The sequence below is a fragment of the Flagellimonas sp. B-3 genome (assembly GCF_056857835.1).
Genome location: NZ_JBSXNW010000018.1, coordinates 115344 through 230686 on the forward strand (window position 1 = coordinate 115344; position 115343 = coordinate 230686).

Consider the following 115343-nt stretch of genomic DNA (forward strand, 5'->3'; position numbering starts at 1 on the left):
CCTCTCTCTTCTCACCCAAATACTTCCAATTTCGTTTCGGTATATGCTGTGTGTGTAATTTTGGATTGATGTACGATGCGACGTTGGTACTTTTAAAATAATCGTTCCAAAGGGTTTGGTTGGGAGCAAATGCATCACTTTTTACTGTTTTATTGTGGTGAATATCTTTTAAATTGAGAGATACCATTTCCACATGATCTAAATTGTAAAAGATGCCGTATTTGCGTTTCACATCGTAGATCAACCATTGCTGATCAGCATAACAGCCGCGGAAATGTTTGGAGATTAAAGGCAGCACATCAAAATCAGGTTCAATGTTTGCAAAATAAATATCGTCCTTGCTCAACTGAAACTGGACAAAGGTTTCCATACGGTGTTTTTCCCTCCCCACTTTTTTGGCCAATTGGCCAATGTACACCACAGTACTATCCGAATAGTCCAAATATTTACCGTTTTGGGCGCGCATTAGTTTTTGAATATAGGTGTAAAGCATGAGTTCAACGCCTTCGGCTTCACTCAAAAAAGCGAAATAGATATTGGATATGGCATTATGACTTTTGTTTCGGATGCCGTTCCATACCCGTTCGGCCTTTTCTACATTGGTAAAAACGGTTTCTGTATCGGAAAACAATCCGCTTTGGCTTTGATTGTTTTTTTGAATGTCGGCCACATCAATTTTCTCATCAAAAGCTATAAAGATTGCGGTCAGAAATCCATTAAAACTGCCATCGTAAATAAGGGTTGTTGTGGGTTCCATAATTGTCATTTTAATAAATTAAAAACATCGACCATTGGAAATAATCCAATCAAATATATGGAAATAATCCAAATAATGGAAATAATCCATAAAAGTTTTTGGAAATAATCCAAATGTTATATATTTGGTACGAGATGTCAGGTTGAGCCTTTCGACTCTGCTTCAGATAAACTTAAGTCGAGACCTGTTCTTTGCTAAATGGTTAGGAGGCTTCTCGATTATTCCTTCGACTGCGCTCAGGATGACAGCTCGAAGTGACACCAAAAATGAAGAAATGGAAAACGAATCAACCCTGAAACGATTTACCGATATCCGTAGGGAGCTCGGTTACACCCAAACCGAATTTGCCAAATTATTGGGGGTGAAGAACACCACAGCGGATATTGAAAGGGGAAGGACTAAATTATCGGGAAAGGTGGTTGCAGAACTCTTGCGCCAGTTTAAAATAAATCCACTTTGGTTGTTCGGAGAAAGTGATCAGAAACATTTGGACACTTCCAGAACCAGTGTTATCCCCAAAGTGGTTACGGTGGACAATTCCGATAACGATAACATGGTGATGGTAAACGCAAAAGCGGCCGCGGGATATCCCCAGAATATTTCAGATACAAGTTGGTACAGGCAATTACCTGCTTTTGATATGCCCATTCCCGAGTTTAGGAACGCCACCTATCGAGGTTTTCAGGTTGAGGGAGATAGTATGTTGCCCAATTTAAGGCCCAACGATTGGGTCTTGGCAAAAGCCATTGAGCATATTGATCATGTGAGCCCCAATAAAATGTACGTGGTGGTGCTTCAGGATTCTGTAATGGTGAAGAAAATAGAACGAAAGCCAAATTCCAATAACATTACCCTTGTGTCATTAAACGAAACTTATCCGCCTTACGAAATCAAACCTTTTCAAATCCAAGAAATTTGGGAGGTGAGCAGTAAACTTACCTTTAATGTGGATGCCACTACCGAAACGGGTTTATTGAAACAGCTTCAGGAGTCGATGGAAGAATTGAAAAGGCAGATTTCCAAATAATTAAAATCCACTCCCCACGGTTTTGGTTTGAATTCGCATCAGGTAATTATGAGCGGTCATATAAAGTACCGAGCCATCATCACCCCAAGCACAATTGGCTGTGCGCTGCCCCGTTTCAATGCGTCCCAAAAGCTTTCCTTTGGTGGTAATTATCAAAACTCCGCTTGGTCCCGTTGAAAAAATAGTGCCATCCTGAGCTACTTTAATGCCGTCCAACGAACCCACAAGTCCAGATTCCATTAAGGATGTTGCATCAAAAAAGATACGGCCTTTATCCAAGGAACCATCATGTTGGATGTTGTAGGCCATAATGTAAGGTGCTTTTGAATCGGATTGGTTCACATAGAGGATTTTTTCATCGGGGGACAGTGCCACACCATTGGGCCGACTGAGATTGCTGACCACCATTTCCACACTTCCATCTACATCTATTTTAAACACTCCAAAGGCATCAATTTCTCGAGTTTTGGAATTTTCTTGCTCCGGTAGGCCGTAGGGAGGGTCTGTAAAATAATAGATGCCATTGGAAGCTTGTACAATATCATTTGGGCTATTAAAACGTTTTCCTTGCCATCTATCGGCCACCGTAACTTTTCCACCACCCGATAAAGGCATGCGGGAAATTCTTCGGTCGCCATGCTCACAGGCCACCAATTCACCATTGCTGTTTATGATAAGTCCATTGCTGCCGGGTTCCCTACTATATGGAAGTATTCCCGTGTAGCCCGAAGGCTCTAAAAATGTCGTGATCCCTTCATCCTCTTGCCATTTAAAAATGGTGTTCTGGGGAGCATCGGAAAACAGAAGAAATCCACCTTCTTTCACCCATACAGGTCCTTCCGACCATATAAAATCTTCGGCCAAAACCTCAATTTTTGCATCTTTATCCACGTAGTTATAAAAAGCATCATCCAAGGCGACTAGATTGCCTGTGGTTTTTTGCTGGGCAAAACATCCGAAGGTTATACTTAATAGGAGGAGAGGTAAGTTTTTCATTTTAAAATATTTATTAAATATAAAAATATAGAACAACCCAAATTGGGTTTAATGAACAATGCAAGTTTCTTTGATCGCTTTTGCCAAAAAATCTGCCGCTTTAGGGTTTAAACGAAACCAAAGTTCCGGCTCAAAAATTTCCAGTTCGGCCAAGGCCCAATTGCCGTTATTGTCCTTAAAAATATCTACTCTGGCATAAATGGGTAATTCCGGTGCAGCATTTACCACACTTTTGGCGAATGCTATTTGTTCTTCAGTGGGATTGTACTCATGAACAGTTCCTCCAAAATCATCTTGAACCCTAAAATCACCAGGTTTTGCAATTTTTAGTACCGCATGGGTAAATTCACCGTTAAAAACCATCATGGATATTTCTCCCTCCGAAACAATATTTTGTTGAAATTCTTGAAGCATCATGGCTTCTTCCACCACTAATTCTTGGAAAATGGCCTCATGTTTTTCAATTTCATTTTTCTGAATTTTGTAGGTATGCCGCGCCGCGCCCGAAACACAAGGTTTTAAAATATAGGTGTCCGCCGTAAAGCCATGGTCTGATTTTGCATTTGCAATGGCATCGGCAAGGGTAGTTTTTGTGCCTTTTTCCACAAAAACCGTTTTGGGAATGGTCACGCCAGCGTTTGATAAATCTTGCAGGTAATGCTTGTCAATATTCCAATAGATAAGTGCTTTGGAATTAATGAACTGCGTTTGTTTTGAAGCTGTCTCCAACCATTTTGAAAACTCTGAATAACGGTCAAAATAGTCCCAAGTAGTTCTAAACAAGGCGTATTTGGTGGTTGACCAATCAAAATTGGGGTCGCCCCAAGATTTGCGAATGGCCCGTAAACCTTGTTTTTGCAATGCTTCAAGAACTAGGCGATCTTCTTGCAATACATTTTCAATATAGGGTGTCTTCTTTTCTGGAGCCACATAACGATGGTCCGTTAAAATAACAACATCATATTTCATTTCTTCTTACTTGAAATTCAAAAAGGAAATCATCATTTCTTCCTTTTTCAGTTCTATATCCTGAGTTTAGATTAAACTCTTTTGCCAAATCAAAATCATAATGGAGTTGCATTGGTCTGAGATTATGAATCATTCTAAAATCAGTAAAAAATCTATTTGACTGTGACTCCCAATCTGTCCCATAACCAGACCTCCAATTATAGAATAGTAATGCTTGCTCTTCATTGGATAGTTGGGCTCGAAGAAGCCTCAAATACTTTCTCTTTTCTTCATATGGAAAGGCATTTTCATTTAGGTTGACTATAAACTTGACAGAATGGAAAAGATGCCGATAATAATGTCCTAACAAATTGGAATGACCAGAGAGGATTAAATGGTTTAAATTTAATCTGGGATCGGAAACTATATCTCGGATTTTTACGCCTCCATCGACACCAGGCGTAGATAAAAAAGAAGAGTTGATATTTTTAAAGTCCCTGAAGGCTTGTTGGTGTAAGTCACTTTTGGGCGGGTTCAATAAATAAACATGAGAAAGTCCTGAAAAAAAGTAGTCGTATGAAAGACGAATTCTAAAATCGGCATCTTCCTCAGTAAAATGTTTTTTGATTACTTCATAAATTATGTTGACTTCATTCAAAAAATGTTTAAAAACTTTTCTTCCATTAATAGTTTCTTTGTTGTTTGTGATGCTTGTAAAAATCTCAAGAGACATTTCACTAACATTTTCCTTGTGAAGACGAATCATTTCTATGAACTGATTCTCAATTTGATTTTTTAAAAACTGTTCTTTTTGTTCTTTAAGCTGATTTTCAAAGTGAAGTCTATCTTGTTTTAATTGTCTATCAAAATTGGCAATCTGAATTTGGTTCGCTTTATATTGTAGATAGAATGCAAGAAAGGTCAAAATTATACCTGCAAGTCCAATGAAAGGGTTCATGATACCCCCAATAGTATCTCCAATTCCTCCAGTATCTGTAAAATCTATAATGGAGAATTTGTTATTGGTTAAAATCCATGGGGCAAGGAATGAAATTAAAATTAGGATAGCGGCAACAATTCCAAGTACCCATGATAATCTTTTAATTTGGCTTTGATAAGATTTTATTGAATCATCATTTGTATTTGAACTTGACACTTGCATTTGTGTTTAGCTGATTTAATATCCAACTGCGGTATCGTCGCCACGTTTGTCCGCTCCACCTTCGAGCTTTCCATCGGGTAAAACACGAATGGCATCCACTTTACCAATAATGGGCGTACGCTCTTCGTTAATAATGTATCCTTTGGATTTTAACTCGGTTTTAAGTTCTTCAGAAAAGCCTTCGGGTTCAAAAATCACCATATCGGGCAACCATTGGTGATGGAATCGTGGCGCATTGACTGCTTCTTGCATGCTCAAATTAAACTCATATACGTTTAAAATAGTCTGTGCCACCGCTGTAATAATGGTGGAACCTCCGGGAGTGCCAACCACCATGTACAATTTACCATCCTTCTCCACAATAGTAGGCGTCATACTACTCAACATACGTTTTTCTGGTTCAATGCTATTGGCTTCGGCGCCAATAAGTCCAAACATGTTGGGGACACCCGGCTTAGAACTAAAATCGTCCATTTCGTTGTTCAAAAAGAAACCGAGTTCATCGCAATATAGCTTGGAACCATACCCGCCGTTAAGTGTGGAGGTTACAGAAACGGCATTTCCCTCACTGTCCACTATGGAAAAATGGGTGGTTTGGGCACTTTCAATAATCTCTACTTCACCGTGGCTTACTTCTGATGATAGTGTGGCCTTATCAAAAGAGAAATTGGCCATTCTTTCTTGAAGATATTCATCATTCAGCAGCATATCATAAGGAATGTCCACAAAATCGGGGTCGCCCAAATAGTAATTCCTGTCCGCATACGCTCTTCGAGAAGCTTCGGTAAACAACTGAATGGTTTTGGTGGAGTTGTGTCCAAATTTTGAAACATCGTAGGGTTCCATCATTTTAAATATTTGGTTGATGGTAACCCCGCCGCTACTGGGCGGGCTCATGGAAATAATCTTGATGTCCTTGTAATCAAAAACTATGGGGTCTCTCCAAACAGCTTCATACTTTTCCAAATCTTCTTCGGTGATGTAACCGCCATTTTCCTGTACAAAAGCAGCCAGTTTTTGGGCAACCTCACCTCTGTAAAAACCATCCCTGCCTTCTTCCATAATTTTTTGAAGTGTTTTGGCGTAGGCGGGGTATTTTATAGTATCGCCCGTAACAAAAGGACCTGCAAATTTGGTGCTGTCCCCATTGGCTTCAATAAAATCCTCCCGATAGCCTTCCAATCGGTTAGCTTGCTTTTTGGTGACAACAACGCCTTTTTTTGCAAGTGCTATAATTGGCTCTATAATCTCTTTGAGTGGAAGCTTTCCGAATTTTCTATGCACTTCCAGTACCCCGGCGACCGTTCCTGGCACACCTACTGCGGTCCCGCCCGAGGTGCTCATTCCTAGAATTACATTGCCCAAGGAATCCAAATACATATCCTTGTGGGCTGCCAAAGGGGCTTTTTCTCTATAATCGATTCCTCCGACCTCGCCATTGCTCTTGCGGTAAACCATAAATCCGCCTCCGCCAACGCTACCCGCAAAAGGGTATGCGACTACCAAAGAAAGTTCTGTTGCGACCATGGCATCAAAAGCATTTCCACCTTTTTTCATAATGTCCGCCGCCAATTGTGAAGCTTCTTCGCGTGCGGATACCACCATCGCCTTTTCGGTGACCAGTCCGGTTGGTTTTGCAGGTTGTTGTTTACAATGGATAAATAAGATCAGGGGCAGGAGGAGTATTAGTCTTCGCATAGAGAAATAAATTTTTGGTTGGAAAAGGTAATCAATTCTTCAAAAAATGAGGTGAATTCATTTTCAAAATCAGTATAGTGCTCTTCAAGATCTAAAATGGCAAAATTCATCTTGGATTTATTTTTGGTGCGTCGGTTCATTCCGTTCAAAACACGGTCAATTCCAGCTAAATTGGCATAATTGAGCAACCAATTGTCCGCAATCATATAGGGCATCATGCGTTTGGTGGCCATGGGGAGGATGTCGTAGTTGTCTTCCAATAAATCATAGAAGTCCTCCACAAATTCATCCAAAGGCGTTTTGGAATAATCACTCCAGTTTTTGGCCAAAAAATGGTCGTAATAAATATCTACAATAACTCGGCTGTAATGGCTGTAATTTTTATGGAGGCGTTTGCTACTTTGCCTCACTATGGGGTGGGAATCGGTAAAGGTGTCAATTTCCCGATGAAGGAGAATCCCTTTCTGGATTTTATCCGGTAGATGTTTGTACTTGTTTCCACGGATATGATCGGCAAAGAAATTACCCAAAGTTATTTCCTTATCATCAAAAGATAGATAAATATGAGCCAAGAAGTTCATCGGGGCAAATTCTTTTTCTGTCGAAATTTACAAATTCAAAACATGGAATCGGATATGCCCGATTATATTTGCAAAAACTTTTTTAACAATTATGACACTGATCAAATCAATTTCTGGAATACGGGGAACCATTGGGGGCAACACTAACGATAACTTAACACCTGTGGATGCGGTTAAATTTGCTGCTGCTTATGGGACTTGGTTAAAGTCTTATTCCAACAAACAAAAATTGAAGGTTGTAATTGGACGGGATGCCCGTTTGTCGGGCGAGATGATCCAGAACTTGGTGGTTTCCACCTTGGTCGGGTTGGGGATCGATGTGATTGATTTGGGATTGTCCACCACGCCAACGGTAGAAATTGCTGTTCCTTTGGAAAAGGCTGATGGCGGAATCATTTTAACGGCCAGCCATAACCCCAAGCAATGGAATGCCCTTAAATTGTTGAACGAACGTGGTGAGTTTTTGGATGCTGAGCAAGGAGCAAAGATTTTGGCTTTGGCAGAGCAAGAGGATTTTGAATTTGCAGAAGTGGATGATTTGGGGGAAATCGTTAAAAATGATTCTTATATCGATATCCATATAGATGAAGTTTTGGAACTTTCCTTGGTTGATGCCGATGTAATTAGGGGCAAGGGATTCAAAGTTGTGGTCGATGGCGTAAACTCCACAGGAGGTATTGCCATTCCCAAACTGTTGGAAGAACTGGGCGTGGAAGTAGTGAAGCTTTATTGTGACCCAACGGGCCATTTTCCGCACAATCCAGAACCCTTAAAAGAGCATTTGGGAGACATCTGTAAAAAAGTGGTGGAGGAGAAAGCTGATTTTGGTATTGTGGTCGACCCCGATGTGGACCGTTTGGCATTTATCAGCAATGACGGACAGATGTTCGGGGAGGAATACACTTTGGTGGCCTGTGCCGATTATGTCTTGGGCAAGACCAAGGGGAATACCGTTTCCAATCTTTCATCCTCCAGGGCATTGCGCGATGTTACCGAAAAACACGGTGGCACATACGAAGCTGCTGCGGTCGGTGAGGTCAATGTAGTGACCAAAATGAAAGAAAACAACGCCATTATTGGTGGAGAGGGGAACGGAGGAATTATTTACCCAGAAAGCCATTATGGGCGTGATGCCTTGGTTGGGACAGCTTTGTTCTTGATGTTGATGGCTGAGCGAGGCGGAACCGTTGCCGAACTGCGTGCAAGCTACCCGAGCTATTTTATGAGCAAGAAGAAAATTCAATTGACCCCTGACTTGGATGTGGATGCCCTTTTGGAGGCCATGTACAACAAATATAAAGATGAAGAGGTGTCAACCATTGATGGAGTAAAGATTGATTTCCCCGAAAACTGGGTGCACTTAAGAAAATCCAATACGGAACCTATCATCCGAATTTACACCGAGGCAAAATCACAGGACGAAGCGGATGGCTTGGCCGACCGAATCATTGGTGAAATCAAGGAAGTAGCGGGAATTTAGGCTGTTTTTATTGGTTCTTTTTGGAACTCTTTCGGTACTTTGTCCTTGTGTTTCCAGCGTTTATGCGTCCAGAAGTAATATTCCGGAGCCTCACGAATGGATTTTTCTGTTTCTCTTAAGAAGGCATCCGTAATTCCGTAATCAGGAACTTCGGTAGGGTTTTCGGTAAGTATTTTAAATGTACCTTCATAATACCCTCTTTTCTTTTTTTGAACTTTCAGGTATACGGGTACAATATTGTTTGCTTTGCAGATTTCTTCGCCTCCTACGTGAGCTGGAACTACAATGCCCATAAAGTCGGTCCAGTACTTGGCTCTGCTCACCATGGGAGATTGGTCGCTGATTATCCCGACCATTAATAATTTCTTACTTTCTTTTGCCTCTTTCAGGATTTTTCTGCATTCTTTGGTTGAAATCAACTCGGTGTTGTATTTGCCTCGGATGTTTCTCACCAATTTATCAAAATATTTGTTCTCCACTTTTTGATAAATACCATAGCCTTTGGATATGATTTGAAGGTTCAAGGACAATACCCACTCCCAACTGGCATAATGGGGAAGCATAAGCATGGTATTGATGCCTTTTTTTTCCAACCCATTGAGCAGCTCAATATTGGTTACGGTGAACCGCTTTTGAATTTCTTTTTTGCTCATGCCCATGGTCTTCATCATTTCCAAGAAGATGTCGCACATGTGCCTGAAGAACTTTTTTTCGATCATCAATCGTTCTTCATCCGACTTTTCAGGGAAAGCAAGGACCAAGTTGTTGCGTACCACTTTTTTACGATACCCGATTACATGGTACAAGAGTACATAGACACCATCAGAAATAAAATAAATGATTTTAAAGGGAAGTCTGGAAATCAACCAGAGCAAAGGATAAACAAGGATATAAACTACCAGCTGCATAGACTATTCTTGTGTACAAATATAGCTATATTTGAACCCAAACCTTTATTTACATGCTTAATTTACATATTGCCACTATTGCTATTATGGCCGCCAATGTCTTGGTTTCCTTACGCGGATTCAACAACATGATTTTTTTTGATAGATACAAGTTCAATATCAGCGCCATACAGGCCGGGCAGCGTGAAAGAATGGTGACTTCGGGCTTCTTGCACGTAGATATTTCCCATTTGTTCCTGAACATGTTCACGCTCTACTTTTTTGCTCCCGTGGTAATCAGCTGGTTTGGTTCCATCAAGTTTCTGATTATTTACCTAGTTAGTTTGATTGCTGGCAGTCTTCTGGCTTTGTTTTTCCATAAAGATGAGCCTTATTATAGTGCCGTTGGCGCCAGTGGTGCAGTGATGGGGGTTCTGTATGCGGCCATATTGTTGAATCCTGATATGCAATTGGGCATTATGTTTATCCCGATTCCCTTACCTGCGTATGTGTTGGGAATTGCTTATTTGTTGTATTCCATATGGGGTATGAAGAGTAGAATGGGCAACATTGGACATACCGCTCACTTTGGTGGGGCCATTGGGGGCTATGCAACCACTTTGTTGTTTAAGCCAGAACTTTTTGTGACGGATACACTAATTGTGGTGTTACTGGCCATTCCCATAATCATCCTGTTTGTTTTGGGGAAAATGGGGAAGATTTAGGTTCAAGACTCAAGTTCAAGTGCAAGACTCAAGTTCAGAGTTAGGAGTTATTGGGTTATTCAGTTACTGCCGACTGCGTACTGCAAACTGTATTACTGCCTAGAGCATCAATCTCCTATAATCCCTACCCACGGCAGACACGAATTGCACAAATGACCATCAATTATTCCATTTTCATTACGAACCGACCAATGGGAGGGTGAGAAATCTACTTTATAATCTGTTCCCAGGTTTTTTTTAAAGATGGATTCCTGCCTTCGCAGTAATGACAAACTCAGGCATCAAGTTCAAGAGCAAAGAAAAGAGAACCAAGACTTCGTGCATCGTGCATCCGACTAGGTTATTGGGTTATTGAGTTACTGCTTACCGCCAACTGACTTCCGACTTCGTGCATAAAACTCAAACGTCAAGTTTAAGAGCCAAGAATCAAGACTCAAGAACCAAGACTCAAGTTCAGAGTTACTAAGTTATTGGCTTACTGCCTAACTGCTGACTGCAAATTCAAATATCAAGTTCCAAAACTCCCGACTTCGGACATCGGGCTTCCGACCTCTGGATCAAATTATTGGGTTATTGAGTTACTGCGGACTGCCAACTGCCACTGCTTACTGCAAACTGTATTACTGGACCGCATCAATCCCAAAGCTCGGTGACTTCTTTTTTTACAAAGGCCAAAGCGGCGTTGGAAGGAGATTCTTTTTCCATAGTCTGATTGAGAATATCTTCCCGAAGCTTATCCGGAGAATCGGTTTCGCTCATTCCAGCGGAACGGATGATTTGAATGGTTGCATTTTTAGCCGTTTTGATAATGTTCCAGCAAGAATCGGACATATATATCTGCTGTGATAGATTATGCTCAAATTCCGTTTCAATCTGTTTGATCAACAGGTTTTCGTAATCACTTTTCTTTTTACCTGTTGGCGCTACTCGAACCACAAGACTGTTCAGGGCAATACGCTCCAAAAAGAGCGCCATACGCTCGTATGCTTGTAAACGTATAGGCAAAGTTTCTTTTTGAGAATCTTTGTGCAGTAAAAAGCGTCTGCGACCATCTTCATTCCGGGTGTGCAATCTAAAAAAATAAAAAGCAACTGCTCCGGTAACAACAGCTGGTAATAAATAAGCAAATAACTGAAGGATTTGATCTCCACTCATAAGGTAGTCAGGTTTTTATTGATTTTACTCTACCAAGAACGCATCAAAACCTTAAAAAGTATTTTAAGCCAAAAGGTTATTAGTTACCTTTCGTACTTTCTTTGGCTTTGGCGTAAAATCCTTTATAGTCCGGCTGTAATTTGATGTTGATTCCCTCCTTAAAATTACCATCTTTAGCGGTAACATTGATGCTTTCGGCAGGAACTTCCAAACTTGTCACCAATGCTGAAGCAACAGCCGCCATTTGATTGTAGGTTGGACCATATTCCCCGGTAATGTTAAGTCCTTCAACTTCTGCTTTAAAATTAGGATTGGTTTTGATTACACTGGCTACGCCGGCCAACCATGTTTTGCCTTCCTCTGTCAATTCTGATGAAGTATCCGAGCCAAAAAGTGCGGTTAAACTATTGCTGATAACAACGATGCCTTCTTCAACACCCACCTTAGCATTTTCACCTAAAGTCTGTTTGATTCTGGTCAAGGAAACAATGGCCGTAGAGTCGTTGGCGGAAATCATATCGTTTATGCCACTTAGTTGTTTTTCCTTTCTGGCCAAAGCTTCCATGGCACGGTCTACGTTATCCGAATTTTGTTTGGAAAGTTCCGAGAAGTTGCTCATATTGCTTAAAAGCGTAGCATTGGCATCTCGAAGGGTAGCATTTTCAGATTTAAGTGCCTCTGCCTCGGCATTGGCTGATGATATTTCTCGTCTTGCCTTTGCTAATTCCTGCTCCACTTCGGAAATTCTGGTTTTCAAAGTATCTATTTCAGCAAAAAGTTCGCTTTTTCGTTGAGAGAAAGCACTTGAAGCTATCACTAAAAACAGGATTAGGGGTAAATTTCTTTTCATAAGTAGTAATATAGTTTATTTAATATCTGGGGCTAAATTATAATGTTTTTTGCAGTTCTGGTTTTCCGCCCAAGTGTTCACAATCCAAAAGATTTTGCATAGAATCAAATTTCACCTTTTCTTTTTGGTAACCATAAACGGATTTTAAATCGCTGCTAAGATAATCATCATCCACGTTTACTTGTACATCATCCATATTAAATTGACAAGGATGCTCGTAACCCGCAGCATGGGTGATTTCCAACAACTCTTTCCTGAATGTTTTAAAGTATTGCGCCAATCTATCGGATTTTAAAGGCACATTTATGCCGCTTTGACGCCACTTACTTTGGGTGGCGACACCAGCAGGACAACGGTTGGTATGACAAACCTGTGCTTGAATGCACCCAATGCTCATCATGGCTTCCCGGGCTACGTTAATGCAATCGGCTCCCATGGCAAATGCCATTGCCGCTTTTCCAGGGAAACCCAGCTTGCCGCTGCCAATAAATACAACTCTTTCCGTAAGTCCGTATTCCGTGAACAAACTGTATACTTTGGAAAATCCATACGTCCACGGTAGGGATACATGATCGGCAAAACTTGGAGGAGCCGCACCTGTTCCGCCTTCGCCACCATCAATGGTGATAAAATCCGGTCCTTTGCCCGTCTTTTTCATTAAATCGGCCAATTCTTCCCACTGCTCGACTTTTCCAATGGCACCTTTTATGCCGACAGGCAATCCAGTTTCCTCTGCAATGGATTCGATAAACTCCAAAAGTTCTGGGATTGTTGTGAATGCTTTGTGGGTGGGAGGGGAAATAACATCCTTGCCGACTTCAACACCACGTATCTCTGCAAGCTCTGGTGTAATTTTTGAGCCAGGAAGCACACCGCCTTTGCCGGGTTTTGCTCCTTGGGATAGTTTTATCTCAATGGCTTTGATGCATGGATTTTCATCCACCAGGACTTTTAACTTGTCCATGGAAAAACCACCATCACGAGACCTCACACCAAAATAACCTGTCCCAAAATGAAAAATAACATCACCCCCTTGTTTGTGATATGGGGAAAGTCCACCCTCACCAGTATTATGATAAGCACCACACTTTTCCACACCCCTGTTCAATGATTCAATGGCAGCAGCGGACAAAGACCCAAAGCTCATAGCCGAAACATTGATTATGGATGCAGGGCGATACGGTTTTTTACGTTTGTTGTAAGTGCCCATCACCTTAGCACAAGGCAAAAAATAGGGATGGTTTTTATTTGGATGGTTTTCGGGCACTTGAAACCCGATCATCGCATTTTTGATGAAAATATGTTGGTGTTTGTAGATATCCCTGTCCGTTCCAAAGCCTTCATAATTGTTCTCTTTTTTTGCAGATGCGTAAATCCAGCTTCGTTCTATACGGTTAAAGGGGAGTTCTTCCCGGTTATTGGCCACAAAATACTGCCGCATTTCCGGACCAATACTTTCCAACCAATACCGAAGATGACCTACAATGGGGTAATTATGACTGATGGTATGCGCTTTTTGGAAAAAGATATCACGAATGGCCACCATGAGGAGGAAAATCAAAACCCAGGCCCACCAAGGGATATCGGCCAAAAAATCAAGGAATGTTTCCATTTATATAGTTTGACGTAGTAGCTACAAATATCAAACCCCAATATTCAAATTCCAAATGCTGGAGGATATTGGGGCTAAAGTATTATTTTTAGTTAAAGGTTAAAAACCCTACAAACTTGCTTGACGGCAGTCAGGTTTTATTGCAGTTACTTTGGTTGCTATAATTTTTTTTGGATAATCCCCTCTCCGGTCTCCCCAAAGGGGAGAAGTTTCCCTCCTTGGAGGGATTAAGGGAGGACCTGATACCAGATGGCAAAGAATTTCATTCTTTTCTTTAAAACTATGGATTTCAAATCCACAGCGGTTTATTTGCTTCTGTCCAAATAATCCAATGCAATCTCGGTCATCGCTTTTACACCCAATTGCAGGCCGCTGTCATCAATTTTGAAATCTGGTGTGTGGTGCGGGAAATGCTCGTCGGGACCGGCATTGGGGTCTTTTCCTCCTAAAATGTAAAAGAAACCGGGTATCTTTTCTTGGTAGAACGAAAAATCCTCTGCTCCGGTAATGGCTTTGATCAAATGTACATTTTCTTCACCAGCCACTTCTTGAAGACTTGGAAGCGATGCTGCGGTCAAATCAGTATCATTATAGGTGATTGGTACTCCCTTGGCAATTTCCACAGTAGCTTCTGCACGGTATGCCTTGGCAATGGTTTCCGCCATTTCTATCATTCTATCGTTCACTTGTTTTTGCATGTCATAATCCAAGGTACGGATGGTTCCAATAAGTTCTGCGCTCTCTGGAATAATGTTGTTACGCACACCACCACTGATTTTTCCAACGGTGATTACGGCAGCCTCCTTGGTCAATTCCAATTCACGGCTGATGATGGACTGGTAGCCATCCACAATTTTGGAAGCCACAAAAATGGGGTCGATTCCTCCCCAAGGCTGTGAACCGTGGGATTGCTTTCCTTTGATTTTCACCACAAAGCGTTGCGCAGCGGCCAAAGCACCACCTGGTTTATAGGCAATATGCCCCACAGGTAGGTAGGAACCAATATGAAGCCCATAAATGGCATCCACTTTCGGGTTTTCAAGTACGCCTTCCTTTACCATAAGTGCGGCACCACCTTCTTCTCCCGGAGGTGCTCCTTCTTCGGCAGGTTGGAATATAAATTTGATGGTTCCGTGGATTTTGTCCTTATTTTTGGCCAAAACCTCTGCGGTTCCCATCATAATGGCAATGTGGGTATCGTGCCCGCAAGCATGCATCACACCAACTTCTTCACCTAAATACTCGGATGTTACTTCAGATTTAAAGGGAAGGTCATTTCTTTCGGTAACGGGCAGCGCATCAATATCTGCTCTAAGGGCAACCACTTTTCCGGGATGGTCTCCTTTTAAAAGCCCTACAACACCTGTGTGGGCAACCCCTGTTTGTACTTCAATACCCAAAGATTTTAAATGGGCGGCAATTTTTTCTGCCGTTTTAAACTCTCTGTTACTGAGTTCCGGGTTTTGGTGCATATCGCGGCGCCATTCGATTACTTTAGATTCGACAGCAGCGATGTCCTTTTCGAGCCCATGGTCTTGGGCATACATGGATAAACTTGCGAAACAAAGGGCAAGTGCTAAAATTTTCTTCATAATCAGGTTGAGTTAGTTTATAAATTGATTGGACGGTAGCCTTGGTTTTGCAATTGAATATTGGCCGTCATAGCGGAGAGCGCGATTTTTATGCCGGGAATCAAATCTTCTTTAGGAAGGTCCCTAGTTTTAGAGGATTGTCCGCACATAATTATTTCCACACCGGCCTCTAAAAGTTTTTCAACGAGTTCTCTATTTGGATTTTCCACCTTATATCGGGCTTTATGTGCATCGTCGGACAGTAAATTTCTTGCTGCGGTGCCATGCACGATAAGTGCAGCTTTTAATTGCGAAGCAGGGATGCCGCTTTGGGCGTGCATATTTAAAAAACGCGCTACTGTATTCAGGTTTTTATTGATTTCGGTGTCGGATTCTGGTCCATCTTTAACATCAAAAACCACTTTAAACTCTTGTGATTTGTCTGTTTTAAAGTCTGGGTTGTCTATTTCCCAAACGGCACCGTAGTTTTCTACAATGGGACCTGATTTAGTTTCTTGTGAAATTCCAGAAAATGCAACAATAATTAAAAGGAATAGGGGGGAATGGTGAAAATTCATCAGCTACTTTGGTTAAGACCTTAAATATATTTAAAATCAGAAGAAAATCGGTTACGGTGTTTATAAAAATTAAAAGGATGATTTTAGCAAGAGCTCAATAATGGCTAATTTCACGCCTACTTTAAAAGTTTCTAGTCCTTGAGCAGTTTTATAGATGAATTGAATGATGCACAGCGTGCCCCGGTATTGCACAAAGATGGTCCGTTGATGGTAATTGCAGGTGCAGGCTCTGGTAAAACCCGGGTGCTCACTTACAGAATAGCCCACTTGATGGAGCAGGGGGTGGACTCCTTTAATATTTTGGCCCTTACCTTTACCAACAAGGCAGCGCGTGAGATGAAGAAGCGTATCGCTGCCATTGTTGGAAATTCCGAGGCCAAAAACCTATGGATGGGGACATTCCACTCCGTTTTTGCCAAACTGCTTCGGTACGATGGCGATAAACTGGGCTATCCAAGCAACTTTACCATTTACGATACACAGGATTCCCAACGTTTGATTGCTTCCATCATCAAGGAAATGGGGCTGGACAAGGATATTTACAAATACAAGCAGGTACAAAACCGGATTTCATCTTACAAAAACAGCTTGATTACCGTCAAGGCCTATTTTCAGAACCCTGAATTAATGGAGGCCGATGCCATGGCCAAACGCCCAAGATTAGGGGAGATTTATCAGAATTATGTGGATAGATGCTTCAAGGCGGGTGCGATGGACTTTGATGACCTTTTGTTGCGGACCAATGAGTTGTTGACCCGTTTCCCAGAGGTATTGATGAAGTATCAGGACCGTTTCCGATACATTTTGGTGGATGAGTACCAAGATACCAACCATTCTCAGTACTTGATTGTAAAAGCACTGTCGGACCGATACCAAAACATTTGCGTGGTAGGGGACGATGCCCAGAGTATCTATTCGTTCCGTGGAGCGAACATCAGTAACATCTTAAATTTCCAAAGGGATTATGATAATGTTGCCGTTTATCGTTTGGAACAGAACTATCGTTCCACAAAAAATATTGTAAACGCAGCCAATTCTATCATCGCGAACAATAAAAACCAGTTGGAGAAGAATGTTTGGACCTCCAACGATGATGGCGGACTCATAAAAATACACCGGAGCGTTACCGATGCAGAAGAGGGACGGTATGTGGCAGGTTCCATTTTTGAGAACAAAATGCAGCAACAAATGCAAAACGGTGAGTTTGCTGTTTTGTATCGAACCAATTCACAATCCCGTGCCATTGAAGATGCCCTCCGAAAGCGGGATATTCCCTATCGTATTTATGGCGGATTGTCGTTCTACCAAAGAAAGGAGATTAAGGATGTATTGGCCTATTTGCGACTTATCATCAACCCTAAAGATGAGGAAGCGCTAAAGCGGGTCATCAACTTCCCCACACGTGGGATAGGGCAGACCACTGTGGATAAGCTGGTGGTGGCAGCTAACCATTACGGACGTTCCATTTATGAGGTAATGGAGCATCTGGACAAGCTCAATTTGAACATCAATGCCGGAACCAAGCGTAAGTTGACGGATTTCGTTACCATGATCAAGAGTTTCCAAATCATGAACGAGGGTTCCGATGCATTTACCCTGGCGGAACATGTGGCCAAAAAAACAGGGCTGTTGTTGGAGTTCAAAAAAGATGGTACGCCCGAAGGTATTGCCAAGATGGAGAACATCGAGGAACTATTGAACGGGATCAAAGATTTTGTAGAGGGTCAAAAAGAAATTGCCGATGCCACAGGTAGCTTGACCGAGTTTTTGGAAGATGTGGCCCTTGCCACCGATATGGACAAGGATATCGAGGATGATGATAGGGTAGCTCTAATGACTATCCACTTGGCCAAAGGGTTGGAGTTTCCTTACGTGTACATTGTTGGAATGGAAGAAGATTTGTTTCCCTCGGCCATGAGCATGAATACTCGAAGTGAGTTGGAAGAGGAGCGAAGGTTGTTCTACGTAGCACTAACACGGGCCGAAAAGCAAGCATTTCTTACCTATACCCAAAACAGATACAGATGGGGCAAACTCATTGATGCCGAACCGAGTCGGTTTTTGGAGGAAATAGAAGAGAAGTATGTGGAGAATCTAACTCCCGTGAACGATGGTTATCGGTATAAATCCACGATCGACAAGAATATTTTTGGAGAGGTGGACAAGAGCAAACTAAGACAGGTGAAACCGAAAAACGGGACGCCACCGAGTGTGCAAAAACCCAACGAAAACCAGTTGCGCAAATTAAGGAAACTCAAACCTGAAATTTCTGCCCCGACCAAACCCATGGATTTAGACCCAGGTCTCGTGGTCGGTGCACGGGTAAACCACACCCGTTTTGGAAGAGGGAAAATACTTAACATTGAAGGTGCGGGAAACGATAGGAAGGCTGAAATCCATTTTGACCAAGGCGGCATTAAAAAGTTACTGCTCCGTTTTGCCAAACTTGAGGTTTTGGATAATGCCTAACCTCAGTTTTTACCTTCTGTCAATAAAACCAATGTCGGTTTAGGGATTCTCCAAATAATTCTTTTGTGGCTGTTCGGGTGGGTAAAAATGCTTAAATTCAAAGCTATTATTTTTAATTAATAGACCAAACCAACCAACCTCTCTTTCATGAAAGATCTCTTTTTCAAACCTGTGTTTTTAGCGGTTACATTTCTTGTTATTACACTTTTCGGGGTGGCAGGCTATCATTATGCCATTGGATACCCGGCTTGGGTGACAATGCTGGTAGGAACTCTAATTGGCTTTGTATTGCTCATCATCTTAAAATTAGTGCTGACCTGGATTGCCCCTTTCGTCAAAAAAATCCCAATTACTCTTGTGACTACCGTTCTTGGCGGGTTTTTGGCACTTTATATTATGCGGATGTATACCTTCAGGTGGCCTTCTATTTTATTTTACGGATTGGCATTGTTTGGTTTTGTCTGTTTCATTCTGCTCACTTTGGGTGTTTGGCAAATCATCAAAAAAAAGAATGCTAAAAAAGGGGGCTTTCTTGTCATTCTGAGTGTTGCTCTGGGGGTTTTGGGCTTTTATGGGTTCAATGCTTTGGATGGTGATCCTTATGTGGAAACATCATCATCAGAAGAAACGATTGATGTTACCTTTTTGAGTGAAATGGGTATTGAAGACCCTTCCCAAAAAGGGGATTTTGAGGTAGAGGTTTTTACCTACGGAAGCGGAACGGATGAAAAACGACCTGAATATGCAGCAGGTATTAAGATAAAAACCCCAACGGTCGATGCTTCACGATTGCTTCCTGAGTGGAAAGGGAAAAAGAAAAAATGGCGTGAAAAATATTGGGGCTTTGGTGTGGACAGCTTTCCTTTGAATGCCCGTGTGTACATGCCCAAAGGAGAAGGTCCCTTCCCAATGGTAATGATGGTGCACGGCAACCATAGTATGCTCGATTATTCGGATGGAGGCTATGCCTATCTTGGAGAGCTTTTGGCCAGTAGGGGGATCATAGGCGTCTCTGTTGATGAAAATTTCATCAATGGGCATTGGTCCGGAGATTTTATGGGGAAAGAAATGCCCACCCGTGCTTGGTTGTTGCTAAAGCACTTGGAGCAATGGAATAAATGGAATGATGGGACTGACCCGGATATCAAAGGTAAGGTGGACATGGACAATATTGTGCTTGTGGGGCACTCCAGAGGTGGAGAAGCGGTATCCATCGCAGCAGCTTTTAATAAATTGGATAGGTTTCCCGATAATGGCAACGAGAAGTTCAATTTTAATTTTGGCATACAAGGAATCATCACTATTGCACCAACGGATTACCGCTATGATCGTGAAATCAGTCTTGAGGATATCAATTATTTGTCAATTCAAGGAGCTTACGACTCGGATGAGACCAGTTTTTGGGGAATGCGACCTTTTCATCGTTTGCAATTTTCAGAAGGTTTTGATGGCTTCAAAGCTGGTCTTTACATGAATCATGCAAACCATGGTCAGTTTAACTCCACTTGGGGACGGTCGGATTTTGGTGCGCCCATGAAATGGTTACTTAACCTTAAACCTTTGATTTCGGGTGAAGAACAGCGCCAAGCTGCCAAAGTTTATGTGAGCGCTTTTGCGGAGGCTGTTCTAAAAGGAAACAAGGATTATCAGCCTATGTTCCAAAATGTGGACTTGGTAAGCGATTGGTTGCCCAAGGAAGATTACAGGAGCCAATACAGTGACATTCATAAAAATGTACTGGTCAATTTTGAAGGCGACTTGGATGTAACCAGTGCTTCAAACGATATAAAATTGTCCGCCGAAAATTTTAAGGTGTGGCGTGAAACAGAATTGTTGGCCAGGGATGGCGGGAGCCAGCAGAACAACGCATTGGTGCTCGGTTGGAGCCATGGCTCGGATATTGAAACTGATTCCATACCCATTTATAGCATTCGATTGCCCGACACCTTGCAGCATTTTGGGACTGCTGATACCTTGGCACTTTCTATGGCCATGGCCGATATATCGGAACTTAAATTTGAAGATGAAGATGAAAAGCCTGAAACGCCAAAAGTGGGGTTCAATTTTAGTATTATGCTCCAGGATAGTCTAGGAAACTTTGCTTCGGTAGCGTTGGCGGATAACAACAAACTGCCGGGTACCATCAAGACCAAGTTCACTAAATTTAAGTTCTTGGATAAAGAAATGATTGGTGAAGCTTCCGAAATCCAGTTGAAAAGTTGTTATGTGCCCATTTCTTCTTTTCTAAAGCAGAACGATAGCTTAAACCTGTCCAAGTTACAAAGCATCAACTTGGTTTTTGATAGAGATACTTTGGGCGTTGTGGTTTTGGATGATATTGGGTTTTATAGAAAAAATAACTAAAAATAAAGTTTATCAACGGGAAATGTTATTGGGTTATTCAGTTATTGGGTTGCTGCCACTGCAAACTGACTTCCGACAAGTTCAAGTTCAAGAGCAAATAACAAGTGCCAAATTCCAAACTTTCGACAAGTTCAAGAACAAAGGGCAAAGAACAAAGAAGAAAGAAAAGAGAGCCAAGACACAAGTTCAGAGTTCGGAGTTACAAAGTTATTGGGTTGTTGAGTTACTGCGTACTGCAACTGCCAACTGGCATCGTGCTTCGTGCTTCGGACAAGTTCAAGTATCAAGTTCAAATACAGAAAGAAGATATACAAAAGCAAAGAACCTCCTTGCCTTGAACTCGCCTGTCTACCAGCAAAGGAGGTTTCGGGGTCTCCTCTTATGGGATTCCGAAACCAGTTCGGAATGACGATTGGCTAGGTTGATGAATTTTACGGATTTGCACGAACATATTTACACTTTTATGATGATAGGTTCAGGCATCGAGCAACCAGCATCGGGCATCAAACTTAAGTTCAAGCTCAAACACAAAGGCAAGGGTTGCTGTATACGCGGTACATTGCCGAATATGGAAGCGTATTATTGTTCAAACCCAGTTGCCGCATATCCTTCGTGGGGTTTTCCCGATAATGGAATTTTCGATTCAGCCAAGCTCCCATTGGTTATAGTGTAGGCTTTGGTAGTTGTATTAAAATGTCCTTTTTCCGAAGAAAATCTGCCATTGAGAAGGTATACGGTCTTACCGTTGCTCTGATTTGTGGATGTTACCCCATAATAGATCATGGGTTTTCCATAAAGGGAAGACGCTACAATCTTACTTTTGGATTTATAAAGGGCAATGTTTTTAATGTTGTGACCCATGCAATCCATTTTGGTCTCCCATGAAAAAACACCGAATTGTTGATCGTCCGAGATCACAAAGCCAATCTGGTGTTCATCTTCGTCATAAGCAGCTACCAAATCTTCAAATTTTCTGCTGGACCGTATGCTTTCAACTTTTTTCCGCATTTTTTCGTTTATGGTCACTATTTCATCCAAGTTTTTACAATCAGTAGTGTCCAACCCATTAAGCTGAATTAATAAATTATCCAATTGGGCAAGTGTGTTTTTTGCATCAAATTGTTCTTCTTCCATAAAATTGGAATTGTTACAGCTTGTGAAAGGTATCAAAAATCCAAAAGTGATGCATGCTATAATTAGTGTATTCAATTTCATAAGAATGCGATTTTTATTTAAAGGTGGGGTATAAATTTTAATATTTAGGGTCAAAATCAACCAATGGCCTATATGAATTGATGAATGGCCCATTTCCCTTTATAAAGATTCGATTCTGGTGATAGGTTGTGTGTATTATCAAACATTTAACATGCCTAACAGAACACCATATATTTGGTTGCATAAGTGTTATCTTTGTTGTTTATTCCTTAACAAAATGGCAGAGTTGATAAGACTTTACGAAGAAAACCCTAATCCCAAGCAAGTTGAAAAAGTTGTGAACGTGCTTAGGAAAGGAGGGCTTGTGATCTATCCCACGGATACTGTTTACGGTCTTGGTTGCGATATTACCAACTCAAAGGCCCTACAGCGCATAGCTAGGATAAAAGGGGTAAAGTTGGAAAAGGCCAATTGGTCCTTTATTTGTGCAGATTTAAGCAATCTGTCCGATTATGTTCGGCAGATAGATGGTCCAACATTTAAATTATTAAAGCGTACCCTTCCCGGGCCTTATACTTTTATACTTCCGGGGAACAACAATCTTCCGAAAGATTTTAAGAAGAAAAAGACGGTGGGTATCCGTGTGCCCGACAATGCAATTGCAAGGGCATTGGTGTCCGAATTGGGCCACCCAATTGTTTCTACATCCATCCGGGATGACGACGACATTCTGGAATACACCACAGATCCTGAACTTATTTATGAGAAATGGCAAAACCTAGTGGATATTGTAATTGACGGTGGTTATGGGGATAATGTTGCTTCCACGGTCATAGACCTCTCTGGCGATGAACCCGTAGTAATTCGGGAAGGCAAGGGCAGCCTTGAGATTTATTAAATAAAAAAAGCGGCCAATTGGCCGCTTTTTTATTATTGTAAGCTAAAACTTATTTCTTATTTGCCTGTACCGCCTATAGCTGGGTCTTTCATTCCTTCTTCGATCATGTTGTAGAACTGATCGATTTTTGGAAGTACAACAATTCTTGTTCTTCTGTTCTTAGCTCTATTGGCAGAAGTATCGTTATCAACAAGAGGTACATAGTAGCTACGTCCTGCAGCTGTCATTCTAGCAGGGTCTACACCAAAGTCGTTTTGAAGGATACGAACAACAGAGGTTGCTCTCTTCACACTCAAGTCCCAGTTATCTGCAAGTTCCGAAGTTCTAATTGGTACATTATCCGTGTGTCCTTCGACCATAAATTCAAAATCGGGCTTGTTGTTCACCACTTTGGCTACTTTGCCAAGTACTTCTTTTGCTGCATTTGTTACGTTGTAGCTTCCGCTTCTAAACAACAATTTATCGGAAATGGATACGAATACAACACCTTTTTCAACACTAATTTCGATGTCTTCGTCATCCAAGTTGCCCAATACGCCTTTTAGGCTCTGTACCAAAGCAAGGTTTACAGAGTCTCTACGTGTAACGGCATTTTGCAATTTTCTGATGGTAAGGTCTTTTTCCTGAAGACTTTCAAGTGACTTCTCAAGGTTTTCGGCACCTTTTGTAGTAAGCGTTGTCAAGTTGCCCATGTTGTTGATGAGCTCTTGGTTATTTGCTTTAAGGAATGCGTTTTGGTCTTCAAGTGTTTTCAACCTGGAATCTGCAGTTGCTTTTTCTTCCAAGCAATCGTTCAATTTAACGGTTGCAGAATTCAATAGGTCTTGGGTTTCTTTGTGTTTGGCTTCAAGATCGGCATATTTCTTTTGCGATACGCAAGAAGATAGAAGAACTGTCATCGCCAATGTTCCTAGAAAAAATTTTTTCATAGTTCAGAATATAATTTAAGGATTGTTAGATTTATCAAATGTCGAAAAACAATACCAAAATTAGATAAAAAGCAAGGTATCTATATTTAGGCATCGTTAATCTTTTACTAAAATGTTAAAATTATTTACTTGATGTACGAAATAGGACCATACTATGGATGTCGTAATATAGTACTTTAATAAAAAATTAGCTTTTTCGCGCTTTCTGTACATTTTTATAAAGTTAACATAAAAACTGAGATGAGCCTTTAAAATAGCAAAACAGTGGTCAAACTTTAATTGAAAAATGAATCGTACGGCAGCAATGCCATCCAGTAGTAAACGGACAAAAATTATGGGAAGCGCTTTTTTTCTTGGAAGGTTTTTTGTGATGGAGTAGAGGGAGTTCCTAAAATTCAGATACGTTTTTTTGGGATTCATGTTGGATAATGTACTGCCCCCCAAATGATACACATGGCTTTGGCCAACATAATACACTTTGTGCCCGGCATTTTTGGCCCGCCAACACAGGTCAATTTCTTCTTGATGGGCAAAGTAGTCCTCATCGAAGCCGCCTAGTTTTCGGAACACATCACTTTTGATAAACATACATGCACCTGTGGCCCAAAAAACTTCTTTTACATCGTCGTACTGACCTTCGTCCTTTTCTATGGTCTGAAAAATTCTTCCCCTGCAAAATGGATAACCGAACATGTCTATAAACCCTCCAGCTGCACCGGCATATTCAAAATGGTCCTTTTGGTTAAGATCCAATATTTTGGGTTGGATTATGGAAGCGTCGGGAAGGTTGTTAAAGGCTTCTTTTATGGGTTTTAGCCAGTTTGGAGTTACCTCAACATCAGAATTCAACAAGCAGAACACATCTGCCTCAATGTTTTTTAACCCATCGTTGTAACCTTTGGCAAAACCTCCGTTCCAAGCATTTTGAACAATCCCAATAGTAGGGTAGTGTTGCTTTAAAAAATCGACAGAACCATCGGTACTCGCATTGTCCACCACATAAATATCGGCCCCTTCGGAATATTCCATAACCGAAGGCAGGAACCTTTCGAGCAAGGCTTCCCCATTCCAATTAAGTATGACGACGGCAATTTTCAAAACGGAGGCAAATTAACGGCTAAAATCAGGAATTTCCTCTAAAAACCTGTATTTTTCATTTCCGTGGTCCATTTCACAATAATAATGTTCCAAACCATTGGTCACCATAAGGTGGTCCGCTTTTAGTTGATAGTTGTACCTCGCAATTTGGTCGAAGGTGGATTGGGTTATTTTAATTTCTGGAGCTTTGCACTCCACAAGCAGAAAAATGGAACCATCCGAATTAAAAACAACAACATCGTAGCGTTTCTTGAGTTTGTTGACCGTTAGTTGCTTTTCGGCATTCACCAGGCTTTTAGGGTAGTTTTTCGTATACACCAAAAAATGAAGTACATGCTGTCGTACCCATTCTTCAGGTTGGAGTACCACAAATTTTTTACGTATATCGTCAAAAATGTACTGTCTATTTTGGCTATTTTTGATTCGAAATGAATAAGACGGAAAGTTCAAAGCTTGCATGCTACAAAACTGGTGATATAAATTGAATGGACAAAGTAAAAGAGATTGTATCGGAAATCAATAAGGGAAACCCAAAACCTATTTATTTTTTAATGGGGGAGGAGCCTTACTATATTGACCGTATTTCCCAGTACATAGCCGAAAATGTTCTTACGGAAGATGAAAAGGGGTTTAACCAAATGGTGCTTTATGGCAAAGAGACCTCTGTTGATGAAATAGTAGCCAATGCCAAGCGATTTCCGATGATGGCTCAGCACCAAGTTGTTATAGTTAAAGAGGCACAGCACCTTTCCAGAACCATCGAAAACCTTGTTTCTTACGCCGAGAATCCGCAGCCGACAACGATTTTGGTGCTTTGTTACAAATATAAAAAATTGGATAAGCGTAAAAAGCTCTACAAGACCATAAAAAAGAGTGGGGAACTTTTTGAAAGTAAAAAGCTTTACGATAACCAAGTTGCTGATTGGATAAGGAGAACTTTGGCCAGCAAAAAATATAAGATATCACCAAAATCTTGCGTGATGCTCGTGGAGTTTTTGGGGACGGACTTGAGCAAAATCAGCAACGAGCTCGATAAATTGACCTTGGTGGTGCCCCCAACTACCGAAATCACACCTGATTTGATAGAGGAGCATATTGGTATCAGCAAGGATTTCAACAATTTTGAGCTGAAAAAGGCAATTGGTGAACGCAACGTAAAAAAAGTGTCCCAAATTATGGACTACTTTGCCCAAAATCCAAAGGACAACCCATTTGTGGTAACGGTTACACTGTTGAACACATTTTTTACGCAGTTGTTGCAGTATCATGGGCTTAAAGACCATTCTCCAGGTAATGTGGCCAAAGCCTTGGGAGTAAATCCATACTTTGTGAACGAATACGTAGTGGCCGCAAAAAACTACCCTATGAAAAGGGTGAGCGGTATTATCTCCAGTCTAAGGACATTGGATTTAAAAGGCAAAGGGGTAGGGGCCAGCAACATGACACAAGCTGACTTATTAAAAGAACTCCTTTCCGAAATAATTTAGGATTACCTTTTGTCCACACTGTATTTACCTGGACCCAATAGCATGATGACCACAAATATGGTTAGGTAAAGTAAAGCCATCTCCTTTTTTCCGAATGGATCAGCTCCGTGGATCATAAAACCTGCAACAAACATAGTTATTGCGGTAGGTATAGCGGCCCATCTGGTTTTAAAACCTATAATGATTAAAAGTGGACAGATAAATTCACCAACAACGGCCAAAAAAAGAGACGGAGCTTGACCAATGCCAAAAGGGTTGGCAAATTCCGTGTTACCGTTGATTAGATTCATAAGTTTAGGGTAACCGTGGGTTAGCATAAATGCAGAGGGAACAATTCTTAGCAAAGCAAGCCCTAGGTGTATCAAAGTATTGTTTTTCATTCTTGGGGAAAATTTTAATCCATGTGAATGTATAAATTATGTTTTAAAAAACGTAACAATAATTGACGAAAAGTGTTTTTGGGTTGACGTACGCCAAAACATTACCTAAGCGCTGGATAGGAGTTAGGGTCGGATTCGTGCATAATTTGGTAAACCTTCTCAAAGATATCCTCGGCGTTGGGTTTGGAAAAGTAATCCCCATCTGATGCGTAAGCTGGACGGTGCGCTTTTGCCGACAAAGTTTGCGGAGCACTGTCCAAATAACGGTAGCCTCCTTGTTTTTCAACCACTTCTTGCAATAAATAGGCAGAACATCCACCGGGAACATCTTCATCGATTACCAAGAACCTGTTGGTTTTTTGCAGACTTTTTACCACATCATGTTCCAAATCAAACGGAAGTAATGATTGGGCATCGATCACTTCAGCATCTATACCTACTTCCAAAAGGTCGTTGGCTACTTTTTCCACAATCCTAAGGGTAGATCCGTAGGATAGTAATGTAATGTCCGTTCCTTCTTTTAGCGTTTCCACTTTACCTATTGGCGTGCAGAACTCACCTAAATTGGAAGGTTTCTTTTCTTTTAAACGATACCCGTTCAGGCTTTCGATAACCAGGGCAGGTTCGTCACTTTTCATAAGTGTGTTGTAGAAACCTGCTGCTTGCGTCATGTTTCTGGGAGTAAGGATGTACATTCCCCTTAACAAATTGATCAATCCGCCCATGGGTGAACCGGAGTGCCAAATTCCCTCCAAACGGTGTCCTCTGGTACGTACAATAAGCGGTGCCTTTTGTTTTCCGACGGTTCGGTACATTAGCGTTGCCAAATCGTCGCTCAATGTTTGGATAGCGTAAAGGATGTAATCCAAATATTGTATTTCGGCAATGGGGCGCAACCCACGTAGTGCCATTCCAATTCCTTGGCCTATTATGGAAGTTTCACGTATTCCCGTATCGGCAACCCTTAATTTCCCATATTTCTTTTGAAGCCCTTCAAGCCCTTGGTTTACATCCCCGATATTTCCGGTATCCTCGCCAAATACCAAAGCTTCTGGGTATTTTGTGAAAAGGGCATCAAAATTATCCCTTAAAATGATTCTTCCATCAACTTCGTCCTCATTGGAATAGGAGGGGAGTACTTGTTCCACTTTGGTGGCTTTATTACTAAGTTCGTTATATAGATGTGAGCTAAATTGTGGCTCATTGGTTGCCAAAAAATCATCCACCCATTGTTGAAGCTGTTTTTTCTCTGGTGTGGATTCTCCCAAAAGGTAACGAAGCGCCTGTCTGGATTTGGACGCTAAATCTTTTTTCAGGGGTTCCTCGATGGCAATTAAGTCGTTTTTCAACTTGTTTATAAAAGCACGATTTGGACTTTGGTTAGCTGCCTTTTCCAGTAGGGGTACCAATTCTTTTTTAGCGGCCAATTGTGGTTTTAAAAACTCGGACCAAGCTTCTTTTTTGGCGGCCCGGACTTTATGTTTTATTTCGCGTTCCACTTTTTTAAGGTCCTCTTCGGTGCTTATGCCGTTCTCAAGAATCCACTCTCTAAAACGTTTGTTGCAATCATTTTCCCGCTCCCATTCCAAACGTTCGGAGGACTTGTATCTTTCGTGCGAGCCCGAAGTAGAGTGACCTTGGGGTTGGGTAAGCTCTGTTACATGGATAAGTACGGGCACATGACCTTCCCTGGCAATGTCCGAAGCATTTTCGAAAGCATGGATCAGGGCAGTGTAATCCCAGCCCTTTACTTTTAATATTTCAAAGCCTTTTTTATCGTCATCACGTTGCAATCCGCTAAGGGCTTCGGAGATGTCACCTTTGGTGGTGTGGTATTCCGATGGTACGGAAATACCGTATTCATCATCCCAAATACAGATAACCATGGGCACTTGCATTACCCCGGCGGCATTCATTGTTTCAAAAAAATGTCCCTCACTGGTACTGGCGTTACCGATGGTCCCCCAGGCTACTTCATCCCCATTCTTGGAGAAGTTGGTCTGATCAATGCCTTCAACGTTACGATATATTTTAGAGGCTTGGGCCAAACCGAGCAAACGGGGCATTTGGCCTGCTGTACAAGAAATATCTGCGCTACTGTTTTTTTGTTCCGTTAGGTTTTTCCAAGAACCATCTTCATTTAAACTATGGGTTACAAAATGGCCGCCCATTTGCCTTCCGGCACTCATGGGCTCTTTCTCCAGATCGGTTGTGGCATAGAGTCCGTGAAAAAAGGCTTTTGGACTTAAATAGCCCAATGCCATCATAAAGGTCTGGTCACGGTAATACCCGCTCCTAAAATCACCATCTTGAAATGCCCTTGCCATGGCCAACTGTGGAAGTTCCTTTCCATCTCCAAAAATACCAAACTTGGCTTTTCCAGAAAGTACTTCCCGCCTTCCCATTACACTACATTCCCTGCTGGTGACAGCTGTTTCATAATCTTGAAGAATCTGAGATTTGAAATCGTCAAAGGAAATATCGTTACTTGTACTTGGGTTAGGTTTCATGGATTGTTGAAGATTTCTGCGAAATTACTAAAAATCCTTCAAAATTGCAACGTGCAACTCCGTTAATAAAATATAAATAATTCAAAAATACACTTGGTATATTATGTATTTATCATTTTAACGATGCAAAAAAAGCTTTTGATTATCATATTGATAAAATAAATAATTTATTAAAACCAACTATCTCCAAGGCAAGCCATAAGAATATTTCGCTGATTTCATTTTAACGCCATGGTCAAAAACCGAAATTCTATTTTTGGATTCCCGTTTTTACGGGAATGACAGTTGTAATGAAAACCCCGATGCTTGTGCGGGAATTCTTTTTTATTAAAACCACTTTCTTGTAAACAACCCAATCAAGGTTCTAGGGCTTATGGTCACAACAAAACGAATACGTTCCTCATAATCGTTCTGGGCAATTTCCCAACCTTTGTTGGAATATACGGGGAAGTAGAGCTCAAAATAGTCCGTTACCAAATTTAGGCGAATACCGGAATCGTAAACAAAGCGGGGATCAAAACCTTTATTTTTAATAAAACCAAGGTCGCCGTAGGCTTCTACCCATCGCCAAATATTGGTGCTTGCGTTGGTCGTAGCAATCCAATCGTTTGCAAAAGGGTTTTCTAGCTTTGATTTGAACCCGCCCTCGGCAATAATAACTTGCTGACTGTATATTCCGGAATCCTCCGACCTACCCAAATAGGCAAGGTCGAACATGTAATCCGTTGGTCTGTCCAAGGCAAAACTAAAAAAGTCCGATTCCGTTTTGTTGCGTAAAAATTTACCCGCATAAAAGCGCAAGTTCAGTTGCCTGTTGCTCTGAAACAATTTTCTATATTCCAGTTCAAAGGCAATCTTGGTAAACTCGCTGGAATGTTGGGCATCTACAGACCAAGAGGAATAGTTAAGTATATTGTTGTCCACATCGGTATACCTAACGTTCATAACACTGTAATCTGGATCAGTGTCCAATTCGCCTACAAGATTATCGTCGATACTTCTAAAAACACTCCTGTACCTTAATAGCAAATATTGTCTTCTGTTGGAAAGCAAATCCTCGGGTCGCCACCCAAAACTCACGGCAGGCGTCAATGTGGAAAACCTAGAGTTTTCCTGAAAGTGCGAAGACGATGCCGAAAACGAATAATTGGTAACATAGAGCCCGGTTTTTTTATGATACTTACGGTACCTAAAACCAACTTTCCCCACAAAGGTGCGTTCCAAAAAGGAATAAGTGGGCGATATATCGTACTGGAATTGTCTTTCCAGAAAGGTTTTGTTGTAGAGCCTTAATCCGGGTGTTATGCCATCGTATAGGTTAAAGTTTGCAATGGGGACATAAAACACCTGATTGTAATAAGGGTCCTCGGTGTCTTTAAAAAATTGGAACTTTAATTTCTTATTGCTCGATAGCCAACCGTTCAAAGTCTTCCAATTATCACGCTGATTGAACTCGGGGATTTTTTGATCGTAGTTCAAAACCAAACGATCTTCACTCTTTCGGGGAATGGTAAAGCTTTCGGTGGTATCTATGTCCGAAAACCAATACTGGGATACCACGGAATCATTTTCGAGCCCAAAAACCGATATGGGCACTTTGGTTCCCCGTTTATTCTTAAGTACAAAGGTGATGGAATCTTCGGTTTTTTCAACCTTCTTGATCTTGAAATCAATCTTTTTGTCTGTGGACACATATTCTTCAAAAAACCAATCCACTTCCTTGTCCGCATATTTTTCGATGGTTTTTCTAAAATCAGCGGCCGATACAAACTGTTTTTGTTTGTAATTTTTGAAGAAATCCAGCACCGTACTGTCTATTTTCTTTTCACCCAAATAAGCAGACAGATAAGACATGCCAAGACCAGCTTTGTACCCGTTGGCAATTTTTTGGTTAAACTTGATCAGGGAATCGTTGGAAGTTGTTAGTGCTTGGTCTATGTTTTTACGAGCCGATAGCATACTGAACAGGGAATACTGCTCGTTAAAATCCATTTTTGCCAAATGGAAGTTTTTTAATCCCCAGATTTTGGAAAGTTTACCTATCAGTTTTTGATCGGGGTAATGCTCTTCCACATATTTGATCATTAAATAGTATCCAATCGCATCATTCACCCATCGTTCCTTTCGTGGGTCTAGGTATAAAGACTCCTTTAAATAATTGCGAATGGCCGTTTTCAAAAACTTCATTTCAAATTGAAACTGTTCTTCGTATGGCCTTATAAAAGAAGGAAGCTGGCTGATTCCGTAAAGCGGAGATCTATTATAGTCGAATTCACTCACCAAAAGATTGTCATGAGGGTAGCCTCCTAAGTTTTCATGAAGAAATTGAGCAATTTTTATAATGGATATTCCTTGGGATATTTCCTCGTACTTGTTCGATTCAATATCCGTAGTGATGGTGAGGTAATCCGTAACGTGCTTGGTGAACCTTTTATCAATGGTGAGAATAATTTCACAGTTTTTTCTCTTGTCGCCAATAAGCTGCACATGTTGCCCTCCCGGAAAACTAGCAATACTGGACATTCGGTAGTTTGATGCCAAAAACAATTGCTCTGGGAAGGTAAAATTGATTCGGGTCTCCGTAATATCCGTATAGAGGTCGTCAAGGTTTATGTTGTTGTACAATTTCCAGTCGCCATCAAAAACTGCTGGGGTCAAGTACCAATCCTGTAAGTTGTAGCCAAGGTTATCGGTGCGTCCGTAACCCGTAAACTTGGCACTGGGCAATTTAATGGTGTAGGTAAAAAACAACTGAATGGATTCACTGGGTTTTAGGACTTCGTTCAGCGTAACGGAAATGATATCCGAATTCCCCTCCCGTTTCCAATCCAAACCAGCGTATTTGTCATCCACAATAGTTTTAATGGTGGTCTTGCCACGTTCCCTGTCTTTTGCCAAATGAAGGCTTCGGTTGAATTCTTCCGCAAACCGTTTGGCCAGTGCTGTGTTTTTGTTGGAATAGGCATGGTTCCAATCGTTAAAATACAATGTGGACAGTCCCTTTTTCGATTGGTTGACATAGGTGAAATGTTGTCGAATCCGTATTTGGTGGGTGGGTCCATCGAGTGTGGCCACTATTTCATTTTTGTGCTGTCCCCAAAGTTTGGGACACACCATTATAACAAGCAGCGAAATGCTAAGTAATACCCGATGGTTGATCAATACAACAAGATTAAAAATTTGGACTAAGGGTTCTGCCCTTGTAAAAGGCATCAATAATTTCGACGACTTCATCCTCGGTGTCCACTAATTTGATTAAATCCAGGTCTTTTGCGCTAATATTACCAGCCTCGATCAGGGTATTCTTGATCCAATCCATAAGTCCTTTCCAGAACTCCGTACCAACAAGTATAATTGGGAATGTATGTATTTTGTGTGTTTGAATAAGTGTGAGAGCCTCAAAGAATTCATCCAACGTACCAAAACCTCCCGGCATTACCACAAAGCCTTGGGAATATTTTACAAACATTACTTTTCTAACAAAGAAATAATCAAAATCAAGGCTTTTGTCATCGTCAATGTAAGGATTGTCGTGCTGTTCAAAAGGCAGGTCTATGTTCAAGCCCACCGATGTCCCTCCAGCTAGGTTGGCCCCTTTGTTACCTGCTTCCATAATACCCGGTCCACCTCCGGTAATGACGCCATAACCGGCCTCGGAAATTTTTTTGGAGATTTTTACCGCCAAATCATAATAAGGATGACCTTCCCGAACCCTTGCGGACCCAAAAATGGATACACAAGGGCCTATTACGCTCATTTTTTCAAATCCATTGACAAACTCGCCCATAATTTTGAATATGGCCCATGAATCGTTTGTCTTGATCTCATTCCATCCTTTGGAATGTTTTTCTTTTCGCATCTGCATAGTTGTCTCGTATTTTAAACCGCGCGTTTAATTTTTTGTTTTGTGTTTTCTAATTCTTTCCTCAAGAATTTGGCTGTGTAGCTTTTCTTGTCTTTAGCCACCTCTTCCGGAGTTCCCGTTGCAACAACCGTTCCGCCGCCTCTTCCTCCTTCGTAACCAATGTCTATAATATGGTCCATCATTTTAATAACGTCCATATTGTGCTCAATTACTAAAATGGTGTTTCCCTTGTCAACCAAGCGGTCAAGCACTTCCATAAGCACTCGAATATCTTCAAAATGGAGGCCCGTGGTTGGCTCGTCGAGGATGTAAAAGGTATTTCCAGTATCTCTTTTGGAAAGCTCCGTGGCCAACTTTACCCTTTGGGCCTCACCGCCGGAAAGGGTAGTGGACTGCTGTCCCAATGATATATAACCCAGGCCTACATCTTTTATTGTCTTAAGTTTACGATGAATTTTTGGAATATTTTCAAAAAAATCCACCGCTTCGTTGATGGTCATCTCCAAAACATCTGCAATGGATTTTCCCTTGTAGCGTATTTCCAAAGTCTCCCGGTTGAATCTTTTACCATTGCAGGTCTCGCATTCCACATAAACATCGGGCAAAAAGTTCATTTCAATCACTTTGAGACCTCCTCCTTGGCAGGTTTCGCAACGCCCTCCGGTTACATTAAAACTAAAGCGACCGGGTTTGTACCCTCGAATGGTAGCTTCGGTAGTTTTGGAGAACAAGGAACGGATCTCGCTAAAAACACCCGTATATGTTGCTGGATTGGAACGTGGGGTTCGACCAATCGGGGATTGGTTGATGTCGATAACCTTGTCAATATGCTGCAAGCCCGTAATTTTTTTATACGGCATCGGTTTTTTTACCCCATTAAAATAATGTGCGTTCATAATAGGGTAGAGGGTTTCGTTGACCAAAGTGGATTTGCCGCTTCCTGAAACTCCTGTGACCCCGATAAGTTTTCCCAAAGGGAAATCTACCGTTACATTTTTAAGGTTATTCCCTGTACAGCCCGAAAGGGTGATTTTTTTTCCAGTTCCTTTGCGTCGTTTTTCGGGCACTGGAATTTCGAGCTCGCCCGTAATGTATTGTGCGGTTATCGTATGGTGATCGATCAATTCTTTTGGACTGCCTTCGGAAATGATTTCCCCGCCGTGTTTTCCCGCTTTTGGACCAATATCAATCACATGGTCGGCACTTTCGATCATATCCCGGTCGTGTTCCACCACAATAACGGAATTGCCTATATCGCGCAATGCCTCCAAGGATTGGATCAAACGTTCATTGTCGCGTTGGTGCAGACCAATGCTGGGTTCGTCCAAAATGTAGAGCACGCCCACCAATTGCGAACCTATTTGTGTGGCCAATCGAATACGCTGTGCCTCACCGCCGGACAAAGATTTGGAACCTCGGTTCAACGAGAGGTAATCCAGCCCAACATCCAACAAAAAACCAACACGGGACTTGATTTCCTTTATAATTTCCTCGGCAATCTTTTTTTGGTTGCCTTCCAGTGTATCTTCTAAATGTGTAAAGAAATTGGCAAGTTCGGCAATGTCCATTTCTGCCAATTCGGCAATGTTCTTACCATCAATTTTAAAATAGAGAGACTCCTTTCGCAAACGAGAACCATCACAAGTGGGACATTCCACTTTGTCCATATAATCTTTGGCCCATCGCTTTATCGAAGCGGAATTGGCTTCTTCGTATTGGGTTTTGATGAAATTGGAAATGCCTTCGTAATCAATTTTATACTGCCTTTTTACGCCAAGACTTTTGGAGTCTACCTCAAAACTTTCCTTGCCACCGTTCAAAATAACGTTCATGGCTTCTTCTGGAATCTTTTCTATGGCATCCGTTAGTTCAAAATTGTAGCGTTGCGCAATGGTTTCCAGTTGTTTAAAGGCCCACGATTTTTTGTATTCTCCCAAAGGTGCAAGGCCTCCTGATTTGATGGATATTTTTTTGTTCGGGATTATTTTATCCTCGTTCACTTGAAACACATGGCCCAGGCCACTGCACTCAGGGCACATTCCTTTTGGCGAGTTAAAGGAAAAAGTATTGGGCTCCGGAGTGGGATAGGAGATACCGGATGACGGACACATTAAATCCCTACTAAAGTAACGCGGCACTGTTTCGCCCTCTTCCAAAACCATGAGCACATTGTCTCCGCTGTACATGGCCGTATTGATGGTTTCGCTCAACCGTTTATGAAAATCCTCGCTATCGCTAACCTTCAAACGATCTATTACAATCTCAATGTCGTGGGTTTTGTAGCGATCCACCTTCATTCCCTTGGTTATGTCGGTAATTTCACCATCAACCCTGACTTTTACAAAGCCTTGCTTTGCAATCTGTTCAAAAAGTTCGCGGTAATGTCCTTTTCTGGACTTGATTACCGGTGCCAACACATTTATTTTTTTGCCGAGGTAGGTTTCAATGATCAGATCTTTGATCTGTTCATCGCTATAGCTTACCATTTTTTCGCCCGTGTTGTAACTGTAGGCGTCTCCTGCGCGGGCAAAGAGCAAGCGTAGGAAGTCGTACACCTCGGTAATGGTGCCCACCGTAGAGCGGGGAGATTTTGAAGTGGTTTTCTGTTCAATGGCGATTACGGGGGAGAGTCCATCAATTTTATCCACATCGGGCCGTTCCAATCCGCCCAAAAACTGTCTGGCGTAGGCCGAAAAGGTTTCAATGTACCTACGTTGCCCCTCGGCATAAATGGTATCGAAGGCTAGGGAGGATTTCCCGCTGCCCGAAAGTCCTGTGATTACAACAAGCTTTTCGCGGGGAATGGTGACATCTATATTTTTTAGGTTATGGACCCTTGCGCCCTTAACCTCAATATGTTCTTCGTAATTGATCATAAATCATAGCAAACCTCAAATGTAGCGATTTGGGATGTAAAAAGGAAGTGGCCTTTTGTTTTCGTTTTTTGTTGATCGATGGTTTATTTCTGAGTTTAGAAACTGTCATTTCTGTAATAACGATTTGGTTCCCGTCCCTGAGCTCTGGTCATTTAACCAAGCCGAAAATAAGCGATGTAACAAATGGCACTGGATTCCGTGTAAAGCACGGAATTACACTTGAGAGATTTCTCGTTGCTTCGCCCGCTCAAAATGAAGCAATGGGCAAAGGTGCCGTTATGTTTACGGTTCTTTTCAATTGACCATAAGGTTAAACTAAGTGGCGAAAGTACTTGGGAATGGGCATTTGTTCCATTTTCCAAGTACTTTTTTTATGATGCTCATCGGTGACCTCTATAAAAAAGTAACTTGCGCCTCCCTTCATTTTTGAAGTAATGTGTTCCACGGTAAAAACCCGTTCTTCAAATAAAAAAATGTATTCTGTGGTTTCCCCGTTCGGGGCTTGCTTCATTTTTCCATCCCGAAGGATCAAGTTGGGTTTGGCCAAGATACTGTTGCTTTTGTGCCAACACAAATAGCGTATTTCTCCGCTACGTAGCTTATCAATTTTAATGGTGTATTGCCCATCGCCAAAATAGGCCAAAATACGCTCAATATCGGGATGTCTCCAAAAAATGGCTAAGTAGGTTTACGTTGGTTTGGAATGGATTCAACGCCAATATGTGCTTGGCTATTGTATTACACCCTGTTTCTTTTTCCCCAATGGGCACCATGTAGCCATCCGGCTATGTAAATAATAAATCCCAAAGCTACCAAGCAGAATATCTGTAAGGCGTTTATAGTTTCAAGTGTAGTCATTGTCTTATTTTGATGACGAAACTACACGATACGCAATAATTCTGCACACCCAATTGACGAATGGCTCATTTGGATTGATGAATGGTGTTTTTGAAGCAACAAAGATTCAAAAATTGTACAAAAAAAGTTTGGGAAATTGACCAAGGGCATTGCCGTAGTATGATTTGGACGCTGCGATGGGGGATTGGTAAGAGGAGCAAGCCCTTTAGGGCTTTTTAACTAAGTTGATTAGCCTCGTCAATTAATCGATTATTAATCAACATTTTACTGTTGATAAGTGTAAATCCTTTCTTGTTTATTCTGAAGTAAAAGCATTTAACTTTGAAAATATTTTTTAAAAGTCTATGCTTGAACCCATTAGTGTAATAAATGCAATATCTGTTGATAGGGAAATCTACACTGATGGTCACAGTCCGCTTCTAACTATAGGTGAAGATTATGAAAAATATGTTGTTAAAAACTCTAGAGGTAGAATACCTGCATTTGATCTTATCAATGAATTTTTAGCAAATGGGCTTCTTCAATGTTGGAATATACCTACTCCTGAATGCACAATACTAAGAATTGATCCGTCGCTTTTAGTAGGTTATTCAAATAATCATCAAGCCAGATTTTATAACTATTCTTCTTTTGGGTCTAGAGTAATTCCGAAAAAATTAGATTTAAATGAATTTACTGTTGCCAAAAACAAGTCTGTTTTTAACAAACTTCACAATCCGATTGATATTTTAAGAATTGGTCTCTTCGATTTATGGGTGTCAAACGATGATAGAAAGCCTACAAATCAAAATTTAATTCTTTCAATTGATGATGGTGGGAAGTATACCATCACTGCAATTGATCACGCATTCATTTTTGAAACTCTTCCTTATCAGGACTTGAATCCAAAACACTTTTCTCCATCAGTTAATGACCATATAATACTATCGGATTTAGCCAAAATTGTAAAGCGCTATACGAACATTGATGAATCTTTCGTTAAATCAGAAAGAGAATATTTCTATTTTTGCCTCGATGAATCACAAAAAAACTTTGAAGAAATCATTAATAATATCCCAAATGATTTGGGTTTGAACGATGACTTGACTAACTTTCTAAGTCAATATTTATTCAATAAGAAACGGAACGAACAAATATTTGCTGAACATATTTATAGGCTTTCAAACCAATGAAGAAATTTTACAGCATTGTAAAAATAGTAACCGATATGACGGTGAATGACAGTATTTCTACTGGAATCATTGTTAATGATGGCAGCAGGCTTTTGTTTAAATTTTCCGATTTTAAAAAAAGTATAGCAAAAAGGCTTTTTCAATCTGCTTCTGATGATATTGATTTTGCTGTAAAGCAACTAGAGAAAAGAATTGAAGAAATTAATAACAGTATCAATTTAGATGGTGCAATAGGGTTATTTGATTTTACAGAGTATAATAGTCAGTCAAAATCAGATTATTTTAATTACCTTAATTCATATACTACAGGTTTAATTCAATTCAGTTCTCCAAAACTAATTCTGGATTCTCATTCAATTGACTTGGATAAGCTGTTCAAGCTCTATGTTGACCCTATTGAGCATATAAAAGTTAATAAAGGGGAGGAAGATCTTCAAATGATTAAGTCTCATGTTCAAAAAAGATTGATTTCTAAAGTAGAGGAAAGAATTCATACTAATATTAAAATTGATAGTAGTTTAATTTCTGATATAATTTTTCCTTACGAATTAGATTGTATTGGAATGAATGGATCTTTAGTGGGGGCTAAATCTTTGTCATTTGAACACTCTCATCAAACTGTTGACAAAAACGTTTCTCATTACATTGCCTTAATAACCTCCCTTAGTTATAGATATAGTAAAAGTCTCAAGGAGAATCGGTTCTATCTTATTGCTAATGAGCCAAAAGATATGAAGAATGAAACTTACAAGATTTGGGATAAAGTTTATAAAAATAAACTAATTGACATTTTACATCCTAATGAAGCTGATATTGTAGCTGAACGCGTTTTTGAAACAAATGCTTCTAAATTTTTTAAGTAAGAGAAAAATCCTAAATCCCCCCAATAACCTTCAAACTCAAGCCTGTGTGCTTTTTAATGTCAGCATCGGACATGCCGCTAGCTTTTAAGGACTTGGCAATACTGATCGCCTTTTCTTTTTCGGCCCGCTTTTTCTCGGTATCAATTTTAAATTGTTCCAGTTCCTGCCTTTCGGGGCCCATGATCTCAAACAGGCCGTTTTTTTTCATTTCGTCCATCACGCCTTGGTCGGCAAAACTGGTGTAATTAGTTTCCGTGATCACCAAATGGTCCAGCACCTCTACTTTGATCAGTTTGCCCGCTTTTAGCATGTGGTCGGTAAAGGTAATATCGGCATCGGTAACTTCGTGCGAGCCGCTGGGGTGGTTGTGCACCAAGATCAGCTTGCCCGCCAGTTTGTAGATCGCCATACGGAACACATCGGGCGGGTCGGCATTTACCCTATTGCTGGCGCCAAGGCCAATAAGCTCCACGAACAAAATCTTGTTGTTGTGGTTGAGGCCCACCACCCAAAAATGCTCTTGGTTGCGGCGTATCTTGTTCTCGCGCAGCAATACCTGCTGCATGATCGCATATATGTCCGCGGAGTTGAGCACTTTGATCTTTTGTTCTTGGGTAAGCCGTACGTTCATAATGAATGTGTTGCAATTTGGGTCTGGGAAAGGTAGTCCATGCTCGTGAGAAAAACAAGAATGCCATTCTGTGGCATAAAAAAACCGCCCCCCACGATAATTCGCAAGAGACGGTTTGGTTTTGTCAGAGAAATCCAGTTACTGCACTAGGCTGTTCAGTTGCTGTATTTGCGCATCAAAATGTTTAAGGGTGGTGGCCAACACCCCGATTTGTTCCTGTGCTTCTTTCCATTCCTGCTGTTCAATGGCCTCGCGCACGCCTGGAAGTGTTTTTACCCCATAGCCCGTGTAAAATCCGGGGGCATAGATCTGGTGCTTGAACCAATCCCTACGGGGCAGCCCCTTATCCTGCAACAATGCTTGCTCCATACCCATCAACTTTTGGTTCAGTTGCGCCTTTTTGGCACCGGACAGGGCAAGTACATCGGCCTTGGAAAAGGTGGCTATACTTTTCTTTAAGTCGGCAACCACATTTTGTATGGGAGAGAAGTCCAAATAGGGTACTTCATCCTTCAATTTTGCGGGTGCTACGGGTTTTTTGGGATCCATGGTCAATTGGTAGGCATCCTGTTGCACCAATTTGTTGTGTTTTTCCACTTCGGCACGCATATCTTCCAAAGTTTTCATCACCTCGCCCAAATAGGTTTCAATGGTGCTGTGCCATTGGGTGAGTTCAAACGGCAATACCTCGGCATTTGCCAAACGGAGCGAAATACGTCCTGCGGTGTTAGCCAAGGCCACACCATAGTCGAACCCGGGATCTTTAAAACGGGTGTAGTGGGTGTAGGTATCGTAAATGGTGTGGTATTCCCCACCGGAACCTTCGCCACCATAGCCCAAGTTCAAGGAGGCAATACCCGTATGCTGTATAAATGGGGTATAATCCGAACCAGAACCGAGGGCAGACAGTGTAAAGGAATTGTCGCCACCACGCATTACATTCGCCGCCTTGCGACGCTCCGCTACGGAAACCCCTTTTTGTGGGTCGGTCACCGTATGGGCCACTTGGCTCACCATGGCCTGTAGCGAGTGGGAACCTCCGACACCCAAATACCCACGGCTGTTGCCATCGGTGTTGATGTAGGCCACGGCCTTTTCTTTTAGTTCCGGAATATGGTCCTCTACCCATTCCGTAGAACCGATAAGTCCGGGTTCTTCGGCATCCCAAGCGCAATACACTAGGGTACGCTTGGGTTTTTTGCCCGATTTGGCCAATTCTCCGATCACACGGGCCTCTTCCATTAAGGCGACCATGCCGCTAATGGGGTCGCTGGCACCGTGTACCCATGCATCGTGGTGGTTGCCACGGATTACCCATTCATCGGGGAACTCGTCGCCCTCCAAAGTAGCAATCAGGTTATGGGCAGGTTTCAACTGCCAGTCAAACTCCAATTTTAAATGCACTTTGGCCGGTCCGGGCCCAATGTGATAGGTGAGGGGCAAAGCGCCTTTCCAAGAAGCTGGGGCCACAGGGCCTTTCAGGGCTTCCAACAAGGGTTGCGCATCCTCGTACGAAATGGGCAATACCGGAATCTTGGTGATGGTCGGTGCTTCTTCGCGCTTTAAACGCTTCGCATCCTTAGTGGCGGCATAGCCGGGCGTTAATACATCACCAGGATAGAGCGGCATATCCATTACGGAACCGCGTTGCACGCCCGTTTTGTTTTTATAGGCTCCTTCGGGGTACACATCACCTTGGTAATAGCCATCATCCTTTGGGTCGGAATAAATGATACAACCAATGGCACCCTTTTCGGCAGCCAGTTTGGGTTTAATGCCTCGCCAAGAACCGTAGTATTTCGCGATCACGATCTTGCCCTTCACATCGATGCCCAATTTTTCGAGTTCTTCGTAGTCGCTGGGTACGCCGTAGTTTACGAAAACCAGTTCGGCCTCCACATCGCCATCGGTGGAGAAGGCGTTGTAGCTGGGCAATAGTTTATCGCCCTGGGCGGTGTAGGGGTCGCCCTCGACCGCCACGGCTTCCAGTTTGGCGGTGTATTGGGTAGGGGCGGTGAGCTCCAGCACCCGCACCTTGGGGTAGGGGAAAAGCACGTGGTAGGTATCAATCTTGGTTTTGTAGCCCCAAGATTTAAACTGTTTTTCCATCCATTTTACGTTCTTTTCGCCGTATTCGGTGCCTACCCAATGGGGTTCGGCGGCCAATAGTTTCATCCATTGGTCCAAATTGTTGGCGGAAAGTTGTTTTTCGTAGTCAGCTTCGAGCTGTAGTTGCTCGTCCGAAGCTTTTTCACTGAACCCAATGATCTTGTCTTGGGCCGTTACACTGATTGTCCCTAATAATAGGAGTAGAGGTAGTAATTTGTTTTTCATTGTTTTGAATTAGCACTTAAATTTAAGTATTTCCTTGGTTAATTGGTTATTGGTTGTTGAGTTATTCGGTTATTGGGTTATTGGGTTACTGGTTATTAAATTATTGGAAGTCGGGTGTCGGAGGTCAGTTGGCAATAATTCGGATTCTTTCTTTTTGACACTAATTTCACGAATACCACAAATTTTTTCCGTCCTTGCTCTTGATGTTTGAACTTGTACTTGTACATGAACTTGAGTTGGCAGTGGGCAGTGGGCAATGACTAGGGTTATTACTTTTTGACACTAATTTCACGAATGCCACAAATTTTTGCGCCCTTGCTCTTGATACTTGAACTTGAACTTGAGTTTGCAGTGGGCAGTGGGCAGTTGGCAATAATTCGGATTCTTTCTTTTTGACACTAATTCCACGAATGCCACAAATTTTTCCGTCCTTGCTCTTGATACTTGAACTTGAACTTGAGTTGGCAGTGGGCAGTGGGCAATAATTAGGATTCTTTCTTTTTGACACTAATTTCACGAATACCACAAATTTTTTCCGCCCTTGCACTTGATGCTTGAACTTGTACTTGAACTTGTACTTGAACTTGAGTCTGATGCCTGGTTCTCGAATCTCTTGTTAAATACTAAAAATGATGAAGTACACCGAAAGGGTAATACTCTTCAAAAACAAAAGAAGTCTAAAAAGCAACAAATTTTGAATTTGTCAGGTTGTGTCCTTCGACTACTCAGGATAAACTAAAGTCGAAATCCAATGATCATCAACATTTAGGTTCTCGACTGCCTACCCTTTCGGCAGGCGGGCGCTCGAACTGACAGACAACAAACTTTTTAGACTTCTTAAAATTTTAAATCCTTAACCGTTGTGGTTTTTGATTGTTACATTTCCCAACCCTCACGATAGGTGCGGGTAACAAATTGGTTGGCATCATCAAAATTGGTGATGTTCATATTCTCCCCGTCCCACAATAGTTTTTTACGACCATAGAATTCCATGTTCCCCTCGGAGTTTTCTCTTCGTAACATATAACTACGGATAGCGAGATTACCCATCAACACAGTTTCGGTCATAGGCCCGGCATAATCAAAAGAAGAGGTAAGGTCTAAATGTTCCTGACTGCCAAAACCTGCCTTGCAGGCATCCACCCACTTGCGTTGGTGGCCATACTCGGGTTCGGGCATTTCCTCAACCTCGGGGCCAAACTCGGTAACACCATTGTTCATGTATAATTTGGGGGTTAAAGGCGAACTATCGTTAATGTTTGTGGAAATAACGCCATGTTCTCCATGGATAAGCACCCCATTTTGACTTCCTGGCCCTCCAATATCACTGTCGGCAGGAATAATCTCTGGATGGGATGGTCTAATTCCTCCATCGCTCCATGTCATGGTCAACGGAGCGGCAGTTTTGTTGGTAGCCTCATAATTTAAGGTAATGAACGAAGAAGGTGGACAACCTTCCGGGTGATAATCGGGATTCCACATTTGAGAGAATACTGTGCCTACGCTACATTCAGCTGCAGTGGGGTACCCCAATTTTAGGGTTCTGTAGGGGATGTCGATCAAGTGGCAGCCTACATCGCCCAGGGCTCCAGTACCATAATCCCACCAGCCTCTCCAGTTGAAAGGGTGCAGGTTTGGTGTGTATGGGCGCATTGGGGCGGGGCCTAACCATAGATCCCAAAATAGGTCGTCGGGTTTGCCGGAAGGATCGGGTTTGGGCATTTCGTTGCCTTGTGGCCATACGGGGCGGTTGGTCCATATTTCCACTTTGGTGATTCTTCCCAAAGCTCCGGAATCTACCCACTTTTGTACCAAGCCCAATAGCGGGTTGGACCCACCTTGGTTCCCCATTTGGGTTACCACTTGTTTGTCCCTTGCCATTTGGGTAAGCATTCTTGCTTCGCGGATGTTGTGGGTCATGGGTTTTTGCACATAAACGTGTTTGCCCCGCTGCATGGCGTAGGCCGCGGCAGGACCGTGCACATGGTCGGGTGTGCTTATGGTGACCGCATCTATATCTTTTACGGTATCGAGCATTTCGCGATAATCGTTGAACAGTTTAGCTTTGGGAAAACGCTCCACCGACCGTTTTGCCGATCCTGAAAAATCGACATCACAGAGGGCCACCACATTTTCGCGACCGTTAACGGAGGCATTGGCAATGTCGCTCGCGCCTTTACCGCCAGCGCCTATCGCGGCAATGTTCAAGCGGTCGCTGGGCGCTAAAAAGCCAGGGCCGCCCAAAACATGGCGCGGTACAATAAACACGCTGGATGCCAGCGCGGTGTTTTTTACAAACTTTCTTCTACTTTGGGAATTGGATTTTTTTTCCATTTTTTGTTTACGATGTTTTTAGAGCCTGTTTAGGAATTTGCCAATTGTTTTCGTATGCCCCTTTTTGCGCATTTTCTCGTTATAATTTTGAACCGTAACCACGGCTATGCTTAAAAATTATGCCTCAAACTGCATCAAAAATGATCTATACCAATTCCAATCTCAAATCCCTAAACAGGCTCTTAGTTTCTAATTGCAAAACAATATAGGAAAAAATGAGCTGAGCCTTTATTATGATTTTGTGATATGTGTAAAATATGGTGGTGGTGGGAGGGGAGGTTTCGTTATCGGTTTTGGCTATGCGCAGTATCCCGCAGGGTATTGCGTATAGGCTTTGTTACCTGCTGGCTTTTTTTTAAATGTGTTTTAACAATTCTTTTACTAACTCAAAAACAGTTGTAGTTGACTCTTCCATAGCAGGGTTGGAGTGGTTGTGCTGATTAAAGTTTCTTTCAGCTCTTTTTATTGCTAAATCGACTCTTTTTTCATTTGTTTTTTCGTCAAACCCATCTAAAAGTTCGAAAAAGTCCTCATCAATCAGTTTACTATTTTTTCCGTCATATGTTACTTTATACGGTTTTATTAGTTTATTAATTCTGTCATCATAATCATTCCTATGCATACCACCACCTTGATGGTCATTGAAATGAAGAATAAGCCAATATTCAAATGCCTGATTAGAGTATGCTATTCCAAAATTATTTGCTTTAGCCATTTGAATTGCATTATTGAAATCGTTTTCATCAAAATCATCTTTGTCAAAAACACACCAAACTTGATCGTATTGATTCTCTTGTGATAGTTGATGTGCTCGATTGACTAACGAAACTGTATTATATCCTTCACCAACTGGCTTAACAGTTGCAGATGTTAGTTTAAACTGATTGAAATATGATGGCTCTGTATTTTTACCCTCACAAACTATTAGTATTGTAGGCTTTTGATTTAAGCTAGGCAATGACCTTTCGAAGGTAGGCTCAGACATTCTTTTTTTCTTTAATTGCTCTTTGTGTCTTTTTTTAGCAGCAATTTGTTCCTCTCTTTTATTTTTCATTTTCATATTGAGAAAGGATTGTGTTTAAGTTTTCAAAAAATCCTAGAAAAGGAACAGCTCCGTATTTACCTCTAATATAGTTTTCTTCATAAGGTTCATTTTTCTTTACTTCGTCAGATTTAAAATCGGCTAAAGAATAAAGCTTTGCTTCTCCGAACTTGTTTTTGTCTGTAAACCAAATTTGGTCTCGTCTAAAGAGACCTGTGCTTAATAGGTTCGTGTCGTGTGTATTAAAAATAAGTTGTGCGTTTTTTGGATTAAGTTCTTTTGAATTAAAAAGAGAAACAATCCTACAAACTAAATTCGGATGAAGCTTAGAATCTAATTCATCAATAACCAGAGTATATCCATTTTCAATCACGTCAAGAATGGGGCCTGTCAATGCAAAGAATTTTCTCGTTCCAGAAGACTCGTCATCATCAAGGGAAAAGTTTACACTATCAATTGACTTACCATTGGCATCATATTTTTTATGAATGGTTAGAACATCAGAGACAAACTCAGCTTTTTCTTCGTTCACTTCACGAAGAATTTTATCCCTCACTTCTTTGGGTAAATCTTTTGGTAACTTATCAATATCTAATTTCTGCAGTTTAATGTCTTTGATACCTAGGTCGGCAGCTTTAAGTAAATCAAGAATTTTTGCTTTATGAATTGGATCTTCAGTTTTACCCATTGTGTAGCCTTGATAACCTGACTCATTAAGACCTGAAAGCGTTTTAAGTCTTTTGAACCAGTCTAAAACATTAATAGAAGTCTTATCATTAAATTGTGCTGCTACAGAAAGTAAAAGAGCATTGTCTCTTACTAAGCCTTCTTTGATAACAGTTTTACCCTTACTAAAATTTCTGGAGTGTGTATCATATTTATTATTCTCTCTATAAAACAGTTCAATCTCTTTCGTTTTTGGTTTGTAGTAGAGCCATTCTGAAATTACTTTATTTCTAGTTGCTTCAAACCCATATCGATAAAGGATATCCTTGTAGATAAAAATTATTTCAAATTCAGATGGCTCTTTTTCTGAGGTACTACTGAGTTTAAAGGGGTGAACGTCAATTTCATCACCTTTTTGACCTTCTTTTGAGCTGTTTAAAACATAATGCCTCATAAACGCAAAAGCATCAAGTAGTTTGCTTTTTCCACTCGCATTAGCGCCATAAATGACAGCATTCTTTAATAGTCTTAATCCAAATTTTTCATTTAATGCAATATTTTCATTTTCTCTAGTGTCTTTATCGTAATTGGATGCGATAAGACTCAAAACCGCCCTTTCTTTGAAAGTTCTATAGTTTTTAATTGAAAATTGTAGAATCATTGTCTTTTTGCTTATTTATTCCGCAAAAATACGATTTATTATTTATTAAAATGTAAAATAAAAATTGTTTTTATTTATTTATGAATGTAAATCGAGTTTATTATGCTTTTTAGCTTGCAGGTAACGTTAAAGATATAAATCGTTTCTAATGATTTATATCGACCGATACTGAATCAAGTTCAGCAGAGCTAACGAAGTTCACCGAAATTTCCTTCAAAATCAATAGGTTAAACCCAATGTTTCCACGAAGTTATCAACCGCTTATTGCCAAACTGCAATGCGTTTGTAGATAAAATGTATATTTGCCTTGCTACACTTATCGAAATTAAGGTGTCCTCTCCAACCTCATTTAAACAATTATAGGACAGGCAAACGGGTGAAAGTCCCCAGACCTTCAAGGCACCGCTTTGATGAGTGTAGCAGTGACCTGTCCTCATTTTTAACCATAAATTCTTTTGTTATGCTACACTCAAAAGGTCAAAACCAATGTCCCCATTGCAAGAAGGACTTTACCGAAGACAAAGCGCAAAGCGCACCCAAAATTTCCCGAATGCTTACCCCAGAACAAGTTGAACTCTTGGAGTTTGCCGATCATTTGGATGGCCCAGATTTGGTAAAATCCCTAAAACTGGTACACGATGTTGCCCTTTACCATTCCCATGGACCTATAAACGAGGCGGAAAAAGATGCACTCTTCAATTTAAAAGTCCTTTGGGAGTGTATTGAAGGGATTGTGGAGTAGAAATTGGGGGAACTCAGGTAGTATGCTGTAGCCCAATAACAGTACTTTGTCATTTCGAACCGACCGGCGGGAGCGTGAGAAATCTAACCCTAAAAAGAGATTTCTCGGTCGCTTTGCTCGCTCGAAATGACGAAGATTGTCAAAAAAACCGATTGTTTGTCGTTCCTGCGAAAGCAGGAATCCATCCACTGCGGGATTATGAGGGAGTTATCAATATTAAACGAGGAAAAAATGTCATTTCGAACCGACCAACGGGAACGTGAGAAATCTAAAAGATAAGTAACTCCAACAATAAAAAAGTTAACCGTTATTAATGTGGATTTGTCCTCCAATATGTTCCAAAATGGACATCCAATGCATTCGTAAAATCAAGGCAGCCGTAGGAACATTATCTTCTTGGATGGCCTCGACCACGGAGCGGGTTTGCGTACTTAGTTTTTTGAAGAACAAAAAGTCTTGGATAAAATCATGCTCATAAAAATGAAGCCTTAACTTGAGGTCTTTTAAAATTTGTAACAAAATTTTATTGGTACAATGCCGTACCAATTGATTGTGGAAATTGTATCGAATTGCAAGTCCTTCGGCAGTACTCTCGGTATTCTCCATTTTGGTTTGGAGCGTGTTCAAAAGATCCATTTCGTCAAAATTAAACACGGAATTCTCCAAAGCCATAACTTCTAGCTGGGCTACGATTTCGATAAGGTTCTTAACTTCGGTTTTGGAAAGTTTTGCCACTACAAAACCGCGATTGGGTATGGCTTGCAATACCTGGGCCTGCTCTAACTGACTCAAGGCTTCGCGAATAGGGGTAACGCTGACCCCGGTATCTCTGGAAAGGGCGGCCAAGTTAATGGTTTTGCCCACTTTTAACGCTCCGTTTTGAATTTGAAGCAACAAATGCTCTTTTATTTTATCCCTCAAAATAGATTGTTTGGCCATGGCTTCAAGTCAAGTATCGGGTGTTTAATTATTCGCGCTGCAAAAAAATCACTACCGTTTCTCATAAACATAGCTCTCTACTCCCGGTAGTTCCTCATCTTCATTTTTTATAATTCTATTGCCATCCAATTGTAGGACATCCAAAGTAACGCTGCCTTGAAAAGCTATTTCGTTGCCATCGCTGGCCCAGGCCCCGGTTGACGAATTGGTACCAAAACAATCCACATAGTATTGATTATTGGTAATGGCCGTTATGTTAAAGTTGGATTGTTCGTATTGATAGGTGGTGTCGTCTTTAAGAATCAGGGTTCCCGAAATACAAGTTTCCTCATCCAAGAGATTGGAGGAGAGTTGTCCATCACCATCCAAGTCCACAGCAGCACTTAAATTGACTTCTACCAAATCCCAAGTGCCCACAAGGGCTGCGCTGGAAAATCCATTATCGCCGTTACCATCATCATCACTGCAAGATAAGATGGGGAACAGGGCTAAAAGCAATAGTGAAAGTGAATTGATTTTTTTCATAGAACCTTAATTTACGGGATAATCGAGATTTGACCTCCGAGGCTTGCCTAGAGTTTGCTTACTTCTTGTTGAAAATAACATAATTTCAAGAATATATTTTAATACCCGCTGTATTTCATCGATTTAACGATGCTATCTACACTAAATGGTAAATGGCAACGTTTTTTTGGTAAATACACAATCAAATGAAGAAACTTACCCTAAGATTTTTATCGATTGCTTTTGCCAGCTTTGCACTGATCGGTTTTCAATCCTGTAGTGATGATGCCAAGCCTGGCGAGGGAGAAGCAATTACCCAAGCGGAATTAAAGACCATTTTAACCACCGACGATATTGCTGGAGCGGCCGATACTACATTGGCAGGGCTTTTTGCTGGAAATACCGCCAAAACGTCCACAGCAAAGGAGGGGGAGTGCTATACGGCCGAATATACTGAAACTGGATTTGTGGCAACCTTTAACAATTGCGTGCTCAACGGAACGGACAACGTAAACGGAACCGTGATCGTTACTTACGAGGTAGGGGGGGAGACCGCCACCTTCACAGCTACTTATCAGGATTTCTACGTGGGCAACATTAAAATAAACGGTACTAGAACTTTTGAAATGTCAGCGAGCAGCGATCAAACTTCTATTACTTTTTCGGTAGTAAGCAACATGTCCGTTGAAATGGAAGATGGTTCTGTAATTTCTGAAAATGGGACAAAAACATTCGGCATCACCTTTGGTGATAGCTTGGAAAGTGCCATTTTTACCCTTTCGGGCAGTTGGACCGTTGAAGCGGATGGAAATACTTATGCCGTGGAAACTTTGGAAGACCTGCAAGGAAATGCTTCTTGTCAGTACATGACCACCGGAACTATGGTTGTTTCCAAAAATGGATTGGCCGTTACCGTGGATTTTGGTAATGGGGAATGTGATAATATGGTCACGATCATCTACCCGAACGGAGCCATAGAAGAGATGACGCTTTAAAGGTCTTTAAAATATATTTTAAAAGCACCGGCCTATACCGGTGCTTTTTATTTTAATGAAATTCCTAGTTAGATTGTTTATATTTAAGGAAACAATCTATTTATCGTGAAGCATTTGGTAGCGGCCCAGAATGAGTTTTTTGCCACTCAGAAAACAAAGGAAGTCTCATATAGAAAATACCACCTCAAAAAATTACGGCAAGAAATTCTTGATCAAGAAGATGCTATTTGCAATGCGCTTTATGCCGATTTTAAAAAACCGAAATTCGAAAGCCTCGCCACCGAAACCCAATTGGTTTTGGCCGAACTCAAGCACGCCATCAAGAATGTACGCTCATGGAGCGAACCCCAAAGCGTAGGAGCTTCATTGTCCAACTTTCCATCAAAGGACTGGATCCAGCCCGAACCCTACGGGAAAGTACTTATTATTTCGCCTTGGAACTACCCGTTTATGCTCGCCATTGCACCCTTGGTGGGAGCCTTGGCCGCTGGCAATACCGCTATCTTGAAACCATCGGAATTTAGTCCGCATACTTCCAAAATAATTGCGCAAATAATCCAAAAAGTATTTCCGCCGGAATATGTGACGGTTGTGGAAGGCGGGGTAGAGGTGTCTACCGAGCTTTTAAAGGAAAAATGGGAGTATATCTTTTTTACGGGAAGCACCCGAGTGGGCAAAATTGTCTACCAAAGTGCTGCGGAACACCTAACACCGGTTACCTTGGAGCTGAGCGGCAAAAATCCCTGTATTGTGGACAAAACGGCTTCCATAAAACTGGCCGCAAAACGCATAGCCTGGGGCAAATTTATAAACGCAGGGCAAACCTGTATTGCCCCGGACTATATTTTGGTGCACAAAAGCGTTAAGGATTCCTTGGTTGATCATCTTAAACAAAAGATCACCCAGTTTTATGGGAAAGAAATGGAAACCTCGGGGAATTTTGCCCGGATTGCCACAACCAAGCACTACCAAGAACTTAAAGCTATGCTTGCAGGACAAAAGGTCCTTTTTGGAGGCAATTTTATAGATGATGAGCAATACATTTCGCCCACTTTGGTGGATGAGCCCCAGTTGGACAGCCCAATTATGAACGGTGAGATTTTTGGCCCCATTCTTCCCATAATTTCCTATGAAGAAGAAAATGAATTGCACGAGTATATCTCCAAATACCCGAACCCTCTGGCGTTTTATGTATTCTCCAGCAATAAAAAGTTTCAAAAACGCTTGATGGGCCAATACTCCTTTGGCGGAGGTACCATTAACGATGTGGTAGTACACATCAGCAACAAGGATTTGCCCTTTGGCGGGGTAGGTCAATCGGGGATAGGGGGGTACCATGGCAAGTACACTTTCGACCTTTTTTCCCATCATAAATCCATAATAAAGCGTGGTACGTGGTTAGATGTGCCACTGCGATATGCACCTTACAATATTCCTTTGAAATGGGTAAAAAAAATAAAGCACTTGTTTTGATGGATCAAGGTTTTACCAAATTTTATAAGGTCATTTTAGCAATATCACATTTTTTATCTTAATCAAACGTTAAACCATTGAAAATTAAGGGTTTTGGTGCTATCTTAGGGTGAATCATCAAAACTACATCTATGGAAGGGAATCAAAAAAAATATCGCATCTCCGTTTTGCTGGACATGTCCAAGAATTCTTCGTTTGTATTGAACAGTGCCGTGGAATTGGCCAAAAGGGTAGAGGGCTCCATTGAGGTTTTCCACGTAAAACCTACCACAAACATTATTAAAGGGGATAGCCAACTCTCCGCCATACGAACATTGAACCAGGACGATCGATCTACACGAGCGGAGATCAATGAACTTATTTCCAAGATAAATGAAAAGGAAAACCTTTCCATTGGCTATAAATTGGAGTATGGCAACGTAAAAAACAGGGTGAGGGATTATTTGGCGCTCCAAAACCCGGATATTTTAGTTTTGGGCAAGCGCAGGCCAAGATTGGGAATATTTTCTGAAAGTATTACGGATTTTGTAATTAACCAGACGAACAACACCAATGTGCTGATTTTGGGCGAGGACGATAAATTCCATTCGTTTGAGGACATTAATTTAGGATTTTTTGGGGCAGAGCTTGCAGAAACCAATCTGGAAGTGATACAAGACCTAAAACGGGACAGTAAAAAACCTGTGCGACATTTTGATATTTCGAACGAGGAAACATCGCAAAACCGGAATTATCCTTGGCACAAAACAGTTTCGTACAAGTTTAGAAAAGGTGCCAATGCCTATGATGGTCTCGTAAATTATGTGTCACGCACCAATACACAACTTTTGTGCGTGTCCAAAAGCGGCAAAAATTTTATGTTTAAACCGAGCCCTATAAAATCGGTAATTAGAAAAGCAAAGGTGCCATTAATGGTTTTGGCCAAATAAGGGACTTAGGGGAGTATTGTTATGCTTCCTTATATATTCTATTTTACATAATGTAGATTATAGTACAAATGTCTTCATGTTATATTTTATCTGATTCAACCTTCCTTTGAGTACCTTAAATATTTTTAATTGGTTGAAACTTTAGATTTTTGATAGAAGATTTTTCCAACTCGATTAATATGAGATATTAACTCCTGATTTTTGATATTTTCAAAAATTGACAAATCCATTTTATATGGGAGCATTTCTCCATCAAGTTGGCTTTCTATTCTTAATAAATTATCGAAAGTTAAATTTCCTTTTAAGGTAATATCAATGTCCGAGCCCTCTCTATAATTTCCCATTGCCCTGGACCCAAAAATTACTGCTTCATGAATATTTGGGTTGCTCTTAAAAATCTTGGTGATTTTTTGTATTGTATTACTACTTAAACCGTATCTCATTCTTCTTTAAATATTTCATTTTGCTCTCCATCCCTCAATTCTACCATTTGACTATGAAATTCGTTGAATAATGTAGCATAATCATTGATGATATTTTCAGTTATTTCAGAAGCCGTATCCTCATCATAAGTATGACTCGTTTTATTTCGGCTTACAATCATATCCATCCAAACATCGCCATGACTAATTAAATTAAATTTAAAAGCCTCACGTGTAGCATCCCTACTACCTCTTATTTCTGTATTCCCTTGATAATAAAAATAGTCCTTCATTACATTCCATGCTAACTCATGCGTAAATTCAAAGGACTGGATTAAACCCTGTTGCTCAAGATTGGTTAACGCTCTCTGATTAGCTATTTTAACAGCTTCATTAAGCTGTAATAATGCCTTGCTATAATTACTCAATCGCTGATGCCACCTTATATCCTGTGAGTTCGAACTCATCTTTATTCTTTATATATTATAAATAACTTTATTAATTCCCCTATTGAAACAGATAACGCGTTCCAAATTTACACCGTAAATTAGGTAATCTAGATTACATTACTTGTGTTCCTTTCTTTTTTCTTGATACTTTGGTCGTGCTCAGCAGAACTAAAAAAGAAACAAAAAATCAAGAAGAAAATAGGCTTCCACGCGCCCTTTGTGTCTTATAGCTTCGCTATTAGGGCTTTTTGAACGCCCCAACTCAAAGCCCAGGGCAATGGCGCTGACGTGCAAGCCACAAACCTGTCTGCCGACAGGCAGGTTCACCCCAACGCTGGCCCGCATTTTCTTCTGGCCAATTTCAACTTCATTAATACTAACTAAAATGAGGCATTATTGATTCCAAAAGCCAAAACATAGATAAACCTGAAACAGCACCTATTAAAAAATAAATTCCTTTTTACTGGAATACTTTTCCCCAATACCTCATAGAAAATATAAACTTGAATGTAAAGAGAAAATAGTATTAAGCCGATTCCATAGATAACCAAAGCTGAAATCAATTCTTTGTCTAAGGAAATATATCTGAACACTCCCAATATAGCTGCTCATCCAAGGATTTCAAATAACTTTGGCACATATTTCAATATCCGCCTATCAATTTTCCTCAACGAATATTTGCCTTTTTTGACATCTAAGCTGTCTTTGTTAATGTATAACTTTCTAAACTGCCATTTTCTGACCAAAATATTTAAATCAAATTTTAGTCGGCACCAATAGCTCCCGAATATCGACATCAAGAATTTCGGCAATCTTCTTTAGGTCTTTTAAATGCGGCTGGGATTTATTGTTGCAAATTGAAGTAATTGTATTTGGATTTCGGTCTAGTTTAACCGCCAATTCCTTTTGGCTCACTCCCTTGATAACGAGCACTTCCTTTATTCTGTTTATTCGCTCAGACATTGTCTAAAGCTAGGAATAATCAAGGTTTAAGTCAATGTCAAATTTCAAGGAGCATTTATTTTAACAATATTAATATCGTTTTAAACAATATTAATACAATATAAAACAATGAATTTATTTTTGATTTTATAAATAAAAACTATATTTATATAGTTACTACCCATATTTATACTCAATAAACAAATAGAATTGTCCCAAAATGAGCTTAAAAACAAAAGACCTACATCCCCTACTCTCCTACTTCGAAGATTGCCACGAAGGCGATTTACTTTCCTTTACCCAATGGTTGGACAAGGCCATTTTTATGTTCCATTACCTCCCCGCGGATGCGTTTTCAGAACTGGAGCGCCAAAATGTTTGCCATGTGCTTATGGAGCTTAAAAAAACGGTCATAGCCATCCATTTGGGACAGCAAGCAAAGTGTTTTCCCGTGAACAGGACGTAGATCCAAAAAAAAAGCCCCATCGTTTTGACAGGGCACCTTTGTTCTCTATGTAGTTGTTACACTAAAGTATCTCGACCACTTCAAGGTCGAACACCAAATCTTGGCCCGCCAACGGGTGGTTGGCATCTATAATAATATCTTCCTCTTCTACTTTTGCAACGCGAAATTGTTGTTCTTGCCCTTGTGCATTGGAACCTACCAATCCCATCCCAACTTCTGGCTTAAGGTCTTCGGGCAATTGTGATTTTGAGATTTTTTGAAAAAGTGCTTCGTTGACCTCTCCATACGCATCTTCCTTATCAATGGTAATGGTTTTCTTTTCATTAACGGCCATATCAATAAGTCCTTTTTCAAATCCCGGTATAAGTTGACCCTGACCCAAGGCTACCTCCATAGGTTCGCGCTCCAACGAACTGTCAAAAACCTGTCCATTGGTCAATTTACCTGTGTAGTGCACCTTTACAGTGTCATTCTCTTTTACTGTACTCATAATTTTTGTTTATAGTTTTAAAATCAAAACGTTGCAAATATACAGGGTATAAAACGGTTAAACGAAGGAGTTGCCCATTGGTTTCACTAAAAACGGGTATTTGTACCTATTCTTTACTCCAAAAGTGCCAATTTGTTGGTTAAGAAGCTCTGTGTGCTGTCGGTCTCAATTTCCAACCATACGGGCAGGTGATCGCTTATCTGGTTCCGTTTCCAATACCTGTTGAAATACGTCCGGAATGCTTCATCGGAAGTCAATGTGGACGGGTCATCTTTATGGCTCAACATCAACTCGTGGTATGTTGAAATTGTGTCCGGGGTGTTTTTGTACACATAATCGAACAATTTAAAGACGCCTCCCCGCTCCTTCCCATCTTCATCCTTGCCAATTTTAAAATATTGGTCAACATGCAAAAAAATGCGGTCATAAATCTGGTTGAGGCTCGTGTTGGTGTATTTGCCCTTGAGGCCATCACTTTCAAAAAAACCTTTGTCGTTCATTAATTGGACAATATCCTCGTCCGCTTCATATAGATTCGTGTCGCCCAACACAATAAGGTTTCGTTCCTCTAAGGAAGAACGGTTCAGTTTCAGCTCCAAAAGCTGCATCAGGAGCCGTACCTCTTCCTTTCGGATTTCTTTGTCCGTGGGTTCGCCGGGGGCGTTGGCACCATCCCCGGGGTGCAAATGCAAACTCACGATGGAGAACTTTTTCCATCCACTTTCAAAACCAGTGAACGTAGGGGTGCGTTTCAGTTGTTTTATAATGGGGTTTGCCGAGATAAACTCATCCGGGATTACCAGTTCGCCGGACAAGCCCGAGTGGGTCACCCGCCGCGAATCGTAAATAAATCCAAAGCGCTCCTCGTTGCCCGCGTCACCTTCGGTCACATCGCTAATGGTATATTTCCAATCGCTTCCCAAGAGTTTCATTACCTTGTCAAAATGGTCTAAGTCACCGTTGATTTCTTGCAGTGCCACAATGTCGAACGCATTGATGATCTCCGCTATGTAAAAAAGTGATTCGGCCGTCCGGTCCTTTAATCTTCCAAAGTTTTTAATGTTCCAAGAGGCCAACAATAGGTTTTTGTCCACTCCCTTCGGCGGAATGTTGTTGATGAGGCCTTCTTTTAGTTTTAGCAATCCTTTTATGGTGCGTTCCTTGCCCTTGTTGTCCAACAACCTGGCGTAGTCGTTGTATTTGTCGAGCATTACCAGAAAGTAGCGGTTGGTACTGAGCTCTTCGTCCGGCCTAAGATCCGTGTACCACATGTTTTTGTTTTAAAGATGTTCTACAATGTATATGGGAAACCTTTTGAACCTAAAATATCGAGGGGGAACGGATACGAAATCAATCACCCGATCAATCTTAAAGATATTGATTTATTGGAAGACGCACTTGGTGAAACACCTTAAAAATTCAATGGTTTTTGTCGTTGTTTTTTAGAGGTTTTCCTCAATTTTTAAGGAGTAAATAAGCTTAATATTAATTCTCCTAAGGTTTACCAGAAAGCTTTTTAAATGGTATCCTTTTTTGTATTTGTAACTTCCCTCTCCCCATCCTAAACAAGGGCTGTCAAGTTGACGATTTTTATTAGCTTTTTATCATTTTGTGATAAGGTTTCAATAAAATTTTATTTTCTTTAACAAATCTGAAGTAATAATCTTACATAAATGACCAACCTCAAACCATTTCTTTGTTTCTGTTTATTTTTTTTTACTGCACTTTCTCATTCTCAATGGACACCTACACCGGGGCCTGAGGGTGGGGCTACTGGTGATATTATCAAAGTGAACAATACGTTACTGGTGATTTCTTCGTATACAATTCATTCTTCTACAAATAATGGGGAATCATGGACCCAAAGTATTTCTGGTCTACCGGAAGATGGCGGGGCAACTAGTTTAACTACTGATGGCAATACTATTTATGTTGCTTTGGTCGGAAACGGTATTTATAAATCAACAGATGAAGGAAATTCTTGGGTTCCCGCAAATAAAGATATTGAGGACCTTACATTTTACAAGGTATTTGCCAATGGTACCACAATTTATGGTGGTACGGATACAGGTGTAATATATCGATCTCTTGATTCAGGAGAAAATTGGACAGTTTGGAGTACTGGAGTTACAGGTTATCAAGTCAGCGATTTTGTAGTATTTAATTCCAAAGTATATGTAGGCACACTAGACGGGGTTTTCGAAAATGATGGTAATAGCGATATCTGGACACAAGTGGACATACCAGGACTTACCCATGGCGCATGGTCTTTAACAACTCAAAACGGAATATTGTATGTTGGAGGTATTGGTGAAGTATATGTTTCTAATGATAATTTGAGTACATGGGTAGCAATGAACACCGGGAACGCAAGTATTTCAGACCTAATTTCCATACAAAATACTGTATATGCTGTTGGTGGGTCACGTTCATATTTTTATTCAAACGATAATGGAGCCACTTGGAGTGAGGTCTCGGTTTTGTCCCCTGACAATTATAGCATTTTGAAGTCTTTATTAATATCAAATGGGAAAATAATGGTCAGCTCTACTTCTGGTAACTATGAATCATTGGATAATGGTATGTCTTGGACATGGAACAATACAGGCATAAAAACACAAAACATTACAACTTTTGCTTCAAATGATTACTACCTTTTTACAGGTACTGGAGGTAATGGGCTGTTCCGTTCTGCTGACAATGGTGTCTCCTGGACCGCTATTAATTCAGGGATTGAAGGGCAAAATGCATCATCAATCTATGAAACAATAAAAGTAGACAATACTCTTATTATTGCCACCGGTGGAGGTGTGTTCTTATCCAATGACAATGGTGATAATTGGGAAAAAAAGATAAATCCAGGTGTCAATATCGCTACCTCGGCATTGGATTACTCTAATGGTGTTTTAGCCTCTGGCGTACAGGGAGATGGCATCTATTTGTCCTACGATTTGGGCGAAACCTGGAATATTATCGTTCCCGAAGGCCTTGAACCAGATGAAACTTATGTAAGCATTGCTCTAGAAGGGTCTACCATGCTGCTAAATTCTGGGAATAATGAGGTTTATTTGTCAACCGATTTGGGACAAAGCTGGAGTCCAATTACCACATTGGAGAATTCTATTTTTATTGAAGATATCGAAATTGCCGATGGTATCCTTTTTGTTTCGGACAGTCAAGGTCTCCATAAATCATCTGATATGGGCCAAACTTGGACCACCTATCAAAATACGGACTATAGCATAGTAGAGAACATTACGGTTGAGGGAGATGTTCTGTATTTGGCGACACGAAAAGGTTTCAAGGCCACAACTATAGATCAAGATGTATGGTATTCGTTCACCGACGGTATGGGAAACCTTGGCACTACCAGTATTTTCCTTAATAATGGACAATTGTTCGCTGGCACTTATAGATTTAGTGTTTGGTCTAGACCTGTATCCGAAGTAGTGGTTCCTTTTCCTGATGATGACAATGACGGCGTTGCCAATGCGGATGATCTTTGCCCCAATACTTACCCAGACATAGCGGTTAATGAAGATGGTTGTGATTTTATAGCTATTGACGCGTTAAGCGTTGTTGGTAAATCACCGTCATGCCCTAATGTGGATAATGCCAGAATAGAAGTGGGCGCCACCCTATCCGGTTATGCTTTTGATATCAGTTTGGAAGGTGAAGGAATTAGTGAAAGCTTCGAAAATGTAAGTCTGGAAGTCAATTTTATATTGGATAATCTTGCTCCCGGCTCATACAAAGTCATAGTTTCGATACCTGAAATACGTTATGAACAGTTATTTGGCCTCATCATAAATGAGCTCAACAATATATCGGGTAAGAGAAACAACGTGGATAAAAACTCCAAAACGGCTAAGTACATTGTTTCTGGAAGCAAGGAGTATGTGGTAAATGTCAATGGGCTTCAAAAAACCTATGTATTTGATTCAGTCGATGAAAATGAAATTTTGATACGAAATTTACAAGATTCCAATACGGTTCATATATCAGGCAAGAGTGAATGTCAGGGAACCATAGAAGATAATCTTGCCTTGGAAACCGAAATGCAGGTCTACCCTACCATTACCTCGGGCATATTGTCCATCTCAGGAGAAACCACAATCAACCAAATAAACGTATACAACTCCATTGGCCAACTTGTATTAAGTAAAAAAATGAATTCCTTGAACAACAAAACCATTCATTTGGAAAACCAGTCTGCTGGATTTTATGTCGTTCACTTGGTTGCTGAAGATGAAATCAAAAGATTTAAAATAATTAAACAATGATAAAGTCCTTAATAAGTCAAGCTCTAGCTTTAATCATTTTATTGATGCTTGTAGGCGCATGCTCATCATCTTCATCAACTGAAGAGGTAGAAGTGATGCCCCCAGGTAAACCCAACGGGATTCTTCCAACAAATGGAGAAACTTGTTCTGATTTTATCGAAGTCCCCCAAGATGAAACCAAAGCCATTATTCTTTTTACATGGGGCAGTGTCTCAAATGCAACCGGTTATGTTTTAGAGGTTTTTGATGGAAACGTTATCCAGAATAGCATTAGTGCTTCCAGAACAGATGTAGAAGCTACTTTGGACAAAGGTAAATCCTATACATGGACCGTGACCGCGGAAAATAGTGCAGGTCAAACAAAAAGCGATACAATGTCCTTTACCACTCCAGGTGAATCTGTTGCCAATTATGCGCCCTATGCGGCAGAAATAAGTACCGAGTTTAAAAGTGAAACTTCCGAACTAATAGTTTCTTGGTCAGGTAGTGATCAAGATGGTGACGCCCTAACATACAATATACTTGTAAAAGATAGCAAGGGTATAGACGTAGTGAACCAAACTGGTATGGCCGAAACTACCTTGGATCCCATTGTAGTTAATCTAGGAGAAACGTATAGCATTAGTGTTAAAAGTATAGATGGTTTTGGCAATTTTTCAATATCTGTTAGCTCAATCACCATAAAAAACTAACTCCCCTGGCTATAAAGTTAATGTAGTATAATTAATTCAATTATGTACATTTCCTAATGTTGATGTAATTCCAAAAAGTGCATTATTACTTTTTGTTGACATTTACCAGCTTATCATCGTTCCACTCGCCACCAGCGACCACATCGCCCTCTGCATCGTAAAACTTACCGGTTCCGCTACGCTTGTCATCCTCCCACTCGCCTGTGTATTTTTCGCCATTGGGCCAATAGTAGCTACCAAAACCACTGCGTTTATCGTTTTTATAGTTGCCCACGTAATATTCGCCATCGGGCCAATAAAAAGTACCTTCGCCATGTCGCTGATTGTTTTGCCATTCGCCTTCGTACCTGCTCCCTGTATCCAACAAAGCAACGCCGAAGCCATGGGCTTTACCATCTTTAACTTGACCGATGTAGTGCATTTGACTTCCTTTTTTACTCTTAAATGTAAGGTACTCCCCAAACGATTTTTGTTGGAGCTGCTTTTTTAAACGGGCCAATTGCACCTTGGTCTTTTCCAAGGAAAAACTAAGGGAATCATATTTTCTAACGGCCAATTCCTCGTTCCAACCGGAAGCGGGGACCGTATCTTGCTCGTCTACTGTACTGTTTTGAATAGCATATACACCGGTATTGGTATTTCTCAGCTTTTCTGCCAATGCAATCCGCAACGGAATTACCCTATTGTTTTCCTCTTTGAAATTAATGGCGGCATTATAGGAATCAATGGCCGTGTTATAATCACCTTGAAGCAACAAGGAGTCTATCTCCGTTAATTGTTCATACGCGTTAAGCTTTTCCGAAATGATTTTATTTTCCTCCGCAGCTTGGGCAAATTCTTTTTGCAACTTGATGGATTTGCTTACGAAGAACAGCATTCCCGCCGTAACAAGGGCCAAAAGAACAAAGGGAAGGTATTTCTTTATTTTCATGCGTTAAATGCTTGGTTCACTATTTAATACGATTTAATCGGTCAAATGGATGTCTGGCAACTTATTTTTTACCCTCCTAAAGTCCGGTGAGTAGTACATGTGAAAGCGCAACGTCCACCCTTGTTGATAATATCCGCCATTGTACCGCTCTTGGCCTTGGGAATACAAAACACCCGCTGCAAAGGTTAAACGAGGTGTTACAATGTAGCCCACAGTGGTAGTTAAACGAAGGTCCTCCATGGGACTGGCCACCACTTCCTTGCCACTTTGCATAATTAATTCCGCCTCCGGTGCAACGTAAAAAGTCTTGGGGCTCAGTTTGGTGTTGTTCAATGGGATTTTTGCCCGGAACATATAGCGCCAACGATTCCTGAATATGTAGTCGCTATCCTCTGCAAAGCCTTGGGTCCAACGATGTTCTATTCGGATGCGGTGATACAGCATGGCCGAATAAAAGGGCATGGCAAATTGGTATTGGTGCCAAATACGCCATTCGGGAACTACATTTCTATCTTCCGATTCTTCATCTGTGTTAAAGTTAATGCGCACTACCCCACCCAATCGAAAATTGGTCTTTTTGTTAAAAATATACCCAATGGCATGTCGGTTATAAATTTGACCTATCTGTCCTATAAAAGGGGTGTTTTTGGTTTCTTGAAACCTAAAATGGGTCTGGGCATCCCAAAAGAACCGTTTTCCTATTCTAATGTTCCCATACGTATTGATCCAAACCTTGGTTTTGGGATCCTTGTACTGCGATGTTTCGGGCAAAACCTCTGGTTCCGACTCTTGTGCGTAAACAGTACCAACAAATCCGAAAATCATCAAAACAACCGCCAAAAAGCTACTTCTGAAACTCACCATGCCTATTGATTTTTAGAAGTTGATTGCTCCTTTAAGAGTTTCAGTATCTCTTTGGGGCGTTTTTCCTTTCGTAGCTTACGTTCCAATTTTCTGGTGTCCTTATCCCGTAAATCCAATATGCTTTGATTGGTATAGATAATTTCATTGTTAAGGCTGTCCGCATTGTCACATTGCAGTTCTTGGGTTATCGTTGTAAGGAAATAAGGAACCAAAATGTTCTCGTATGCATTTACGATTCGCTTTTTTACCTCTTCTTCCATAACATTTGCCATAAAAGGGTTCCAAACGGCATCGGTATATTTCTTTTGGATTTCTTCGCTACGCTGTGGAAGCTCCTTAATCGTAATGGCGAGTGCGTTGAGTTGCGAAAGACAATTTTTCGCCTCTTTTCCATATTCCAATTTTTTGTTCGGGTTTTTAATGGAGGCATATTCGGTCAATGCACTATCTGCTACATTTTGGAGTTGTTCCACTGCTTTTCGGAAATTTTGCGGAAACTTTTCGGGAAGTGAATCAACTTGTTTTTCCAAGCTGTTGTTCAATGCGATGAGCTCTTCCTCCAGCCCGTTCAAAATTTGCAACTGTTCATCATTGGTCAGCCTTGAGGCCAGCGATCCTTTTATGTATTCCAAGCTCATCTTGGCATAGGTGGCCATGGCGGCTGCGGACAGTAAATCATCACTTTCATAACCAAATTCCTCGGAGCTTGGTAGGCTAAAGGTTCGTTGCCCGCCTTTTTCATCGGCAACAACAATTTCCGTATTTGGTTTTCCTTTGGGCCACAATCCCTGCATCATGTCCGGAATTTTTAGGTGCTGTACAATTTCATGCTCTTTGTACCCTGCCAAAGTTCCCAAAGGCTCCAAAAAGTCGTTGTGTATTTTTTCGGCAACATTGTAATAGAAAAACGCTTCCGGGTCGGTACGCTTTACAATGTTCAAGTGGCTGTTATCTAAAATGGCATTACTTAAATCCGACGCTATTTTGTAATCCGATGCAATTTGCTCCAACATGTTATTTTGAAGGGAGTCCAACGGGTAGTATGGCACCTTTACTTTCATATTGGTTTCAAAATCCGGTGAACCCAAATGATCGAAGACCTCACTTATTTTTTTATAATAGCCATTGTTCTGTTCCAGCAATCGGGATATATGGCTTTTTTCTTTATCGTTGTCCAAAACCGCACCCAACAAAGCAATGTATTGGGCGTTTAGCTGAATGGTTTTATAGTTGGATGCATGGGTATCGAATAATGAAACCGCTTTGGATGTGCCGCCTAAAACTATTTGGATACGGCGGAGCAACCCATCCTCAAAAAACCAATTTTCGGTGTCCTCAACGTTTTCTGTGGCATAGAACGACCATTCGTCATGGGCCAGACCGTCTCTCAACAGCCTTCCGACCAGCACACTGCTATCGTTTTCTATTTGAAAACTTTGTTGCGGCACTCCTTCATCAAAAGAAATGCTGCTCTTAAAAAGTATTTTTTCAATTTCAGAATCCTTGATTTGATTAATGGTGTATGTCCATGTGCCATCCGGTTTGCCCTTAACAAGGCTGCCCTTCCCTATTTCTTGTACACCGCTTACCAAAACCCTGTATTGGTAGCCCACCACTTGGCTTTGGCTATTGGTTTGGTAGGCACCAAATTCAAATTGCCATGGTCCATGGGCGATGGCCTTATCAAAAGCTCCCGAAAAACGAAACGTATTGTCCGTATTTTGCACAAGAGTCTCAAGATTGGATCGCTCTAACTCAAAATCACCATCAAAAATGGTATCAAGGTCGGAAATAGTGTATTGGTAAACCGCTTTTCCCGAATAAGGCCCCACTCGAAGAGGTCCTTCGTACGTTTTGAGTTCTTGACCATATGTGTGGAGCGTTAACGCCAAAAAGAAAAATACCGGGAAAAGCCTTTTTTTAGAGGGCTGCATTATGTAGAAATTACAGGTTAGTTGATAGTCACAATAAGCTACGAAACCAATAAACCTTTTGGATGATAAATGCTTTAGCTTTTTTTGATTTCCCTGATTTTTTATTAAAAAATTGAGTGTTTGATAAATTTTTAAATATTTATGGTCCTTGCTTTTATATTCAATGGTTTCCTACACCTTTTTAATGAGACATGAAATGGTAAAATAATTAGTTATGCATTGTTTTTTTTTTCATAAGCATAGCTTTTAAGGATTTTTAGGAAACGGTATCCCGTAAACAGTCTTACTGATCCACGTCATAAATCATGAAGTTCCAATCTCTTAATTTTAAGTGCATTTTTCTCAAAATTATATACTTATGACAGCAACGGAAGGAAAAAAAGGCAGACTATTATATTGGATACTGATAGTGTTGGCCATTATTATCGGGATTATTTTTTACGGTGGTTTCACCAATGATTTCAGCATGAAATTTTTATTGTTCTTCTCTGGCGTGCCATTTTTATTGTTCGTGTCTGGAGCATTTGGGTTGTTGTGGCCTAAGCTAAAACCATCCGGAGAGGAAAGCTACATCATCCACTCCTTGGTGTTGGGCCTTATATTTTTTGTACTGTTCCTACTCCACGTTTGGGTGATTTTACCACTCATTTGTCCAGAGTTCAGGGATTGTTTGGATATATAGGCCTTGCCTTTATTTATCATGCAGCCCTAGTCCCTTGAAAATTCTTGGGGTATGTTTTTCAATTCTGGCCTCACGGGTCTTGGATTGTTTGGCACTGGAAAAGTATAGCAGATACCCTTTCTGTCTTCCAGGTGTTAAGGCGTTAAAAGCTGCTTTGAGTTCGGGGTCTCCATCCAAACGCTTTTGAAATTCCTTTGGAATCTCATATTCCGATGCTTTTTTAAAATCAACCTTCAGTCCTGCTTTCTCCACCTCAATGGCCTCGAACATATAGGTTTTTAAAACGGGCTCAAGGGCAGCAATCCGTTCAATATCGGTAAATCGGATTACCCTACCGGATTGGGTGTTCTTCCCTGGTTTCTCCAGAATTTTATGGTCATCCTTCAACAGGGCACCTTTAAAAAAACTTAACGTACAATTGTCTTTGAATGCAGCCACCATAAGAATATTGCTACCGTTGTGGGTGTAGCAGGGCACGCCCCATTTTCGCTCTTCGCTAAGCCCACAGTCCAGTACTGCCCTTCTCAAATATTTCAACTCTCCTTGCCAATTGTGCACCTTGCATTCCGGAGTGCCGCCCAAGGCACAGCGACCACAGCCTTCCTGTAAATAAGCGTCGATTTCGGGATTCATAAATGTGTCAATAGATTAATGGTGGCGCCGTTTGGGTCTTTTACAAAGAACCGTCTAACGCCCCAATCTTCATTTGTTGGCCCATAAACCACTTCGTGCCCCAACTTCTTTGCTCGTTCGTACATTTGGTCCACATCGGGTATTTCAATGGACAGAAAAATCGCTGTATTGTCCGGTTTTGTGGCTTCTTCATTCTTAAAAATATTGATTTGGGCCATTGGATTTTCTTTGGAGGCAAACGTTATGATCCACCCAAGGTCCATGGCTAACTCCATCCCCAAGAAATCCAGATAAAACGCCTTGCTCGCTTCCAGATCATCGGAATACATATTGGGAACAATTCTTCGCATGGTCTTTTTTGTTGATGGTTTACATTTCGTTATATCCTTTCCCTTCAAAAATTTTGGGGATGGACTTCTCTACTCTCGATACACGGGTTTTGGATTGTTTGGCTTGTGAAACATATAGCATGTACCCGCGTTGGCGTCCTGGGGTCAATGCTTCAAAAGCGGTCTTAAAATCTGCATCGGTATCCAGTTTGTTTTGAAGCTCTTCAGGCATATCAAATTCAGAAGTTTTCTTCATTTTGACTTCCAAACCAGTTTTTTCTACCTCAATGGCTTCATAAATGTAGGTTTTCAACACTTTTTCCATATTCAAAATCTCCTTCACATTGGTAAATCGAATCTGGCGGGCCGATTGCACATTTTTGGTCTGTTGAATCAAAATTCCTTCGGTATCCTTCAGCAAAACACCCTTATGAAACAACAGCGCACAATACTCCTTAAATCCATGGATCAAGACCATATTGCTCCCATGAAACGTGTAACAGGGCACACCCCACTTAAGTGTTTCGGTAAGGCCCGTATCGAGGACTATTTTACGCAATTGTCGATAGGCTTCCTGCCATTGGGTTGGTTTTTCAAAGAAGAAATCAACTTTTGGGTTCATGGAGTTATTGGTTTTGTGTTGTGATAACTTTTCTGCCAGCTGGTCTAAAATACCAAGAAATCAGGGTCAATGCCAATAACAAGGAAGGTCCAAAGAAATCGGCGGCCCCATCACCTACCGCCAAATGGGAAAAAATGGCCCCTGTCATTGTAAAAACAAAACCGGCATAGGCCCATTCCTTGAGTACGGGAAACTTGGGAATTAGAATGGCCACAACGCCCAAAAGTTTCCATACCCCGATAATATGAAGAAAGTACAACGGATAACCCAAATGTTCCATCATTTCAACCTCCTCTTCCATCCAATTAATTGAACAATGCCCGTGGAGGTCATTCCCAGGGCCAGCCAAACGGTGGCAACCCAATAGATAATTTTACTACGTTTTGCCATGATATGATTTTTTAGGCTTTTGTGTTTGCAAAACTTTTTCCTTTCATTTCGACTTCGCTCAATGTGACAGGAAAAAAGCTCTTATCGTTGGAGATTTGTTATTATAACTGTTCCATTACTTCCTGCAAGCGGTTATGTGCCATATTAACCCCTTGGGCAAAGGGTAGCTTCAACATACGGTCCCTATCCTCCACCGATTTATAGACCATGTGTATGGTGAGCTTGCTCATTGTATCGGTAAGGGCTTCAAATTCCAAAAACTCCAACTGGACCGGAAACTGTGCATTTTCCATCTCAAAAGTCCTGATGATTTTTAGATTCGGCACAAATTCGTGTATGGTTCCATTGAACCTATGCTTGTTTCCCTTCGGGTCGGTCGTCTCAAACTGATAACTACCGTGTTTCCGATTGTCAAGTTTTAGTACTTGGGTGCCCATCCATTGCTCTACGATTTCAGGTTTTTCATACGCTTTAAAAAGCGTTGCCACGGGCAGTTCAAATTCCCTGGTGATCCAAATTTCCTGTTTTCCGTCCTCAGCATGGACTTTGGTTTTTCGTTCCATATTACTTTTTGGGCAGTTGTTTTTTCATAATGGTTTCGAGCGTATTAAACCTATCGTCCCACATATCCCTGAAAGGTGCTATAAAATCGGCTATTTCCTTTAGTTTCTGTGGATTGAAATGATAGTAGATTTCCCTCCCCTGCTGTTCTTGGTTAAGTAGTTCACATTCGGTAAGTATTCGGATATGCTTGGAAATGGTCTGCCGGGATGAATCAAATTCCGCCGCAATGGCTCCCGGTGTCATGGCGTTGAGTGCCACCATGGCAATAATGGCCCTACGGGTCGGGTCGGCAATGGCCTGAAAAACATCTCTTCGTAATTCCATTTACGCAGCTATTTGACTGCAAATATATATGCAACCACTTAACTGCGCAAATTTATTTTGAATTTAACAATGTAAGATGCAAGGTCAAAAAAAAATCTATCGAACTTAAAAACCGCTAAACGCTTTCTATAACAAGGTAAACGAATCCACGATTACTATGTGGAGAATATCGACAAAATTTATTTAACAACTATTTTGGAAGAAGCGAAAATGGCATATAAAAAATAAATGGACTTGGGGTTTAGAAGAAAAATCCGGTAAACTACATTATCTTTACTTAAGCTGATTCAGTATCCATTTTGTTTCTAAACCTATGTATGCCCAAAAACATTGGTTGGTGATAATGAGAACTAAACCGCAACAATTATGACAAAGAAAGAATACACCAACGGAGAGGTTACCATATTATGGCAACCCGAAAAATGCATCCACTCTGGGATATGCGTAAAAACATTGCCCAAAGTGTATAACCCAAAAGAAAAGCCTTGGGTCAAACCTGAAAATGCCACTAGTCAGGAGTTAATAAATCAAGTAGCAAAATGTCCTTCGGGAGCATTGAGCATAAAAAAATAGCGTGTTTTGGTTAAAATAGAAAGAGAAGAAGATCAAAGAAAAGGTAGGTTTGTAATTTATGATGATGGTGAATTTGCAGGTGAGATGACCTACACTTGGGCCGGAACAACAAAATTTATCATAGACCATACGGGAATAGAAGAAGCGTTTGGGGGAAAAGGATATGGAAAAATGCTGGTAATGGAAGCTGTAGCGTTTGCTAGGGATAAAGGCGTGAAAATTTTACCGCTCTGCCCCTTTGCAAAAGCAGAATTTGATAAAAACAGTAGCATTGCGGATGTCAGGTTTTAGCCAAGTGTTATGAACAAGCTGGAAAACAAAAAAATAATCCTGTTCGATGGTGTGTGCAACCTTTGCAACAGCTCGGTTCAGTTTGTGATCAAACGGGACAAAAAAGATGTATTCCGCTATGCGGCCCTACAAAGTGATGTGGGGCAGCAATTGGTGAACCAACGCCTTATTGACACCAGTCAGGAAGATTCCATTATCCTTATAGAACCTGGCGTGGCTTACTATACTAAATCCGATGCTGCATTGGAAATTGCCCAAGACCTTGGTGGATTATGGAAATTGACCGCCGTTTTTACATGGGTCCCTACTTCCATTCGAAATGGAATCTATGATTTTATTGCCAAAAACCGCTATAAATGGTTTGGAAAACAGGATGCCTGCATGATTCCTACCCCTGAGTTAAAAGCAAAGTTTTTGGATTAACTATCTTTTCCTTTTACCTCATCCAAATGATCGTCCCATTCCTCTACATGCGGTTCACCAAGTTTGCCAACAGATTTGGCGACCAACATGGAAACTGTGGCATCACCGGTAACGTTTACTACGGTTCGGCACATATCCAATGGTCTATCAACGGCAAAAATCAAGGCCAGACCTATGGCCAATTTGTCGGCAGGAAAACCAATGGACTCCAATACAATTACCAACATTACCATTCCCGCACCTGGAACGGCCGCAGAACCAATAGAAGCCAACAAAGCTGTTAATACAATGGTTAACTGATTGCCAAAGGTTAAATCAAAACCAAGCGCTTGTGAAATAAATACGGCTGCAACACCTTGGTACAAACTAGTACCGTCCATGTTGATGGTGGCACCTACGGGCAACACAAAACTGGACACCTCTTTGTGCACCCCAATGTGTTCCTCTACCCTTTCCATTGTAACAGGTAAGGTAGCCGCACTGGAACTGGTGGAAAAAGCCAACAGTTGTGCAGGACTTATTTCTTTTAAAAACCAAAACGGGTTCTTTTTAGTGACAAGTGCAACCACGGTGGAGTAAAAAACAATCATAAGTGCAAGACCCAACAGAACAACTCCGGCATATTTAAGTAGCGCCAATAATAAATCAGGGTCACTGGAAGACACCACTACTCCTGCCAACAAAGCAAATACGGCATACGGAGCGGTCAACATGATCAAATCGACCATTTTGAGCACCACATCATTGAGAGAATCAAAGAAATTTTTTAGTGGTTTTGCTTTTTCCTCTCCAATCAACAGCATAGAGATACCAAGAAAAATAGTAAAAAAGATCACCTGAAGCATCAAAGCATTATCCGTCATGGCCGCCAAAGCATTGTCGGGCACCATATCTTCCAAGAATTGTAAGGGACCACTATCCTTTTGTCGAGAAGCCTCTTCCAGCTTGGAGGTAACCCCTGCATCGTTTCCATAAGTATCGGTGAGTTTGGTCACCGTTTCTTCCGAAATTCCACTGCCCGGGTTCATTACATTTACCAACAAAAGTCCGATCGTAATGGCGACAACCGTGGTAACTATATATATTCCAATTGTACGGAGGCCAATATTTCGAAACTTTGAAATGTCCTTAAGGTCCGAAATACCTTTGACCAAGGATGCCAAAATAAGCGGTATGGCAATTAACTTGAGAAGTTTTACAAAAATGGTCCCTAAAGGCTGAATCCAATCATTTACAAATTCCTTGCCCCAGCTAATTTGGGTCATTGCAAATCCAAAAAGAATACCAAGTAGCATCCCGATTAGGATTTGCCAGTGCAATTCCAATTTCTTCATAAAGTAAGATTATGGACGGAAAGATACTTTTTTGATTGGAAACGTCCTAACGCAGACCTAGATTTTGTTGGTACGGGCCAAAAGCGAGTAATCTGCCAAAACCAATGCGGCCATAGCTTCTACAATGGGAACCGCCCTTGGAAGAACACAGGGGTCGTGCCTGCCCTTGCCTTGAGTGGTCACTTTTTCACCCTCTTTGTTAATGGTTTCATAGGATTGTAGCACCGTAGCAACGGGTTTAAATGCCACGCTGAAGTAAATATCCATTCCGTTGCTTATTCCACCTTGAACCCCGCCACTACGATTGGTTTTTGTAGTGCCATCGGTATTGAAAGCATCGTTATGCTCGCTCCCCTTCATGGCAACACCGGCAAAACCGCTCCCGTATTCAAAACCTTTTACGGCATTGATGGACAACATGGCCTCTCCCAATCGGGCATGTAGTTTATCAAAAACAGGTTCTCCAAGACCAATGGGTACATTTTGTATGACACAGGTGATAACACCACCAATGGTATCTCCTTCTTTTTTAATGGATTTGATATACTCCTCCATTTTTTGCGCCATTTCGATATCGGGACAACGAACGGCATTGGATTCAATCTTGGAAAAATCCAATTCTTGATAAGATTTGTCCAATTTCATCTCGCCAACTTGGGAAACAAAGGCGTTTATTTTGACATCGTTCAAAAATTGCTTTGCAATGCTCCCTGCCACTACCCTGCTGGCCGTTTCGCGGGCAGAGCTTCTTCCGCCGCCACGGTAATCACGGAAACCGTACTTCTTGTCATACACATAATCGGCGTGAGATGGCCGGTACGAATCCTTGATGTGGGAGTAATCCTTGGATTTTTGGTTGGTATTGTGAATGGCAAAACCAATGGGTGTTCCCGTGGTCTTTCCCTCAAAAACTCCGGAATAAATTTCAACGGTATCCGGTTCTTTCCGTTGCGTTACAATGGCAGATTGCCCCGGTTTTCTTCGGTTGAGCTCCAACTGAATCTGTTCCAAGTCCAATGTTATCCCTGCAGGACAACCATCTATGATGCCCCCCAATGCTTTTCCATGGGATTCACCAAAGGTGGTGAGCCTAAAAAGTTGTCCAAACGAATTTCCTGCCATTCGGTATAAAAATTATGTTGCCTCAAAGGTAGATGTTACAAATCTAATTCAAAAACAAGGTTTTGGCTTAATGTTATTGTAACATAATTCATCTTGGGGTGATATTTTTTTAACAATATCCTCATGAATTAATGATTTCAATTTTATTTCTATTTTATTTCTACCATTTTATTTTGCAGTAAACTCTATACCGTTGAAAAAAAGGAAGATAGAATTGGCAGTTATCTCAGATGTTCATTTGGGAACTTATGGCTGTCATGCAGATGAACTCATCACATATCTTAATAGCATCCAACCCAAAAAGCTGATTTTAAATGGGGATATTATTGATATTTGGCAGTTTAGCAAAAGGTATTTCCCCCCTTCCCACCTAAAGGTCCTCAGAAAGGTCATAGGTATGGCCTCCAAGGGTACCGAAGTTTACTATATCACTGGAAATCACGATGAAATGCTCCGAAAGTTTAGCAATACTTCAATGGGGAACTTTAAGATCATGAACAAATTGGTACTCAACCTCGATGGTAAAAAAGCATGGATTTTTCATGGTGATGTGTTCGATGTTTCCATACAAAATGCCAAATGGTTGGCCAAGTTGGGCGGCTATGGTTACGATCTTCTTATTTTGATCAATAGTTTCCTGAACTGGTGCTTGGCCAAAATGGGCCGTGAAAAGTATTCGCTCTCCAAAAAAATCAAAAATAGCGTGAAGGGTGCTGTTAAATACATCAACAATTTTGAAAAGACCGCTGCGGAACTTGCCATAGAAAACGACTACGATTATGTGGTCTGCGGACATATCCATCAACCCAAAAAAGAAGTGTACGAAACCAAATATGGCAGTTGCACCTATTTAAATTCGGGAGATTGGGTAGAAAACCTGACCGCTTTGGAATATTCGTTCAAGCGTTGGAAAATATACCATTACAATCACGATAGACTATCCCCGTTCTTTGTGGATGAAGATTTAAAGGAAATGGACATGAACGACCTTATTGCTTCCATTACCGACAAAGAGGTGGACATTGAAGACATTACAGAGCAACACCTTAACGAAAGCGAAGAAAGTATAAACCGTGATTTCTTAGATGACCAAAGCCTTTCTCAAGATTGAGACCGGGTGTTGTGCCTCCCTTTTCGTCCCATCCTTGATTTGATGCCTACAACTTGTTCCGTTCGCCGCGATCAAGGTATCTTCCGAGCTTTTTCTCACAGCTGGGAACAGCTTGAGCTCCCCTACCTGCATACTGGTTTCGTAATGTTCCTTTTCGTAGCCAAAAGAGCCTGCCATTCCACAACAACCGGACGGTATAATGGTTACTTTGTAGTTTTTCGGTAGATTCAACACATCAAAAGTCACCTTTTGGTTGCTCAATGCCTTTTGATGACAATGCCCATGAATTTTAACGGTCCGTTCCGCTTCGGTGAAACTATCCGAAGAAATATGTCCTGCAGCAATCTCCGCGGCCAGAAACTCTTCAATCAAAAAAGAGTTGGAAGCCAATTTTTGCAATTGCTCCTTATCATCGTACAATCTTTGGTATTCATCCCTAAAAGATAAAATGGCCGAAGGCTCCAAACCAACAATGAGTGTCCCATCATCCAAGATGCCTTTTAACCTTTTCATGTTTTGGGCCACCAATTTTTTGGCTTGCTTTAAGAACCCTTTGGAAAGATAGGTCCGTCCACTTTCACCATAAAACAATTCCACATCATAACCCAATCTGCACAATAGCTCAATGGCATCCTTCCCGACCTGAATATCCAAATACCTTGCAAACTCATCAATATAGAGAACAACGGGTCGTTTGGAAATATCCGTACGCTTTACACGGTACTTTTTAAGATGATCTTTAAAATTGAAGCGTCCCACCTTCGGTAAATTCCGCTCCGGGGCAACGCCGACCGCTTTTTTTAATATGCCACCTATCGTTTTGGACTCGTACATCCAATTGGTGATGCCAGGAAATTTACTTCCCAATGCATTCAATCGGGTGTTGTGGGCAAATAGTTTGCTACGCAACGAATATCCGTTCGCTTCTTGATAGTTGTATAAAAACTCCGCTTTCAACACAGCAACATCCACATTACTTGGACATTCGCTAGCGCAGGCCTTGCAGCTCAAACATAGGTCAAAAACACTTTTAAGTTCTTCATGGTCGAACCGATTGTTTTTTTCTGAATTGGTCAAAAACTCCCTAAGCGCATTGGCCCTGCCACGCGTAGTATCTTTTTCATCTTTGGTGGCTTGGTAGCTTGGGCACATACCCCCGTTCATGTGGTGACTTTTTCTACAATCCCCGCTTCCGTTACATTTTTCCGCAGCTTTTAAAATGCCCTCACTATCGGAAAAATCCATCAAGGTTTCAACACCTGGTTCATTACGGTCAACTTCGTATCGAAGGGATTCATCCATAGGGTAGGCATCCACAATTTTACCAGGGTTGAGCACCAAATTTGGGTCGAAAAGTGCTTTTACTCTTTTTAAAAGTTCATAATTGGTTTCGCCTATCATGAGCGGGATAAACTCGGCACGAACAATGCCATCGCCATGCTCTCCACTAAAACTTCCTTGATACTTTTTTGTGAGTTTGGCCACATCGGTAGTGATGCTCCGGAACAAAACCACATCTTCGGACTTTTTTAGGTTGAGAATGGGTCTCAAATGCAATTCGCCAGCACCTGCGTGGGCATAATACACCGCATCTTGATTGTACCCTTTCATGATTTGGGAAAACTCCCCGATAAAATCTTTTAAATCCTCCAAAGCCACGGCCGTATCTTCAATACAGGCTACCGCTTTTCTGTCCCCCACCATATTGCCCAATAGACCTAGCCCTGCCTTTCGCAGCTCAATGGCTTTATTGATGTCGTCACCGTACAAAATGGGGTTGGCATAGCTCAAACCTGATTTTTCAATGGTTTTTAGCAACTCATCTAGCTGTTGGTCCAATTCTTCCTTGGAATCGGCCTTTACCTCCAACATCAAAATCCCAGCGGGATCCCCTTCCACAAAAAAACGGTTGGCCAATTGCGCCCTATTGTTTTTTGTACAGTCAAGAATCACTTTGTCCATCATCTCGCATAAATGCAGACTATGCTGCATCACAGGTGCCACATCGCTCAAACAATCCTCCAAAGTTTTGTAATGCGTGGCCACCATCGCCGCATATGGTGGTGGTAAATCATCCAACTGAAGCGTAACTTCGGTGGTAAAGGCAAGGGTGCCTTCACTCCCTGATAGCAGTCTGCACAAATTGAAATTGACATCTTCTTCTTCAAAAATATTGTTCTTGAGCAGTTCATCAACCGCATATCCAGTATTTCTTCTGTGGATGCTGGGTTTAGGGAACTCGGATTTGATATTGTTCCGTATTTCTGGATTGGAAAGCTCCTCAAAGAGTTTGCTGTAGATTTTTGCTTCCAGCGAGTCACCATCTTTCTTTTCTTCGAATTCTTTTATGGAAATACTGGAGAAAAAAGCATCACTTCCGTCGGACAATACACATTGCATGGCCAAAACCTTGTCGCGTGTAACGCCGTATTGAATGGAAGTGGTGCCCGATGAATTGTTCCCGACCATCCCTCCTATCATACAACGGTTAGAGGTGGAAGTGTTCGGCCCAAAGAAAAGACCAAATGGTTTTAAATATTGATTGAGCTCGTCACGAACCACACCAGGTTGTACGGTAACTTGCTTTTTAACTTTGTCCAAACTGATGATTTTGGTAAAATGGCGACTTACATCGACCACAATACCATCTCCCACGCACTGACCCGCCAAAGAGGTGCCCGCAGTACGGGGAATAAGTCCAACTTTATTTTTATTGGCAAATGCGAGCAAGGTTTTTAAATCTTCTGCGTCTTTGGGATAGGCTACCGCGGTAGGCAGCTTCCGATATACCGAGGCATCCGTCGCATAGATGGCCTTGCTCAATTCATCGAACAACAACTCGCCTTTCATTGCTTCAGAAAGGTCTTTTAACATTTTTTTATCCAATTTGGAATACTTTATGGGAACTAAAACGGTTTTTCAAACGTAAATCTAACACAAAACTATCTCTAATTTTTAACTTAAAAGAGAAACACATGAAGATTACCACATTATTTGCAGCACTTATGTTATTTGCAACAGCCAGCTTAAGTGCACAAAGTATATCCGAACACGCCCTAGGATTAAGGTTGGGCGACAGCGATGGCTTTGGGGCCGAAATTTCCTATCAAAAATCCATTGGACAAAATAACCGTGCCGAATTTGACCTTGGCTGGCGGGACAGTAGGCATTTTGATGCCTTTAAACTAACCGGGGTATACCAGTGGGTTCACCAATTGGATGGCAATTTTAACTGGTACTATGGTGTTGGCGGGGGATTGGGTAGCGTCGATTTTGATCATCCAGATCCTGATTTTGACGATGATTACGATGGCCTTTTTGTATTCGCCGCCGGGGATATTGGTATAGAATATGATTTTGATATTCCCTTGCTACTGTCCTTGGACTTTAGACCTGAAATAGGTTTGGTAGGTTACGACGGTTTTGACAACGATTTTGATTTTGACATAGCACTTGGTATCCGATACCAATTCTAATAGCATATACATTTAAGAAGAACCCTTGGCTTTACCAAAATGCCAAGGGTTTTTTTATGCCATAAGTATTGAATACCTTAGCAATCTAAACATTTTGAAATGAAAAGACTATTTGCAATATCCTTGGGAGTGCTGTTTTTAGCATCTTGTAATTCCGACCCAAAAGGATACACTTTAAAAGGCACCATAACCGGCGAACCTGAAAATGGCACCCAAATATTTTTAAAAACCACAGATTCCGTCAACCAATTGGTGGATGTTGATACCGCAGCGGTTGAAAATGGCTTGTTCAGCTTTAGCGGAAATCAGGTAGAGCCTAAAATGTACTATATTTTTGTAGATAAAGTTCGTGGGAATATGCCTGTGATCGTAGAAAACGGCACGATAGAGGTTGAGTTCCAAAAAGATAGTATAGCTCAGGCCAAACTTAAGGGGACAGAACAAAACGAGATATTTATGGGCTTTTTGGAAGAATCCCGTAAACTATCCGAACGTGCAAGATCTATGCAAGATGACATGCGTTTGGCTGCTCAGGAGAGAGATACTGCCACCGTTACAGCATTGCGCGAAGAGTTTATGGAGTTCCAAGAAGATGCGAAAAGTTTTAATATAAACTTTGCCAAGCAAAACCCAAATGCATATGTTTCTGTATTGATTATTGGAAACCTTTTGGCCACAAAAGCTGCTCCTGCTGATGAAATCAAGGCAATGTTCGAAGGGCTATCACCAGAAATGAAGGCTACAGAACCTGCTAAAAAGATTGCGGAACAGCTCGAAAATTTAAAATCCACCGAAGTCGGGGCCGTAGCACCGGACTTTTCTGCCCCTACCCCAACTGGCGATGTACTTGCACTCAGCGATGTTACCAGCAATGCTAAACTCACTTTGGTCGATTTTTGGGCAGCATGGTGCAGACCATGTCGTGCGGAAAACCCCAATATTGTATCGGTTTATAAAAAATATCACGAAAAAGGTTTTGACGTCCTTGGTGTTTCATTGGACAACAAGGAAGAGCATTGGAAAAAAGCCATTGAATCCGATGGTTTGGTGTGGAACCACATCTCAAACTTGCAACGTTTTCAAGATCCAATTGCCCGTTTGTACAACATCAATGCGATACCGGCCGCTTTTTTATTGGATGAAAACGGTGTTATCGTAGCAAGGGACTTAAGAGGCCCGGCCTTGGAAGAAAAAGTAGCTGAAATCCTCGGTAAAAGCTAATCAACTACATTATTGATAATCAAAGAAGGTCTTGATGCATTCAGGGCCTTTTTTTGTTGGAGTCGGTTTTACAGTTCGCAGTAATCAGTGTCAGTTGGCAGTCCGCAGTAACTCAATAACCCAACAACTTGACCCAGAGGTCGGAAGCCCGATGTCCGAAGCTGGGAGTTTTGGAACTTGATATTTGAATTTGCAGTAGGCAGTACGCAGTAACTCAACAACCCAATAACTTAGTAACTCTGAACTCTTAACTCTGAACTTGCGTTTGAACTTGAACTTGATGCTTAAACTTAAACTTCAACTTAATTCGAGCAATTGGTGAAATTCGTATCTGACGTGGGCAGGGATTATTGGAGATTGATGCTCTAGGCAGTCCGCAATAACTCAATAAACCAATAACTTGACCCAGAGGTCGGAAGCCCGATGTCCGAAGCTGGGAGTTTTGGAACTTGATATTTGAATTTGCAGTAGGCAGTCCGCAGTAACTGAACAACCCAATAACTTAGTCAGAAATCCATTTTTTCTTGATAAAACCAGGCTGAATAGCCCCGTATGCCGAAAAAGGGAAGGGATAACCCATCAACAGAGCAATACTACAACCGAGTAACCGAACAGCCTATTCTTGCTTTTCAGGTTCAATTGGGCTCGTTTGCTCGTTCTTGTTCTTCGCATACAAATAACCACGTTTCCACCATAAGGTCATTCGCTCCTTATTAAAGATCAATGAGTTTGTGGTAAGGACCGTTGGCGTGTAGTAAAAATTAATGATCGCCCCCTTCCGATTGGCCACTAATTTGCCAATTCTGATATTTTGGTTTTCGATACGGTCCAGCATAAAGCCAAAAATGGTAGTAATCAAATCAAACGGGTTTTTAGAGGACATCCGGTTTAAATGGTTCACCTCGGTATGGAGCACCACCACATCCACCTCTGTTGCCCCACGGTTCAATGCTTCTTCAATGGGAACTAAAGTTCCCAAGCCCCCATCGGCATACTCACAACCATTTTTCTTGACCAAACTCATAAATGGTGTGTAGTTGGACGAAATCCATATCCAATCACAGAACTCATCATACGTGCAATCGTTTATGGACTTATACTCTACTTGGTTCAACGAAAGATTGGAAACCGTTACGACCACATCCATCTTACTTTGCTTCAATTCGTCGAATTCATCCACTGTAATGGATTTGCGAATCAGTTTTCTGAGATTCTCACTTTCTCCGAAGGTTTTTTTACCCTTGATAAAGTTTTTGATCACATTCCAATGGTTTATGGCAATGATTTCGACCCCATACTTTTTTTTAATGATGAATGGACAATTACTGAAAATACTGTCTTGATTAACGTTTGAATAGATATTCTTGATTTTGTCCAACTTGTTTAGGGCCAAGTGGGAAATCAATAGGCTCCCTGTGGATGTCCCGACAAATAAATTGTAATCGTGTTTGGCTTCTTGAATTAAAAATTGGGCAACACCGCCTGCAAAGGCTCCCTTGCTACCTCCTCCCAAAATGACCAATGCCCTCATTCCCCTAAAGTTTTCTCCAAATATTGTTTTTCTTGTTGACTTAACAAAGGGTAAAGACTCTTAATGCGAGCTGTATTACCTTCAGATTGCAAAAAGTCGTTCAGTATCTCCCTTGCCGATTTTTTAAAGTGCCACACATGATGATTGCAGGACTCCACCAAGTTTTTGAGCGTAGTATCTGTAAAGCCACCTATATTGTTCAAGTATTGGAATGCAAGTAGGCGTGTCTCAAAATGATGTTCAGAACCCGTATAACCACTTAATTCATCAAAATACAATGGTTTTGCTCCTGGATTGTATTCGGGTGATACCAAAGCTAGAGTTAACCATAACAATCGAATGTTTTTGTTGGGAAACCCTGTAATCCCATCCGTTTCATTGAGATATTTGCTTCTGTTTTGGGGAAAATCGGTCCACAATCGGTACAAAGCAGCCTCTAAGGTCGTGTAGCTCTCATCCTTTAAAAGTCCTTCGATATACGTTTGAAGTTCACCCGAAATTTTATTCTGCGAAAGGATAATAGCCTGCCGTACTTTTAAACCTTCAGATTTGATGATGTCTCCCAAAAAGTCTACGGACAGCTTATCTCCATAATCCAAAACCAAGTTTTCCTTTAATTGGTTGGATTTTATCTTGGCCCAAGCCCGTTTTAAAATCTTTTCAATATTCTCGGGCTTTTCTGTCATCCTATTTTTAAGCTCAAAATATGTTTTGATGGACGAGTTCTTTTCTTTCAAGAACGAAAGCACATGCTCATAAGGAAAATCAGGATTCTCCAACCACAACTTCTCAAAATCATCAAGGTTGGTATTGGAAACCATTTCCAGTTCCTCTATCAAATTGGGAATCGTCACATTTTTGAAAGCATATTTGTTGAGATAGTTCTGTATACCTTTTTTAAAAGCCTCCTCACCCACTTTATTTTGGAGCATCACCAAGGCCCAAGCGCCTTTTTCATAAAAAGTAAGGCTACCTGCGTTCGGATTGCGAAGCGCCTCGCCACCGTCATCTCCAGAAAAACGTTGTAAGGCATTGGCCGTTTCCAACAATTGCCAATAGTAATAGTCCTCCCCAAAAATATCCTTTTCCGCCAAATACGCATAAAAAGTGGCAAAACCTTCGTGCAGCCAATGGTGTTCACTGCTGGTTTCGGTCACTAGATTCCCAAACCATTGATGCGCAAGCTCGTGTGCATTCACATTGACGTAGTTTTTATCCACAAAAGCCGTCGAATCAATCACATACTGGTTGGAAAAAATGGTACAAGTGGTGTTTTCCATACCCGCGTACAGAAAATCCTGCACGGGAACCTGTTTGTAGTTCTGCCAAGGATAAGCCACGCCTATTTCGTTCTCCAAAAAATCGAAAATTTGCTTTGTGTATCTGTAGGTTGGCTCCACTTTTAGGCTATCCTTGGGCTCGTAATACAGTTCAATGGGTACTCCAGAGGTAGAACGAATAGTCTCCTTTTCAAAATTGCCTATAACAAAGCCTAATAAATAACTACTCATAGGTTTTCTCATATCAAATATCCATGTGAAATTATCATTCCAATTTTCCCCGCCATTTATTAATTTCCCATTTGCTATTACCGCTAAATCTTTTCTAGTTGTAATTCTCAAATCAAATTCCACCTTTTCGGTCATATCATCAAAACTGGGCAACCAATAACTAGTGTATTTCCCCTGTCCTTGTGTCCAAACCTGTTCATTATACCTGACATTATCCTTCCACCCTAAAAAATATACCGTTTGTTTTGGTTTGGCCACATAATCTAACTTCAGCCTGTGGTTGTCGCCCTTTTTCAGCTTTTTTTTGATGGTTAGTTTTTTACCATTGTAATCGTAGTCTATTTTTGCTTCATCCAAAGAAACTGATGAAAATTCAAGATCTACCGCATCAAGGTAAATGGAACCCACATCTTCAATTACATCAAATTGATAGGTCACGCTACCGTTTATGCGGTTTTCGGAAGGTGTGGGCTCTATCAAAACTTCAGCACGGACAAAGTCCACCTTATCCTGAATTTGGGCGGACAACAACTGCACAAATAAGAAAAAAACAAGAATGGGGCTCAGCTTCATACCATCATCTTATCAAAAGTCCTTCCAAATTACATATTTTAGTTCGATGAATCCCAATTTTCTGCAAACTCCCATAGCATATCTCAAAGGAGTTGGCCCAAACAGGGCCGATGTCCTAAAGGCCGAATTGGGCATTGAGACCTTTAAAGACCTGCTGCACCTCTTCCCTAATCGCTATTTGGACCGGACGAGTTACTATAAAATCAATCAGCTGCAACCCAGTGGCGCCGATGTACAGGTAGTTGGGAAGATTGTTCATATAAAAACGGTGGAGCAAAAACGGGGCAAGCGTTTAGTGGCCACTTTTGTGGATGAAACGGGACAAATGGACCTCGTTTGGTTCCGAGGTCACAAATGGATCAAGGAAAATTTAAAACTCAACGAACCCTACGTGGTTTTTGGCAAGGTGAACAAATACGGAAGTACATTTTCCATGCCCCACCCTGATATGGAACCCTTGCAAAAACATCAACAAGGGTTAAAAATGGCCATGCAACCCATTTATCCTTCCACAGAGAAACTGAGCAATAAGGGCATCACCAATCGGGTCATCAGCAAAATGATGCAACAATTATTTTTGGAGTGCAAGGGCAAGTTTCCAGAATCGTTATCACCCAGTATTTTGGAAGAACTAAAATTGATATCCAAAAGTTCCGCTCTTTTCAACATTCATTTTCCGAAGAATCAAGAATTGTTGGCAAAAGCGCAGTTTCGGTTAAAATTTGAGGAGCTGTTTTTTGTGCAGTTGCGATTGATATCCCAAAATTTACAACGGAAACAAAAAATAAAAGGAATGCCCTTTGAGGCCGTGGGCGAAAAGTTTACCGAATTTTTTGAAAACCACTTACCCTTTGAACTGACCAAAGCACAAAAACGGGTAATTAAAGAAATTCGGAACGATTTGGGAAGCAATGCCCAGATGAACCGACTTTTACAGGGCGATGTGGGGTCCGGAAAGACCATTGTGGCATTAATGTGCATGCTTTTGGCCATTGACAACGGTTTCCAAGCCTGTTTGATGGCTCCAACGGAAATTTTGGCCACCCAACATTACAATGGGCTCAAGGAACTTTTGGAAAACATGGACGTTAAGATTGCCCTATTGACGGGTTCCACGAAAAAGTCCGAACGCACTTTGCTGCACAATCAGTTGGAAAACGGCAATTTGAACATTCTGGTGGGCACACATGCCGTTTTAGAGGACAAAGTACAATTCAAAAACCTTGGTTTGGCCATTGTGGACGAGCAGCACCGATTTGGTGTGGCACAACGATCAAAGCTTTGGCAAAAAGGAAGCCCACCCCAACTCCCTCCCAAAGGGAGGGTGGAAGAAATTCGATACAAATACCAAACTGCCAAACCTTCAACTTATAAAATTTTAAAAGAGTTTCAGCAGCAAGGCAAAAAGAACAGTACGGAAGCTGAGCGTATTCTTTGGGAGCAATTAAGAACCAAACAACTTGGCATAAAATTTAGAAGACAGCACGTAATAGACGAGTTTATTGTTGATTTTGTCTGCTTATCCAAAAAACTGATTGTTGAAGTTGATGGCGGATACCACAATGACCCTTCACAAAAAGAAGTCGATGCAATGCGTACGGCAATCTTGAATGAGTTTGGATATAAAGTGATTCGTTTTAAAAATGAAGAGGTTATTGGAGCGGTTGATTCCGTGGTAAAAAGAATTGAAAAAGTAGTTAATGGCATCCCCCCTCTGGGGGGAACGAGGGGGGCGCCCCCCCATATTCTGGTAATGACAGCAACTCCCATTCCCAGAACCTTGGCCATGAGCCTGTATGGCGATTTGGATGTTTCTGTGATTGATGAGTTGCCTCCTGGAAGAAAACCCATCAAAACAGTGCACCGATACGACAGCAACCGACTAAAGGTGTTTGGTTTCATCAAAGATGAAATTAAAAAGGGGAGACAAATCTATATTGTGTATCCGCTGATTCAAGAATCCGAAGCCTTGGATTACAAGGATTTGATGGATGGGTACGAGAGCATTGCCCGTGATTTTCCGCAACCCGAATACCAAATTTCCATTGTACACGGAAAAATGAAGCCGGCTGACAAAGATTATGAAATGGAGCGTTTTGTTAAGGGCGAAACCCAAATTATGATTGCCACTACGGTAATAGAGGTGGGCGTGAACGTTCCCAACGCCTCCGTAATGATCATTGAAAGCGCCGAACGCTTCGGACTGTCGCAATTGCATCAGCTTCGAGGTCGCGTAGGCCGGGGTGCTGAACAAAGTTTTTGTATTTTGATGACAGGCCACAAACTTTCCGAAGATGCCAAAACCCGTTTACAAACCATGGTAGGCACCAATGATGGTTTTGAAATCGCGGAGGTTGACCTTAAGCTTCGCGGTCCTGGGGATTTGATGGGCACCCAACAAAGTGGCTTGCTGACTTTAAAGATTGCAGACATTGTGAAGGACAATCAAATCCTAAAAACAGCCCGCTACCATGCCATTCAGTTGTTGAAACAAGACCCACGGTTGGAAAAAGCAGAAAATGCGCCCATTCTAAATGCCTATTCCAAAATGATGGCCAACAAAACCATTTGGAATTATATTAGTTGATTCCGATTAGGTTTGTAATTGGTATATGGTACAATTCTTCACACTTCATTGTTATAAATTGAAAATCAACCCTTACCATTTGTTAACTTTAAATACAATCGCTTGAAATTGCGGTTGAACATCGTAATTTTACCACTAACCGAAAATTGGTTTCACATACAAATTTTAACTTTGTAGGCTTACAAATTATTGAAGACACAATGAGCAAGACACTATTTGATAAAGTTTGGGATTCCCACGTGGTAAAGCATATTGAGAATGGCCCGGATGTACTCTTTATTGACAGGCATTTGGTCCACGAAGTAACGAGTCCCGTAGCTTTTTTAGGATTAAAGAACAGAGGCATTAAAGTATTGTACCCAGAGCGCACCTTTGCGACCGCAGACCACAATACCCCTACGAGAAACCAGCACTTGCCCGTTAAGGACCCTTTGTCCGCCAATCAATTAAAGGCTTTGGAGGAAAATGCCAACGCCCATAACATACCGTATTGGGGACTTGGACATAGGAAAAACGGCATTGTGCACGTAATTGGCCCGGAAAACGGAATTACCGTGCCCGGAGCCACTATTGTTTGTGGAGATTCGCACACATCAACCCACGGAGCCTTTGGTGCCATTGCCTTCGGTATTGGAACAAGTGAAGTGGAAATGGTGTTGTCCACCCAATGCATTATGCAGCCCAAGCCCAAAAGTATGCGCATCAATGTTACTGGAGAATTGAGCGAGGCCGTGACACCAAAAGATGTGGCGCTTTTCATCATTTCCAAACTGTCCACCTCCGGTGCTACAGGATATTTTGTGGAATATGCGGGTGATGTTTTCAAAAATATGTCGATGGAAGGCCGTATGACGGTTTGTAACCTCAGTATTGAAATGGGGGCCCGTGGCGGCATGATTGCTCCGGACGAGAAGACATTCGACTACATCAAGGGAAGAGAATATACCCCAAAAGGCAAGGATTGGGATGCGGCAATGGAATATTGGAGCACGCTTTATTCTGATGGGGATGCTGAATTTGACAAAGAGGTCACTTTTGATGCGAGCGAAATCGAACCTATGATCACTTTCGGTACCAACCCGGGTATGGGCATTGGAATCAGTAATACCATTCCTTTAGCCGAAACGATTGATGGTGCCGTTGCGACCTACAAAAAATCCTTGGAGTATATGGACTACAAAGAAGGAGAGCCTATGGTTGGCAAGCCTATCGATTTTGTGTTCCTGGGAAGTTGTACCAATGGCAGGATTGAAGACTTTAGAGCTTTTGCCTCCATCATAAAAGGTAGAAAAAAAGCTGATAACGTAACCGCATGGTTGGTTCCCGGTTCCCACAAAGTGGAAGAGGCCATCAAAGAAGAGGGCATCTTGGATATTTTGACAGAAGCTGGTTTTGAATTGAGAGAGCCCGGCTGTTCGGCTTGCTTGGCAATGAACGATGATAAGATTCCAGCAGGTAAATATGCCGTAAGTACTTCCAACAGAAACTTTGAAGGACGACAAGGCCCAGGTGCCCGTACGCTGCTCGCTAGTCCGTTAGTGGCCGCTGCAGCTGCCGTTACTGGAAAAGTAACCGACCCAAGGGAATTAATGCACGAAGAAGTTTTAGCATAACAACTGAAAATTGAAAAATAATGGCTTACGATAAATTCAACATACTAACAAGTTCAGCGGTACCATTACCTATCGAGAATGTGGATACCGACCAGATAATCCCCGCGAGATTCCTAAAAGCTACCGAGCGTAAAGGATTTGGCGACAATCTTTTCCGTGATTGGAGATACAATTCCGACGGAACTCCAAAGGAGCAATTCGTTTTGAACAATCCTATCTATTCCGGAAAAATTTTGGTAGGTGGTAAAAACTTTGGTTCCGGTTCATCTAGGGAACACGCGGCTTGGGCCGTTTATGATTACGGTTTCCGTTGTGTGGTATCCAGCTTTTTTGCAGATATTTTTAGAGGCAACTGTTTGAACATCGGTGTACTTCCTGTTCAAGTGACTCCTGAATTTTTGGACAAAATTTTCAAGGCGATCGAGGCTGACCCAAAAACCGAGTTGGAAATCAACCTACCAGAACAAAAGATTACCATTTTGGCCACGGGTGAAAGCGAAAGTTTTGACATCAACGATTACAAAAAGGACAATATGCTCAATGGCTTTGATGATATCGACTATTTGTTGAACATCCAAGACGATATTGAGAAGTATGCCGAAAACACACCTCTGTAACCTATTGCTTGGAACACGACGGCATAAAAAATGAAAGCACGCACCATAGAAATTATGGACACCACCCTACGGGATGGTGAACAAACCTCTGGGGTTTCCTTTTCCGCATCGGAAAAGCTCACCTTGGCCAAATTATTATTGGAAGAACTCAAGGTAGACCGTATCGAAGTGGCTTCTGCCCGTGTTTCGGAAGGAGAACTACAGGCCGTAAAAAATATAACGGATTGGGCTAAAACGGAAGGTTATCTTTCCAAAGTGGAAGTATTGACCTTTGTGGACAATGGCGTATCCCTTAAATGGATGCAAGAAGCAGGTGCCAAAGTGCAGAATCTGCTTACCAAGGGTTCATTAAATCATTTAACCCACCAACTCAAAAAAACTCCAGAACAGCATTTTGCAGAAATAGAAAATGTAATTTCCGAAGGACAAAAACTAGAAATTGACACCAACGTTTACTTGGAAGATTGGAGTAATGGGATGCGAAACTCCAAAGAGTATGTGTTTCAGTTTTTAGATTTTTTGACAAAGCAGCCCATCAAGCGGGTATTACTTCCGGACACCCTTGGCGTGCTTACACACACCGAAACAGGAGCTTTTTTTAAAGAAATTGTTGAAAAGTATCCGAACACCCATTTCGATTTTCACGGGCACAATGATTACGATTTAAGTGTAGCCAATGTTATGGAGGCAGTAAAAGCGGGCTGTCACGGTTTACACCTTACCGTTAATGGCATGGGTGAACGCGCAGGCAATGCACCACTTGCCAGTGTTGTTGCCGTGATCAACGACTTTTTACCCGAAATCAAGATTGGTGTAAAGGAATCATCCCTTTACAAAGTAAGTAAATTGGTATCTGCCTTTACAGGCTTCAGCATACCTGACAATAAACCTATTGTTGGAGACAATGTATTTACACAAACTGCTGGAATACACGCAGATGGAGACAGTAAAAAGAATCTTTACTTCAACGATTTGCTTCCAGAGCGATTTGGCAGAAAACGCAAATATGCCTTAGGAAAAACATCAGGAAAAGCGAACATCCAAAAGAATCTTCAAGAGCTTGGTTTAACTTTGAATGACGACGAATTGAAAAAGGTTACCGAGCGTATCATTGAGCTTGGCGATAAAAAAGAACGTGTCACCAAAGATGATTTGCCTTACATCATTTCTGATGTATTGGACAGCAATCTGCATCAGCAAAAGGTATTTGTAAAGTCTTATGTGCTCACCCATTCCAAAGGATTGAAGCCATCCACCACCCTTTCCATAGAAATTGAAGGAAAAACTTATGAAGAAAGTTCTCAAGGGGATGGACAGTTTGATGCTTTCATCAACGCTTTGAAGAAAGTATACAAAAAAGAAGGCAGGGAATTGCCGAAATTAGTGGATTATGCCGTTCGCATCCCTCCAGGTAGTAATTCCGATGCCTTGTGCGAAACCATAATCACCTGGCAAACCAAGGAAAAGGATTTTACGACACGAGGTTTGGATTCGGACCAAACGGTATCAGCCATAAAAGCCACGGAAAAAATGCTAAACCTTGTTTAATGCAGATATCGGAAGTCAGAACGGGTAGTTACACAAATCAGCAATCAACAAATTACACAACAACCCAGTAATTGAATAACATAATAACTGAATAACCTAAGATACATGAAACTAAACATAGCGCTCTTGGCCGGAGATGGAATTGGCCCCGAAGTAATTGACCAAGCTGTAAAAGTATCTGATGCCGTTGCTGCAAAGTTCGGGCACGAAATTAGCTGGACCCCTGCCCTTACAGGAGCCGCAGCGATTGATGCCGTAGGCGAACCTTACCCGGACGAAACCCACGAAGCCTGTGTTGCTGCCGATGCCGTTCTTTTTGGCGCCATTGGTCACCCACGTTTTGATAACGACCCATCGGCCAAGGTACGTCCCGAGCAAGGATTATTGAAGATGCGCCAGAAACTGGGCTTGTTTGCCAATGTTCGTCCAACCTTCACTTTTCCCTCGTTAATTGATAAATCTCCATTGAAAAAAGAAAGAATTGAAGGCACCGACCTTGTATTCCTCCGTGAACTGACAGGCGGAATTTATTTTGGAAAGAGAGGTCGTGAAGACAACGACAATACCGCTTACGACACTTGCACTTATACTCGCGCCGAGGTAGAGCGTTTGGCCAAAAAAGGCTTTGAAATGGCGATGCAGCGTTCAAAAAAGCTTTGCTGTGTGGACAAGGCCAACGTTTTGGAAACTTCTCGTTTGTGGAGAGAAACCGTTCAGAAACTGGAAAAAGACTATCCCGAAGTAGAAGTGTCCTATGAATTTGTGGATGCCGTAGCGATGCGATTGGTGCAATGGCCAAGTGCTTATGATGTGTTGATCACCGAAAACCTGTTCGGAGACATTTTAACCGATGAAGCTTCCGTGATTTCTGGATCTATGGGATTGATGCCCTCAGCATCCTTGGGCGAAAAAACTTCCCTATTCGAACCTATCCACGGTTCATACCCACAAGCAGCTGGAAAAGATATTGCCAACCCTTTGGCAACGGTTTTATCCGCGGCCATGATGTTCGAAACTGCTTTTGGGCTGAAAAATGAAGCCGAAGCTATTCGAGAAGTGGTGAACAAATCGTTGGCCGAAGGTGTGGTTACCGAAGATTTGGCCGATGGCGGAAAAGCCTACAAAACCAGCGAAGTTGGGAACTGGTTGGCTGAAAATATTTAATCAATCCACATAAAAACCAATAAGAAAGCCCCGAAATTCGGGGCTTTTACTTTATTGCAACAGATATACTATCGAATGCTTCTTCCCTGTTTCTAAAATTACGATGCGTCATTCTGAATTTATTTCAGAATCTCATCATTTTAGTGGTCCAATCTTAATGAGAACCTGAAACAAGTTCAGGTTGACTAGAATTCTATTTTCTATAAGCTTGCTCCTTTGGAAAAAACTCGAAATGACATACAAGCATTTTCAGTCATTTCGAACGCAAGTGAGAAATCTGTTACTACAAAATATAATCCGTACTCAAGAAGTTACTCACTTTGGCCTCCATTAGTTGTTCCACGGTTTGATTGTTCAGCTCATTGTCTTTAAAAGCAACAAATGTTCTGATGGAGAAAGACCTCAAGGCATCATGCACGCTCAAAGTGGATTGCGCAGAGTCCTTTCTTCCCGTAAACGGGTAAACATCTGGTCCACGTTGGCAAGAACTGTTCAGGTTTACACGGCATACCAAGTTGGCCAAAGTATCAATCAATGGAGACAAGGTATACACATCCTTGCCGAACAAACTCACTTGTTGCCCATAGTTGGATTCCGCCATATCGTCCAACGGCTCTTCGATATCCTGAAACGAAAGCACAGGGATAATGGGGCCAAACTGCTCCTCTTGATACACCCGCATATCCTTGGTTACAGGATAAAGCACTGCTGGCCAGATATAATTATCAAAATGCTTCCCTCCTTTTTTATTGATGATTTTAGCCCCTTTTGCCAAAGCATCATCCAACAACTCCTGAATATAAGCAGGCTTATCAGGTTCGGGAAGTGGCGTCAAATTCACGCCGTCGTCCCAAGGGTTTCCAAATTTCAATCCATCAACCTTCTCTGCGAAACGCTTCAAAAATTGATCTTTTACTTCATCATGAACATACACCACCTTTAAAGCGGTACAGCGCTGCCCATTAAAGGACAAAGTTCCTGAAATACACTCGTTGATGGTCAAGTCCAACTCGGCATCAGGAAGTACAATGGCCGGATTCTTGGCCTCCAAGCCCAAAACCAAACGCAATCGGTTACTTTTTGGGTGCTGATCCTGCAAAGCATTGGCCGATTTACTGTTTCCTATCAAAGCCAACACATCCACCTTGCCCGTTTGCATTATCGGAGCCGCTACGGCCCTTCCTCGACCAAAAAGTATATTCACCACTCCTTTCGGAAAACTGCTCTGAAATGCTTCCAAAAGCGGTGTGATCAGTAGAACCCCGTGCTTTGCCGGTTTAAAAATGGTAGTGTTTCCCATAATGATGGCCGGAATCAACAAAGCAAAGGTCTCGTTCAATGGGTAGTTGTATGGACCAAGACACAAAACAACACCCAACGGGCCTCTTCGAATATGGGCATATACACCATCATGCTTCTGAAATTTAGCACTATCGCGGTCCAATTGTTTGTAATCCTCTATGGTATCATAAATATACTCAACGGTACGGTCAAACTCCTTATAGGAATCCGGTTTGGATTTACCTATCTCCCACATCAGCAGCTTTACGACTTCTTCGCGCTTCTGCTCCATCTTCTTGACAAAAGATTCCATGCATTCAATACGGTCCTTCACTTTCATGGTCGGCCAAAGGCCTTGCCCCTTATCGTATGCTGCCAAGGCGGCATCTAAAGCATCCAAGGCTTCTGCTTCACCCATATCCGGAACGCTCCCCAAAGTGGTGGGAGCATATTCTTCAGTTGATGAAATCGTAGAAACCACCGGGGTTGTTTCGCCTTCCCATTTACGTAATTCCCCATTGACCAAATATGTTTTTTGATGAATCTCTTCGGTAATCTGAAAAGCTTCTGGTATTGCTGTTGTAGTTGTTGCCATCAGTTGTTGTTTTAAGCGATTAGTGTTGATTAATGGTCGTCAATCCATACAAAACTAACACAAAATCCATTGAAAATGCTGTTGGTTCCACGCCAAATGCCTTCATATGGATTGAAAACCAAATTTAATAATAATGATACCTGAAAATGTTGGTGGCATCACACCAAATATTGGAACAAATCAGGTTTGTTGTTGAGATAATCCCCAAAGAAGTTGTTGTCTTTCATCCGTTGAATCAAAGGCTCTAGATCATCGGGCGATTTTAATTCCACCCCAACGATGGCAGGTGCGTTCTCCCTGCTCGACTTCTTTGAATATTCAAAATGGGTAATGTCGTCATTGGGACCCAAGATATCCACTACAAATTCCTTTAACGCGCCTGGACGCTGTGGAAACCTGACTATAAAATAATGCTTCAATTGCGCATAGAGCAAAGCTCTTTCCTTGATTTCAGCGGTACGGGTAATGTCGTTGTTGCTTCCGCTTACCACGCATACCACATTCTTACCTTTGATTTCTTCCTTAAAATAGTCCAAAGCCGCAATGGTTAAAGCACCTGCGGGCTCTACCACAATAGCATCCCTGTTGTAGAGGTCTAAAATCGTCTGACACACTTTCCCTTCGGGAACGGTAACCATTTTGTACAGATATTCTTTGCAAATAGGATAGGTCAAGGACCCAACTTTTTGGACTGCTGCCCCATCGATAAACTTATCAATGTTCTCCAGCTCCACTAATTCCCCTTGCTCAATGGATTTGAGCATAGAAGGTGCCCCTTCGGGCTCTATTCCTATTATTTTTGTGTTGGGCGATAATGCCTGAAACGTACCACATAGCCCCGATGCCAATCCTCCGCCGCCAACGGCCACAAAAACATAATCGATGGGCTCGTTGGATTGCTGCAGAATCTCCAAACCAACGGTTGCTTGGCCCTCGATGGTTTTTTCATCATCAAACGGATGGACAAAGGTTTTGTCTTTTTGGGCACAGAACAGTTCAGCTGCTTTTTTGGAATCGTCGAAAGTGTCTCCTTCCAGAACCACATCAACCCATTCCCCACCAAACATCTTGGTCTGGTCTATTTTCTGCTTTGGGGTCACCACGGGCATATAAATGGTTCCTTTGACCCGCAAACGACTACAGGCAAAGGCAACCCCTTGTGCGTGGTTTCCAGCACTGGCGCAAACCACGCCGCTGTCCAATTGTTTTTGGCTCAACGAACTTATTTTGTTGTACGCACCACGGATTTTGTAGCTGCGTACCCTGTGAAGATCTTCTCTTTTGAGAAGAATATTGGCCCCATGCGATTTGGAATAGCGGATACTTTGCTGCAAGGGTGTTTCCTCTGCCACTTGGGCAATGATCTTTGCTGCTTGATAAATATCCGCTATTTGCGGAAAATAGGTTTCCACAGTTTCACTCATAGGACCAATGGTTTTGTATTATCCGATTGGCTTCATTGCCGTCATGGATGCACGCAATCTGGCACCAACCACTTCTACATCATGCTCACGAATTGCTTTGTTCACCGCAATCAATCGCACGTTGTCCACGCCCGTATCCTTACCTTCTCCAAAATGCTTTCCAATGATATCGGTATCAACCTTCTTCATAAAATCGGTCAACAATGGCTTACATGCATGATCGAACAAGTAACAGCCGTACTCAGCAGTATCGGAGATAACGCGGTTCATTTCGAACAATTTCTTTCTCGCAATGGTATTTGCAATCAATGGTGTCTCGTGCAATGACTCATAATAGGCTGATTCGCCAATGATTCCAGACTCGGTCATGGTCTCATAGGCCAATTCCACTCCTGATTTTACAAAAGCGACCATCAAAACGCCATTGTCGTAGTATTCCTGCTCAGAGATATCCATATCTCCCGCTGGAGTTTTTTCGAATGCAGTTTCTCCAGTGGCAGCTCTCCAGTCCAATAGGTTTTTGTCGCCATTGCTCCAGTCTTCCATCATTGTTTTGGAAAAATGTCCGCTCATGATGTCGTCCATGTGCTTTTGGAACAATGGACGCATAATTTCTTTCAACTCTTCAGCCAAATCGAAGGCTTTGATTTTAGCTGGATTGGACAAACGGTCCATCATATTGGTGATACCCCCTTGCTTCAAACCTTCGGTGATGGTCTCCCAACCGTATTGAATCAATTTCGAGGCGTATGCTTCGTCCACTCCTTTTTCCACCATTTTGTTGAAGGAAAGAATAGATCCTGTTTGCAACAAACCACAAAGAATGGTCTGCTCTCCCATCAAATCTGACTTTACTTCCGCCACAAATGATGATTCCAGAACTCCCGCTTTATCTCCACCTGTTCCGGCAGCATAGGCCTTGGCTTGTTCCAAACCTTTTCCTTCGGGGTCGTTTTCTGGGTGTACGGCAATCAGAGTTGGCACGCCAAAACCTCTTTTGTACTCTTCGCGCACCTCGGAACCAGGACTTTTTGGGGCCACCATGATCACGGTAAGGTCTTCACGCACCTGCATACCTTCTTCCACAATGTTGAAACCATGGGAATAGGACAATGTTGCTCCTTGCTTCATCAAAGGCATTACTGTGCTTACCACATTGGTGTGCTGCTTGTCCGGGGTAAGGTTGATGACCAAATCAGCATCTGGAATCAATTCCTCGTAAGTTCCTACCACAAAGTTGTTCTCCTTTGCGTTTTTGTAGGATTGACGTTGTTCCTTGATCGCAGCTGGACGCAGGGCATACGAAATGTCCAATCCAGAATCACGCATATTCAGTCCTTGGTTCAACCCTTGGGCACCACACCCAACAATTACAATTTTCTTTCCTTTTAGTGCGGTAACACCATCAGCAAACTCGCTGGAATCCATAAATCTACATTTCCCCAACTGTGTCAGTTGTTCGCGAAGTGATAGTGTGTTAAAGTAATTTGCCATTTTTAATATTTGATTTTACGCTATTTAGTTTTCTTGAAATTCCTGTAATATTTCGCTGATCGGCATTGCCGCCTTGGTCACCGCGATTCTGCCCGAACGCACAAACTGCATGATGCCGTAGGGCAAAAGTGCATCGTGCATTTCGTCTATTTCGTGCCTGCGACCTGTTTTGGCCAAGGCAAAAAACTCACGGTTCACGGTTACGATCTGCGCATTGCTTTCTTTGATGATATTTTGAATCTGTCTTTCATCGAACAGCAAATGCGAAGCAATCTTGAACAATGCGGATTCTTGATAAATGGTTTCATCATCGGTGTGATAGTATGCCTTGATGACTTCAATCTGTTTTTCAATTTGACCTACTATCTTGCGTGTCCAATCCTCGGTGGTAAAGACCACAATCGTAAATTTAGAAACGCCTTCAATCTCTGATTTTGAAACATTTAAACTCTCAATATTAATGTGTCTCTTTAAGAATATCCCTGATATCCTATTGAGCAATCCCACATGATTTTCGGAATACACCGAGATGGTATACCATTGTTTTTCCATGTTCTCTTTTATTTTTTTACTGCAACTATAAGTCCTGTGGACCAGTCCATCTTTGTTATTGTAATGTCTTTTCTTTTTTCAATTGATTTGATCAATTGGTTTGCCTTTTGTTCATGTCCTTCCGGCCAATTGGGCTGTTTTTTCATATCGTCGATTACATAGTAACCGCCCTTTTTCAACAATCCCAAGGTTCTGTCCAAATGACTGTACTTTCCCGGCCACGCATCTGCAAATATCAAATCGAAGGATTCGCCTTGATACTCCTTCAGCCATTTTCCGCCATCGGTACAAATTAGCTTCAATCTATCTTCGTCTTCAAAAAACAGTTGGGCCACTTCAATAAGCTCCGAATCATTGTCAACGCTTAATATTGTTGAATCCTCGTCCATTCCCTGAATCAACCAGGACAATGATAGTCCGATGCCAGTACCCAATTCCAAAAACTTACCTGCTGGTTTCGATGCCACCAGTGTTTTCAACAAAGTACCAATATAAATATCGGAAGGCATGGTGAACCCCATCTCTTTGCTCTTCTCAAGCAAATCTTGATATTGCTTGGGCTTTTCTGTGATAGTGGATTGATCCATTTACTTCAACCTGATATCTGAAACGGATGCTCCTGATGGAATCATCGGGAATACGTTATCCTCTTTTTCCACCTTCACTTCCAAAAAATATGGGTCTTTGGATGCCATCATTTCCTGTACTGCCTCTTGAAGATCAGCTCTTTCGGAGACCCTTCTTGATTTGATATGATATCCTTCGGCAATCTTTACAAAATCAGGATTTGTCATTACGGTTGATGCATATCTCCTGTCAAAGAAAAGTTCTTGCCATTGGCGCACCATTCCCAAGTGGTCGTTGTTCAGCACCACAATTTTCACGGGGACATTGTGCTGGAAAATAACACCGAGCTCCTGAATGGTCATCTGGTACCCTCCATCACCAATAATGGCGACTACTTCACGGTCCATGGCGCCCATTTTGGCGCCGATGGCGGCAGGAAGACCAAATCCCATGGTTCCCAAGCCTCCAGAGGTTATATTGCTCTTGGATTGCTTGAACTTAGCGTAACGACAGGCAATCATTTGGTGCTGGCCCACGTCGGAAACCATTACCGCCTTGTGACCTGAAGCCATATTGATTTGCTCAATGACTTCACCCATGGTCAAGCCTTCCTTGGTCGGGTGAATATCTTTATTGATTAGCGTATCATATTCAATTTGGTACATCTTATCAAACTCAGCTTTCCAATCTTTATGCTCATTTTCATGTACTAAAGGCAATATCTCACTCAAAGTTTCTTTGGAATTGCCCAAAACGGCAACATCTACCTTCACATTTTTATTTACCTCGGCAGGATCTATCTCAAAATGAACAATTTTGGCCTGCTTTGCATAGGTGTTCAAATCACCTGTTACACGGTCATCAAAGCGCATTCCAATCGCTATGAGCACATCGCACTCGTTGGTCAACATATTAGGCCCATAGTTCCCGTGCATTCCCACCATTCCAACATTCAGCGGATGGTCCGTATCCATTGCGGATAGTCCAAGAATGGTCCATGCTGCTGGAATTCCTGTTTTTTCTACAAAGGCTTTGAGTTCTGCTTCAGCTTCTCCCAAAATCACACCCTGACCAAACACGATAAATGGTTTTTTGGCGCTATTGATCAACTCCGCAGCCTTTTCGACACTGTTTGGTTCTGCCTTTGGAACAGGTTTGTAGCTCCTGACCTTAGTACATTTTTCATACACAAAATCCAATTCGTCGAACTGAGCATTTTTAGTTATATCTATCAAAACCGGCCCAGGCCTTCCTGATTTGGCAATATAAAATGCCTTGGCCATTATTTCCGGAATCTCTTCCACCCTGGTAATCTGGTAGTTCCACTTAGTAACAGGTGTAGAAATACCTACGATATCCGTTTCTTGGAAGGCGTCGGAACCCAAAAGGCTACGGGTCACCTGCCCCGTAATACATACCATTGGGGTAGAATCTATCTGGGCATCGGCAATTCCTGTTACCAAATTGGTCGCTCCCGGCCCAGAAGTTGCCATGGCAACCCCCACTCTACCCGTAACCCTTGCGTAGCCTTGAGCTGCATGTGTGGCACCTTGCTCGTGGCGCGTTAGAATATGGGTCAATCTGTCTTGAAATTTATATAATTCATCGTAGACGGGCATAATGGCGCCTCCGGGGTAACCGTAAATCAAATCCACTCCCTCGGCAAGCAAACAATGGATAATGGCCTCTGCGCCAGTAATCCTTATTGCCTTTTGGTTTTTACTATCTTTTTTTTGTGCTTTTAATGTCTCCATAAGCCTATATTTAGGGAGATACCCCTACAATTATTGTTAAAACAAGTCGGTAACACAACCTTTGGAGGCGGATGATACCGTTTTGGCATATTTATATAAGCTTCCTGATTTGATTTTTAACTCAGGTTGCTTCCATTCTTTTCTTCGTTGTTCGAACTCTTCGTCCGATATATTGATGTTGATGGTGTTGTTTACGGCATCAATGGTGATTTCATCTCCATCTTTCACCAGAGCGATTCCGCCTCCCACTTGTGCTTCGGGGGAAACGTGGCCCACCACAAATCCGTGGGAACCACCTGAAAATCTTCCGTCGGTTATCAGTGCAACATCTTTTCCGAGTCCGGCACCCATAATAGCAGATGTAGGTTTTAACATTTCGGGCATTCCCGGAGCTCCTTTTGGACCTTCGTAACGAATGACTACCACATCGCCTTTTTGCACTTTTCCGTTATGGATTCCATGATTCACCGCAGTTTCGCTATCAAAAACACGAGCTGTTCCGGTAAACTCCAACCCTTCTTTGCCTGTGATTTTAGCCACGGCACCTTCGGAAGCGAGGTTTCCATATAAAATACGAATATGGCCGGTTTCTTTAATGGGTTGTTCCTTCTTTCTGATGATATCCTGACCTTCGGCCAAATCAGGGGCATCCAATAGGTTTTCCGCCAATGTTTTTCCTGTAACGGTCATACAATCGCCATGAAGCATGCCTTCCTTCAGCATATATTTCAACACTGCAGGAACGCCACCTACTTTATGGAGGTCTTCCATCAAGTATTTTCCACTTGGCTTTAAATCGGCCAATAAGGGAGTGGATTCACTAATTCTTGTAATGTCTTCCAAGGTGAAATCGACCTCAGCAGCGTGTGCAATGGCCATAAAGTGAAGCACGGCATTGGTAGAGCCACCAAGCACGGTGACCAACCTAAATGCGTTTTCCAATGATTTTTTAGTAACAATGTCCCTTGGTTTGATGTCTTCCTTCAACAAATGCAACAAAGCGGCACCTGATGCTTCACAGTCCGCCTGCTTTTTATCGTTTACCGCCGGAATGGACGAGTTGAACGGCATGGACATTCCCATGGCCTCAATGGCAGATGCCATAGTATTTGCGGTGTACATCCCTCCACAAGCTCCAGCTCCTGGGCATGCTTTATGGATGACTTCCTTGTATTCCGTTTCATCTATGGCTCCCGCCACTTTTTGTCCGTAAGCCTCAAAAGCGGAGATAATGTCGAGTTTTTTATTGTTGTGGCACCCTGGGGCTATGGTTCCACCATACACCAAAATGGATGGGCGGTTGAGTCGCAATTGCGCCATAAGGGCACCGGGCATGTTTTTATCGCACCCGACCACGGTGACCAATCCGTCGTAGCTCATGGCATGGATTACGGTTTCAATGGAATCTGCAATGATGTCCCTAGATGGCAAGGAGTATCGCATTCCCGGAGTTCCGTTGGAAATTCCATCACTCACCCCAATGGTATTGAAAATAAGCCCTACCAAATTGGATGACTCCACCCCTTTCTTTACATCGAGGGCCAGATTATTCAAGTGCATATTGCAGGGGTTACCCTCATAGCCTGTACTTGCTATTCCGATTAAAGGTTTTTGTAAATCTTCGTCTGTGAGCCCAATCGCATGCAGCATAGCTTGAGCTGCTGGCAGTGTTGGGTCTTGTGTAACTTTTTTGCTAAACTTGTTCAATTCCATTGTCAAATTTCATTCAAATACAGTATTCTTCTGAATTTATACCGCAATTCAAAGATAAATGTTTAAAAAGCCCTAGATTTTTAACAGTTGTTGGCTGTTTAAATCCACTGGAAACATAATAAACATAATTTACTGTTTTTCAGTTTTTTAGATTGATTAAAATTCCAATATTCAATTAATTTTATTGTAATAAAAAAGGCCTGTATCGTATGGGATACAGGCCTTTTTTAGTCAATAGCAAGTCTGTATCACTCCATTTCTGAAATAATAATGACCTCTACAATGACTTGATTATTTATTTTCATACTTCAATGGTACGAAAAAATAAGGTTTGGTTTATAAATAAAATGAAAATTGTTTCTAAACAAGTTTAAAATTCAGCTCATCCCCATACTTTTTCTGCGCCAAAATGGAGATAGACTCTTCCGAAAGTTGAAGTATTCTGGGGTAGCCCCCTGTGGTTTGTCCGTCCTTCATTAAAATGATCATACGTCCTGCGGGTGTCAATTGTATGGTGCCTGGCAAGGTCCCAGAGGTCAACATGGAATGTGAATGTCCCGTAATTAATTCCGAAAGTTGGTAGGCCATTCGGTTGTTTTCTTTGGATATGGTAAATGGTTTGGCAAAAATCTCGGTGAGTTGGGCATCGGATAACAATGAAAACTCTGGGCCTTTGTATACCTTTAGTTTATTTATTTCGAAATGTTCCTCAATCTTTACTTCTGATATTTTTGGTTCGTAATCCTTTGTTTCCGTGTATGGTATCTCATCGCCATCTTTTACCCTGGCCGTTTTGGTAACAGGAAAGAATTGTGAACGGCTGTTGAGTACCTTTTTTGATTGAAAACCGCCTTTAACCGCCAAATAGCCTCTAAAGCCTTTCTCCAGCCTGCCATACGATAAAATATCGCCCTTTTCCACCTTGATCACCGTGTAATTATCAATAGGTTCATTGTTCAGGGTGGCAACAATATGTGCTCCGGACAAACTAATATACGTATCGGTATCAAACTGTAGTGTAGGCCCCGTCATGGTAATTTCCAAAACGGCATCATTCTCATCATTCTCCAGTAAAAGATTGGCCTTTTTTACAGATTCCACATCCATTGCTCCAGAAATTGGAACACCAATATCCCGGTACCCATACCTGCCTAGGTCCTGGATGGTTAAATAAAGGCCCGGTTTCAATACTTTAAGCATTCAAAACAACTTTTTCGGGTTCGTAAATGCCTACTTCGCCTTCAATTTTATGGAGCTTGTACTCTGCTTTTGATATGCTCTCGAACTGTATCTTGTCCCCTACTTTTACAAAACAAGGTTCCTTTTTACTTGGGTCGAACAAGTTTACGGGACAATTCCCTATAATGTTCCAGCCCCCTGGTGAATCTTGCGGATAAATACCGGTTTGCTTGCCGGCCAATCCCACCGAACCCTTTTGAACCTTTAATCTAGGTTCTGCTCTACGGGGAATCTCCAAAGATGTTGGAAGTCCGCCCAAGTACATAAAACCTGGCAAAAAACCGATTCCATACACCACGTATTGATGCGAGGTATGCTGCTTTATAAGTTCTTCTATTGAAAGATTGAGGGTTTTGGCCGTTTCTTCCATATCCACTCCAAACTCAAGTTCGTAGCATACAGGAAGGGTCCATAAATGCTGTACTCTTTCTGTTTTTGATTTGGACTGTTTTTCTTGGCAGCCAAGAATCATGTTTTTGGTTTCCTGAAAATCTATGTGGTCTTGGTTATAGACCATGGTCAACGAATTATAGGCAACGGACATTTCCCAGCCAGAAATTTTCAGCGCTTTAAAAGCGTCCATAAAATCGAGGATATCTGCCAAAATGGATTCACTTACCTCTTCGGGCCATTCCACTAAAACAGCTCGTTCTCCGAAAGGCTTGATGCTAATGGGGTAACTTTTCATTTTTGTATCTGCACCTGGTTCTTGGCTAATGCTGTTGAAAGATACATTAATATTTTTAAGGCAGAAACCGTATCGCCATGAATACAAAGGGTATTGGCTTGGATTTCCTTGGATTCACCATCAACCGATAAAACTCTACCTTTTTTAATAATGGGCAAAATATGATGCAACACCGCTTCGGGCTCTTCAATTAGTGCATTTTCTTGTTTTCTGGGGACGAGCGACAGATCGGAATTGTAGTTTCTGTCCGCAAACGCTTCAAACCAAACCTTAAAACCCTTTTCCATTGCCATTTTTGCCATTACTGAACCAAAGGGAACGTAAAGAATGGCCTTTTCCCTATAATCAATAATGGCCTCCAAATATATCTTTGCCAAATTCTTGTCCTTTGCCGTTTGATTGTATAATGCGCCATGTGCCTTAATGTGGTGCAATGTGATTTGTTCCTGTTCCAACACCTCATCAAAAGCTGCCAATTGCTTTCTAATACTTTGTATTAGGTCTTGGTTTGAAATGTCCATCACTTCCCTGCCAAAATTGGCCTTGTCCGGGTATGATGGATGCGAACCCACTTTAAGATGGTGTTCTTTGGCCAGTGAAGCAACCTTCAGCATGGTTTCTTGATTCCCTGCGTGACCTCCGCAAGCAATGTTGCAGGAACTTATGTAAGGAAAAATATCGGCTTCGTTCCCAACTCCTTCGCCTACATCACAGTTAATGTCTATTTGCCATGTTTTCATTGGGTTGTTGAGTTATTGGGTTATTGGGTTATTTTGTTATTGCGCTAAAAGTCTAAAATCTGATGTCCGAAGCGGGTGTTCTGTTTTGGAATTTGGTACTTGGAATTTGGTGCTCACCACTGGTGTCCAAAGTGTAACGTTGAACGCCCGACCGCCTGTAGACACAAATTTCACGAACTACCACAAATACTTTTGCGCTTGAACTTGACACTTGAACTTGAGTTTTTTGACTGCACACTGCTTACTGAATTAAAAAAAACCTATCACTTTAAATATACTTTTTGCTCCAAGAAATATAGCGAATACCACAATGGTAATTCCCAGTACATTTTGTACCAGTGAGTTCTTGTTTTCTCCCATCACGGATTTTTTGTTCACCACCCATAACAGCAACAAGGCCATCACGGGAAGTAATATTCCGTTGGCGACCTGGGCAAATTGAATCACCTCGATTGGTTTTATATCAAAAGAAAGGAAAACCACACCGCATAAAAGCACAATGGTCCACACCATTTTGAATTTTCTATTCTGCATACCTCCTTGCCAACCAAAACAACTACTGGCTACGTAAGCTGCAGCCAAAGGCGCTGTAATGGCAGAGGTAATCCCTGCTGCCAATAACCCTGTTGCCATAAAGTAAACCGCCATTTTTCCGAATAGGGGTTCCAAGGACTTGGCCATGTCCAATGCATGGTTGATATCCGAAATTGGTGCCGCAGAAGCCGTAATAAGTATGGCTATGGAGACCATTCCGCCCAAACCAATGGAGATGATGGTGTCCCAATTAACAGCCTTTAAATCGTTTTTGGAATTCCATTTTTCCTTTACCAATGATGCATGCAAAAAGAGATTGTAGGGTACTACCGTGGTTCCCACCAAAGCAATAACCGTTAGCAAACTTCCTTCGGGCAATTGTGGCACAAACATTCCTTTGAGGATTTCTGAAATTGATGGCTGGGTGATGATGGCTGAAATCACAAAACTCAATCCCATAATGCCGACCAACCCAACAAATATCTTTTCTAAAATCTTATAGCTACTAAACCAGAGCAACAGAAATATAACAGTACCAATTATTGCTGGCAAAAAAGGTTTTATTTGTTGTTGTGGCAAAAGCTGTTCAAGTCCAAGAGTGGCACCGCCAATATTACCAGCTTCGTAAGCCGCATTTCCCACTAAAATAGCACCCAAAACTATTGCAATTACAAAATTTCGGATCCATGGTGTTTTAAGTTCGGTTCTAACCACATCCACGAGAGCGTTTTGGGTCACCAAGCCGATTCTACCGGCCATGCCCTGCAATACAATGGTTGCGATAATGGATACCAATAATGCCCAAATTAAAGCGTAGCCAAAGCGTGCTCCGGCCAAGGTGCACATGGTTATGGTTCCCGGGCCCACAAAAGCGGCTGCGACCAACACACCCGGCCCTATTTTTTTAAACATTGGTTCTTTGGTTTAGGAGCGATTAAATTAACAGGATATCTGGACAAAATATGCATTTCATCCAAAAAAGTGTATTTCATCTAAAAGTGGATTGCCGTACATCGAATTTTTATACTATTTCAAGAATCTCAAAGTTATAATATCACCAAATCATACTTAGACTTAAACTTGACAAAAACTTATGACATGTAAGGATTGCGGCAAAGACATTAACCCCCAACAGTTTAAGGATTCGAAAGAGTCTTTAGGTGTAGCGCTTTGCGAACGACATACAAAACTGATCAAAAAAGTAATACTCGACAATGACACCCCAATTGACGCCATACATTTGTTTTACGCCTTAAAAGACGCCGGAGTTCACCCTATGCTGGAGTGGTGGGATGGAAAAAGATCAGTTGATATTGCGATTTCCCGTGTTAAACTCAACATTGAGATTGACAAGAATTACAATATGATAACCCATGAACAGGCAATAAACGATCTGGAAGATGCCATGCATTCTTTTAAGAATGGGTTTACCACCATAAGAATTCCACATTTGGCCATTAAATACTACTTAGATGAAACCGTAGAAAACATTTTGGGCATTATTGCAGGCTTAAAGGCTAATATTAAGGCAATTTAATTGCAGAACTGTATACTGTCCTCCCTTTTGGTTTGCTTGTATTCCAAAATATTGATGACCATGGTATGCTCTCCGATATTCTCCAAGTCGTTGATGTAGTCTTTGCCCCTATTTTCAAAGAAATCGGTATCGCCGGGGTTTAATTTGATCATATCTATTTTTCCGTTGCCGTAACGGGTGATCACCAAACCTCCGGTGGTACATACCCAACCATAATTGGTATTGTGTCTTCTAAAAGAAAGTCGATTCCCAGGAGCCAAGTGCAAATCCCATAATTTTATGCTCTCGTCTTCAAAAACCAATCTATTGCTCAACGATTCCTTAATTTCTTGATGTAGCAACTCATCAATCCTTTCTTGCTCCCAAGGGTCAAAGTTCCCTACTGGGTTCAATTCCACACATTGCATATTCTCTGAATTTTATAAAATCGTGCAAAAATAAGGCATAAGACATTTAATAACAGACGTTTAATCAACATTTAACTATTTCCTTGAGTATCTTTCCAATTAAGGTTGTGCTATTGCGAATTTGTTGAAGAACAGCTCTTTAAACTATATTTTATCCAATACGATTTTCTTTTGATGTGGTTTGTTCCAATCAACCCAACCAACCTTCCCTGTCCAAACTACGGTATTGGATAGCCTCAGAAATATGATTTTCCACTACATCTTCGGACTGTTCCAAATCAGCTATGGTGCGGGATACCTTCAAAATGCGGTCGTAAGCCCTAGCAGAAAGGTTTAAACGCTGCATGGCATCTTTTAAAAGGTTTTTGGAAGACTCATTCAACTTACAGAACTTTCTAATGTGTTTCGTGCCCATTTGAGCGTTGTAATGGATGCCTTCAACTTCTTGAAATCTTTGGGTTTGGATCTCGCGTGCGGCTTCCACCCTTTTTCTTATTACAACACTACTCTCCCCTTTTCGCTCTTCGGACAATTTGTCAAAAGGAACAGGGGTTACTTCAATATGGATGTCTATTCTATCCAACAACGGACCCGATATTTTTCCCAAATACCGTTGCATTTCCGCAGGACTGGAAGTCACTGGAGCATCGGGGTCGTTAAAATAGCCTCCAGGACTCGGATTCATACTGGCTACCAACATAAAGCTACTGGGATAGGTTACCGTAAACTGCGCCCGTGCAATGGTCACTTCCCTGTCTTCCATGGGCTGTCGCATCACCTCCAAAACCCGACGTTCAAACTCTGGAAGTTCATCCAAAAACAGCACGCCATTGTGCGACAACGATATTTCCCCGGGTTGGGGATAGCTTCCCCCTCCTACTAAAGCTGCGCTACTAATCGTATGATGGGGATTGCGAAATGGGCGTTGGCTCATCAACCCCTTATTTTTAACTTTCCCCACAACACTATGTATTTTAGTGGTTTCCAAGGCTTCGTGAAGCGTCATCGGAGGCAAAATGGAGGGTAATCGCTTCGCCTACATGGTTTTTCCTGCCCCGGGTGGACCGATCAAAATAATATTGTGCCCACCTGCAGCGGCAATTTCCATACATCGCTTTATGCTTTCTTGCCCCTTTACATCGGCAAAATCAAACTCAGGAAGATGAAGATGCTCGTAAAACTCCCGTCTTGTATCTATCTTGGTCTGTTGCAGTGGCACATCTGCATCAAAAAAGTCGATAACCTCCTTTATGTTTTCCACACCGTACACTTTCAGCCCATCCACTACAGCAGCTTCGTTCGCATTTTCTTTGGGTAAAATAAATGCTTCAAACCCCTCTTCCTTGGCTTTTATGGCAATGGGCAAAGCACCTTTTATGGGTTGTAGGCTTCCGTCCAAAGAAAGCTCTCCCATGATCAAATATTTATTAATGTCTTCTGAACGGATCTGGCCAGATGCCGCCAAAATACCAATGGCCAAAGTAAGATCGTAGGCCGACCCTTCTTTTCTTAAATCGGCCGGAGCCATGTTGATGGTGATTTTTTTGCCGGGAATTCGGTAACCATTGTTTTGAAGAGCCGCCGCAATCCGGTAGTTACTTTCCTTTATGGCATTATCGGGCAATCCTACCAAGTGATACCCAATGCCTTTATCTATGTTGACCTCTACGACAATGGTGGTTGCCTCAATGCCAAATACGGCACTACCGTAAACTTTTATGAGCATGATGGAATTTCTCTAGTTGAAAAAAGACTGAAAAATAGCCAATCCCACTTCAAAAAGAACTCCCTTTTGACGAATACCCCGATTTGAATTGACGAATGCCCGTTTTGAATTAACGGAAGATCAAAATGGATGCAGCGGTTTCTTGGATTTCTTGCTTGTTCATCATCATTTTACGGAACTTTCCATTGACATACATTTCGGCTTGATCATCGTAGTGTTTGCTAAAAGGGTTTCCGGATTGCCCCGTTGGTAATATGCTGATACTGTTCTCCACATCCGAAAAATCAATGACACGTCTTGTGGACGGACCAGAACTTACTTTGTAAAATCCTGTGCTGTCATAAGGGAACGATAGGTTGTTGATGACCTCACGAGTTCCTGTAACCGGGAACGGGCCCACATTAAAATATTTACGGAGCGACGCTACTTGCCCAAACGGGTGTTGGTGCTCCAGAGTGTGTACTTTATCCCAAGTCCACTGGCTAGGGTCGGGGCCAAAGTCCTTAACTAGGGAACTCCAAGCATCGGCAAAGGATTTAATGATTATGTCCTGTCTTGTTTCAGTAATCTCCTTAGTGTTTATGTTGTCCCACCATTTCCCATTTTCCATTTTGGCTCCCCAAGCAATCTGTCTTTTGAACAAATGAGTTTTCAAAAACTGTTTGAACATTTCTGGCCCAAGCTCGTCCTCCATGGTATTCTTTATCATAAAATAGAGTGCTCTATGGTAAAGTGTTGGACTAGTACTCGTTAAAGCGTATTTTCCGTTCCAATTCTTTAAAGAATCTACCATAACCAACTGTTCGGTGGTTAAATGGGTTACATCCAACAGTTTTATCAATTCTGTAACCAATTCCGTGTTTACCGGCGAAGTAACATCCAGCATCATTTTTGAAATGGACTCCTTGTCCCAATCGTCTTTTGCGTCGAGTAGTTGAACTATTCGCTTGGCACGGTTCTCGGGCAAATAATAGCCAGGATACAACATTCCTGCAATAGAATCTGGTTGATTGTTGGCAGAATACACATAATTCCAAGGTGGGTTTTCGGCCCTGGGATTTTCTGAAAAGTCCAAATAACGTAGCGGCTCCTCTTTCCCTGTGGTTCCATCCAAAATAAACTTGGTGGATAGGCCATCGGGCATTTCGTAAAGTTTTGCTGTAGCCCACCAGGCCACATTGCCCTCGGCATCGCCATACATTACATTAAGTCCAGGTGCATGGATGTTGGGCAAGGCGCTTTTAAACTCCTCCATATCGGCGGCATGGCTCATACTGTAAAGAGCGTGCATCACCCTATTTTTGGGTTTGGTGTATATCCAAGACATGGCCACGGGCCGTTCTTTGGAAATTTGGTCGGCAATGTTATTTAGAACAGGGCCGTGATGCGTTTTCTTATAATTGAAAACCACATCATCCCCATCCTTTACTTTGATGGTTTTATGGATAAATTCATAATCCTTCCAGCCCTCTAAGGTTTTGTATTTAGTACTGTCGGATGGATGGGTTTCTTCGTAATAAAAATCAATATCGTCATTCTCGAACATGGTGAGGCCGTAGGCCAGCTTTCTATCATGGCCTAACAATGGAAAAGGAACTCCAGCTAAATGATACCCATATTTTTCATAGGCCGGGGTACTTACATGGGCCTCGTACCATACAGAGGGTTGGGCGAAACCTATATGTGGGTCGTTGGCCAAAATCACTTTACCGTTTTTGGTCTTCTGTGGAGCTACCACCCAGCTATTGCTCCCTTCAAACTGCGGAATGGGAAGTTTATCCAAAGCTGCCGTTACACTTGCGGTAATATTTGTTCCCAAAGTATCTATTTCGACTCCCTTAAAGTTTTTAATCCAAACCGTGGAAGTATCCGAATGTACGGCCAAGTCATCAATATACTCCTCACCTAGTTTATTGCGCATACTTGTCAATAAGGGGTCCGTTTTGTGCGCCATGGCAAAACTAAACGCCATATATCCAACGGCATTGTAGACATCTTCAATGGTGAATGGCTTTTTTTCAATCCCTGTCAAATAAAACTCAATAGGTGTTGGCCCGTTTTTTATAAACTCATTAATGCCATCCAAATAAGCTTGAGACAGCTTTATGGCCTCACTCTGCATGTCCAATGCTGCTATTGTTTCTTTGGTATGGTCGGCAATACCCAAAGACAGGAAAAACTTGTCGGTTTTGATCATGTCCGCACCAAAAACTTCGGAAAGTTGTCCTTTGGCCACCCTTCGCAACAATTCCATTTGCCATAATCTATCTTGGGCATGTACATAGCCCAATGCTCTTATGGCATCTGTTTCATTATCTGCATAAATATGGGGAATCCCGTAGGGGTCAAAATAAGTGGTTACCTCATTGGAGAGACCCGACAAGGTTTTTTCTCCACCATAATCTGGTTTAAGACTGTTAATAAATATAGCAATGCCAATAATTACAAGTAGAAGCAATCCTGCAAGAACAAGAAGAATCTTTTTGTAGTTTTTCACGAAGATGGGTTAAGTCTATTAATCCATCCTAAGGTATAATTATTTTTTTAGATGGTTGAAAAAAAATATTGACAAATATCAATTATTTGTTCATGGAAAGATGGTGTTTTTCCAAGCCAGATTTCAACCATTTCTCATAAGTTTCAGCATCTACATACTGTACCGCTTCGTTTAAAATTTCCAAGTTTGGAGAAAGTAGCACATAATATGGCTGCGATGCCGCATTGAAATTGATCGTCTGGAATGTTCCCCATTTTTGACCAATGGTCTCTATGGCTTTTACCCTTCCAGAATCGTATTTAAAATCGAATTGGTGCTCCTCTGGAAGTTCTTTTCTATCATCTACATAAAGGGAAATCAACACGTAATCCTCTTTAATAATGGGGTAAATATCGGGGTCGCTCCAGACGTTTTCTTCCATTTTTCTACAATTTACACAGGCCCACCCCGTAAAATCGAGCAAAATGGGTTTGTTCACCTCTTGCGCATGAGTCAGGCCTTCCTCAAAATCCTTAAAGCAATCCAATCCTAACGGACAATCGCTTTCTGTTTCCACAACGCTGTAAAAACTTGGCGGAGGAAAACCACTCAGCAATTTTAATTGGGTGATGTTGAAAAGACCAAGAATCAAGTAAACGCTAAAAGCAAAGCTTAACAAGCCTACTATCTTTCTGGCTGGTGACAAATTTTTCTTGGGCCCATCGTGCGGAAATCTGAAGATTCCAAAGAGGTATAATGTCATCAAAACAAAGAGCACTACCCATATCCCCACAAATATTTCCCGTTTAAAAATGCCCCAGTTCCCCACTAAATCGGCATTTGACAGAAATTTGAAGGCCAAGGCCAGCTCCAAAAAGCCGAGCACTACTTTAACGGTGGTCATCCAACCGCCGGATTTTGGCAAGGAATTCAACCAAGCCGGGAACATGGCGAACAAAGCAAATGGCAAGGCCAAAGCCAAGCCGAAACCGACCATTCCCGATGTTAAGTTTGTGGCCACATTGCCTTCGGCAAGGGTTGTACTGCCCAAAAGTCCGCCCAAAATGGGTCCTGTACACGAAAAAGATACGATTGCCAAGGTCAATGCCATAAAAAAGATACCCAGCCCCCCTCCTACTTTGGATGATGCAGAATCCATTTTATTGGCCCATGAGCTGGGCAAGGTGAGTTCGTAATACCCAAAAAATGAAAAGGCAAAAAACACAAAAATGACAAAGAAGAATACGTTGAGCCAAATATTGGTGGCTATGGTATTCAAAATTTGTGAGTCCACCGAATTGAACAAGTGGAACGGCAAACTCAACAAAAAATAAATTAAAACGATAAAGAATCCGTACAGTAAGGCATTGCCTATTCCCTTGGATTTGTTCTGGGTTTGTTTGGTGAAAAAGGAAACCGTTAATGGAATCATGGGGAACACACAGGGTGTCAACAATGCAATAAGTCCTCCGATGAATCCCAATCCAAAAATCACCCATAAGTTGGACTTTCCTTCGGAATCGGATACTCCATTTTGATTCAAGAGGTTTTTGTTCTTTAAATCCAATTTGAGGGACTCGCCCAAAGCTACACTTCGTTCATCCAAGGACGCTTCTTCGACCACAAAGCCACTCCCATCCAACGAAATTTGAAAAAGATAATCTACAGGTAGACAGACTTCCTTACAAATCTGATAAAACAGGTTTACCGAAATTTGATTGACCTCTGGATCAAGCAACTTTATCTTTTGGGTGAAGACGGCCTCTTTTTTGAAAAAGGTCTCTTCTACCTCAAAAATATCGCTATACTCCTTTATGGTCTCACTTTCTTCGGTTTTACCAATAAGTTCGTAGTCCTCGCCTGCTTTTTCAAAAGAAAATTCGCTGGGCAAGGAACCTCCTTCGGCCGTGTATTGCGAATATACGTGCCAGCCATCCATAATTTTGCCCTTGAACACCAACTCGTATTCGGTATCGGACAATTTATGTACTTCGTGGGTCCAAACTGCTGGATTCTCATCCGTTTGGGCGAATGTGGTTAAATTGATGAAGAATAATCCTAAAAAGAGTACAAGTAATCTCATGTAAGTTGGGTAATCTTTATTATTTCTCGGGTTGAATCCTCAACCTTGAATCGTTCGTCTGCACGTTTGCCCACAACCCAAACAATATCATTATTTGAGCAGAGCAACCATTGCTTTTCTTTGGAAATCACATCCAGTTTTTCATCCTTAAAAAATTTGGACAGTTTTTTCTTGCCTTGCATCCCGAAGGGATAAAAATAGTCGCCTTTTTCCCAATTTCTTAACACTAACGGAAAGTTTAACTTTTCCTTATCCAAAAATACGACATTTCGCCCCTGTTTTTCTAAGGTCTCAACATTTTCCAGCTTTAGTTTGATGGGCAACTCGGATGGAGTTCCATCTATATGGACAAGGTATGTTCCGTTTACCGTGTTCTTTATTTCAGAAAGAATCAGAAAATCCCTGTCCTTGAGCAATCGGTGTGTTTTGGAAACTACTTGCTTGCCGCTCATGGCTTTCAACAGATCTTTTACATCGTTCCATTCTGTAAACCCATAATCTTTGAACAGTCCATACAAGTAAGCATCCAACGGTTGTAGTTGTTCCAGTGCTGCAATGCTAATTTTAATATCACCATCTCGCTGCTCAAACAACTTGGACTTTAATTCATTTATATGATTAAGGACCAAATCGCTTGATTGTTGCAAATGATTTTGGGTAGTCAGGAAATTTTGTAAAAAAGTGGGATGCAATTCTTTTAAAACGGGCACAATTTGATGACGAATCTTGTTCCGAAGGTATTTGGTACTGGCATTGCTGCTGTCCTCTCGCCAAACAATCTTTTCCGACTTGGCATAGGTCAAAATCTCGCTTCGGGAAAAGGGTAGCAACGGCCGAACCACATGTTCGTTCACTTCAGGAATACCGGAAAGACCTTCAATTCCCGTACCACGGGATAGATTGATCAAAAAGGTCTCCAAACTATCATCCGCATGGTGGGCCGTTAAAATATAATCGAAACCTTTGGTTTTTATCAAATCCGAAAACCATTGGTAACGCAACTCCCTTGCTGCCATCTGTACGGACAAACGCTGGGTTTCGGCATATTTCTCGGTCTCAAATAACATCACAAAGACTTCAATACCAAAATCGGATGCCAGTTGACGCACAAACGCTTCGTCACCATCACTTTCTTCGTCCCGTAGGTTAAAGTTACAATGGACCAAGGCAATATCCATATCGGCAGCAATACACAAATGGGCTAGCACAACACTGTCCACCCCGCCACTACAGGCCACTAGGAGCCTTTTCCCCTTCAGAAAGGGCATCTCGCTGTTTATGTGCTGTTTGAATTTTGGGAACATAGCGCGAATTTACGAATAAACCTTAGCCTTGCGGCTGTGTTATTACGTTACTAAGTTATTTTGTTGTTGCATTATTGGAATTTGATTTGGCAGTTGGCAGTAAGCAGTTGACAGTAAGCAGTAGGCAATCCGCTGTAACCAATAACTCCTAACTTCAGAAGTCTTGGTTCTTATGTCCAAAGCGCAGCGGTATTCGAGCAATAAGTGAAATTCGTGTCAATAAACAATGAGTAACCATTCAACTTTTACCCTTCGCCCTTTCACCTTTTTGACACCAATTCCACGAATCATCACGAATTTTCTGTCCTTGAACTTGACGCTTGATTTTGAACTTGACACTTGAACTCACTATCAACCCCATCCCCTTTCCTCCAAAACGGTCCGCATAGCTTTAGCTTTAAGCAAGCATTCTTCGTATTCCTTTTCTGGGTCGGATTTTGCAGTAATGGCACTTCCAACAGAAAAGGATATATACTTTTTTGTTGCATTGTACAGAATACTCCGAATCACTACGTTAAAATCAAAATCTCCGAGTGGGTCAAAATAACCTACGGCCCCGCTGTACAAACCTCGTTTGGTTTCCTCCAAATCTTCAATAATTTTCATTGCTGAAATCTTTGGAGCACCCGTCATACTACCCATGGGGAAAGTTTCTTTAATCAGTTCTATGGAATTCTTATCCTTTGGAACCTTTGAAACTACGGTGGAAATCAACTGATGTACTTGCTTAAAAGTGTATGGTTTACAGAGCTCTTCGACTTGCACAGAACCTTTTAAAGCGCTTTTGGACAGATCGTTGCGGACTAAATCCGTAATCATGATGTTCTCTGAGCGCTCTTTTTCATCTCGGGACAATTCTTTTTTGATTTTTTGATCATCCTCTTCATCTTTTCCACGTGGCGCAGTTCCTTTTATGGGTTGTGAAATCACTTTTTGCCCCATTTTTTTAATGTACCGTTCGGGCGAAGCACACATCAAATACATATCCCTTAACCTCGCAAATACGGCAAACGGTGGTTCGGAAATGCTGTTTAGTTTGTGATGGGTATGCCAAGGGTCAATGGAAATATCTTCTGCGTAAAATTCCTGACAAAAATTAGCTTCATAAATATCGCCACGGTGGATATGCTCCAAAAAACGGTTGGCTTTTTCAAAATAGGCGTCCTTATGAATCCGCATTTTAATTTTAATGGGGTCGCTTGGCTGTTTATTTGAGAAATCCATCTGCCGAAAATTGGTGATTTCGGCATAATCGGCTTCAATTTGGTGGGCAAAAGCGTTCAAATACTTAAAATGAAGCTGTCCATCATCAACCATTATAATTTTGTTGGGTTGATAAAATTGCAGCATTGGAAATCCAAGAACATCTAAATTTTCGGAAATCAAATCTTCCAATTCATTTTTAAAATCATAGGAAAAATACCCAAAAACCCAATCCTTTTGCCGGTCCACAAAAGTTTGAAGCTCATCAATACCCATCAATACTTGGGATGCGCCAACGGCCAAGCAGGCTTCGAAACTGGAATATGTATCTCGGTGCGAGTTACTGTCCAACCATATTACGCTCTGGTAAGCCCTGGACCATTGCAACAATGCCTTTTTACTTTGTAAAAGGGAATCTGTCTTAAAGGAACGGTGTGTTCGCAATACCTATTGTTTTAACGAATCCAAAAAGGTGTTCAATGCATTTTGGTGTTCCTCTTTTAAGGCTTCGTCCAAAATGCCTTCTTCACTAAAATTATCATAAAAAGATGGCAAGGAAAAAGTCGCTGCGATTTCCGCGCCAAACCTCGGCAGCATATTTTCAACCACCGTCAAGGAACCTTTTCCCCCTCTCTTACCTCCGGAAGTGGACATTAACAGCACCTTTGTGCCCTCCAAAAACTTGCGGTCCATGCGGGAAAGCCAATCCAATACATTTTTAAAGTAGGCCGAAGGGTTTCCGTTATGTTCGTTAACGGACAAAATCAGGCCACCTGCATTATTGATCTGTTCTTTCAATTCCTTCAACGAAGCGGAATACCCCTCTTCTTTTTCAAGGTCTTCACTGAACATGTGAAAAGGATGTTCTGCCATGTCTAGCGTCTGGATATCATGGTTTTGCACTAATGCAGTCGTGAGTTTTACTAATTTAAAATTGATAGAAGTGGAAGAATTGCTCCCGGCAAATGCCAAAATTGCAGCCATAGTATAAAATCATTGATTGTTTCGCTAAAATAGCCCGATTGAAGCAGACATGCGACTATTTTGCATATTTTTGGCGCAAAGAACATCCAAACTACCTGCTAAACAAGTATATAGGTTGAATGTGAACCAAATGACAGCCAAGAATAACAGGTTATTTTTTATAGACGCCATGCGCGCATGGGCCATTTTGATGATGTTGCAAGGGCACTTCATCGATGGTTTGTTGGATCCTGTTTTTAGGGACTCAAGCAATTCTGTTTACAATGTTTGGCTATATTTTAGAGGAATTACCGCTCCTGTTTTCTTTACCGTTTCTGGCTTTATATTTACTTATTTATTGATTCGGGTTCCACAAAACGGAATGGAAAACCCAAGGGTTTCCAAAGGTATTAGTCGTGGACTACAGCTATTGGCCATTGGTTACTTACTACGCTTGAATCTTGGAGGTCTCTTTAAAGGTGAAATTTACGATTCGTTTTATTTGGTAGATGTATTGCATTGTATTGGTCTATCAATTTTAGGTTTGATCGGTGTTTATGTGCTTACGGCCAATAGAAAAAAATATATGTTCCCTGTTGTTCTGGTCAGCATTACTTTGTTGCTTTTTCTGTTCGAACGGGTTTACAAGGATTGGACTTTTGCTTTTTTACCCGATTTTATCGCCAATTATTTCACCAAGGCCAATGGTTCTGTGTTTACCATCATCCCTTGGTTTGGATATACTACTTTGGGTGCCTTTATCTCGGTACTTTTTACGCGATTTAAAAACTATAAATATTTATACCCTGCGGCGATTTCCATAGCGTTGGTGGTTGGCTATTTTTTAATATACCAATCTTCCAATGTTTTTAAAGGACTTTATGGATGGACCGGGTTGGAATTGTTCAACTTAATACTATCCAACAACTATTTATTTATCCGTTTGGGTAATGTGTTTGTTGTTTTTGCCGTATTTATGATTCTTCGCCAGTTTATGACGAACAAAACAGTTCTGAAAATTGGTGCAAGTACACTTTCCATCTACGTGATTCATTTTGTTGTACTTTATGGAAGTTTCACTGGATTGGGGCTGTACCGTTTCTTTAAACATTCTCTTTCGCCTGAAATTGTGGTTGCAGGCGCTCTCGCTTTTATGATGGTTTGTACATTTTTATCGTTACAGTACAACCGATACGAAGCGAATATCAAATCACAGCTTGCTTTGGGCATTTCTTATGCCAAAATCCAGATTACTGATTTGAAAGAGGCCTCTACACCTGTGCTACGGGAGCTTTTTATTAGAGTTAGACTATTCCTCAGAAGAGTTTTACGTACGGTCAGAAGCTAAAAAAAGCATCCAATCCTAAGACTGAATGCTTTGAGGTTATCAATGATTGAAATATGTCATTCTGAATTCCTGCTTACCCGCGGACGGGCAAATTCAGGTTGACGAAAACCAACTTTTCAAGCAGCATTTTTTACTTAAGCATGCAAAGCCCTATCGTCAGTTGCGGCCAATGCAGCTTCCTTAACGGCTTCGGCAAAGGTTGGGTGGGCATGGCTCATTCGAGAAATATCCTCGGCCGACGCCCTGAATTCCATTGCGGTAACACCTTCGGCAATCAAATCGGCACAACGTGCCCCGATCATGTGAACGCCCAGTACTTCGTCGGTGTTTTTATCGGCAAGGATCTTCACAAAACCATCAATATCCATGCTGGCACGGGCCCTTCCCAAGGCACGCATCGGAAACTGACCTGATTTATATGCTACGCCTTCTTCTTTTAATTGCTCCTCTGTTTTGCCCACAGCGGCAACTTCTGGCCAAGTATAAACAACACCTGGTATAAGGTTATAATCTATATGAGGTTTTTGGCCTGCCAGTAATTCAGCGACCATGGTACCTTCTTCTTCAGCCTTATGGGCCAACATGGCACCTTTTACCACGTCTCCAATTGCATAAATGTTGGAGACATTGGTCTGCAAATGTTCATTCACCTCTACTCTGCCCTTATCATCCAATTTTACGCCCGCAGCTTCGGCATTCAATCCATCGGTATACGGTTTACGGCCAACGCACACCAGGCAATAATCACCGGAAATGGTAACTTCTTTGCCCTTTTTGTCATCGGCTTTTACAATTACCTCGTCACCTTTGCGCTCCACTGATTTCACTTTGTGGGACAGATTAAATTTCACCTTTTGCTTTTTCATCACTTTGGTGAGTTCTTTGGACAAAGCGCCATCCATGCCGGGGATAATGCGATCCATAAATTCCACTACGGTAACATCTGCACCCAAGCGCTTGTATACCTGACCCAATTCCAAACCGATTACCCCTCCGCCTATCACGATCAAGTGTTTTGGAACCTCCTTAAGTTTTAGGGCTTCGGTTGAGGTAATCACTCTTTCTTTATCAATTTCAATGAAAGGCAGGGAAGAAGGTTTGGAACCCGTGGCTATAATGGTATTCTTAGCCTCGATGGTCTCTTCACCGTCTTTTTTGGCAATATTTATGTGTGTGGCATCCTTAAAACTTCCTACGCCATGGTAAACATCAATCTTGTTTTTGCTCATCAAAAACTCGACTCCCTTGGTGGTTTGGTCCACAACAGCTTGTTTACGGGCAATCATTTGCTTCAAGTTCACTTTTACCTCCCCTGGAATATCGATACCGTGTTCCTCGAAGTGCTTAACTGCATCTTCATAATGGTGCGATGAGTCCAAAAGCGCTTTGGAAGGAATACATCCTACGTTTAAGCATGTACCGCCAAGCACAGCGTACTTTTCTATTATTGCGGTTTTCATTCCCAATTGGGCACATCGAATGGCCGCTACATAGCCTCCAGGTCCAGAGCCGATGATAGCTACATCATATTGATTCATATTGTATTATTTGTAAGGATGATTCTTAAAAAATCTGTTCTTTAAAAACAACTGTAAAAATACAAATGTTTTTCGGGACAGTCCTAAACTATTCTGTGGGAAAAGAAACAAGTGTCAAGTTCAAGTGTCAGGTTCAAGTGTCAAGTTCAAGTGCCAAGTTCAAGTGCCAAGTTCAAGAACAAAGAGAAAAGAGCCAAGAACCAAGACACAGGTTCAGAGTTACTACGTACTGCGTACTTCCGACTTTCGGACGTTTCGACTGCG

96 protein-coding genes and 2 pseudogenes (1 of these 98 only partly in view) are annotated in these 115343 nt (G+C 41.5%); 31 read left to right on the plus strand and 67 right to left on the minus strand.

The window, feature by feature from the left end:
- A protein-coding gene (locus AC13CS_RS06735) for a TIGR03915 family putative DNA repair protein (protein WP_293163229.1) crosses the window boundary here: on the minus strand, positions 1–757 show its 5' portion. 8 nt of this gene lie to the left of the window's left edge; 757 of the gene's 765 nt are visible here — the first part of the coding sequence; the start codon lies at positions 755–757; its stop codon lies beyond the left edge, outside the window.
- A gap of 274 nt (positions 758–1031) precedes the next feature.
- On the opposite strand from AC13CS_RS06735, the gene AC13CS_RS06740 reads away from it, so the two are divergent.
- Entirely contained in the window at positions 1032–1784 is a 753-nt protein-coding gene (locus AC13CS_RS06740; protein WP_293163232.1) for a LexA family transcriptional regulator, read from the plus strand.
- Here the strand turns inward: AC13CS_RS06740 and AC13CS_RS06745 are convergent, their stop codons facing one another.
- The 5 genes from AC13CS_RS06745 to AC13CS_RS06765 are packed head-to-tail and all read right to left on the minus strand — an operon-like array spanning position 1785 to position 7169.
- Entirely contained in the window at positions 1785–2780 is a 996-nt protein-coding gene (locus AC13CS_RS06745) for an SMP-30/gluconolactonase/LRE family protein (protein WP_293163235.1), read from the minus strand.
- A 48-nt stretch (positions 2781–2828) separates the two neighbouring features.
- The gene (locus AC13CS_RS06750; RefSeq protein WP_293163238.1) at positions 2829–3749 is read right to left on the minus strand and encodes an ATP-grasp domain-containing protein; all 921 of its coding nucleotides are present in this window, start codon (positions 3747–3749) and stop codon (positions 2829–2831) included.
- Positions 3739–4890, minus strand: coding sequence for a putative phage abortive infection protein (locus AC13CS_RS06755; RefSeq protein WP_482888694.1), 1152 nt, complete (start codon positions 4888–4890; stop codon positions 3739–3741). The genes AC13CS_RS06750 and AC13CS_RS06755 overlap by 11 nt, the downstream gene beginning before the upstream one ends.
- A gap of 15 nt (positions 4891–4905) precedes the next feature.
- Complete coding sequence (ggt, locus tag AC13CS_RS06760; protein WP_293163244.1) at positions 4906–6588, minus strand: gamma-glutamyltransferase; 1683 nt, start codon at positions 6586–6588, stop codon at positions 4906–4908.
- Complete coding sequence (locus tag AC13CS_RS06765) at positions 6576–7169, minus strand: acyl carrier protein phosphodiesterase (protein ID WP_293163247.1); 594 nt, start codon at positions 7167–7169, stop codon at positions 6576–6578. Before AC13CS_RS06765 ends, ggt begins: the two co-directional genes overlap by 13 nt.
- 91 nt (positions 7170–7260) lie before the next feature.
- Here AC13CS_RS06765 and glmM point away from each other — a divergent pair, with 91 nt between their 5' ends.
- Complete coding sequence (gene glmM, locus AC13CS_RS06770; protein ID WP_293163250.1) at positions 7261–8649, plus strand: phosphoglucosamine mutase; 1389 nt, start codon at positions 7261–7263, stop codon at positions 8647–8649.
- On the opposite strand, the gene AC13CS_RS06775 is transcribed toward glmM, so the two are convergent.
- Positions 8646–9557 (minus strand): LpxL/LpxP family acyltransferase, encoded by a 912-nt coding sequence (locus AC13CS_RS06775; protein ID WP_293163253.1) that lies wholly within the window; start codon positions 9555–9557, stop codon positions 8646–8648. The genes glmM and AC13CS_RS06775 overlap by 4 nt on opposite strands.
- 53 nt (positions 9558–9610) lie before the next feature.
- Here AC13CS_RS06775 and AC13CS_RS06780 point away from each other — a divergent pair, with 53 nt between their 5' ends.
- The gene (locus tag AC13CS_RS06780; protein WP_293163256.1) at positions 9611–10261 is read left to right on the plus strand and encodes a rhomboid family intramembrane serine protease; all 651 of its coding nucleotides are present in this window, start codon (positions 9611–9613) and stop codon (positions 10259–10261) included.
- 633 nt (positions 10262–10894) lie between these two features.
- On the opposite strand, the gene AC13CS_RS06785 is transcribed toward AC13CS_RS06780, so the two are convergent.
- The 5 genes from AC13CS_RS06785 to AC13CS_RS06805 all read right to left on the minus strand — a co-directional run bounded on the left by AC13CS_RS06785 (position 10895) and on the right by AC13CS_RS06805 (position 16027).
- Complete coding sequence (locus AC13CS_RS06785; RefSeq protein WP_293163259.1) at positions 10895–11416, minus strand: DUF7935 family protein; 522 nt, start codon at positions 11414–11416, stop codon at positions 10895–10897.
- A 79-nt stretch (positions 11417–11495) separates the two neighbouring features.
- On the minus strand, positions 11496–12266 hold the full coding sequence (locus AC13CS_RS06790; protein ID WP_293163262.1) for a coiled-coil domain-containing protein: 771 nt from the start codon (positions 12264–12266) through the stop codon (positions 11496–11498).
- 37 nt (positions 12267–12303) lie between these two features.
- Positions 12304–13878, minus strand: a complete 1575-nt coding sequence (locus AC13CS_RS06795; protein ID WP_293163265.1) for an FMN-binding glutamate synthase family protein — start codon at positions 13876–13878, stop codon at positions 12304–12306.
- 305 nt (positions 13879–14183) lie between these two features.
- A complete protein-coding gene (locus tag AC13CS_RS06800) occupies positions 14184–15470 on the minus strand; it encodes an amidohydrolase (protein WP_293163268.1) in 1287 nt (428 codons plus the stop codon).
- A 17-nt stretch (positions 15471–15487) separates the two neighbouring features.
- A complete protein-coding gene (locus tag AC13CS_RS06805) occupies positions 15488–16027 on the minus strand; it encodes a DsrE family protein (protein ID WP_293163271.1) in 540 nt (179 codons plus the stop codon).
- Between the two features lie 138 nt (positions 16028–16165).
- On the opposite strand from AC13CS_RS06805, the gene AC13CS_RS06810 reads away from it, so the two are divergent.
- Both AC13CS_RS06810 and AC13CS_RS06815 read left to right on the plus strand, forming a co-directional pair.
- Complete coding sequence (locus tag AC13CS_RS06810; RefSeq protein WP_293163274.1) at positions 16166–18496, plus strand: UvrD-helicase domain-containing protein; 2331 nt, start codon at positions 16166–16168, stop codon at positions 18494–18496.
- 147 nt (positions 18497–18643) lie between these two features.
- Complete coding sequence (locus AC13CS_RS06815; protein ID WP_293163277.1) at positions 18644–20860, plus strand: hypothetical protein; 2217 nt, start codon at positions 18644–18646, stop codon at positions 20858–20860.
- 579 nt (positions 20861–21439) lie between these two features.
- Here AC13CS_RS06815 and AC13CS_RS06820 read toward each other — a convergent pair.
- On the minus strand, positions 21440–22075 hold the full coding sequence (locus AC13CS_RS06820; RefSeq protein WP_293163279.1) for a hypothetical protein: 636 nt from the start codon (positions 22073–22075) through the stop codon (positions 21440–21442).
- 217 nt (positions 22076–22292) lie between these two features.
- Here AC13CS_RS06820 and AC13CS_RS06825 point away from each other — a divergent pair, with 217 nt between their 5' ends.
- The gene (locus tag AC13CS_RS06825; RefSeq protein ID WP_293163282.1) at positions 22293–22913 is read left to right on the plus strand and encodes an L-threonylcarbamoyladenylate synthase; all 621 of its coding nucleotides are present in this window, start codon (positions 22293–22295) and stop codon (positions 22911–22913) included.
- 56 nt (positions 22914–22969) lie between these two features.
- On the opposite strand, the gene AC13CS_RS06830 is transcribed toward AC13CS_RS06825, so the two are convergent.
- The 3 genes from AC13CS_RS06830 to AC13CS_RS06840 all read right to left on the minus strand — a co-directional run bounded on the left by AC13CS_RS06830 (position 22970) and on the right by AC13CS_RS06840 (position 25399).
- Positions 22970–23842, minus strand: a complete 873-nt coding sequence (locus AC13CS_RS06830; RefSeq protein ID WP_293163285.1) for an OmpA family protein — start codon at positions 23840–23842, stop codon at positions 22970–22972.
- 96 nt (positions 23843–23938) lie between these two features.
- Positions 23939–24940: a glycosyltransferase family 2 protein gene (locus AC13CS_RS06835; RefSeq protein ID WP_293163288.1), complete on the minus strand. Its 1002-nt coding sequence runs from the start codon at positions 24938–24940 to the stop codon at positions 23939–23941.
- 12 nt (positions 24941–24952) lie between these two features.
- Positions 24953–25399 (minus strand): type I restriction enzyme HsdR N-terminal domain-containing protein, encoded by a 447-nt coding sequence (locus AC13CS_RS06840; RefSeq protein ID WP_293163291.1) that lies wholly within the window; start codon positions 25397–25399, stop codon positions 24953–24955.
- Positions 25400–25425: 26 nt separating this feature from the next.
- On the opposite strand from AC13CS_RS06840, the gene holA reads away from it, so the two are divergent.
- Positions 25426–26427: a DNA polymerase III subunit delta gene (gene holA, locus AC13CS_RS06845; RefSeq protein ID WP_293163294.1), complete on the plus strand. Its 1002-nt coding sequence runs from the start codon at positions 25426–25428 to the stop codon at positions 26425–26427.
- Between the two features lie 2 nt (positions 26428–26429).
- Here the strand turns inward: holA and AC13CS_RS06850 are convergent, their stop codons facing one another.
- The 5 genes from AC13CS_RS06850 to uvrA all read right to left on the minus strand — a co-directional run bounded on the left by AC13CS_RS06850 (position 26430) and on the right by uvrA (position 36058).
- Entirely contained in the window at positions 26430–26807 is a 378-nt protein-coding gene (locus tag AC13CS_RS06850) for a DoxX family protein (protein WP_163624625.1), read from the minus strand.
- Between the two features lie 101 nt (positions 26808–26908).
- Complete coding sequence (locus AC13CS_RS06855; protein ID WP_293163301.1) at positions 26909–29317, minus strand: alpha-ketoacid dehydrogenase subunit alpha/beta; 2409 nt, start codon at positions 29315–29317, stop codon at positions 26909–26911.
- 327 nt (positions 29318–29644) lie between these two features.
- On the minus strand, positions 29645–32530 hold the full coding sequence (locus AC13CS_RS06860; RefSeq protein ID WP_293165231.1) for a gluzincin family metallopeptidase: 2886 nt from the start codon (positions 32528–32530) through the stop codon (positions 29645–29647).
- Entirely contained in the window at positions 32490–33176 is a 687-nt protein-coding gene (locus tag AC13CS_RS06865) for an LOG family protein (RefSeq protein WP_293163304.1), read from the minus strand. Before AC13CS_RS06865 ends, AC13CS_RS06860 begins: the two co-directional genes overlap by 41 nt.
- Positions 33177–33196: 20 nt before the next feature.
- Positions 33197–36058, minus strand: coding sequence for an excinuclease ABC subunit UvrA (gene uvrA, locus AC13CS_RS06870; protein WP_293163307.1), 2862 nt, complete (start codon positions 36056–36058; stop codon positions 33197–33199).
- 29 nt (positions 36059–36087) lie between these two features.
- On the opposite strand from uvrA, the gene AC13CS_RS06875 reads away from it, so the two are divergent.
- Positions 36088–36360: a hypothetical protein gene (locus AC13CS_RS06875; RefSeq protein WP_293163310.1), complete on the plus strand. Its 273-nt coding sequence runs from the start codon at positions 36088–36090 to the stop codon at positions 36358–36360.
- Positions 36361–36368: 8 nt separating this feature from the next.
- Here the strand turns inward: AC13CS_RS06875 and AC13CS_RS06880 are convergent, their stop codons facing one another.
- Positions 36369–36701 carry a hypothetical protein gene (locus tag AC13CS_RS06880; RefSeq protein ID WP_293163313.1) on the minus strand — a complete coding sequence of 111 codons (333 nt, stop codon included), beginning with the start codon at positions 36699–36701 and terminating at the stop codon, positions 36369–36371.
- A 559-nt stretch (positions 36702–37260) separates the two neighbouring features.
- Here AC13CS_RS06880 and AC13CS_RS06885 point away from each other — a divergent pair.
- Together AC13CS_RS06885 and AC13CS_RS06890 are read left to right on the plus strand one after the other, a co-directional pair.
- Positions 37261–38088, plus strand: coding sequence for a HipA family kinase (locus tag AC13CS_RS06885; RefSeq protein WP_293163315.1), 828 nt, complete (start codon positions 37261–37263; stop codon positions 38086–38088).
- Entirely contained in the window at positions 38085–38951 is an 867-nt protein-coding gene (locus AC13CS_RS06890) for a hypothetical protein (protein WP_293163318.1), read from the plus strand. The genes AC13CS_RS06885 and AC13CS_RS06890 overlap by 4 nt, the downstream gene beginning before the upstream one ends.
- 10 nt (positions 38952–38961) lie before the next feature.
- On the opposite strand, the gene AC13CS_RS06895 is transcribed toward AC13CS_RS06890, so the two are convergent.
- The 5 genes from AC13CS_RS06895 to AC13CS_RS06915 form a co-directional block, all read right to left on the minus strand.
- Positions 38962–39582 (minus strand): JAB domain-containing protein, encoded by a 621-nt coding sequence (locus AC13CS_RS06895; RefSeq protein ID WP_293163321.1) that lies wholly within the window; start codon positions 39580–39582, stop codon positions 38962–38964.
- A 138-nt stretch (positions 39583–39720) separates the two neighbouring features.
- The gene (locus AC13CS_RS06900) at positions 39721–41916 is read right to left on the minus strand and encodes a transferrin receptor-like dimerization domain-containing protein (RefSeq protein ID WP_293163324.1); all 2196 of its coding nucleotides are present in this window, start codon (positions 41914–41916) and stop codon (positions 39721–39723) included.
- Positions 41917–42792: 876 nt separating this feature from the next.
- Positions 42793–44250 carry a Gfo/Idh/MocA family protein gene (locus tag AC13CS_RS06905; RefSeq protein ID WP_293163327.1) on the minus strand — a complete coding sequence of 486 codons (1458 nt, stop codon included), beginning with the start codon at positions 44248–44250 and terminating at the stop codon, positions 42793–42795.
- A 355-nt stretch (positions 44251–44605) separates the two neighbouring features.
- A complete protein-coding gene (locus AC13CS_RS06910) occupies positions 44606–45304 on the minus strand; it encodes an RloB family protein (RefSeq protein ID WP_293163330.1) in 699 nt (232 codons plus the stop codon).
- Positions 45294–46619 carry an ATP-binding protein gene (locus tag AC13CS_RS06915; RefSeq protein ID WP_293163333.1) on the minus strand — a complete coding sequence of 442 codons (1326 nt, stop codon included), beginning with the start codon at positions 46617–46619 and terminating at the stop codon, positions 45294–45296. The genes AC13CS_RS06910 and AC13CS_RS06915 overlap by 11 nt, the downstream gene beginning before the upstream one ends.
- Before the next feature lie 460 nt (positions 46620–47079).
- On the opposite strand from AC13CS_RS06915, the gene AC13CS_RS06920 reads away from it, so the two are divergent.
- The gene (locus tag AC13CS_RS06920; RefSeq protein WP_293163335.1) at positions 47080–47361 is read left to right on the plus strand and encodes a hypothetical protein; all 282 of its coding nucleotides are present in this window, start codon (positions 47080–47082) and stop codon (positions 47359–47361) included.
- 300 nt (positions 47362–47661) lie between these two features.
- Here the strand turns inward: AC13CS_RS06920 and AC13CS_RS06925 are convergent, their stop codons facing one another.
- Positions 47662–48300 carry a GntR family transcriptional regulator gene (locus AC13CS_RS06925; protein ID WP_482888696.1) on the minus strand — a complete coding sequence of 213 codons (639 nt, stop codon included), beginning with the start codon at positions 48298–48300 and terminating at the stop codon, positions 47662–47664.
- 51 nt (positions 48301–48351) lie between these two features.
- Positions 48352–48825, minus strand: coding sequence for a DUF5004 domain-containing protein (locus AC13CS_RS06930; protein WP_293163340.1), 474 nt, complete (start codon positions 48823–48825; stop codon positions 48352–48354).
- Positions 48826–49010: 185 nt separating this feature from the next.
- On the opposite strand from AC13CS_RS06930, the gene AC13CS_RS06935 reads away from it, so the two are divergent.
- The 3 genes from AC13CS_RS06935 (at position 49011) to AC13CS_RS06945 (ending at position 52201) form a co-directional block, all read left to right on the plus strand.
- Entirely contained in the window at positions 49011–49799 is a 789-nt protein-coding gene (locus tag AC13CS_RS06935) for a hypothetical protein (RefSeq protein WP_293163343.1), read from the plus strand.
- Positions 49800–49901: 102 nt separating this feature from the next.
- Positions 49902–51272, plus strand: coding sequence for an aldehyde dehydrogenase (locus tag AC13CS_RS06940; RefSeq protein WP_293165232.1), 1371 nt, complete (start codon positions 49902–49904; stop codon positions 51270–51272).
- A 131-nt stretch (positions 51273–51403) separates the two neighbouring features.
- Positions 51404–52201, plus strand: coding sequence for a universal stress protein (locus AC13CS_RS06945; RefSeq protein ID WP_293163346.1), 798 nt, complete (start codon positions 51404–51406; stop codon positions 52199–52201).
- A 125-nt stretch (positions 52202–52326) separates the two neighbouring features.
- Here AC13CS_RS06945 and AC13CS_RS06950 read toward each other — a convergent pair whose 3' ends face one another.
- The 3 genes from AC13CS_RS06950 to AC13CS_RS06960 all read right to left on the minus strand — a co-directional run bounded on the left by AC13CS_RS06950 (position 52327) and on the right by AC13CS_RS06960 (position 54035).
- Positions 52327–52644, minus strand: a complete 318-nt coding sequence (locus AC13CS_RS06950; protein ID WP_163624574.1) for a nucleotidyltransferase domain-containing protein — start codon at positions 52642–52644, stop codon at positions 52327–52329.
- The gene (locus AC13CS_RS06955) at positions 52641–53090 is read right to left on the minus strand and encodes a nucleotidyltransferase substrate binding protein (RefSeq protein WP_163624572.1); all 450 of its coding nucleotides are present in this window, start codon (positions 53088–53090) and stop codon (positions 52641–52643) included. The genes AC13CS_RS06950 and AC13CS_RS06955 overlap by 4 nt, the downstream gene beginning before the upstream one ends.
- Before the next feature lie 738 nt (positions 53091–53828).
- Entirely contained in the window at positions 53829–54035 is a 207-nt protein-coding gene (locus tag AC13CS_RS06960; protein ID WP_313790328.1) for a helix-turn-helix transcriptional regulator, read from the minus strand.
- A 199-nt stretch (positions 54036–54234) separates the two neighbouring features.
- On the opposite strand from AC13CS_RS06960, the gene AC13CS_RS06965 reads away from it, so the two are divergent.
- The gene (locus AC13CS_RS06965) at positions 54235–54480 is read left to right on the plus strand and encodes a hypothetical protein (protein ID WP_293163351.1); all 246 of its coding nucleotides are present in this window, start codon (positions 54235–54237) and stop codon (positions 54478–54480) included.
- Positions 54481–54541: 61 nt separating this feature from the next.
- Here the strand turns inward: AC13CS_RS06965 and AC13CS_RS06970 are convergent, their stop codons facing one another.
- Entirely contained in the window at positions 54542–54970 is a 429-nt protein-coding gene (locus AC13CS_RS06970; RefSeq protein WP_163624566.1) for an FKBP-type peptidyl-prolyl cis-trans isomerase, read from the minus strand.
- 113 nt (positions 54971–55083) lie between these two features.
- On the minus strand, positions 55084–56241 hold the full coding sequence (locus tag AC13CS_RS06975) for an endonuclease/exonuclease/phosphatase family protein (protein WP_293163353.1): 1158 nt from the start codon (positions 56239–56241) through the stop codon (positions 55084–55086).
- A gap of 519 nt (positions 56242–56760) precedes the next feature.
- Here AC13CS_RS06975 and AC13CS_RS06980 point away from each other — a divergent pair.
- Entirely contained in the window at positions 56761–59253 is a 2493-nt protein-coding gene (locus tag AC13CS_RS06980; protein WP_482888697.1) for a T9SS type A sorting domain-containing protein, read from the plus strand.
- A gap of 44 nt (positions 59254–59297) precedes the next feature.
- Positions 59298–59945, plus strand: coding sequence for a hypothetical protein (locus tag AC13CS_RS06985; protein WP_293163359.1), 648 nt, complete (start codon positions 59298–59300; stop codon positions 59943–59945).
- An 85-nt stretch (positions 59946–60030) separates the two neighbouring features.
- On the opposite strand, the gene AC13CS_RS06990 is transcribed toward AC13CS_RS06985, so the two are convergent.
- From AC13CS_RS06990 to AC13CS_RS07000, 3 genes are read right to left on the minus strand one after another with little or no spacing between them, the layout of a single operon-like run.
- Complete coding sequence (locus AC13CS_RS06990) at positions 60031–60876, minus strand: MORN repeat-containing protein (RefSeq protein ID WP_293163362.1); 846 nt, start codon at positions 60874–60876, stop codon at positions 60031–60033.
- A gap of 33 nt (positions 60877–60909) precedes the next feature.
- Positions 60910–61740, minus strand: coding sequence for a DUF2490 domain-containing protein (locus tag AC13CS_RS06995; protein WP_163624559.1), 831 nt, complete (start codon positions 61738–61740; stop codon positions 60910–60912).
- A gap of 2 nt (positions 61741–61742) precedes the next feature.
- The gene (locus AC13CS_RS07000) at positions 61743–63674 is read right to left on the minus strand and encodes a hypothetical protein (RefSeq protein WP_293163367.1); all 1932 of its coding nucleotides are present in this window, start codon (positions 63672–63674) and stop codon (positions 61743–61745) included.
- A 358-nt stretch (positions 63675–64032) separates the two neighbouring features.
- Between AC13CS_RS07000 and AC13CS_RS07005 the strand changes: the two genes are divergently transcribed.
- Positions 64033–64356, plus strand: coding sequence for a hypothetical protein (locus AC13CS_RS07005; RefSeq protein ID WP_293163370.1), 324 nt, complete (start codon positions 64033–64035; stop codon positions 64354–64356).
- Positions 64357–64365: 9 nt separating this feature from the next.
- Here AC13CS_RS07005 and AC13CS_RS07010 read toward each other — a convergent pair whose 3' ends face one another.
- The 6 genes and pseudogenes from AC13CS_RS07010 to AC13CS_RS07035 all read right to left on the minus strand — a co-directional run bounded on the left by AC13CS_RS07010 (position 64366) and on the right by AC13CS_RS07035 (position 67218).
- Positions 64366–64989, minus strand: a complete 624-nt coding sequence (locus AC13CS_RS07010; RefSeq protein WP_293163373.1) for a YdeI/OmpD-associated family protein — start codon at positions 64987–64989, stop codon at positions 64366–64368.
- The gene (locus AC13CS_RS07015; protein ID WP_293163376.1) at positions 64986–65339 is read right to left on the minus strand and encodes a VOC family protein; all 354 of its coding nucleotides are present in this window, start codon (positions 65337–65339) and stop codon (positions 64986–64988) included. Before AC13CS_RS07015 ends, AC13CS_RS07010 begins: the two co-directional genes overlap by 4 nt.
- 19 nt (positions 65340–65358) lie before the next feature.
- Positions 65359–65940, minus strand: coding sequence for a YdeI/OmpD-associated family protein (locus AC13CS_RS07020; RefSeq protein ID WP_293163378.1), 582 nt, complete (start codon positions 65938–65940; stop codon positions 65359–65361).
- 4 nt (positions 65941–65944) lie between these two features.
- Positions 65945–66330 (minus strand): annotated as a pseudogene (locus AC13CS_RS07025) (DoxX family protein).
- A gap of 101 nt (positions 66331–66431) precedes the next feature.
- Positions 66432–66893, minus strand: coding sequence for an SRPBCC domain-containing protein (locus AC13CS_RS07030; RefSeq protein WP_293163380.1), 462 nt, complete (start codon positions 66891–66893; stop codon positions 66432–66434).
- Between the two features lies 1 nt (position 66894).
- Complete coding sequence (locus AC13CS_RS07035; RefSeq protein ID WP_293163383.1) at positions 66895–67218, minus strand: ArsR/SmtB family transcription factor; 324 nt, start codon at positions 67216–67218, stop codon at positions 66895–66897.
- A 366-nt stretch (positions 67219–67584) separates the two neighbouring features.
- On the opposite strand from AC13CS_RS07035, the gene AC13CS_RS07040 reads away from it, so the two are divergent.
- Genes AC13CS_RS07040 through AC13CS_RS07050 form a run of 3 tightly spaced genes read left to right on the plus strand, consistent with a single transcriptional unit; the run spans position 67585 to position 68505 of the window.
- Positions 67585–67791 (plus strand): (4Fe-4S)-binding protein, encoded by a 207-nt coding sequence (locus AC13CS_RS07040; protein ID WP_293163386.1) that lies wholly within the window; start codon positions 67585–67587, stop codon positions 67789–67791.
- 6 nt (positions 67792–67797) lie between these two features.
- Positions 67798–68082 carry a GNAT family N-acetyltransferase gene (locus AC13CS_RS07045; RefSeq protein WP_293163389.1) on the plus strand — a complete coding sequence of 95 codons (285 nt, stop codon included), beginning with the start codon at positions 67798–67800 and terminating at the stop codon, positions 68080–68082.
- 9 nt (positions 68083–68091) lie between these two features.
- Positions 68092–68505, plus strand: coding sequence for a thiol-disulfide oxidoreductase DCC family protein (locus tag AC13CS_RS07050; protein ID WP_293163392.1), 414 nt, complete (start codon positions 68092–68094; stop codon positions 68503–68505).
- Here AC13CS_RS07050 and AC13CS_RS07055 read toward each other — a convergent pair.
- Together AC13CS_RS07055 and aroC are read right to left on the minus strand one after the other, a co-directional pair.
- On the minus strand, positions 68502–69839 hold the full coding sequence (locus AC13CS_RS07055) for a dicarboxylate/amino acid:cation symporter (RefSeq protein WP_293163395.1): 1338 nt from the start codon (positions 69837–69839) through the stop codon (positions 68502–68504). The two genes, AC13CS_RS07050 and AC13CS_RS07055, sit on opposite strands and share 4 nt — an antisense overlap.
- Before the next feature lie 57 nt (positions 69840–69896).
- Positions 69897–70961 carry a chorismate synthase gene (gene aroC, locus AC13CS_RS07060; RefSeq protein ID WP_293163398.1) on the minus strand — a complete coding sequence of 355 codons (1065 nt, stop codon included), beginning with the start codon at positions 70959–70961 and terminating at the stop codon, positions 69897–69899.
- A 193-nt stretch (positions 70962–71154) separates the two neighbouring features.
- On the opposite strand from aroC, the gene AC13CS_RS07065 reads away from it, so the two are divergent.
- A complete protein-coding gene (locus AC13CS_RS07065; RefSeq protein ID WP_293163401.1) occupies positions 71155–72072 on the plus strand; it encodes a UDP-2,3-diacylglucosamine diphosphatase in 918 nt (305 codons plus the stop codon).
- Here the strand turns inward: AC13CS_RS07065 and AC13CS_RS07070 are convergent.
- The gene (locus AC13CS_RS07070) at positions 72043–74946 is read right to left on the minus strand and encodes an FAD-binding and (Fe-S)-binding domain-containing protein (RefSeq protein WP_293163404.1); all 2904 of its coding nucleotides are present in this window, start codon (positions 74944–74946) and stop codon (positions 72043–72045) included. The two genes, AC13CS_RS07065 and AC13CS_RS07070, sit on opposite strands and share 30 nt — an antisense overlap.
- A 101-nt stretch (positions 74947–75047) precedes the next feature.
- On the opposite strand from AC13CS_RS07070, the gene AC13CS_RS07075 reads away from it, so the two are divergent.
- Together AC13CS_RS07075 and AC13CS_RS07080 are read left to right on the plus strand one after the other, a co-directional pair.
- Complete coding sequence (locus AC13CS_RS07075) at positions 75048–75548, plus strand: hypothetical protein (protein ID WP_163624684.1); 501 nt, start codon at positions 75048–75050, stop codon at positions 75546–75548.
- A 99-nt stretch (positions 75549–75647) separates the two neighbouring features.
- Positions 75648–76769 carry a DUF4369 domain-containing protein gene (locus AC13CS_RS07080; protein WP_293163407.1) on the plus strand — a complete coding sequence of 374 codons (1122 nt, stop codon included), beginning with the start codon at positions 75648–75650 and terminating at the stop codon, positions 76767–76769.
- Positions 76770–77385: 616 nt separating this feature from the next.
- Here the strand turns inward: AC13CS_RS07080 and AC13CS_RS07085 are convergent.
- Positions 77386–78300 (minus strand): patatin-like phospholipase family protein, encoded by a 915-nt coding sequence (locus AC13CS_RS07085; RefSeq protein WP_482888699.1) that lies wholly within the window; start codon positions 78298–78300, stop codon positions 77386–77388.
- Positions 78297–80384, minus strand: coding sequence for a M1 family metallopeptidase (locus AC13CS_RS07090; protein WP_293163413.1), 2088 nt, complete (start codon positions 80382–80384; stop codon positions 78297–78299). Before AC13CS_RS07090 ends, AC13CS_RS07085 begins: the two co-directional genes overlap by 4 nt.
- A gap of 46 nt (positions 80385–80430) precedes the next feature.
- Here AC13CS_RS07090 and AC13CS_RS07095 point away from each other — a divergent pair, with 46 nt between their 5' ends.
- The 5 genes from AC13CS_RS07095 (at position 80431) to leuB (ending at position 87913) form a co-directional block, all read left to right on the plus strand.
- On the plus strand, positions 80431–82971 hold the full coding sequence (locus tag AC13CS_RS07095; protein ID WP_293163417.1) for a DUF559 domain-containing protein: 2541 nt from the start codon (positions 80431–80433) through the stop codon (positions 82969–82971).
- 200 nt (positions 82972–83171) lie between these two features.
- Positions 83172–84584: a 3-isopropylmalate dehydratase large subunit gene (leuC, locus tag AC13CS_RS07100; protein WP_293163420.1), complete on the plus strand. Its 1413-nt coding sequence runs from the start codon at positions 83172–83174 to the stop codon at positions 84582–84584.
- Positions 84585–84604: 20 nt separating this feature from the next.
- Positions 84605–85201 carry a 3-isopropylmalate dehydratase small subunit gene (leuD, locus tag AC13CS_RS07105; RefSeq protein WP_293163423.1) on the plus strand — a complete coding sequence of 199 codons (597 nt, stop codon included), beginning with the start codon at positions 84605–84607 and terminating at the stop codon, positions 85199–85201.
- A 30-nt stretch (positions 85202–85231) separates the two neighbouring features.
- Positions 85232–86749, plus strand: a complete 1518-nt coding sequence (locus AC13CS_RS07110; RefSeq protein ID WP_293163426.1) for an alpha-isopropylmalate synthase regulatory domain-containing protein — start codon at positions 85232–85234, stop codon at positions 86747–86749.
- A 105-nt stretch (positions 86750–86854) separates the two neighbouring features.
- A complete protein-coding gene (gene leuB, locus AC13CS_RS07115; protein ID WP_293163429.1) occupies positions 86855–87913 on the plus strand; it encodes a 3-isopropylmalate dehydrogenase in 1059 nt (352 codons plus the stop codon).
- A gap of 283 nt (positions 87914–88196) precedes the next feature.
- Here leuB and AC13CS_RS07120 read toward each other — a convergent pair whose 3' ends face one another.
- From AC13CS_RS07120 to AC13CS_RS07170, 11 genes are all read right to left on the minus strand, one after another.
- The gene (locus AC13CS_RS07120) at positions 88197–89789 is read right to left on the minus strand and encodes an NADP-dependent glyceraldehyde-3-phosphate dehydrogenase (protein WP_293163432.1); all 1593 of its coding nucleotides are present in this window, start codon (positions 89787–89789) and stop codon (positions 88197–88199) included.
- A 158-nt stretch (positions 89790–89947) separates the two neighbouring features.
- Positions 89948–91213 (minus strand): threonine ammonia-lyase, encoded by a 1266-nt coding sequence (ilvA, locus tag AC13CS_RS07125; RefSeq protein WP_293163434.1) that lies wholly within the window; start codon positions 91211–91213, stop codon positions 89948–89950.
- An 18-nt stretch (positions 91214–91231) separates the two neighbouring features.
- Complete coding sequence (gene ilvC, locus AC13CS_RS07130; protein ID WP_293163437.1) at positions 91232–92707, minus strand: ketol-acid reductoisomerase; 1476 nt, start codon at positions 92705–92707, stop codon at positions 91232–91234.
- Positions 92708–92731: 24 nt separating this feature from the next.
- On the minus strand, positions 92732–93259 hold the full coding sequence (ilvN, locus tag AC13CS_RS07135) for an acetolactate synthase small subunit (protein WP_293163440.1): 528 nt from the start codon (positions 93257–93259) through the stop codon (positions 92732–92734).
- An 8-nt stretch (positions 93260–93267) separates the two neighbouring features.
- Positions 93268–93846 (minus strand): methyltransferase domain-containing protein, encoded by a 579-nt coding sequence (locus tag AC13CS_RS07140; RefSeq protein ID WP_293163443.1) that lies wholly within the window; start codon positions 93844–93846, stop codon positions 93268–93270.
- Positions 93847–95580: a biosynthetic-type acetolactate synthase large subunit gene (gene ilvB / locus AC13CS_RS07145; protein ID WP_293163445.1), complete on the minus strand. Its 1734-nt coding sequence runs from the start codon at positions 95578–95580 to the stop codon at positions 93847–93849.
- 36 nt (positions 95581–95616) lie between these two features.
- Positions 95617–97293: a dihydroxy-acid dehydratase gene (gene ilvD, locus AC13CS_RS07150; RefSeq protein WP_293163448.1), complete on the minus strand. Its 1677-nt coding sequence runs from the start codon at positions 97291–97293 to the stop codon at positions 95617–95619.
- Positions 97294–97653: 360 nt separating this feature from the next.
- Positions 97654–98493: a 5-oxoprolinase subunit C family protein gene (locus tag AC13CS_RS07155; RefSeq protein ID WP_293163451.1), complete on the minus strand. Its 840-nt coding sequence runs from the start codon at positions 98491–98493 to the stop codon at positions 97654–97656.
- Positions 98486–99220 carry a 5-oxoprolinase subunit PxpB gene (gene pxpB, locus AC13CS_RS07160; protein ID WP_293163454.1) on the minus strand — a complete coding sequence of 245 codons (735 nt, stop codon included), beginning with the start codon at positions 99218–99220 and terminating at the stop codon, positions 98486–98488. The genes AC13CS_RS07155 and pxpB overlap by 8 nt, the downstream gene beginning before the upstream one ends.
- A complete protein-coding gene (gene pxpA, locus AC13CS_RS07165) occupies positions 99217–99960 on the minus strand; it encodes a 5-oxoprolinase subunit PxpA (RefSeq protein ID WP_293163457.1) in 744 nt (247 codons plus the stop codon). Before pxpA ends, pxpB begins: the two co-directional genes overlap by 4 nt.
- Before the next feature lie 249 nt (positions 99961–100209).
- Complete coding sequence (locus tag AC13CS_RS07170) at positions 100210–101406, minus strand: Nramp family divalent metal transporter (RefSeq protein WP_293163460.1); 1197 nt, start codon at positions 101404–101406, stop codon at positions 100210–100212.
- Between the two features lie 181 nt (positions 101407–101587).
- Between AC13CS_RS07170 and AC13CS_RS07175 the strand changes: the two genes are divergently transcribed.
- Positions 101588–102031 carry a hypothetical protein gene (locus tag AC13CS_RS07175; protein WP_293163463.1) on the plus strand — a complete coding sequence of 148 codons (444 nt, stop codon included), beginning with the start codon at positions 101588–101590 and terminating at the stop codon, positions 102029–102031.
- On the opposite strand, the gene AC13CS_RS07180 is transcribed toward AC13CS_RS07175, so the two are convergent.
- The 7 genes and pseudogenes from AC13CS_RS07180 to AC13CS_RS07210 form a co-directional block, all read right to left on the minus strand.
- Positions 102028–102438, minus strand: a complete 411-nt coding sequence (locus AC13CS_RS07180) for a hypothetical protein (protein ID WP_293163466.1) — start codon at positions 102436–102438, stop codon at positions 102028–102030. The two genes, AC13CS_RS07175 and AC13CS_RS07180, sit on opposite strands and share 4 nt — an antisense overlap.
- Positions 102439–102628: 190 nt before the next feature.
- Positions 102629–104164: pseudogene (locus AC13CS_RS07185) on the minus strand (YifB family Mg chelatase-like AAA ATPase).
- A gap of 109 nt (positions 104165–104273) precedes the next feature.
- Entirely contained in the window at positions 104274–106661 is a 2388-nt protein-coding gene (locus AC13CS_RS07190; protein ID WP_482888701.1) for a penicillin acylase family protein, read from the minus strand.
- A gap of 82 nt (positions 106662–106743) precedes the next feature.
- A complete protein-coding gene (locus AC13CS_RS07195) occupies positions 106744–108723 on the minus strand; it encodes a thioredoxin family protein (protein WP_293163472.1) in 1980 nt (659 codons plus the stop codon).
- Entirely contained in the window at positions 108720–110027 is a 1308-nt protein-coding gene (tilS, locus tag AC13CS_RS07200) for a tRNA lysidine(34) synthetase TilS (RefSeq protein ID WP_293163475.1), read from the minus strand. The genes AC13CS_RS07195 and tilS overlap by 4 nt, the downstream gene beginning before the upstream one ends.
- 351 nt (positions 110028–110378) lie before the next feature.
- Positions 110379–111674 carry an anthranilate synthase component I family protein gene (locus AC13CS_RS07205; RefSeq protein WP_293163477.1) on the minus strand — a complete coding sequence of 432 codons (1296 nt, stop codon included), beginning with the start codon at positions 111672–111674 and terminating at the stop codon, positions 110379–110381.
- A gap of 3 nt (positions 111675–111677) precedes the next feature.
- Positions 111678–112214 carry an NAD(P)H-dependent oxidoreductase gene (locus AC13CS_RS07210; RefSeq protein WP_293163480.1) on the minus strand — a complete coding sequence of 179 codons (537 nt, stop codon included), beginning with the start codon at positions 112212–112214 and terminating at the stop codon, positions 111678–111680.
- A gap of 130 nt (positions 112215–112344) precedes the next feature.
- Here AC13CS_RS07210 and AC13CS_RS07215 point away from each other — a divergent pair, with 130 nt between their 5' ends.
- Entirely contained in the window at positions 112345–113541 is a 1197-nt protein-coding gene (locus tag AC13CS_RS07215; RefSeq protein ID WP_293163483.1) for a heparan-alpha-glucosaminide N-acetyltransferase domain-containing protein, read from the plus strand.
- Positions 113542–113675: 134 nt separating this feature from the next.
- Here AC13CS_RS07215 and lpdA read toward each other — a convergent pair whose 3' ends face one another.
- The gene (gene lpdA, locus AC13CS_RS07220) at positions 113676–115079 is read right to left on the minus strand and encodes a dihydrolipoyl dehydrogenase (RefSeq protein ID WP_293163486.1); all 1404 of its coding nucleotides are present in this window, start codon (positions 115077–115079) and stop codon (positions 113676–113678) included.
- Positions 115080–115343: the final 264 nt, after the last annotated feature.

Coding starts and splice junctions, on each gene's coding strand:
- AC13CS_RS07030 (WP_293163380.1), bottom strand. CDS start 66,893: ATGGAACGAAAAACCAAAGTCCATGCTGAGGACGGAAAACAGGAAATT.
- AC13CS_RS07210 (WP_293163480.1), bottom strand. CDS start 112,214: ATGGCTGCAATTTTGGCATTTGCCGGGAGCAATTCTTCCACTTCTATC.
- AC13CS_RS07095 (WP_293163417.1), top strand. CDS start 80,431: ATGAATCCCAATTTTCTGCAAACTCCCATAGCATATCTCAAAGGAGTT.
- uvrA (WP_293163307.1), bottom strand. CDS start 36,058: ATGATCAATTACGAAGAACATATTGAGGTTAAGGGCGCAAGGGTCCAT.
- leuB (WP_293163429.1), top strand. CDS start 86,855: ATGAAACTAAACATAGCGCTCTTGGCCGGAGATGGAATTGGCCCCGAA.
- AC13CS_RS06825 (WP_293163282.1), top strand. CDS start 22,293: ATGGCAGAGTTGATAAGACTTTACGAAGAAAACCCTAATCCCAAGCAA.
- AC13CS_RS06905 (WP_293163327.1), bottom strand. CDS start 44,250: ATGGAAAAAAAATCCAATTCCCAAAGTAGAAGAAAGTTTGTAAAAAAC.
- AC13CS_RS06930 (WP_293163340.1), bottom strand. CDS start 48,825: ATGAAAAAAATCAATTCACTTTCACTATTGCTTTTAGCCCTGTTCCCC.
- AC13CS_RS07195 (WP_293163472.1), bottom strand. CDS start 108,723: ATGAGATTACTTGTACTCTTTTTAGGATTATTCTTCATCAATTTAACC.
- AC13CS_RS06750 (WP_293163238.1), bottom strand. CDS start 3,749: ATGAAATATGATGTTGTTATTTTAACGGACCATCGTTATGTGGCTCCA.
- AC13CS_RS06775 (WP_293163253.1), bottom strand. CDS start 9,557: ATGCAGCTGGTAGTTTATATCCTTGTTTATCCTTTGCTCTGGTTGATT.
- AC13CS_RS06830 (WP_293163285.1), bottom strand. CDS start 23,842: ATGAAAAAATTTTTTCTAGGAACATTGGCGATGACAGTTCTTCTATCT.
- AC13CS_RS06915 (WP_293163333.1), bottom strand. CDS start 46,619: ATGATTCTACAATTTTCAATTAAAAACTATAGAACTTTCAAAGAAAGG.
- AC13CS_RS06780 (WP_293163256.1), top strand. CDS start 9,611: ATGCTTAATTTACATATTGCCACTATTGCTATTATGGCCGCCAATGTC.
- AC13CS_RS07020 (WP_293163378.1), bottom strand. CDS start 65,940: ATGAACCCAAAAGTTGATTTCTTCTTTGAAAAACCAACCCAATGGCAG.
- AC13CS_RS06925 (WP_482888696.1), bottom strand. CDS start 48,300: ATGGCCAAACAATCTATTTTGAGGGATAAAATAAAAGAGCATTTGTTG.
- AC13CS_RS06885 (WP_293163315.1), top strand. CDS start 37,261: ATGCTTGAACCCATTAGTGTAATAAATGCAATATCTGTTGATAGGGAA.
- ggt (WP_293163244.1), bottom strand. CDS start 6,588: ATGCGAAGACTAATACTCCTCCTGCCCCTGATCTTATTTATCCATTGT.
- AC13CS_RS07040 (WP_293163386.1), top strand. CDS start 67,585: ATGACAAAGAAAGAATACACCAACGGAGAGGTTACCATATTATGGCAA.
- AC13CS_RS06805 (WP_293163271.1), bottom strand. CDS start 16,027: ATGAATTTTCACCATTCCCCCCTATTCCTTTTAATTATTGTTGCATTT.
- AC13CS_RS07215 (WP_293163483.1), top strand. CDS start 112,345: ATGACAGCCAAGAATAACAGGTTATTTTTTATAGACGCCATGCGCGCA.
- AC13CS_RS07000 (WP_293163367.1), bottom strand. CDS start 63,674: ATGCAGCCCTCTAAAAAAAGGCTTTTCCCGGTATTTTTCTTTTTGGCG.
- AC13CS_RS06855 (WP_293163301.1), bottom strand. CDS start 29,317: ATGAAACCTAACCCAAGTACAAGTAACGATATTTCCTTTGACGATTTC.
- AC13CS_RS07090 (WP_293163413.1), bottom strand. CDS start 80,384: ATGAAGCTGAGCCCCATTCTTGTTTTTTTCTTATTTGTGCAGTTGTTG.
- AC13CS_RS06740 (WP_293163232.1), top strand. CDS start 1,032: ATGGAAAACGAATCAACCCTGAAACGATTTACCGATATCCGTAGGGAG.
- AC13CS_RS06745 (WP_293163235.1), bottom strand. CDS start 2,780: ATGAAAAACTTACCTCTCCTCCTATTAAGTATAACCTTCGGATGTTTT.
- aroC (WP_293163398.1), bottom strand. CDS start 70,961: ATGGCAGGAAATTCGTTTGGACAACTTTTTAGGCTCACCACCTTTGGT.
- AC13CS_RS07050 (WP_293163392.1), top strand. CDS start 68,092: ATGAACAAGCTGGAAAACAAAAAAATAATCCTGTTCGATGGTGTGTGC.
- AC13CS_RS06975 (WP_293163353.1), bottom strand. CDS start 56,241: ATGTGGTACACGGATCTTAGGCCGGACGAAGAGCTCAGTACCAACCGC.
- AC13CS_RS06865 (WP_293163304.1), bottom strand. CDS start 33,176: ATGCGAAAAGAAAAACATTCCAAAGGATGGAATGAGATCAAGACAAAC.
- AC13CS_RS07170 (WP_293163460.1), bottom strand. CDS start 101,406: ATGTTTAAAAAAATAGGGCCGGGTGTGTTGGTCGCAGCCGCTTTTGTG.
- AC13CS_RS07140 (WP_293163443.1), bottom strand. CDS start 93,846: ATGGATCAATCCACTATCACAGAAAAGCCCAAGCAATATCAAGATTTG.
- AC13CS_RS06910 (WP_293163330.1), bottom strand. CDS start 45,304: ATGAAAAATAAAAGAGAGGAACAAATTGCTGCTAAAAAAAGACACAAA.
- lpdA (WP_293163486.1), bottom strand. CDS start 115,079: ATGAATCAATATGATGTAGCTATCATCGGCTCTGGACCTGGAGGCTAT.
- AC13CS_RS06900 (WP_293163324.1), bottom strand. CDS start 41,916: ATGAAAAACAAATTACTACCTCTACTCCTATTATTAGGGACAATCAGT.
- ilvB (WP_293163445.1), bottom strand. CDS start 95,580: ATGGAGACATTAAAAGCACAAAAAAAAGATAGTAAAAACCAAAAGGCA.
- leuD (WP_293163423.1), top strand. CDS start 84,605: ATGGCTTACGATAAATTCAACATACTAACAAGTTCAGCGGTACCATTA.
- AC13CS_RS06955 (WP_163624572.1), bottom strand. CDS start 53,090: ATGAGTTCGAACTCACAGGATATAAGGTGGCATCAGCGATTGAGTAAT.
- AC13CS_RS07110 (WP_293163426.1), top strand. CDS start 85,232: ATGAAAGCACGCACCATAGAAATTATGGACACCACCCTACGGGATGGT.
- ilvD (WP_293163448.1), bottom strand. CDS start 97,293: ATGGAATTGAACAAGTTTAGCAAAAAAGTTACACAAGACCCAACACTG.
- holA (WP_293163294.1), top strand. CDS start 25,426: ATGGACAAAGTAAAAGAGATTGTATCGGAAATCAATAAGGGAAACCCA.
- AC13CS_RS06890 (WP_293163318.1), top strand. CDS start 38,085: ATGAAGAAATTTTACAGCATTGTAAAAATAGTAACCGATATGACGGTG.
- AC13CS_RS06990 (WP_293163362.1), bottom strand. CDS start 60,876: ATGAAAATAAAGAAATACCTTCCCTTTGTTCTTTTGGCCCTTGTTACG.
- ilvA (WP_293163434.1), bottom strand. CDS start 91,213: ATGAGTGAAACTGTGGAAACCTATTTTCCGCAAATAGCGGATATTTAT.
- AC13CS_RS07005 (WP_293163370.1), top strand. CDS start 64,033: ATGACAGCAACGGAAGGAAAAAAAGGCAGACTATTATATTGGATACTG.
- AC13CS_RS06800 (WP_293163268.1), bottom strand. CDS start 15,470: ATGAAGAAAATTTTAGCACTTGCCCTTTGTTTCGCAAGTTTATCCATG.
- AC13CS_RS07070 (WP_293163404.1), bottom strand. CDS start 74,946: ATGTTAAAAGACCTTTCTGAAGCAATGAAAGGCGAGTTGTTGTTCGAT.
- AC13CS_RS06815 (WP_293163277.1), top strand. CDS start 18,644: ATGAAAGATCTCTTTTTCAAACCTGTGTTTTTAGCGGTTACATTTCTT.
- AC13CS_RS06895 (WP_293163321.1), bottom strand. CDS start 39,582: ATGAACGTACGGCTTACCCAAGAACAAAAGATCAAAGTGCTCAACTCC.
- AC13CS_RS07015 (WP_293163376.1), bottom strand. CDS start 65,339: ATGCGAAGAATTGTTCCCAATATGTATTCCGATGATCTGGAAGCGAGC.
- AC13CS_RS06840 (WP_293163291.1), bottom strand. CDS start 25,399: ATGCAAGCTTTGAACTTTCCGTCTTATTCATTTCGAATCAAAAATAGC.
- AC13CS_RS06995 (WP_163624559.1), bottom strand. CDS start 61,740: ATGGTGAGTTTCAGAAGTAGCTTTTTGGCGGTTGTTTTGATGATTTTC.
- AC13CS_RS06755 (WP_482888694.1), bottom strand. CDS start 4,890: ATGCAAGTGTCAAGTTCAAATACAAATGATGATTCAATAAAATCTTAT.
- AC13CS_RS06970 (WP_163624566.1), bottom strand. CDS start 54,970: ATGAGTACAGTAAAAGAGAATGACACTGTAAAGGTGCACTACACAGGT.
- leuC (WP_293163420.1), top strand. CDS start 83,172: ATGAGCAAGACACTATTTGATAAAGTTTGGGATTCCCACGTGGTAAAG.
- ilvN (WP_293163440.1), bottom strand. CDS start 93,259: ATGGAAAAACAATGGTATACCATCTCGGTGTATTCCGAAAATCATGTG.
- AC13CS_RS06945 (WP_293163346.1), top strand. CDS start 51,404: ATGGAAGGGAATCAAAAAAAATATCGCATCTCCGTTTTGCTGGACATG.
- AC13CS_RS06920 (WP_293163335.1), top strand. CDS start 47,080: ATGCTACACTCAAAAGGTCAAAACCAATGTCCCCATTGCAAGAAGGAC.
- AC13CS_RS06985 (WP_293163359.1), top strand. CDS start 59,298: ATGCTTGTAGGCGCATGCTCATCATCTTCATCAACTGAAGAGGTAGAA.
- AC13CS_RS07085 (WP_482888699.1), bottom strand. CDS start 78,300: ATGAGGGCATTGGTCATTTTGGGAGGAGGTAGCAAGGGAGCCTTTGCA.
- AC13CS_RS07035 (WP_293163383.1), bottom strand. CDS start 67,218: ATGGAATTACGAAGAGATGTTTTTCAGGCCATTGCCGACCCGACCCGT.
- AC13CS_RS07120 (WP_293163432.1), bottom strand. CDS start 89,789: ATGGCAACAACTACAACAGCAATACCAGAAGCTTTTCAGATTACCGAA.
- glmM (WP_293163250.1), top strand. CDS start 7,261: ATGACACTGATCAAATCAATTTCTGGAATACGGGGAACCATTGGGGGC.
- AC13CS_RS07155 (WP_293163451.1), bottom strand. CDS start 98,493: ATGCTTAAAGTATTGAAACCGGGCCTTTATTTAACCATCCAGGACCTA.
- AC13CS_RS06820 (WP_293163279.1), bottom strand. CDS start 22,075: ATGAAATTGAATACACTAATTATAGCATGCATCACTTTTGGATTTTTG.
- AC13CS_RS07175 (WP_293163463.1), top strand. CDS start 101,588: ATGACATGTAAGGATTGCGGCAAAGACATTAACCCCCAACAGTTTAAG.
- AC13CS_RS06935 (WP_293163343.1), top strand. CDS start 49,011: ATGAAGAAACTTACCCTAAGATTTTTATCGATTGCTTTTGCCAGCTTT.
- AC13CS_RS06765 (WP_293163247.1), bottom strand. CDS start 7,169: ATGAACTTCTTGGCTCATATTTATCTATCTTTTGATGATAAGGAAATA.
- AC13CS_RS07080 (WP_293163407.1), top strand. CDS start 75,648: ATGAAAAGACTATTTGCAATATCCTTGGGAGTGCTGTTTTTAGCATCT.
- ilvC (WP_293163437.1), bottom strand. CDS start 92,707: ATGGCAAATTACTTTAACACACTATCACTTCGCGAACAACTGACACAG.
- tilS (WP_293163475.1), bottom strand. CDS start 110,027: ATGTTCCCAAAATTCAAACAGCACATAAACAGCGAGATGCCCTTTCTG.
- AC13CS_RS07075 (WP_163624684.1), top strand. CDS start 75,048: ATGAAGATTACCACATTATTTGCAGCACTTATGTTATTTGCAACAGCC.
- pxpB (WP_293163454.1), bottom strand. CDS start 99,220: ATGAAAAGTTACCCCATTAGCATCAAGCCTTTCGGAGAACGAGCTGTT.
- AC13CS_RS07010 (WP_293163373.1), bottom strand. CDS start 64,989: ATGAATCCCGAAATCGACGCTTATTTACAGGAAGGCTGTGGTCGCTGT.
- pxpA (WP_293163457.1), bottom strand. CDS start 99,960: ATGAAAACATGGCAAATAGACATTAACTGTGATGTAGGCGAAGGAGTT.
- AC13CS_RS06850 (WP_163624625.1), bottom strand. CDS start 26,807: ATGAAAAACAATACTTTGATACACCTAGGGCTTGCTTTGCTAAGAATT.
- AC13CS_RS06785 (WP_293163259.1), bottom strand. CDS start 11,416: ATGAGTGGAGATCAAATCCTTCAGTTATTTGCTTATTTATTACCAGCT.
- AC13CS_RS06795 (WP_293163265.1), bottom strand. CDS start 13,878: ATGGAAACATTCCTTGATTTTTTGGCCGATATCCCTTGGTGGGCCTGG.
- AC13CS_RS07180 (WP_293163466.1), bottom strand. CDS start 102,438: ATGCAATGTGTGGAATTGAACCCAGTAGGGAACTTTGACCCTTGGGAG.
- AC13CS_RS06950 (WP_163624574.1), bottom strand. CDS start 52,644: ATGAGATACGGTTTAAGTAGTAATACAATACAAAAAATCACCAAGATT.
- AC13CS_RS06790 (WP_293163262.1), bottom strand. CDS start 12,266: ATGAAAAGAAATTTACCCCTAATCCTGTTTTTAGTGATAGCTTCAAGT.
- AC13CS_RS06860 (WP_293165231.1), bottom strand. CDS start 32,530: ATGCCTTTTACAAGGGCAGAACCCTTAGTCCAAATTTTTAATCTTGTT.
- AC13CS_RS06965 (WP_293163351.1), top strand. CDS start 54,235: ATGAGCTTAAAAACAAAAGACCTACATCCCCTACTCTCCTACTTCGAA.
- AC13CS_RS07055 (WP_293163395.1), bottom strand. CDS start 69,839: ATGAAGAAATTGGAATTGCACTGGCAAATCCTAATCGGGATGCTACTT.
- AC13CS_RS06960 (WP_313790328.1), bottom strand. CDS start 54,035: ATGTCTGAGCGAATAAACAGAATAAAGGAAGTGCTCGTTATCAAGGGA.